This window comes from Mesorhizobium sp. WSM4822, assembly GCF_055811155.1.
The window spans coordinates 55,549-166,167 of the sequence record NZ_JBVVQM010000003.1; the positions used below are offsets into that span (position 1 = coordinate 55,549).

At 63.4% G+C, this 110,619-nt stretch carries 115 protein-coding genes, 1 tRNA gene, 1 pseudogene and 1 riboswitch (2 of these 118 cut by a window edge); of the genes and pseudogenes, 62 read left to right on the top strand and 55 right to left on the bottom strand.

The window, feature by feature from the left end; translation table 11 throughout:
- From AC0L3E_RS08255 to AC0L3E_RS08275, 5 genes are all read right to left on the bottom strand, one after another.
- Positions 1-415 carry the 5' portion of a VOC family protein gene (locus tag AC0L3E_RS08255; protein WP_473604590.1) on the bottom strand. 167 nt of this gene lie to the left of the window's left edge, so only the first 415 of its 582 coding nucleotides appear in the window; its start codon is at positions 413-415; the stop codon falls past the left edge of the window.
- A gap of 282 nt (positions 416-697) precedes the next feature.
- Entirely contained in the window at positions 698-874 is a 177-nt protein-coding gene (locus AC0L3E_RS08260) for a Flp family type IVb pilin (RefSeq protein WP_127320620.1), read from the bottom strand.
- A gap of 179 nt (positions 875-1,053) precedes the next feature.
- A tRNA-Glu gene (locus AC0L3E_RS08265) sits at positions 1,054-1,128 on the bottom strand.
- A 90-nt stretch (positions 1,129-1,218) separates the two neighbouring features.
- Complete coding sequence (locus tag AC0L3E_RS08270) at positions 1,219-1,626, bottom strand: VOC family protein (RefSeq protein ID WP_473604591.1); 408 nt, start codon at positions 1,624-1,626, stop codon at positions 1,219-1,221.
- A gap of 54 nt (positions 1,627-1,680) precedes the next feature.
- Positions 1,681-2,064 (bottom strand): fimbrial protein, encoded by a 384-nt coding sequence (locus AC0L3E_RS08275; protein ID WP_127268031.1) that lies wholly within the window; start codon positions 2,062-2,064, stop codon positions 1,681-1,683.
- Between the two features lie 28 nt (positions 2,065-2,092).
- Between AC0L3E_RS08275 and AC0L3E_RS08280 the strand changes: the two genes are divergently transcribed.
- Both AC0L3E_RS08280 and rpoH read left to right on the top strand, forming a co-directional pair.
- Positions 2,093-3,133 carry an RluA family pseudouridine synthase gene (locus tag AC0L3E_RS08280; protein ID WP_128308832.1) on the top strand — a complete coding sequence of 347 codons (1,041 nt, stop codon included), beginning with the start codon at positions 2,093-2,095 and terminating at the stop codon, positions 3,131-3,133.
- Between the two features lie 190 nt (positions 3,134-3,323).
- On the top strand, positions 3,324-4,235 hold the full coding sequence (gene rpoH / locus AC0L3E_RS08285) for an RNA polymerase sigma factor RpoH (RefSeq protein ID WP_127268033.1): 912 nt from the start codon (positions 3,324-3,326) through the stop codon (positions 4,233-4,235).
- Positions 4,236-4,380: 145 nt separating this feature from the next.
- Here rpoH and AC0L3E_RS08290 read toward each other — a convergent pair whose 3' ends face one another.
- The 4 genes from AC0L3E_RS08290 to AC0L3E_RS08305 form a co-directional block, all read right to left on the bottom strand.
- The gene (locus tag AC0L3E_RS08290) at positions 4,381-5,253 is read right to left on the bottom strand and encodes an MBL fold metallo-hydrolase (protein ID WP_127271973.1); all 873 of its coding nucleotides are present in this window, start codon (positions 5,251-5,253) and stop codon (positions 4,381-4,383) included.
- Between the two features lie 139 nt (positions 5,254-5,392).
- Positions 5,393-6,052: a peroxiredoxin gene (locus AC0L3E_RS08295; protein WP_127260439.1), complete on the bottom strand. Its 660-nt coding sequence runs from the start codon at positions 6,050-6,052 to the stop codon at positions 5,393-5,395.
- A 220-nt stretch (positions 6,053-6,272) separates the two neighbouring features.
- Positions 6,273-6,638, bottom strand: a complete 366-nt coding sequence (locus tag AC0L3E_RS08300; RefSeq protein WP_023810969.1) for a cell division protein ZapA — start codon at positions 6,636-6,638, stop codon at positions 6,273-6,275.
- Positions 6,639-6,649: 11 nt separating this feature from the next.
- Entirely contained in the window at positions 6,650-6,922 is a 273-nt protein-coding gene (locus tag AC0L3E_RS08305) for a DUF4164 domain-containing protein (protein WP_013529251.1), read from the bottom strand.
- Between the two features lie 263 nt (positions 6,923-7,185).
- On the opposite strand from AC0L3E_RS08305, the gene tkt reads away from it, so the two are divergent.
- The 7 genes from tkt to AC0L3E_RS08340 all read left to right on the top strand — a co-directional run bounded on the left by tkt (position 7,186) and on the right by AC0L3E_RS08340 (position 16,637).
- Positions 7,186-9,177 carry a transketolase gene (tkt, locus tag AC0L3E_RS08310; protein ID WP_473604592.1) on the top strand — a complete coding sequence of 664 codons (1,992 nt, stop codon included), beginning with the start codon at positions 7,186-7,188 and terminating at the stop codon, positions 9,175-9,177.
- Positions 9,178-9,331: 154 nt separating this feature from the next.
- Positions 9,332-10,342 (top strand): type I glyceraldehyde-3-phosphate dehydrogenase, encoded by a 1,011-nt coding sequence (gene gap, locus AC0L3E_RS08315; RefSeq protein ID WP_258606980.1) that lies wholly within the window; start codon positions 9,332-9,334, stop codon positions 10,340-10,342.
- 218 nt (positions 10,343-10,560) lie between these two features.
- A complete protein-coding gene (locus AC0L3E_RS08320) occupies positions 10,561-12,450 on the top strand; it encodes a potassium/proton antiporter (RefSeq protein ID WP_127271761.1) in 1,890 nt (629 codons plus the stop codon).
- Between the two features lie 147 nt (positions 12,451-12,597).
- Positions 12,598-13,794: a phosphoglycerate kinase gene (locus tag AC0L3E_RS08325; protein WP_127322155.1), complete on the top strand. Its 1,197-nt coding sequence runs from the start codon at positions 12,598-12,600 to the stop codon at positions 13,792-13,794.
- Between the two features lie 134 nt (positions 13,795-13,928).
- Positions 13,929-14,954: a class I fructose-bisphosphate aldolase gene (locus AC0L3E_RS08330; protein ID WP_128308631.1), complete on the top strand. Its 1,026-nt coding sequence runs from the start codon at positions 13,929-13,931 to the stop codon at positions 14,952-14,954.
- A 166-nt stretch (positions 14,955-15,120) separates the two neighbouring features.
- Complete coding sequence (locus tag AC0L3E_RS08335) at positions 15,121-15,861, top strand: DUF899 domain-containing protein (RefSeq protein WP_127271085.1); 741 nt, start codon at positions 15,121-15,123, stop codon at positions 15,859-15,861.
- 62 nt (positions 15,862-15,923) lie between these two features.
- A complete protein-coding gene (locus AC0L3E_RS08340) occupies positions 15,924-16,637 on the top strand; it encodes an SGNH/GDSL hydrolase family protein (RefSeq protein WP_127271755.1) in 714 nt (237 codons plus the stop codon).
- Positions 16,638-16,658: 21 nt separating this feature from the next.
- On the opposite strand, the gene AC0L3E_RS08345 is transcribed toward AC0L3E_RS08340, so the two are convergent.
- Positions 16,659-16,820 (bottom strand): hypothetical protein, encoded by a 162-nt coding sequence (locus tag AC0L3E_RS08345; protein ID WP_023810961.1) that lies wholly within the window; start codon positions 16,818-16,820, stop codon positions 16,659-16,661.
- Between the two features lie 117 nt (positions 16,821-16,937).
- Positions 16,938-17,885 carry a ring-cleaving dioxygenase gene (locus AC0L3E_RS08350; RefSeq protein ID WP_128308630.1) on the bottom strand — a complete coding sequence of 316 codons (948 nt, stop codon included), beginning with the start codon at positions 17,883-17,885 and terminating at the stop codon, positions 16,938-16,940.
- Positions 17,886-18,196: 311 nt separating this feature from the next.
- Here AC0L3E_RS08350 and AC0L3E_RS08355 point away from each other — a divergent pair, with 311 nt between their 5' ends.
- The 4 genes from AC0L3E_RS08355 (at position 18,197) to AC0L3E_RS08370 (ending at position 20,365) form a co-directional block, all read left to right on the top strand.
- Positions 18,197-18,364, top strand: a complete 168-nt coding sequence (locus AC0L3E_RS08355) for a hypothetical protein (RefSeq protein WP_013529241.1) — start codon at positions 18,197-18,199, stop codon at positions 18,362-18,364.
- Positions 18,365-18,446: 82 nt separating this feature from the next.
- On the top strand, positions 18,447-19,037 hold the full coding sequence (locus AC0L3E_RS08360) for a DJ-1/PfpI family protein (RefSeq protein ID WP_473604593.1): 591 nt from the start codon (positions 18,447-18,449) through the stop codon (positions 19,035-19,037).
- 72 nt (positions 19,038-19,109) lie between these two features.
- Positions 19,110-19,517, top strand: coding sequence for a hypothetical protein (locus AC0L3E_RS08365; protein WP_292565437.1), 408 nt, complete (start codon positions 19,110-19,112; stop codon positions 19,515-19,517).
- A gap of 128 nt (positions 19,518-19,645) precedes the next feature.
- Entirely contained in the window at positions 19,646-20,365 is a 720-nt protein-coding gene (locus AC0L3E_RS08370) for a helix-turn-helix transcriptional regulator (protein WP_013529238.1), read from the top strand.
- A gap of 61 nt (positions 20,366-20,426) precedes the next feature.
- Here AC0L3E_RS08370 and AC0L3E_RS08375 read toward each other — a convergent pair whose 3' ends face one another.
- The 7 genes and pseudogenes from AC0L3E_RS08375 to AC0L3E_RS08405 all read right to left on the bottom strand — a co-directional run.
- Positions 20,427-21,122, bottom strand: a complete 696-nt coding sequence (locus AC0L3E_RS08375; protein WP_023810957.1) for a DUF1013 domain-containing protein — start codon at positions 21,120-21,122, stop codon at positions 20,427-20,429.
- Positions 21,123-21,427: 305 nt separating this feature from the next.
- Positions 21,428-22,474 (bottom strand): hypothetical protein, encoded by a 1,047-nt coding sequence (locus AC0L3E_RS08380; RefSeq protein WP_127330968.1) that lies wholly within the window; start codon positions 22,472-22,474, stop codon positions 21,428-21,430.
- A gap of 70 nt (positions 22,475-22,544) precedes the next feature.
- On the bottom strand, positions 22,545-25,871 hold the full coding sequence (locus AC0L3E_RS08385; protein ID WP_473604594.1) for an autotransporter outer membrane beta-barrel domain-containing protein: 3,327 nt from the start codon (positions 25,869-25,871) through the stop codon (positions 22,545-22,547).
- Between the two features lie 423 nt (positions 25,872-26,294).
- Complete coding sequence (locus AC0L3E_RS08390) at positions 26,295-26,510, bottom strand: hypothetical protein (RefSeq protein WP_127271747.1); 216 nt, start codon at positions 26,508-26,510, stop codon at positions 26,295-26,297.
- 68 nt (positions 26,511-26,578) lie between these two features.
- A complete protein-coding gene (locus AC0L3E_RS08395) occupies positions 26,579-27,088 on the bottom strand; it encodes a hypothetical protein (protein ID WP_348628946.1) in 510 nt (169 codons plus the stop codon).
- Positions 27,089-27,260: 172 nt separating this feature from the next.
- Positions 27,261-27,524: a YadA-like family protein gene (locus AC0L3E_RS08400; RefSeq protein WP_473604755.1), complete on the bottom strand. Its 264-nt coding sequence runs from the start codon at positions 27,522-27,524 to the stop codon at positions 27,261-27,263.
- 275 nt (positions 27,525-27,799) lie between these two features.
- Positions 27,800-28,633, bottom strand: a pseudogene (locus AC0L3E_RS08405) (hypothetical protein); the annotation flags it as partial.
- Between the two features lie 360 nt (positions 28,634-28,993).
- Between AC0L3E_RS08405 and AC0L3E_RS08410 the strand changes: the two are divergent.
- From AC0L3E_RS08410 to AC0L3E_RS08420, 3 genes are all read left to right on the top strand, one after another.
- A complete protein-coding gene (locus AC0L3E_RS08410; RefSeq protein WP_473604595.1) occupies positions 28,994-29,641 on the top strand; it encodes a hypothetical protein in 648 nt (215 codons plus the stop codon).
- The gene (locus AC0L3E_RS08415; RefSeq protein ID WP_473604596.1) at positions 29,608-30,129 is read left to right on the top strand and encodes a helix-turn-helix transcriptional regulator; all 522 of its coding nucleotides are present in this window, start codon (positions 29,608-29,610) and stop codon (positions 30,127-30,129) included. The genes AC0L3E_RS08410 and AC0L3E_RS08415 overlap by 34 nt, the downstream gene beginning before the upstream one ends.
- 131 nt (positions 30,130-30,260) lie before the next feature.
- Entirely contained in the window at positions 30,261-30,878 is a 618-nt protein-coding gene (locus AC0L3E_RS08420; RefSeq protein WP_127271743.1) for a LysE family transporter, read from the top strand.
- 24 nt (positions 30,879-30,902) lie between these two features.
- On the opposite strand, the gene AC0L3E_RS08425 is transcribed toward AC0L3E_RS08420, so the two are convergent.
- The 5 genes from AC0L3E_RS08425 to AC0L3E_RS08445 form a co-directional block, all read right to left on the bottom strand.
- Positions 30,903-31,997 (bottom strand): helix-turn-helix transcriptional regulator, encoded by a 1,095-nt coding sequence (locus AC0L3E_RS08425; protein WP_473604597.1) that lies wholly within the window; start codon positions 31,995-31,997, stop codon positions 30,903-30,905.
- Positions 31,994-32,272: a hypothetical protein gene (locus AC0L3E_RS08430; RefSeq protein WP_127270922.1), complete on the bottom strand. Its 279-nt coding sequence runs from the start codon at positions 32,270-32,272 to the stop codon at positions 31,994-31,996. The genes AC0L3E_RS08425 and AC0L3E_RS08430 overlap by 4 nt, the downstream gene beginning before the upstream one ends.
- Complete coding sequence (locus AC0L3E_RS08435) at positions 32,269-33,375, bottom strand: helix-turn-helix transcriptional regulator (protein WP_473604598.1); 1,107 nt, start codon at positions 33,373-33,375, stop codon at positions 32,269-32,271. The genes AC0L3E_RS08430 and AC0L3E_RS08435 overlap by 4 nt, the downstream gene beginning before the upstream one ends.
- A 267-nt stretch (positions 33,376-33,642) precedes the next feature.
- Positions 33,643-33,783 (bottom strand): DUF1127 domain-containing protein, encoded by a 141-nt coding sequence (locus AC0L3E_RS08440; protein WP_013529236.1) that lies wholly within the window; start codon positions 33,781-33,783, stop codon positions 33,643-33,645.
- Between the two features lie 160 nt (positions 33,784-33,943).
- Entirely contained in the window at positions 33,944-34,954 is a 1,011-nt protein-coding gene (locus AC0L3E_RS08445; RefSeq protein WP_128309433.1) for an NAD(P)H-quinone oxidoreductase, read from the bottom strand.
- Between the two features lie 123 nt (positions 34,955-35,077).
- Between AC0L3E_RS08445 and AC0L3E_RS08450 the strand changes: the two genes are divergently transcribed.
- Genes AC0L3E_RS08450 through AC0L3E_RS08460 form a run of 3 tightly spaced genes read left to right on the top strand, consistent with a single transcriptional unit; the run spans position 35,078 to position 36,905 of the window.
- Positions 35,078-35,272: a DUF1192 domain-containing protein gene (locus AC0L3E_RS08450; protein ID WP_023810953.1), complete on the top strand. Its 195-nt coding sequence runs from the start codon at positions 35,078-35,080 to the stop codon at positions 35,270-35,272.
- 5 nt (positions 35,273-35,277) lie between these two features.
- The gene (locus tag AC0L3E_RS08455) at positions 35,278-36,609 is read left to right on the top strand and encodes an MFS transporter (protein WP_329608556.1); all 1,332 of its coding nucleotides are present in this window, start codon (positions 35,278-35,280) and stop codon (positions 36,607-36,609) included.
- A 32-nt stretch (positions 36,610-36,641) separates the two neighbouring features.
- The gene (locus AC0L3E_RS08460; RefSeq protein WP_013529232.1) at positions 36,642-36,905 is read left to right on the top strand and encodes an ArsR/SmtB family transcription factor; all 264 of its coding nucleotides are present in this window, start codon (positions 36,642-36,644) and stop codon (positions 36,903-36,905) included.
- Positions 36,906-36,911: 6 nt separating this feature from the next.
- Here the strand turns inward: AC0L3E_RS08460 and AC0L3E_RS08465 are convergent, their stop codons facing one another.
- Together AC0L3E_RS08465 and AC0L3E_RS08470 are read right to left on the bottom strand one after the other, a co-directional pair.
- Positions 36,912-37,568 (bottom strand): glutathione S-transferase family protein, encoded by a 657-nt coding sequence (locus tag AC0L3E_RS08465; RefSeq protein ID WP_473604599.1) that lies wholly within the window; start codon positions 37,566-37,568, stop codon positions 36,912-36,914.
- A 96-nt stretch (positions 37,569-37,664) separates the two neighbouring features.
- Positions 37,665-38,501, bottom strand: coding sequence for an alpha/beta fold hydrolase (locus tag AC0L3E_RS08470; protein WP_473604600.1), 837 nt, complete (start codon positions 38,499-38,501; stop codon positions 37,665-37,667).
- A 100-nt stretch (positions 38,502-38,601) separates the two neighbouring features.
- On the opposite strand from AC0L3E_RS08470, the gene AC0L3E_RS08475 reads away from it, so the two are divergent.
- The 3 genes from AC0L3E_RS08475 to AC0L3E_RS08485 all read left to right on the top strand — a co-directional run bounded on the left by AC0L3E_RS08475 (position 38,602) and on the right by AC0L3E_RS08485 (position 40,022).
- On the top strand, positions 38,602-39,123 hold the full coding sequence (locus AC0L3E_RS08475) for a winged helix-turn-helix transcriptional regulator (protein WP_473604601.1): 522 nt from the start codon (positions 38,602-38,604) through the stop codon (positions 39,121-39,123).
- A gap of 77 nt (positions 39,124-39,200) precedes the next feature.
- Positions 39,201-39,434, top strand: coding sequence for a hypothetical protein (locus AC0L3E_RS08480; RefSeq protein WP_027037125.1), 234 nt, complete (start codon positions 39,201-39,203; stop codon positions 39,432-39,434).
- Positions 39,435-39,590: 156 nt separating this feature from the next.
- The gene (locus tag AC0L3E_RS08485; RefSeq protein ID WP_473604602.1) at positions 39,591-40,022 is read left to right on the top strand and encodes a GlcG/HbpS family heme-binding protein; all 432 of its coding nucleotides are present in this window, start codon (positions 39,591-39,593) and stop codon (positions 40,020-40,022) included.
- A gap of 19 nt (positions 40,023-40,041) precedes the next feature.
- On the opposite strand, the gene AC0L3E_RS08490 is transcribed toward AC0L3E_RS08485, so the two are convergent.
- The 3 genes from AC0L3E_RS08490 to AC0L3E_RS08500 all read right to left on the bottom strand — a co-directional run bounded on the left by AC0L3E_RS08490 (position 40,042) and on the right by AC0L3E_RS08500 (position 41,761).
- Complete coding sequence (locus AC0L3E_RS08490) at positions 40,042-40,443, bottom strand: hypothetical protein (protein WP_127296853.1); 402 nt, start codon at positions 40,441-40,443, stop codon at positions 40,042-40,044.
- Between the two features lie 233 nt (positions 40,444-40,676).
- Entirely contained in the window at positions 40,677-40,859 is a 183-nt protein-coding gene (rpmF, locus tag AC0L3E_RS08495; protein ID WP_008834724.1) for a 50S ribosomal protein L32, read from the bottom strand.
- Between the two features lie 140 nt (positions 40,860-40,999).
- Positions 41,000-41,761 (bottom strand): transglycosylase domain-containing protein, encoded by a 762-nt coding sequence (locus tag AC0L3E_RS08500; RefSeq protein WP_127271462.1) that lies wholly within the window; start codon positions 41,759-41,761, stop codon positions 41,000-41,002.
- Between the two features lie 222 nt (positions 41,762-41,983).
- On the opposite strand from AC0L3E_RS08500, the gene AC0L3E_RS08505 reads away from it, so the two are divergent.
- The 3 genes from AC0L3E_RS08505 (at position 41,984) to AC0L3E_RS08515 (ending at position 46,322) form a co-directional block, all read left to right on the top strand.
- A complete protein-coding gene (locus tag AC0L3E_RS08505; RefSeq protein WP_473604603.1) occupies positions 41,984-42,901 on the top strand; it encodes a polyprenyl synthetase family protein in 918 nt (305 codons plus the stop codon).
- A gap of 160 nt (positions 42,902-43,061) precedes the next feature.
- Positions 43,062-43,868 (top strand): class I SAM-dependent methyltransferase, encoded by an 807-nt coding sequence (locus AC0L3E_RS08510; protein WP_473604604.1) that lies wholly within the window; start codon positions 43,062-43,064, stop codon positions 43,866-43,868.
- 114 nt (positions 43,869-43,982) lie between these two features.
- Positions 43,983-46,322 (top strand): response regulator, encoded by a 2,340-nt coding sequence (locus tag AC0L3E_RS08515; RefSeq protein WP_473604605.1) that lies wholly within the window; start codon positions 43,983-43,985, stop codon positions 46,320-46,322.
- A gap of 19 nt (positions 46,323-46,341) precedes the next feature.
- On the opposite strand, the gene AC0L3E_RS08520 is transcribed toward AC0L3E_RS08515, so the two are convergent.
- The 4 genes from AC0L3E_RS08520 to AC0L3E_RS08535 form a co-directional block, all read right to left on the bottom strand.
- Entirely contained in the window at positions 46,342-47,097 is a 756-nt protein-coding gene (locus AC0L3E_RS08520) for a Stf0 family sulfotransferase (protein ID WP_164898471.1), read from the bottom strand.
- A 147-nt stretch (positions 47,098-47,244) separates the two neighbouring features.
- On the bottom strand, positions 47,245-48,099 hold the full coding sequence (locus tag AC0L3E_RS08525; protein WP_127267513.1) for a lytic transglycosylase domain-containing protein: 855 nt from the start codon (positions 48,097-48,099) through the stop codon (positions 47,245-47,247).
- Positions 48,100-48,104: 5 nt separating this feature from the next.
- Positions 48,105-49,355 (bottom strand): flavodoxin-dependent (E)-4-hydroxy-3-methylbut-2-enyl-diphosphate synthase, encoded by a 1,251-nt coding sequence (gene ispG, locus AC0L3E_RS08530; RefSeq protein ID WP_164748833.1) that lies wholly within the window; start codon positions 49,353-49,355, stop codon positions 48,105-48,107.
- Positions 49,356-49,689: 334 nt separating this feature from the next.
- The gene (locus tag AC0L3E_RS08535) at positions 49,690-49,869 is read right to left on the bottom strand and encodes a YdcH family protein (RefSeq protein WP_013529217.1); all 180 of its coding nucleotides are present in this window, start codon (positions 49,867-49,869) and stop codon (positions 49,690-49,692) included.
- Positions 49,870-50,108: 239 nt separating this feature from the next.
- Between AC0L3E_RS08535 and AC0L3E_RS08540 the strand changes: the two genes are divergently transcribed.
- A complete protein-coding gene (locus AC0L3E_RS08540; RefSeq protein ID WP_013529216.1) occupies positions 50,109-50,312 on the top strand; it encodes a YdcH family protein in 204 nt (67 codons plus the stop codon).
- 24 nt (positions 50,313-50,336) lie between these two features.
- Here the strand turns inward: AC0L3E_RS08540 and AC0L3E_RS08545 are convergent, their stop codons facing one another.
- The gene (locus AC0L3E_RS08545; protein ID WP_473604606.1) at positions 50,337-51,125 is read right to left on the bottom strand and encodes an IclR family transcriptional regulator; all 789 of its coding nucleotides are present in this window, start codon (positions 51,123-51,125) and stop codon (positions 50,337-50,339) included.
- Positions 51,126-51,252: 127 nt separating this feature from the next.
- On the opposite strand from AC0L3E_RS08545, the gene AC0L3E_RS08550 reads away from it, so the two are divergent.
- The 14 genes from AC0L3E_RS08550 (at position 51,253) to AC0L3E_RS08615 (ending at position 64,454) form a co-directional block, all read left to right on the top strand.
- The gene (locus AC0L3E_RS08550) at positions 51,253-52,134 is read left to right on the top strand and encodes a transporter substrate-binding domain-containing protein (protein WP_127319388.1); all 882 of its coding nucleotides are present in this window, start codon (positions 51,253-51,255) and stop codon (positions 52,132-52,134) included.
- A 171-nt stretch (positions 52,135-52,305) separates the two neighbouring features.
- On the top strand, positions 52,306-52,971 hold the full coding sequence (locus AC0L3E_RS08555; RefSeq protein ID WP_473604607.1) for an amino acid ABC transporter permease: 666 nt from the start codon (positions 52,306-52,308) through the stop codon (positions 52,969-52,971).
- A 1-nt stretch (position 52,972) separates the two neighbouring features.
- Positions 52,973-53,623 (top strand): amino acid ABC transporter permease, encoded by a 651-nt coding sequence (locus AC0L3E_RS08560; protein WP_473604608.1) that lies wholly within the window; start codon positions 52,973-52,975, stop codon positions 53,621-53,623.
- Between the two features lie 2 nt (positions 53,624-53,625).
- The gene (locus AC0L3E_RS08565) at positions 53,626-54,420 is read left to right on the top strand and encodes an amino acid ABC transporter ATP-binding protein (protein ID WP_127272345.1); all 795 of its coding nucleotides are present in this window, start codon (positions 53,626-53,628) and stop codon (positions 54,418-54,420) included.
- Positions 54,421-54,458: 38 nt separating this feature from the next.
- Positions 54,459-54,920 (top strand): RidA family protein, encoded by a 462-nt coding sequence (locus AC0L3E_RS08570; protein WP_127382404.1) that lies wholly within the window; start codon positions 54,459-54,461, stop codon positions 54,918-54,920.
- A 25-nt stretch (positions 54,921-54,945) separates the two neighbouring features.
- The gene (locus AC0L3E_RS08575) at positions 54,946-56,151 is read left to right on the top strand and encodes an aminotransferase class V-fold PLP-dependent enzyme (protein WP_473604609.1); all 1,206 of its coding nucleotides are present in this window, start codon (positions 54,946-54,948) and stop codon (positions 56,149-56,151) included.
- A gap of 220 nt (positions 56,152-56,371) precedes the next feature.
- A complete protein-coding gene (locus AC0L3E_RS08580) occupies positions 56,372-57,361 on the top strand; it encodes a TIM barrel protein (protein WP_473604610.1) in 990 nt (329 codons plus the stop codon).
- Between the two features lie 41 nt (positions 57,362-57,402).
- Positions 57,403-58,455, top strand: a complete 1,053-nt coding sequence (locus AC0L3E_RS08585) for a sugar ABC transporter substrate-binding protein (protein WP_128307241.1) — start codon at positions 57,403-57,405, stop codon at positions 58,453-58,455.
- A 68-nt stretch (positions 58,456-58,523) separates the two neighbouring features.
- Positions 58,524-60,038, top strand: a complete 1,515-nt coding sequence (locus tag AC0L3E_RS08590; protein ID WP_473604611.1) for a sugar ABC transporter ATP-binding protein — start codon at positions 58,524-58,526, stop codon at positions 60,036-60,038.
- 9 nt (positions 60,039-60,047) lie between these two features.
- A complete protein-coding gene (locus AC0L3E_RS08595) occupies positions 60,048-61,016 on the top strand; it encodes an ABC transporter permease (RefSeq protein ID WP_127269390.1) in 969 nt (322 codons plus the stop codon).
- Positions 61,013-61,888: a MurR/RpiR family transcriptional regulator gene (locus AC0L3E_RS08600; RefSeq protein WP_013529211.1), complete on the top strand. Its 876-nt coding sequence runs from the start codon at positions 61,013-61,015 to the stop codon at positions 61,886-61,888. The genes AC0L3E_RS08595 and AC0L3E_RS08600 overlap by 4 nt, the downstream gene beginning before the upstream one ends.
- Positions 61,885-62,778 (top strand): ribokinase, encoded by an 894-nt coding sequence (locus tag AC0L3E_RS08605; protein ID WP_127272233.1) that lies wholly within the window; start codon positions 61,885-61,887, stop codon positions 62,776-62,778. The genes AC0L3E_RS08600 and AC0L3E_RS08605 overlap by 4 nt, the downstream gene beginning before the upstream one ends.
- A gap of 102 nt (positions 62,779-62,880) precedes the next feature.
- Entirely contained in the window at positions 62,881-63,378 is a 498-nt protein-coding gene (gene purE / locus AC0L3E_RS08610; RefSeq protein ID WP_127296872.1) for a 5-(carboxyamino)imidazole ribonucleotide mutase, read from the top strand.
- Complete coding sequence (locus AC0L3E_RS08615) at positions 63,375-64,454, top strand: 5-(carboxyamino)imidazole ribonucleotide synthase (protein ID WP_473604612.1); 1,080 nt, start codon at positions 63,375-63,377, stop codon at positions 64,452-64,454. Before purE ends, AC0L3E_RS08615 begins: the two co-directional genes overlap by 4 nt.
- On the opposite strand, the gene AC0L3E_RS08620 is transcribed toward AC0L3E_RS08615, so the two are convergent.
- Positions 64,435-64,884 carry a lysozyme inhibitor LprI family protein gene (locus tag AC0L3E_RS08620; protein ID WP_473604613.1) on the bottom strand — a complete coding sequence of 150 codons (450 nt, stop codon included), beginning with the start codon at positions 64,882-64,884 and terminating at the stop codon, positions 64,435-64,437. The two genes, AC0L3E_RS08615 and AC0L3E_RS08620, sit on opposite strands and share 20 nt — an antisense overlap.
- A gap of 241 nt (positions 64,885-65,125) precedes the next feature.
- Between AC0L3E_RS08620 and ykgO the strand changes: the two genes are divergently transcribed.
- The 3 genes from ykgO to AC0L3E_RS08635 all read left to right on the top strand — a co-directional run bounded on the left by ykgO (position 65,126) and on the right by AC0L3E_RS08635 (position 67,153).
- The gene (gene ykgO, locus AC0L3E_RS08625) at positions 65,126-65,251 is read left to right on the top strand and encodes a type B 50S ribosomal protein L36 (protein ID WP_006327841.1); all 126 of its coding nucleotides are present in this window, start codon (positions 65,126-65,128) and stop codon (positions 65,249-65,251) included.
- A 112-nt stretch (positions 65,252-65,363) separates the two neighbouring features.
- Positions 65,364-65,969 (top strand): tetratricopeptide repeat protein, encoded by a 606-nt coding sequence (locus AC0L3E_RS08630; RefSeq protein WP_473604614.1) that lies wholly within the window; start codon positions 65,364-65,366, stop codon positions 65,967-65,969.
- Between the two features lie 119 nt (positions 65,970-66,088).
- Positions 66,089-67,153, top strand: a complete 1,065-nt coding sequence (locus AC0L3E_RS08635; RefSeq protein WP_473604615.1) for an alpha/beta fold hydrolase — start codon at positions 66,089-66,091, stop codon at positions 67,151-67,153.
- 44 nt (positions 67,154-67,197) lie between these two features.
- Here AC0L3E_RS08635 and pyk read toward each other — a convergent pair whose 3' ends face one another.
- On the bottom strand, positions 67,198-68,634 hold the full coding sequence (gene pyk, locus AC0L3E_RS08640; RefSeq protein WP_013529204.1) for a pyruvate kinase: 1,437 nt from the start codon (positions 68,632-68,634) through the stop codon (positions 67,198-67,200).
- Complete coding sequence (locus AC0L3E_RS08645; protein WP_127327661.1) at positions 68,631-69,119, bottom strand: DUF1036 domain-containing protein; 489 nt, start codon at positions 69,117-69,119, stop codon at positions 68,631-68,633. The genes pyk and AC0L3E_RS08645 overlap by 4 nt, the downstream gene beginning before the upstream one ends.
- A 245-nt stretch (positions 69,120-69,364) precedes the next feature.
- Between AC0L3E_RS08645 and AC0L3E_RS08650 the strand changes: the two genes are divergently transcribed.
- The 3 genes from AC0L3E_RS08650 to AC0L3E_RS08660 all read left to right on the top strand — a co-directional run bounded on the left by AC0L3E_RS08650 (position 69,365) and on the right by AC0L3E_RS08660 (position 71,780).
- A complete protein-coding gene (locus AC0L3E_RS08650; protein ID WP_473604616.1) occupies positions 69,365-70,177 on the top strand; it encodes an N-formylglutamate amidohydrolase in 813 nt (270 codons plus the stop codon).
- Positions 70,174-70,482 (top strand): DUF1244 domain-containing protein, encoded by a 309-nt coding sequence (locus tag AC0L3E_RS08655; RefSeq protein WP_473604617.1) that lies wholly within the window; start codon positions 70,174-70,176, stop codon positions 70,480-70,482. The genes AC0L3E_RS08650 and AC0L3E_RS08655 overlap by 4 nt, the downstream gene beginning before the upstream one ends.
- A gap of 122 nt (positions 70,483-70,604) precedes the next feature.
- Entirely contained in the window at positions 70,605-71,780 is a 1,176-nt protein-coding gene (locus tag AC0L3E_RS08660; RefSeq protein WP_127380694.1) for an MFS transporter, read from the top strand.
- Here AC0L3E_RS08660 and AC0L3E_RS08665 read toward each other — a convergent pair.
- On the bottom strand, positions 71,744-72,652 hold the full coding sequence (locus AC0L3E_RS08665) for a LysR family transcriptional regulator (protein WP_127380693.1): 909 nt from the start codon (positions 72,650-72,652) through the stop codon (positions 71,744-71,746). The genes AC0L3E_RS08660 and AC0L3E_RS08665 overlap by 37 nt on opposite strands.
- A gap of 133 nt (positions 72,653-72,785) precedes the next feature.
- On the opposite strand from AC0L3E_RS08665, the gene AC0L3E_RS08670 reads away from it, so the two are divergent.
- Together AC0L3E_RS08670 and AC0L3E_RS08675 are read left to right on the top strand one after the other, a co-directional pair.
- Positions 72,786-72,995 (top strand): DUF680 domain-containing protein, encoded by a 210-nt coding sequence (locus tag AC0L3E_RS08670; RefSeq protein WP_127327657.1) that lies wholly within the window; start codon positions 72,786-72,788, stop codon positions 72,993-72,995.
- A 76-nt stretch (positions 72,996-73,071) separates the two neighbouring features.
- On the top strand, positions 73,072-74,031 hold the full coding sequence (locus AC0L3E_RS08675) for an SDR family oxidoreductase (protein ID WP_473604618.1): 960 nt from the start codon (positions 73,072-73,074) through the stop codon (positions 74,029-74,031).
- Positions 74,032-74,094: 63 nt separating this feature from the next.
- Here the strand turns inward: AC0L3E_RS08675 and AC0L3E_RS08680 are convergent, their stop codons facing one another.
- The 6 genes from AC0L3E_RS08680 to AC0L3E_RS08705 form a co-directional block, all read right to left on the bottom strand.
- Complete coding sequence (locus AC0L3E_RS08680) at positions 74,095-74,253, bottom strand: DUF3309 family protein (protein WP_023810914.1); 159 nt, start codon at positions 74,251-74,253, stop codon at positions 74,095-74,097.
- 92 nt (positions 74,254-74,345) lie between these two features.
- Positions 74,346-77,525: an efflux RND transporter permease subunit gene (locus tag AC0L3E_RS08685; RefSeq protein WP_473604619.1), complete on the bottom strand. Its 3,180-nt coding sequence runs from the start codon at positions 77,523-77,525 to the stop codon at positions 74,346-74,348.
- Positions 77,526-77,609: 84 nt separating this feature from the next.
- Complete coding sequence (locus AC0L3E_RS08690) at positions 77,610-78,782, bottom strand: efflux RND transporter periplasmic adaptor subunit (protein ID WP_473604620.1); 1,173 nt, start codon at positions 78,780-78,782, stop codon at positions 77,610-77,612.
- Positions 78,783-78,936: 154 nt separating this feature from the next.
- Positions 78,937-79,545 (bottom strand): hypothetical protein, encoded by a 609-nt coding sequence (locus tag AC0L3E_RS08695; protein WP_127323174.1) that lies wholly within the window; start codon positions 79,543-79,545, stop codon positions 78,937-78,939.
- Positions 79,542-81,815, bottom strand: coding sequence for a xanthine dehydrogenase family protein molybdopterin-binding subunit (locus AC0L3E_RS08700; protein ID WP_473604621.1), 2,274 nt, complete (start codon positions 81,813-81,815; stop codon positions 79,542-79,544). Before AC0L3E_RS08700 ends, AC0L3E_RS08695 begins: the two co-directional genes overlap by 4 nt.
- A 2-nt stretch (positions 81,816-81,817) precedes the next feature.
- Positions 81,818-82,279: a (2Fe-2S)-binding protein gene (locus tag AC0L3E_RS08705; RefSeq protein ID WP_013529191.1), complete on the bottom strand. Its 462-nt coding sequence runs from the start codon at positions 82,277-82,279 to the stop codon at positions 81,818-81,820.
- A 122-nt stretch (positions 82,280-82,401) separates the two neighbouring features.
- Here AC0L3E_RS08705 and AC0L3E_RS08710 point away from each other — a divergent pair, with 122 nt between their 5' ends.
- Positions 82,402-83,001, top strand: coding sequence for a TetR/AcrR family transcriptional regulator (locus AC0L3E_RS08710; RefSeq protein WP_128309416.1), 600 nt, complete (start codon positions 82,402-82,404; stop codon positions 82,999-83,001).
- A gap of 21 nt (positions 83,002-83,022) precedes the next feature.
- Here AC0L3E_RS08710 and AC0L3E_RS08715 read toward each other — a convergent pair whose 3' ends face one another.
- The 3 genes from AC0L3E_RS08715 to AC0L3E_RS08725 form a co-directional block, all read right to left on the bottom strand.
- Complete coding sequence (locus AC0L3E_RS08715) at positions 83,023-84,156, bottom strand: patatin-like phospholipase family protein (RefSeq protein WP_473604622.1); 1,134 nt, start codon at positions 84,154-84,156, stop codon at positions 83,023-83,025.
- Between the two features lie 46 nt (positions 84,157-84,202).
- The gene (locus AC0L3E_RS08720) at positions 84,203-84,985 is read right to left on the bottom strand and encodes a 3-hydroxybutyrate dehydrogenase (protein WP_473604623.1); all 783 of its coding nucleotides are present in this window, start codon (positions 84,983-84,985) and stop codon (positions 84,203-84,205) included.
- Positions 84,986-85,171: 186 nt separating this feature from the next.
- The gene (locus AC0L3E_RS08725; RefSeq protein WP_128363397.1) at positions 85,172-86,260 is read right to left on the bottom strand and encodes a citrate synthase/methylcitrate synthase; all 1,089 of its coding nucleotides are present in this window, start codon (positions 86,258-86,260) and stop codon (positions 85,172-85,174) included.
- 92 nt (positions 86,261-86,352) lie between these two features.
- On the opposite strand from AC0L3E_RS08725, the gene AC0L3E_RS08730 reads away from it, so the two are divergent.
- On the top strand, positions 86,353-87,492 hold the full coding sequence (locus AC0L3E_RS08730; RefSeq protein ID WP_127270162.1) for a citrate synthase: 1,140 nt from the start codon (positions 86,353-86,355) through the stop codon (positions 87,490-87,492).
- A gap of 21 nt (positions 87,493-87,513) precedes the next feature.
- Here AC0L3E_RS08730 and phaR read toward each other — a convergent pair whose 3' ends face one another.
- Complete coding sequence (phaR, locus tag AC0L3E_RS08735) at positions 87,514-88,125, bottom strand: polyhydroxyalkanoate synthesis repressor PhaR (protein WP_027037157.1); 612 nt, start codon at positions 88,123-88,125, stop codon at positions 87,514-87,516.
- Positions 88,126-88,426: 301 nt separating this feature from the next.
- Here phaR and AC0L3E_RS08740 point away from each other — a divergent pair, with 301 nt between their 5' ends.
- Both AC0L3E_RS08740 and phbB read left to right on the top strand, forming a co-directional pair.
- The gene (locus AC0L3E_RS08740; protein WP_127809042.1) at positions 88,427-89,605 is read left to right on the top strand and encodes an acetyl-CoA C-acetyltransferase; all 1,179 of its coding nucleotides are present in this window, start codon (positions 88,427-88,429) and stop codon (positions 89,603-89,605) included.
- Positions 89,606-89,732: 127 nt separating this feature from the next.
- A complete protein-coding gene (gene phbB, locus AC0L3E_RS08745) occupies positions 89,733-90,458 on the top strand; it encodes an acetoacetyl-CoA reductase (protein WP_023814310.1) in 726 nt (241 codons plus the stop codon).
- Between the two features lie 108 nt (positions 90,459-90,566).
- Here the strand turns inward: phbB and AC0L3E_RS08750 are convergent, their stop codons facing one another.
- Positions 90,567-91,805 carry an FAD-dependent oxidoreductase gene (locus AC0L3E_RS08750; protein ID WP_473604624.1) on the bottom strand — a complete coding sequence of 413 codons (1,239 nt, stop codon included), beginning with the start codon at positions 91,803-91,805 and terminating at the stop codon, positions 90,567-90,569.
- An 81-nt stretch (positions 91,806-91,886) separates the two neighbouring features.
- Between AC0L3E_RS08750 and AC0L3E_RS08755 the strand changes: the two genes are divergently transcribed.
- From AC0L3E_RS08755 to AC0L3E_RS08775, 5 genes are all read left to right on the top strand, one after another.
- Positions 91,887-92,471, top strand: coding sequence for a TetR/AcrR family transcriptional regulator (locus AC0L3E_RS08755; RefSeq protein WP_127327643.1), 585 nt, complete (start codon positions 91,887-91,889; stop codon positions 92,469-92,471).
- 700 nt (positions 92,472-93,171) lie between these two features.
- Positions 93,172-96,588 (top strand): helicase-related protein, encoded by a 3,417-nt coding sequence (locus AC0L3E_RS08760; protein WP_128369632.1) that lies wholly within the window; start codon positions 93,172-93,174, stop codon positions 96,586-96,588.
- A gap of 16 nt (positions 96,589-96,604) precedes the next feature.
- Entirely contained in the window at positions 96,605-96,991 is a 387-nt protein-coding gene (locus AC0L3E_RS08765; RefSeq protein WP_127297242.1) for an RNA-binding S4 domain-containing protein, read from the top strand.
- Positions 96,992-97,225: 234 nt separating this feature from the next.
- Positions 97,226-97,564 carry a ferredoxin FdxA gene (gene fdxA, locus AC0L3E_RS08770; protein ID WP_013529180.1) on the top strand — a complete coding sequence of 113 codons (339 nt, stop codon included), beginning with the start codon at positions 97,226-97,228 and terminating at the stop codon, positions 97,562-97,564.
- A 367-nt stretch (positions 97,565-97,931) separates the two neighbouring features.
- Complete coding sequence (locus AC0L3E_RS08775) at positions 97,932-98,513, top strand: CarD family transcriptional regulator (RefSeq protein ID WP_013529179.1); 582 nt, start codon at positions 97,932-97,934, stop codon at positions 98,511-98,513.
- Between the two features lie 74 nt (positions 98,514-98,587).
- Here AC0L3E_RS08775 and AC0L3E_RS08780 read toward each other — a convergent pair whose 3' ends face one another.
- The 3 genes from AC0L3E_RS08780 to AC0L3E_RS08790 all read right to left on the bottom strand — a co-directional run bounded on the left by AC0L3E_RS08780 (position 98,588) and on the right by AC0L3E_RS08790 (position 100,950).
- Positions 98,588-99,361 (bottom strand): amino acid ABC transporter ATP-binding protein, encoded by a 774-nt coding sequence (locus AC0L3E_RS08780; RefSeq protein WP_127327641.1) that lies wholly within the window; start codon positions 99,359-99,361, stop codon positions 98,588-98,590.
- Positions 99,358-100,038 (bottom strand): amino acid ABC transporter permease, encoded by a 681-nt coding sequence (locus AC0L3E_RS08785; protein WP_127267252.1) that lies wholly within the window; start codon positions 100,036-100,038, stop codon positions 99,358-99,360. Before AC0L3E_RS08785 ends, AC0L3E_RS08780 begins: the two co-directional genes overlap by 4 nt.
- 138 nt (positions 100,039-100,176) lie before the next feature.
- Entirely contained in the window at positions 100,177-100,950 is a 774-nt protein-coding gene (locus AC0L3E_RS08790) for an amino acid ABC transporter substrate-binding protein (protein WP_127267251.1), read from the bottom strand.
- A 270-nt stretch (positions 100,951-101,220) separates the two neighbouring features.
- Between AC0L3E_RS08790 and AC0L3E_RS08795 the strand changes: the two genes are divergently transcribed.
- Positions 101,221-102,084, top strand: a complete 864-nt coding sequence (locus AC0L3E_RS08795; RefSeq protein WP_023814301.1) for an RNA polymerase factor sigma-32 — start codon at positions 101,221-101,223, stop codon at positions 102,082-102,084.
- A 24-nt stretch (positions 102,085-102,108) separates the two neighbouring features.
- On the opposite strand, the gene AC0L3E_RS08800 is transcribed toward AC0L3E_RS08795, so the two are convergent.
- The 4 genes from AC0L3E_RS08800 to thiB form a co-directional block, all read right to left on the bottom strand.
- A complete protein-coding gene (locus AC0L3E_RS08800; RefSeq protein WP_127267258.1) occupies positions 102,109-103,578 on the bottom strand; it encodes a M48 family metalloprotease in 1,470 nt (489 codons plus the stop codon).
- Between the two features lie 257 nt (positions 103,579-103,835).
- Positions 103,836-104,618 (bottom strand): thiamine ABC transporter ATP-binding protein, encoded by a 783-nt coding sequence (thiQ, locus tag AC0L3E_RS08805; RefSeq protein WP_127267250.1) that lies wholly within the window; start codon positions 104,616-104,618, stop codon positions 103,836-103,838.
- Positions 104,611-106,236 carry a thiamine/thiamine pyrophosphate ABC transporter permease gene (gene thiP / locus AC0L3E_RS08810; RefSeq protein ID WP_127270156.1) on the bottom strand — a complete coding sequence of 542 codons (1,626 nt, stop codon included), beginning with the start codon at positions 106,234-106,236 and terminating at the stop codon, positions 104,611-104,613. Before thiP ends, thiQ begins: the two co-directional genes overlap by 8 nt.
- Positions 106,237-106,487: 251 nt before the next feature.
- Positions 106,488-107,486, bottom strand: coding sequence for a thiamine ABC transporter substrate binding subunit (thiB, locus tag AC0L3E_RS08815; RefSeq protein WP_127318666.1), 999 nt, complete (start codon positions 107,484-107,486; stop codon positions 106,488-106,490).
- A 43-nt stretch (positions 107,487-107,529) separates the two neighbouring features.
- Positions 107,530-107,644, bottom strand: a riboswitch (TPP riboswitch).
- Positions 107,645-107,731: 87 nt separating this feature from the next.
- On the opposite strand from thiB, the gene AC0L3E_RS08820 reads away from it, so the two are divergent.
- The 4 genes in view from AC0L3E_RS08820 to AC0L3E_RS08835 are tightly spaced (at most 58 nt apart) and all read left to right on the top strand, a layout consistent with a single transcriptional unit that may run on beyond the window.
- Positions 107,732-108,376: a thiamine diphosphokinase gene (locus AC0L3E_RS08820; protein WP_128309504.1), complete on the top strand. Its 645-nt coding sequence runs from the start codon at positions 107,732-107,734 to the stop codon at positions 108,374-108,376.
- A 1-nt stretch (position 108,377) separates the two neighbouring features.
- A complete protein-coding gene (locus AC0L3E_RS08825; RefSeq protein WP_473604625.1) occupies positions 108,378-110,198 on the top strand; it encodes an ABC-F family ATP-binding cassette domain-containing protein in 1,821 nt (606 codons plus the stop codon).
- A 58-nt stretch (positions 110,199-110,256) separates the two neighbouring features.
- Positions 110,257-110,499 carry a type II toxin-antitoxin system CcdA family antitoxin gene (locus AC0L3E_RS08830; RefSeq protein WP_127270148.1) on the top strand — a complete coding sequence of 81 codons (243 nt, stop codon included), beginning with the start codon at positions 110,257-110,259 and terminating at the stop codon, positions 110,497-110,499.
- Positions 110,499-110,619, top strand: the 5' portion of a protein-coding gene (locus tag AC0L3E_RS08835) for a CcdB family protein (RefSeq protein ID WP_127270146.1). It continues 179 nt past the right edge of the window; the window shows 121 of its 300 coding nt (coding positions 1-121); it begins with the start codon at positions 110,499-110,501; its stop codon lies beyond the right edge, outside the window. The genes AC0L3E_RS08830 and AC0L3E_RS08835 overlap by 1 nt, the downstream gene beginning before the upstream one ends.

Here is a 110,619-nt window from a genome sequence, read left to right on the forward strand (position 1 = left end):
GCGGTTCGAAGCGGTAGGACGCCAGTTCGATCAGCAGGCCGAGCGGATCCTCGAAATAGATCGAATCCATGAAACCGCGATCCTTGACGCCGCTGTGCTTGATGCCGCGCTCGTCAAGCCGGGAGACCGCCTGCAGGAAGGTGACGCGCGACACCGAAAAGGCGATGTGGTGGACACAGCCCGGATCGGTCGGCGTGCGCCGTTTCTCCGGTGTGCGGCTCTCGTCGGTGAAGATGGTGATCAGCCGGCCGTCGCCGGGATCGAAATAGAGATGGCTTTCCCTCGGCTTGTCGAGGTTGGGCTGTTCGAAGATGAACGGCATGCCGAGCACGCCTTCCCAGAAATCGATAGAGGTCTGGCGCCCGGCGCCGACCAGCGTGATGTGATGAACGCCCTGCGGCTGCAGCTTCTGCATTGGCATTCCTCCCCCACGGCATCAACTGGTCGGCGAATCTGCCCGGCATCCGGCGTTCTGTGCGCCGCTGGAACCGTGCTTCAGGATCCGTGACGTGATGCTAATGCAAACAGCCCCGCGGCGCCAGAAGCGACGAACGCAGCGACGCAACGGATAAGCCGAATGATCGAGAGTGCGCCGTCCGCATTTCCGATGCCGGACATCGGAAGGGCGTACACGCTACGCTTTTGGAGGCTGAGGGTCGACGATCCGGCCGACGGCCGACCGAATTGAGGTACCGACTTACGAGCCGCTGCTGTTGACCGTAGTGCCGACGTTCGTGAAGATCCCGTTGAGCGAATTGCCCAGCGCCCCGGCGCCGGTGATGATCGCCAGCGCGATAAGAGCCGCGATCAAGCCATACTCGATCGCGGTCGCGCCCGACTCGTCCCAAGCGAAACGACAGGCTATTTTCTTCATGTCGACCTCCTACAGCTACTAAAGCGACAACTAATATATCGCCGTGAGTTGCGGGGGCGTTAAGGTTCTCGGTTTCGGGTCCGTTAACATTTGCCAGACGAATGAAATGAAGGCCAGTATCGAGGGTCGTCGACTTCAGAAACGAAATCGGCGGCATCCTGCAAATTTGTCGAAAAACTTGGTACGCCCAAGGGGAATCGAACCCCTGTTCCCGCCGTGAGAGGGCGGTGTCCTGACCGCTAGACGATGGGCGCGTTCAAGAACCGGCGATATAGGCTGAGCGCTGGGAAAAAGCAACTGGGCTTAGGCCGCTTTCCCTTGCCGAGGAAAAGCCGGCCGTCAGCCTATCGTTTTGGTTCGATCAGATCCCAGAGATTCCCATGCAGATCGGCGAAAACCGCCACCGTGCCATAGGGCTCGAAGCGCGGTGCTTCGCGGAATTCGACGCCGTTCTCCAGCATCGCCGCATGGTCGCGGGCAAAGTCGTCGGTTTCCAGGAACAGGAAGACACGCCCGCCGGTCTGGTTGCCGATGCTCTGCCTTTGCGCCTCGTCGGACGCTTCGGCCAGAAGCAGCCTGGCGCCCTGCCCGTTGGCCGGCGCGACCGTGATCCAGCGCTTGCCGCCGCCGAGATCGACATCTTCGACGAGCAGGAAGCCCAGCCGCTCGACATACCAGGCAATCGCCTCGTCATAATTGGCAACGACCAGGGCGACCGTGGCGATGCGGCGATGCTCGGCGAACCCGCTCATGCCTGAGGCTTGCTCATTGGCCTGCTGCCGTTCATCGTTGCGGCTCGGTCACGGTCACTTGTTGCGGATCGCAAAGCGGCCGATCAGGCGTCGCTCGGTGATGTCGTAGACGAAGATCGTGCGGCTGCCATCGGCAAGCTCGGCGTCGATCGAGACACGATTGCCGGACAGCGACTGGCTGACCACCGTGGCGCCGACCGGCAGCACGATGTCGCCGTTGACCGGTTCGCCGGCGGGTGTCTGGATATCGCCGGCCAGCGGCGGGTTCGCCGGCGGTGCATTGCGCGCTTTGTAGACAAGGGCGCCGATCACCACCATAAGGGCGAGGAACAGCAGGCCGAGATTGATCCCGACGAAGCGGACGAGTTTCCTGCGCACCTTTTCGACCTCGGGGTCGAGCGGCTTATCCTGGTCTTCTTCGGCGATCGGGCTGGCCATGGCAAAACAGTTCCGGAACGGTTTTTCAATGAGCGCTCATAGCGAAGAGGCCCCTGAATTGATAGAGGCGGAACCGACAGTGCTGGTGGCGGGCGCGGATGCGGCCGGCCTGCGCCTCGACCAGTGGCTGGCCGCAAGCCTTGGCCCGGACATGTCACGCAGCCGCGTGCAGATGCTGATCAGGCAGGGCGCGGTCTCGGTCGACGGCAAGCCCGTCGACGAGACCAAGCGCAAGATGGCGCCGGGCGAGAGCGTGTCGGTTACCATGCCGGAGCCGGAGCCGGCGGAGCCGCAGGGCGAGAACATCGCACTCGATGTACTCTATGAGGACGACGAACTGATCGCCATCAACAAGCCGGCCGGGCTTGTCGTGCACCCCGGAGCGGGCAACTGGACCGGCACACTGGTCAATGCGCTGATCCATCATTGCGGCGACAGCCTTTCAGGAATCGGGGGTGTGCGCCGGCCGGGCATCGTCCACCGCCTCGACAAGGAGACCAGCGGCGTCATGGTCGTCGCCAAGACCGACCGCGCCCACAAGTCACTGTCCGAGGCTTTCGCCGATCACGGCCTGACCGGCGACTTGGAGCGCGCCTATCTGGCGCTGGTCTGGGGCATACCGCAGAGGCCGACCGGAAGGGTCGACGCGCCGCTCGGCCGCGCCGCCGACCGCGTGCGCCGTGCCGTGGTGCCGGAAGGACGCGACGACGCCCGCCATGCGGTCACCCACTTTGCCGTGCAGGAGCGCTTCGGCGTCGATCAGCAGGAATTCGCCACCGCCAGCCTGGTCGAATGCCGGCTGGAGACCGGCCGCACCCACCAGATCCGTGTCCACATGGCGCATATCGGCCATCCGGTGGTCGGCGACCCCGATTATGGGCAGGCCTTCCGCACCAAGGCCAACCGGCTGCCCGAACCGCTGAAAAGCCAGGTCAAGGCATTTCCCCGGCAGGCTTTGCATGCCTGGCTCCTTGCATTTCGGCACCCCACTACCCATCTAACGATGAGGTTCGAAGCGCCTATACCGGGGGACATGGAGGAACTCGTAGGCGGTTTCCGCAAGCTCTGAACCTGCCATAGAAAAACCTGAGCGGCATTGTTCACTTCACCGTGACACACTGTTTCGTGTTGAACAAATGCCTGTCTTTTCTGGTTTTGTTCCTGTATAAGATCTGATGTCGCGGGCGAGCCTTTTGGTGCTCGCGTCACATGCCCGCCGCGTTTCGGGGGCATCACTCCAATAGAGAGGGGGCGCTATCATGGCCCAGTCACTACCCAGTATCGTTTCCGGCGAAGGCGGCCTCAGCCGCTACCTGGAAGAAATCCGCCGCTTTCCCATGCTGCAGCCGCAGGAAGAGTACATGCTCGCCAAGCGTTACGCCGAGCATGAAGACACCTCCGCTGCGCACAAGCTCGTCACCAGCCACCTCAGGCTCGTCGCCAAGATCGCCATGGGCTATCGCGGCTATGGCCTGCCGATCGGCGAAGTGATCTCGGAAGGCAATGTCGGCCTGATGCAGGCCGTCAAGAAATTCGAACCCGAGCGCGGCTTCCGCCTCGCGACCTATGCCATGTGGTGGATCAAGGCCTCGATCCAGGAGTACATCCTGCGCTCGTGGAGCCTGGTCAAGATGGGCACGACCGCCAACCAGAAGCGCCTGTTCTTCAACCTGCGCAAGGTGAAGGGCAAGATCCAGGCGCTCGACGACGGCGACTTGAAGCCCGACCAGATCACCGAGATCGCCACAAGGCTGAACGTTTCCGAAGCCGAAGTGGTGTCGATGAACCGCCGCCTGTCCGGCGACGCCTCGCTCAACGCCCCGATCCGGGCCAGCGAAGGCGAATCTGGCGAATGGCAGGACTGGCTGGTCGACGACCACGAAAGCCAGGAAGAGATGCTGATCGAGCAGGACGAGCTGGAAAACCGGCGCGGCATGCTGTCGGGCGCTCTTGCCGTGCTCAACGAGCGCGAGCGGCGCATCTTCGAGGCCCGTCGCCTCGCCGAAGAGCCGCTGACGCTGGAAGAGCTGTCGTCCGAGTTCGACATCAGCCGCGAGCGCGTGCGCCAGATCGAGGTGCGCGCCTTCGAGAAGGTGCAGGACGCGGTCAAGGCCGCCGCCAAGCGCCAGACCCAGGCGCTGCGCACGATTGAGGCGCAGCCGGCGGCGTAAGGTTAGCTAAGGCAACAAAAAAAAATCAAGGCGGCGCCAGGAATCCTGGCGCCGCCGTTTTTGTGGGTGATTGGGAGTTGGCGAACGGGGGCGACAGCCAATCTCCCCCGCAAGGGTCGAGATTGGCAGCTTCACCAACGGCCCCTCAAAGCCCGTCCAGCGGAAACTTCAGGTACCGCCGGCCATTGGCTTCGGGTTCGGGCAGCCTCCCGCCATTCATGTTGACCTGCAGCGCATGCAGGATCAGCCGCGGCATCGGCAGCGTCCTGTCGCGCGCCTCGCGCAGGGCGACGAACTCGGCCTCGCTGCAGGCGGCGGCAAGATGGATGTTGGTAGCCTTCTGTATGGCGACCGTGCTTTCCCACAAAGGTTCGCGGCCGCCGGCCTGATAGTCATGGCCGACGAACACCCGCGTCTCGTCCGGCAACGCCAATATGTCCTGGATCGAGCGCCAGAGCCGCGCGGCACTGCCGCCGGGAAAGTCCGTCCTCGCCGTGCCGCTGTCGGGCATGAACAGCGTGTCGTGGATGAAGGCGGCATCGCCGATCACATAGGTGATGGAGGCCAGCGTGTGTCCGGGCGAGAACAGCACCTTGACCGGAAGGGTACCCACTTGGAAGGTTTCGCCTTCTCTAAACAGCCTGTCCCACTGCGAACCGTCAGCGGGAAAATCCGGCCAGTTGTAGATCGCTTTCCACAGTTTCTGGACCTCGATGACCCTGTCGCCGATCGCCGTCGGCGCGCCGGTCTTCTCTCTCAAGTAATGCGCCGCCGAGAAATGGTCGGCATGCGGATGGGTGTCGAGGATCCATTCGACGCTCAGTCCCTGCTCGCTGACGAAGTCGAGCATGACATCGGCATTCGTCGTTGCCGTAGCACCGGATTTCTCGTCGAAATCGAGGATCGGATCGATGATGGCGCATCGCTTCGTCGCCTGGTCGGCGACGACATACTGGATGGCGCCGGTCGGCTTGTCATAGAAGCCGCTGACCTGCGGCCTGGCCAAAGCTACGTCCAATTCCGGCTTCCCCAACTCTCGTCGCCAGGAATGATTTTCTCTGACGGCATCCGAAAGGAGCATGGTTGTCCGCTCGGGTGAGCCAGTCAAGTATCCTTTCGCTCGCGGCGACAGGAAAGCCAAAAACTGTTCCGAGCGGTCAGGCCGACGGCTGCTTGGTCTTCCGCAGATACGGCAGGATGGTCTCATAAGCGCCGAAGCGCTTGATTGCATCCTCGTTGGAAACGGCCGCGGTGATGATCACGTCCTCGCCCTGCTTCCAGTTCGCCGGCGTCGCCACTTGATGCTTGGCGGTGAGCTGCATGGAATCGACCGCGCGCAGGATCTCATCGAAATTGCGCCCCGTGGTCATCGGGTAGGTCAGCACCAGTTTGATCTTCTTGTCCGGTCCGATGACGTAGACCGAGCGCACTGTGGCGTTGTCGGCGGGCGTGCGGCCCTCCGACGTCTCGCCGGCACCGCCCGGCAGCATGTCGTAGAGCTTGGCGACCTTGAGGTCCTTGTCGCCGATCAGCGGATAGTTCACCGAATGACCGGTCGCCGTCTTGATGTCGTCCTGCCACTTGCCGTGACTTTCGACCGGATCGACCGAAATGCCGATGATCTTGACGTTGCGCTTCTTGAACTCGCCTTCGAGCCCCGCCATCGTGCCAAGCTCGGTCGTGCAGACCGGCGTGAAATTCTTCGGGTGACTGAACAGGATCGCCCAACCGTCGCCGATCCAGTCATGGAATTTGATCGTCCCTTGCGTGGTCTCGGCGGTAAAATCCGGCGCAATGTCGTTGATACGAAGGCTCATGGTACATCTCCCCTGTAAACGGAACCGTCGGCAGCGAGGAACGGCACGCGGCAACCCACGCCACCATCAAGCTGTCCCGCCCGGCATCGTTGCATCTTAGCGCAAAAATCGTGGCTGCAAGATAATATGAAACTCTTGTCGGCGGCAGGCGAGCATTTTTATGCTGCTGAATGCGCGGCGCGCGGATGAGAGCCTGGGGCTGGACAGGAAAGGTTCTGTCTCAGCTCTTGTTGACCGCCAGCGTCACAGTCAGGTCTTCCATGCGCTGTGCCAGCGCGCCGAGCGCATTGGTGAGCACGCTATCGCTCTTGTCGGCCTTGGTCAGAGCCTCGTCGCGGGTCTTGCGCAAGGTCAGCACTTCGCTTTCCATGCCCTTGACGCGTTTCTGCAACTCCGAGAGTTCATCCATCACCATGATGCCGGCCATAACGGTCAGCCGCTGATCGCCGATCTCGCCGAACGAGTCCTTCAGGTGTGAAACATAGCGGTCGAAGCGTTCGGCAAGGTCGATCAGATGCTCTTCCTGGCCCTCGTCGCAGGCCATGCGATACTGCTTGCCGTCGATTGAAACCGTGACCTGTGCCATCGGGCCAGCTCCTATCTGTCCAACACGGCGCGGATGGTTTCCATGGCAGTCACCAAACGTCGCGAGACTTCCTTGTTGGCATCTTCCAGCCGTTCGGCGCGCGCTTCGGAATTATCGAGTTCCTGCGCCAGCCGCGAGCGATCGGCATTCATCCGCTGCACCTCGGCCTCGGCTTCGGAGTAGTCGCGTTCATGCTCGAGCTTGGCCGCGACGGCGTTTTCCAGCCCCTCGATGGCCTTGCCCAGCCTCGCGATGACTTCCTTGAGTGTGGCTTCCCCGGTCATGGCCTTCGTCCTGTGCCCTGCCCATCACCGAATCGTTCACGTTCAGAACGCGTTATCCCTGAAACATTAGGCACCGGGTGAAGGCAACGTCAACAAAGCTCTCGCGACTGTCCCCCGCTAACGCTAATGTAGGTCCGCCGCCGGCATCACAAGACCGGCAAATGTGCACCCGATTTGTTGACTAAAAGCCCGCGCCTGCTATGTGTCGCGCACCCTTTTCAAGGGCTCTCCCAAGCCCCCAAACCCCCACTTCTGGAGGAACCATGACGTCGCGTGAACAACATGACCGGATGGCCAATGCGATCCGCTTTCTCTCCATGGACGCCGTCGAGAAGGCAAATTCCGGCCATCCAGGCCTGCCAATGGGCTGCGCCGATATCGCCACGGTGCTGTTCACGCGCTTCCTGAAATATGATCCCAAGGCCCCGCACTGGGCCGACCGCGACCGTTTCATCCTGTCGGCCGGCCATGGCTCGATGCTGCTCTATTCGCTGCTGCATCTGACCGGCTACGAAGACATGACCCTCGACCAGATCAAGCACTTCCGTCAGTTGGGCTCGAAGACCGCCGGCCATCCCGAATACGGCCATGCCGCTGGCATAGAGACGACGACGGGGCCGCTCGGCCAGGGTCTCGCCAATTCGGTCGGCTTCGCGCTCGGCGAGCGCATCATGAATGCCGCCTTCGGCAACGATCTCGTCGATCATTACACCTATGTGCTGGCCGGCGACGGCTGCCTGATGGAAGGTGTTTCCCAGGAAGCCATCGCGCTTGCCGGCCATCTCAAGCTCAACAAGCTGATCGTCTTCTGGGACAACAACGACATCTCGATCGACGGTCCGGTCTCGCTGTCCGACAACACCGATCAGGTGGCCCGCTTCCAGGCCTCCGGCTGGAATGCCAGCCACATCGACGGCACCGATCCGGAAGCCATCGCCTATGCCATCGAAGCCGCCCGCCATTCCGACAAGCCGACCATGATCGCCTGCAAGACGACCATCGGCTTCGGCGCGCCGACCAAGGCCGGCACCAACAAGGCGCACGGCTCCCCCCTTGGCGCCGACGAGATCGCCGGCGCGCGCAAGTTCTTCAACTGGGATTCGCCGCCCTTCGAGATTCCGGCCGACATCCTCGACGCCTGGCGCACCGCCGGCAAGGCCGGCGTCAAGGCGCGTGCAGACTGGGAAGGCCGCCTGGCCAAGGCCGATGCCAAGCTGAAGGCTGAGTTCGAGCGCCGCATCAGCGGCAAGCTGCCGTCCAATTTCGACGCGGTCATTGCCGATTACAAGAAGAAGCTGTCGGCCGACAAGCCGAAGGTCGCCACCCGCAAATCGTCCGAGATGGCGCTGGAAGTCATCAACGGCGCCTTGCCCGAGACCATCGGCGGCTCCGCCGACCTGACCGGCTCCAACAACACCAAGACCAGCCAGACCAAGAACATCACCTCGGACGACTATGGCCAGCGCTATGTCCACTACGGCATCCGCGAACATGGCATGGCGGCCGCCATCAATGGCTTGACGCTGCATGGCGGCCTCATCGCCTATGGCGGCACCTTCCTGTGCTTCTCCGACTATGCCCGGCCGTCGATGCGTCTGGCTTCGCTGATGGGCATCCGCTCGATCTTCGTCATGACCCATGATTCCATCGGTCTGGGCGAAGACGGCCCGACCCACCAGCCGGTCGAGCATCTGGCCGCATTGCGCGCCATTCCCAACCACAATGTCTTCCGCCCGGCCGACGCGGTCGAAACCGCCGAATGCTGGCAGATCGCCCTGGAGTCGGAAAAGACGCCGTCGACCTTGGCGCTGACCCGCCAGAACCTGCCGACGGTGCGCACCGAATTCTCGGCCAAGAACCTCAGCAGCCAGGGCGCCTATGAGCTGGCTGCCGCCAGCGGCGAGGCCGCGGTGACGATCTTCGCCACCGGCTCCGAGGTCGAGATCGCGCTCGGCGCGCGCGACCTGCTGGAAAAGCACGGCCATCCGACCCGCGTCGTCTCGGTTCCCTGCTTCGAACTGTTCGACCAGCAGAGCGACGACTACCGCAAGAAGACGATCGGCAATGCGCCTATCAAGATGGCGATTGAAGCCGGCATACGCCAGGGTTGGGATCATCTGATCGGTTCCGACGGCATCTTCGTCGGCATGACCGGCTTCGGCGCCTCGGGCACGATCGAGCAACTCTATCCGCATTTCGGCATTACCGCCGAGGCCGCGGCCAAGGCGGCGGAAGCCCGCCTGCATACCAAGTAGGTTCAAGGTTCGGCGAAATCGCGTAAGGCGGTCTCGCCGGACTGGCCCAACTTAATCGATTTAAATCCACGTCACTGCGGCTGGATTCTTTCTGCTTCCGCCGCTATGAAACTGCGGACCCCTCGTCCGCCCTCCAACTCCCAGGGAGAGAATTATGACCGTCAGAGTTGCCATCAACGGATTCGGCCGCATCGGCCGCAACATCCTGCGCGCTATCCATGAATCCGGCCGCAAGGATATCGACGTCATCGCCGTCAACGACCTCGGCCCAGTCGAGACCAATGCGCACCTGTTGCGCTATGACAGCGTGCACGGCCGCTTCCCGCATGAAGTTTCGGTTTCCGGCGACCAGATCACCGTCGGCAAGGAGACGTTCAAGGTCACCGCGATCAAGGATCCGACGCAGCTGCCGTGGAAGGAACTGGGCATCGACATCGCGCTCGAATGCACCGGCATCTTCACCGCCCGCGACAAGGCAGCGGCACATCTGACCGCCGGCGCCAAGCGCGTCATCGTTTCGGCCCCGGCCGAGGGCGCCGACCTCACCGTGGTCTACGGCATCAACCACGACCAGTTGACCAAGGACCACATCGTCATCTCGAATGCCTCGTGCACCACCAACTGCCTGGCGCCGCTGGCGGCCGTGCTGCATGAGACGGTCGGCATCGAAAAAGGCATGATGACGACGATCCACTCCTACACCGGCGACCAGCCGACGCTGGACACCATGCACAAGGATCTCTACCGCGCCCGCGCCGCCGCCCTGTCGCAGATCCCGACCTCGACCGGCGCCGCCAAGGCGATCGGGCTGGTGCTGCCCGACCTCAAGGGCAAGCTCGACGGCATCTCGATCCGCGTGCCGACCCCGAACGTCTCGGTCGTCGACTTCAAGTTCATCGCCAAGCGGTCGACCACGGTGCAGGAGATCAACGACGCGGTGATCGCCGCCTCCAACGGCAAGCTCAAGGGCATTCTCGGCGTCACCCATCACCCGAACGTGTCGATCGACTTCAACCACGATCCGCGCTCCTCGATCATGGCGCTCGACCAGACCAAGGTGATGGACGGCAACTTCGTATCGGTGCTGTCCTGGTACGACAATGAATGGGGTTTCTCCAACCGCATGGGCGACACATCGGTCGCCTTCGGCAAGACCATCGCCTGATCACAAAACTCTCTTTTCGAGACTTGGAACGCCCGGCTTTGCCCGGGCGTTTTTCATGAGCGCAGTTTGCGCCTTCCCAATTTGTGTCCTGCGCGCCAAAACATCCGAAAATCAGCGGCATAGGCCAAAAAGCCACCCTGCCGCCTTGCACTGGTCACGTCTTCGCCCCACTCTCTCGCAAAGCAGGAGACAGACGAATTTGAGGGGCTGATTTCAGGATGGAGCATGCGATCTATCTCGTCACGCTGGTCGGCACAGCGCTTGTCGTCGCCGCCGCGTTTTCGAGCCTGATCGCCTTCCGCTTCGGCGCCCCTCTTCTGCTCCTGTTTCTCTGCATTGGCCTCGCCACCGGCACCGACGGACTCGGCATCCAGTTCGACAACGCCCGCATCGCTTATTTTGCCGGCTCACTGGCGCTGGCCGTCATCCTGTTCGATTCCGGTTTCGGCACGCCGCTCAATGCCTTGCGGCAGGCTGCGGGCCCGGCTTTGTCGCTGGCCACCTTCGGCGTGCTTGTCACCACCGGCCTGTTCGGCGTCGCCGCCCATTATCTGCTCGATCTCACCTGGCTGGAATCCTTCCTGCTCGGGGCTGCCGTCGCCTCCACCGATGCGGCGGCCGTGTTCTTCCTGCTGCGCGCCGGCGAGATCAATCTGCGCGAACGCGTGCGCTCGACGCTCGAGGTGGAATCCGGCACCAACGACCCGATCGCCATCTTCCTGACCATCACGCTGGTAGAGATCATCGCCGCCCACGCCAACCCCGAAACCAATGTCCTGGTCACCAGCCTGTTCCTCGGCTTCCTCCTCAACATGGGCCTTGGCGCTGTCGTCGGCGTGCTCGGCGGCCTCGCCATCGTGCGCCTCGTCGACCGGCTCAATCTCGACCACGGCCTGCTGCCGATCTTCGTGCTGACCTTGTCGCTGATGGTGTTTGCAGCCGCCGGCGCCATTGGCGGCTCGGGCTTCCTGGCGGTCTATATCGCCGGCCTCATCTCGGGCAATTCCGATATCCGCGCCGTCACCATCCTCAAGCGCTTCCAGGACGGCATGTCATGGCTGGCACAGATCATCATGTTCCTCATCCTCGGCCTGTTCGCGACGCCGTCGCAGTTCCCGGCGATCATGGTGCCGGCGGTGCTGCTCGGCCTGTTCCTGATGTTCATCGCCCGTCCGATCGCGGTCTGGCTCTGCCTGATCCCGTTCCGTCTGCCGCGCCCCGAGGTCGCCTTCGTCTCCTGGGTCGGCCTGCGCGGCGCGGTGTCGATCCTGCTCGCCATCACCCCGCTGCTGGGCGGGCTGGAAAACGGCCGTGTCATCTTCAACACCGCCTTCATCATCGTACTCGTGTCGCTGGTCATCCAGGGCTGGACAGTCGGACCGCTGGCGCGCCGCCTCGGTCTGATCGTGCCGGCACGGCTCGGACCGCTGGACAAGGTCGAGCTGGAACTGCCGGGCTCGGCCCATCACGAGCTTCTTGCCTATCGCGTTGCACACGGCAGCCCGGTGGCGCGCGGCGAGCGCATCCCACGCTGGGCGCGACCCTCGCTGGTGTTGCGCGACGGCCGCTCGATGCGCTTCCAGGACATGGGCCGGCTCGCCGCCGGCGACCAGGTCTACATTTTCGTGCCGGACCGCTATCCGCGCCTGCTCGACAAGCTGTTCGCGAGCCGTGCAGTGGTCGATCCCGAGGATGCCGATTTCTTCGGTGCCTTCGCCGTCGACCCCGCGCGCTCCGCCGCTGAACTGGAAGCGGCCTATACGCCAGGCCTGACCGAAGCGGAGCAAAAGCTCACCGTTGGCGCGCTGGTCACGGCGCGGCTCGGCGGCCATGCCGAATACGCCGACCGCGTCCTGCTCGGCCCGATAGAACTGATCGTCCGCGACGTCGACGACAAGGGCAAGATCATAGGCCTCGGCCTCTCGTTCGAGCCGACCGCGCCGGTGGCGCGGGTGCCGGTCTTCCTCAGCGCCGGCGAAATCGGCGATCGTCTTTCCGCCTTCATCCGCAACTGGCGCAAGCCGACCGAGACGCAGGAGGCCGAGGCGCGGGCGGACGAAAAGCAGGCCCCGGAGCCAGCGCCGGAAAAGGCAGCAACCGAAAGCTGACAAACCCGCTATTGAGCGCTGCCATTCATCCGCCCCGCCGGTGCAAGATCGTGCCCACTTCAAAATTTCGGTTCGAGCGCGCCCTAAGCCTTGCATCGACACCGATGCGGGGTATGGTCCCCCGGTTTTTCGCGAAAGGAACCCCGCATGGCCGCCTTCAAGACACTCGACGATATCGGCAACATCAGCGGCAAGCGTGTGCTGGTGCGCGTCGACCTCAACGTGCCTGTCACTGAGGGCAAAGTCACCGACACCACCCGCATCGAACGCATCGCGCCGACCATCGCCGAGCTGTCAGGCAAGGGTGCCAAGGTCATCCTGCTCGCCCATTTCGGCCGACCCAAGGATGGCCCCTCGCCCGAATTCTCGCTGGAACCGATCGCCAAGGCGACAGCCGACGTGCTCGGCCGCCCCGTCGGTTTCGCCTCGGATTGCGTCGGCGACACGGCCGGAAGCGCTGTCGCCGCCATGAACAAGGGCGACGTGCTGCTGCTCGAAAACACCCGCTTCTACAAGGCCGAGGAGAAGAACGATCCGGCCTTCACGGAAAAACTCGCCGCCAATGGCGATATCTTCGTCAACGACGCCTTCTCGGCCGCGCACCGCGCGCATTCTTCGACGGAGGGGCTGGCGCATCTGTTGCCGGCTTTTGCCGGCCGCACCATGCAAGCCGAGCTTGAGGCGCTGGAGAAGGGCCTGGGAAAACCGGTTCGTCCGGTCGTCGCCATTGTCGGCGGCGCCAAAGTCTCGACCAAGATCGATCTGTTGATGAACCTGGTGAAGAAGGTCGATGCCCTCGTCATCGGTGGCGGGATGGCCAACACCTTTCTTGCCGCGCGTGGCACCAATGTCGGCAAATCGCTGTGCGAGCATGATCTCGCCGCGACCGCCAAGCAGATCATGATCGAGGCGGCCGAGGCCGGCTGCGCCATCATCCTGCCGGTCGACGGCGTCGTCGCCAAGGAGTTCAAGGCGGGCGCGGAATGCGAGACCGTCGCCATATCGGACGTGCCGGCCGACGGCATGATCCTCGATGTCGGCGCCAAAACCGTGACGGCCATCGGCGAATGGATCGACCGCGCCGCGACACTGGTCTGGAACGGCCCGCTCGGCGCCTTCGAGATCGCGCCCTTCGATCATGCGACGGTAGCGGCTGCCAGGCACGCGGCGTCGCGCACCAAGGAAGGCAGGCTGGTCTCGGTCGCAGGCGGTGGCGATACGGTCGCGGCGCTCAACCATGCCGGCGTCGCCGACGACTTCACCTATGTCTCGACCGCCGGCGGCGCTTTCCTGGAATGGATGGAAGGCAAGCCGCTGCCCGGTGTCGATGTGCTGAAGCGCTGAGGCTCCGCGGCGATCAACACTCGGAGAGCAAACAAGGCTGCCCGAGGCTTTCAATCGATTCGAGCTTTCCGATGCCATTCCTTTGGCGGTAGACTTCCGTTAAGCGCGGAACAACCGTTTCAGGAGAAGCAACAATGAGCGAACGTCTCGAAGACATTGCCGCCGCGATCGTCGCCGATGGCAAGGGCCTGCTGGCCGCCGACGAAAGTTCGGGCACCATCAAGAAGCGCTTCGACGTCATCGGCGTCGAATCGACAGCCGACAGCCGCCGCGACTACCGCGAGATGATGTTCCGCACCAGGGAGGCGATGACCCGCTACATCTCCGGCGTCATCCTCTATGACGAGACGATCCGCCAGAAGGCCGCCGACGGCACGCCGCTGGTCGACATCATCAAGTCGGCCGGCGCCATCCCCGGCATCAAGGTCGACGCCGGCGCCAAGCCGCTGGCCAGATTTCCCGGCGATACCATCACCGAAGGCCTCGATGGCCTGCGCGAGCGCCTTGCCGACTACTACAAGCTCGGCGCCCGCTTCGCCAAATGGCGCGCGGTGATCGACATCGATATCGCCAAAGGCGTGCCTTCGGGGACCTCGATCGGCTCGAACGCGCACGCACTCGCCCGCTATGCAGCCCTTTGCCAGGAGGCCGGCATTGTGCCGATCGTCGAACCGGAAGTGCTGATGGATGGCGCCCACGATATCGACACCTGCTACGACATCTCGAAGGCAACGCTGATCAAGCTTTATGACGAGCTCCATGCGGCGCGCGTCGTGCTGGAAGGCACCATCCTGAAACCGAACATGGTGCTGGCCGGCAGGAAGTCGGGCAAGGTGAGCAGCCCCGAAGAAGTCGCCGAAAAGACCATAAAACTGTTCCGCGAAACCGTGCCGGCAGCGGTGCCGGGCATTGCCTTCCTCTCCGGCGGCCAGGAGGACGAGGAGGCGACCGCCAACCTCAACGCCATCAACGCCATCGGGCCGCACCCGTGGAAGCTGACCTTCTCCTATGGCCGCGCACTGCAGGCCGCGCCACAGAAAGCCTGGAGCGGCAAGGCCTCGAACGTTGCCGCCGGCCAGGCCGCCTTCACCCATCGCGCCCACATGAACCATCTGGCAGCGCTCGGAAAATGGAAGGCGAGCCTGGAACAGGCCGCCTGATCACAGTCCTTTCTTCCTCCTTCGAACCCGGGCCGATGCGCCCGGGTTTTTTTGTTTGTGACTTGCCGGGCTTGGGGCGGAGCCTCTCCGTCCTTATTTCCTCTCGGGCGATGTCGGGTTGTGCTCATCCCGAACGTCCTTGGAATGACACTTCAGGGAGAGGTTCATGCATCGCAACAAGATCGTTTCGCGCGAAGACTGGTTCCAGGCGCACAAGGCGCATCTGGCGCGCGAGAAGGAACTGACGCGGCTCCGCGAGCGGATAGCGGCTGAGCGACGTGAATTGCCCTGGCTGAAGATCCGGAAGGACTATGTCTTCGAAACCGGGCAAGGGCCGAAGAGACTGGCCGACCTGTTTGCCGGCAACAGCCAGCTGATCGTCTATCACTTCATGTTCGGGCCGGGCTGCGTCAGTCATTGCGAGGGCTGCTCATTCCTTGCAGATCATATCGACGGCGCCAATCAGCATCTGCGGCATCACGACGTGTCGCTGGTCGTGGTTTCGCGCGCTCCACTGGCGGAACTTCTGCCTTACAAGCAGCGCATGGGCTGGAAGTTCGACTGGGTGTCGTCCTATGCCTCGGATTTCAACTTCGACATGCAGGTCTCCTTCACCGACAAGCAGATCGCCGCGGGCGACACCACCTACAATTTCGAGACCCGTCCACGAACATCGAAGGAGCTTCCCGGCACCAGCGTTTTCTACCGGGACGAGGCCGGCGACATCTTCCTCACCTTCATGTCGCGCGCCCGCGGCGGCGAGGCGCAGATCGGCGCCTACAACTATCTCGACATGACGCCGAAGGGCCGCAACGAGAACGGCCCCTATCACGGACTGATGGATTGGGTGCGGCTGCACGATGAATATCAGGGCAAGCAAGCGGGGCAGGCGAGTTGCTGCGATTGAAGAGCGTTCCCGTCGACCAAAACATGCGCTAAGGCTGCCGCTGATCGTTTAACGGTACTGCTATGCGCTTCCCGTCCCTACTCACCTGGCTCGCCTTCCCGGTCTATATCTGGCAAGGCCTCGGCGTGCGACGCCGCACCACGCGCATGCTGCCGGCGCAAGGGCCGGTCATGCACGAAATATCAGGCAAGGCGCCTGATATCTCGCTTCTGGTGCTGGGCGATTCGTCCGCCGCGTCGGTCGGCATAGGCAATTCGGAACATGGGCTTGCCGCGCAACTCGCCGTGCTGATTTCACAAAGCACAGGCCGCACCGTGCGCTGGCGGGCGGCCGGCTTCAATTCGGCAACGTCGGGCCAGATACGCGACCATGTCCTGCCCAATCTGTCGGCCGAACCGTGGACGCATATCGTGTTGGCCATCGGCACCAACGACACCAAGAATTTTCACTCCGTGCCGCGCTTCAAGAAGGAGTTCGGCGGCCTGCTCTACGGCCTGCGCGCCAAATGGCCGGAAGCACGCGTGGTGTGGTCGCCGGTGCTGGAGTTCACCCGGGCGCCGGCCATGCCGCCGCTGCTCGGAAAAATCCTTGAGATTCGCGCCACCGACATGAACCGGATGGGCGAACGCCTTTGCCTGGAGCGCGGCGCGGTGCCGGCGCCGCGCCTGCCGATCACCAATCCGGAAGCCGGCTTTGCGTCGGACGGCTTTCACGCCTCGGAAGCAGGCTACCGGGCCTGGGCCGAGCATCTGGTTGGCCCGGTGCTTGGCAATTGAGCACCGACGACAAGTGCCGTCCTACGTCAAATGCCCGAGCACGGCTGCCAGGGAAATCGCGGCCATGGCGAGCAGTGCCAGTTTCCAGAAATCACCACGTCGCTTGAGGCCCGGCCAGCCAAGCGGCTTGATCAGTTGAATGACCATGAAACCGACGATGACAAGGGCGAGGAATTTCGTCATGCCGCCTTTGACCAGCAACGCGCCCGGCTGTCAAAGCACGTCGTTCGCTGCCTGAGAAAGAACGGACGCCGCGATCCTAGGTCGGAACGCGGCGCCCGCCTGCGACTGGGCAACGATCTACTTCAGCGGCTTGAGGCCGGCCTCGATCGAAGCGCGCTTCGGTTCGAGGAATGGCGGCAGGGCAAGACTTTCCCCCAGTGTTTCCAGCGGCTCGTCGGCAGTGAAGCCCGGCCCGTCGGTGGCGATCTCGAACAGGATGCCGTTCGGCTCGCGGAAATAGAGCGAGCGGAAGTAATAGCGCTCGACCTCGCCGCTCGACGGCAGGCGGAATTCGGCCAGCCGCGCCGTCCATTGATGCAGCGTTTCCTGGTCCGGCGCCCTGAAGGCAACATGGTGAACCGCACCGGCACCTTGCCGTGCCGGCGCCAGTCCCGGCTGCACCAGGACATGCAGCTCCGCCGCCGGCCCGCCCTCGCCCATCTCGAAGACGTGAACCTGGCCCTCCGGCGAGGCATAGTCGCGCGCCTTGCGCATGTTCATCACCGTGGTCACCACCGCCTCGGTGTTGGTGATGTCGGGAACGCTGATGACGATCGGCCCGAGCCCGCGTATCTGGTGCTCGGCCGGTACCGGGCTTTGCGCCCAGGGATGGCTGCCGCCCTTGCCGCCATCGCTGACCAGGCGCAGACGCTGGCCCTCGGAATCTTCGAAGTCCAGTGACGCATAACCGCCGATGTCGGCGATCTCTCCTGTTGCCAGGCCTTCGTCGGTCAAGTGTTGCTTCCACCAGGCAAGGCTCTCCCGGCTGCCGACCCTGAGGCTGGTCCGCACGATGCTGTGCGTGCCGCGCCGCTCGCGGCCGACCGGCCAGTCGAAGAAGGTAAGGTCGGTGCCCGGTGTCGCTTCGCCGTCGGCATAGAAAAGGTGGTAGGCCGAGGTGTCGTCCTGGTTTACGGTCTTCTTGACCAGCCGCAGACCCAGCACCTTGGTGTAGAAATGAAGATTGCCGGGCGCGTTGGCGGTGATGGCGGTCAGATGGTGGATACCTGTCAGTTGCAAGCTCATCGTCGTCTCCCTGCTGTTGGGGAAGAATTTTCTCCCTCCATATCAGACCTGCGGTCACCCCGCTGAAGGCCTCGTATTCCGACAGTCCGTCGCCGGAAGCTGAACAGCGGCGCCGAAAACAACGCCGTCGCTATGATCAATCGGAAGTCGCAAACCTGCCTTGAGGCACCGGTCGATGCGGCGAAAAGCGATGCCTTGCCTGCGGCGCGCGCACTGTCCGGAACTATTGTTCGCGCCCTGCCATCCTCCTGACAGACTGCTGTCAGGAGGGGTATGCGATAGTGCCTCTACACAGAGAGAGGAGACTAGCTATGAACGGTTATACCATTCTGCGCGGCATGCAGCACTATGTCGGCAAGATCCGGACGATGCGCAACGAGATCCGCACCCAGCGGTTCATGAACTCGCTGCCGGCGGACATTCGCAAGGATATCGGCTGGCCGGATATGTATGCGGACCGTGGCCCTCGCGGCAATTGAAGTCAATTTTCGACCGGCGATTGGATGTGGGCGCGTCAACGCCCAGATAACAGGTCCGGTGCGTGAGGATGGGAGCGAGCTTATGCCCGAACAGAAGACGATCGGCTTCCTTTTCATCGAAGGTTTTGCCGACTGGGAGTATGGGATGCTGGCGGCCTCGGCGGTCGGATGGTTCGGCGCCCGTGCCATGTCGCTGACGCCTGATGGCAAGCAGGTGACTGGCATTAGCGGCTTTCGGCTGATCCCCGATCGCTCAACAGGCGCCAGCGAGAATGCCGATCTCGATGCCATTGCCATCATTGGTTCCGACCAGTGGACGAGCAAGGCACAGCCTGATGTAGGCAACCTGCTTGCCGCCATTGCATCGCGCGGCGGTGTGGTCGGCGGCATCTGCGCCGGCACGCTGGCGCTGGCCCGCGCCGGCCTGTTCGAGAAGGCCAAGCATACCAGCAATGGCCGCGAGTGGATCAAGGGTCATGAAACCGGTTATGCCGGTGCCGAGAACTACCAGGATGTGCCGCATGCCGTAGCCGACGGCAAAATTGTTTCCGCGCCGGGCTCGGCGCCGGGCACCTTCGCGCTCGCCTTTCTGAAGACGCTCTACCCCGAAAGAGGCAGCGATCTCGCGCGGATGCGGACACTGTTTGCCAAGGAATATGCTGAAGGCTCCTGACAGTATGCTGTCAGGAGGGCCGTGCAATGGTGTCAGCTTCGGACACCGCGCATTGGCGTCAAAGGACGATCGATGAAGAGTTGGAACGACAGACTGAGCACACCAGGCATCAACGGCGTGAAGCCAACGCCGCGCACGATGGCCGATGTCGTCGAAGGCCAGCTTATGCTGGTGCCGACGGCGCGCCAGGTTGATGATTTCATCCGCTCGATTCCCGAAGGCATCGAGATGGATGTGCGTGCGCTACGGACAGCACTTGCCATCCAGCATGGCGCCGAAGTGACATGCCCGGTCACCATAGGCTATCATCTGCGCACTGTTGCCGAAGCCGCCAACGAGGACCTCCAGCGCGGCATGGCGCTGAGTGACGTGGCACCGTTCTGGCGCGTGCTCGATGCGAAAACACCGACGACGAAGAAACTGTCCTTTGGCGCGGAGTTCGTCGCCGCGCAGCGCAAGCGCGAAGGGCTGAAACCATGAGGCACGCCGCCCAAAAGTGTTCTGCGGTTTTGGGATAACGGCATGCGCGAAAACACGATGCCGTGCCATCCAAAAGTGGACATCAGTTTTGGGCGACATGCATAGAGACAACGCCGAGGGACCATACGATGCGCCGCGCCGACAGGCTCTTCCAGATCGTGCAGCATCTGCGCGGTGGCCGACTGGTCACCGCCCAGAAGCTCGGCACGTGGCTCGAGGTTTCCGAGCGAACCATCTATCGCGACATTGCCGACTTGCAATCGACCGGGGTGCCGATCGACGGCGAGGCCGGCGTTGGCTACATGATGAGGGAGGGTTTCGACCTTCCGCCGCTGATGTTCACACGTGACGAGATCGTCGCCCTGGTCGCCGGCGCCCGCATGGTGCGTGCCTTTGGCGGTGCCGCCATGGCGCGCGCCGCCGACGAAGCGCTGGTCAAGATCGGCGCCGTCCTGCCCGACGCCGAAAAGGACCGCATTGCCCGCACCGAGATCCACACGCCGATGTGGGTGGTCAGCGACGCTGCCCGCGAGGCCATCGACCTGATCGAGCGCGCGGTCGAAAAGCGCCAGGTGCTGACCATCGACTATTCCGACGAGGCCGGCCGCGGCACCGCCCGCGATATCCGCCCGCTCGGCCTGTGGTTCTGGGGCAAGGTGTGGACGCTGGTCGCCTGGTGCGAGATGCGCGACGATTTCCGCGCCTTCCGCATCGATCGCATCGCCTCGGTGGTCATCGCCGGCCGCATCTTCAAGCCGGAGCGCGGCAAGCAGCTTGCCGACTTCTACCGCGCGGTGGAGCGCAGCGAGGATTATGGCATGGCGCCGGATCGCGCCGCGCGCAGCTGAGTTGTTGACCCCATAAAAAAGCCCGCTCGAAGCGGGCTTTTTTTTGGAATATTAGACAACCTCACTCGTCGTCGTCATTGTCCGTGTTCTTCGACTTCAAGGCCGAGAGCTTGGCGAACACGGCGTTGGCGTCGAGTTCGGCATCCTCGTCCTTCGGCTTTTCGGGAGCCGGCACCAGCCGCTCGGTCAGAGCCGCCGGCAGCAGCGTGTCGCCGACCGGCTGCGCCTGTTCGCGGCCGCGCGAGGCGCGATTGACTTCCATGTCGAGGTCGATCTGCGAGGCGAGGCCCAACGTGACCGGGTCCATCGGCTGTAGATTGGCCGAATTCCAATGCTTGCGCTCACGGATCTGCTCGATCGTGGACTTGGTGGTGCCGACGAGGCGCGAGATCTGCGCGTCCTTGAGCTCGGGATGGTTGCGCACCAGCCACAGAATCGCGTTCGGCCGGTCCTGGCGCTTCGACAGCGGCGTGTAGCGCGGACCCTTGCGCTTGGATTCAGGCACCCGCACCTTGGGATCCGAAAGCTTCAAGCGCTGGTTCGGATCCTTCTCGGCACGGGCGATCTCGTCGCGGGTCAGCTGTCCGGTCATGATCGGGTCCATGCCCTTGATGCCTTGCGCCGATTCACCGTCGGCGATTGCCTTGACCTCGAGCGGGTGCAGCCCGCAGAACTGCGCGATCTGCTCGAAGGAAAGTGCGGTATTGTCGACCAGCCAGACAGCGGTCGCCTTGGGCATCAGCAGCGTATTGGCCATTTTACAAATCCTTCTCGTTCGCCCGCGTTCCCGCGCGGGCGGTGGTTTAGAGCCACCAAAATGGGAAATTCGCGGTCTGTATAACCGCTCTCGGGTCGTTTCGCAACGTTTTTGGAGCCAAAGACCGCACCGCGTGCGCTGCGCGCTCAAGACCGCCGGATCGCCCGGACCGCGACCGCCCCTTGTTCGACGGACGGCGCAAAAAATCGCGCGTCGGCTTTCCGGCCTGCCGGTTATCGGCCCGACAGCTCCACCTACCCCAGGTCGAATGCCTCGAAACGGTAGCGGCCAGTTGTCATCCAGGTTCAGTAGAACGGCGAATATGGCTCCAGTCCCGCTCGCGTGAAGATGGAAATGGGGTGATCAATTCGCGCGACAACGCCCGCCCCCAAATTGATGCCCGTTCCGTCGCAGACACTAAAGACTTTCGACCGCGTTCCGATCAGCACATGGACCGGTTTCCCCGCCTGGACGGGGTATGTACTGTTGTGGATGAAAAGGACCCCGCTCGCTTGTAGCGTGTCGTGCGCATTGCCGTTGCTGCTCGAAATTTCCACGTAGTCGCGACCCGCGAATGAATTGTTCGTCCAGATGCCGACAACTCCTTCCACCGAGAGCCAACCATTCGCCCAGCCGTCCGCATCGCGCGGATAGTATTGTCTGAACAGGCGATAGGTCACGCGGTCCGATAGCCAGAAAACCGTTACGTAGCCGTCCATGTCCGGCACATAGGTGAACCAGATGCCGGTCTCGCTCGTGGCGCGCAGGCCATCCGAATCGTATGGGTCCAGATTGTTGGCACTGACGAAATCCATCGAGAGCGGTACCGGATCGGTCACGGCATGATCGTAGAGTTGGGTGAGCGTCCACCGTCCATTATAGTTGAACCACTTGTCGAAGTAGGTTCCTCGATCGACCGTGTTCAGGTCGATCCTCTGCAATTCCCCCCGTTCGACCGGACCAAAAGGAACTGGCCCCAGGTCCGGTATATCGAGGCGTGGTATCATAACCGTGCTGGTCGCTGGTCGTTGCGACAATCTGCCTAGATCGAGCAAGGATCCTGTTTTGCCAACCGCCGATCGCACGTTCCGCGCAATCAGGTCCGCCCGATAGTCTCGCCAATAGTGCCCAGACCGGATCTTTTCGAACGCGACCATCTCTTCGATCAGATGGTCGACGTCTTTGGCGGAACGTCTTGTCTTGGAAAGGAAAGCGTTCTGCTTGCCAAGCAATTTCTCTCGCGCCTTGGCCTCGCCTTCCAGAAGGTCCGTGTCGAATGGCAGTTTACATCCCTGTGTTGGGGCAAAACCGCTTTCATGCTTCGTGTGGAAATCGACCTTTGACTTGACCATGCAACCTCCAGCAGTTTCTTGCCATTACCGTGGTGACGGTGCGCTTCTTGCTGCTCGCCACCTGTTGCCGTCAGAACTTCACGGCGAGATCGACCTTGGCGCCCTGGTCGACCGTGCCGCCGCCGAATTGGCCGGTATAGGCCAGGCCCAGCGTCGCGTTGGCCGACATGTTGAAATCGAGCCCAGCCTCGACGACCGCGCTGTCCCTGGCGATCGGCACGCCGGCGATGGTGAAGGCGTCGCCGCCGGCGAAGGCGAAGCTGGAGGTCGGCGTGACATCGCCGAAGGCATGACGCCAGCCGAGCATGCCGCGCACCGTGGCGTTCATGCCGCCAAACGCGAAGTCCGAGGAACCGCGCAGGCCCAGCGTGGTGAAGCTCGCATCATTGTTCGAGCCGGCGCTGGTCAGTGCCGCATCGCCACCGTCTTCGGTGAAGTCGTCGGTATGGACGCTGACATGGGCCAGGTTGGCGAAGGGTTCCAACTTGAATTGTCCGGCATCGGCCCTGTAGGCGAGTTCGCCGAATATTTGCGCGGTGCCGGCATCGTAGTCGGCCGACAATCCATCCGTGAACCCGTTGAAAGCAACCGAGCGTTTGGTCGAAAGGCTGCTCCAGCTGTAGGCAGCACCGGTACGGAAAGCGATAGCGCTCCAATTGGTGCCGCCATAGAGGCCGAGGTGATAGCTGTCGCTCTTGCCGGAGGAGTTTCGGTCGTCGGCATCGAAGCTCGAATGGCTGTAGCCGCCGAGCAAACCGACACGCCAGCCGCCCACCAGCGTGTCGGCGCCCGCGAGGAGGCCACCGGTGGAACGATCGAAGGCGGCCGCATTGCCGTCGGAGTCCGTGCTGCCCCAGGAACCAAAAGCCTGGCCCCAGACGGCGAAACGGTCGGTATCGGCCGCGACCATTTCGGGGCCGCCCTCGCCATAGGCCATGACCGGCAATGCGGCCGCGCCAACATCGCCGAAAGCGGCGCGGATGCGGCTGGTCGCTGCGTCGCGGACAAAGCGGCTGTCCTCGACCAGCATGCCCTTGGCCGAGGCGTGGATTTCCCCCGAAAGCTGGTCGAAGGCTGCCTGGGCTTCGGCGTCGGTGGCGAGACCGGCAACGGCATTGAACACAGCCCCACCGGTCAGGCTGTCCAGCCCTTCACCGGTGGCAATCTGGTTCGGCGTCAGCCCGGCATCGGCGAAGTCGCGCACCTTGGTCACATCGAGATAGGCGTTGTTGGCGTCATAGGTGTCGGTCACAGACAGGAATGGGGTGCTGGTGACGCCGGTCACATTATTGAACGTACCGGTTAGCCCGCCATTCGCCGTCAGCACTGTGTAGGTGCCGATGGCAAGGCCGCCGACACGCACCCCTAGAATCGCATCCGTGATATCGGCAGTTCCCGTGGTTGTGAATTTATCCGCGCTCGCACCACTGACGTCGACGGCCAGCACCGAGCCGGCGGCGAAGGTCGCGTTGCCACCGGTCTGCTGGGCGACATCGCCGGCCACGTTATTCATCATGCTCAACTGGCCCTTGTTGGTGAAACTGGCCAGGCCGTTGAACGTCGTCGTCACGGCGACGGTTGCGCCGAGGTTGGCGGCATAAATGTTGTTGCCGATATTGTTGACCAGCGTGCCGCCGCTGAACGCGTTGCTGCCGCCGGCGGTGGCCCAATTGCCACCGTTGGTGACGACATTGCCCACTGCTGCGCCCAGCTTGACCGTGCCGATCAGGGTCCCATTGTTGTTGAAGGTCACCGGGCCGCCCGATGCATCGATTGCCAATGCCGCGGAGGTTTGCGCGTTGTTGCGCACCAGACCGCTGGTGGTGATGGAAATCGCCTGGGCCGCGGACGATATTGCTTTGATCGCGGCGTTGCCGCCTTCGACCGTGCCTGTCGCCGTGATGGTGGTGGCGCCGGTTCCCCTGTTATCGGCATTGATACCGTTTTCGTGGCCGTTGACTGCCGTGACGTCGATCGTCAGGCCGCCCGTCGCGGTGGCGGCGTTGAAGGCGTATATGCCGTCGGTGCCTATTCCGGTCACCATGCCGGTCGCCGTCACGCCGGTGGCTCCGTTGCCGCTGTTGTAGGCGCGGATACCATTGGTCCCGCCGGTGACTGCCACGGCGTTCACTGTCAGGCCCGTACCCGTGGTATAGGCATCGATGCCGTTGTCGGCGGTTCCGGTCACCGTACCCGTCGCGGTCACGCTGGTGGCACCGGTCCCGTTGTTCTGGGCATAGATGCCGGCGAAGCCACCATTGACTGCCGCCGCACTCACCGTCAGTCCGGCCCCGTCTGTGTAGGCATCGATGCCGTTGTTGCTTGCCCCAGTCACCAAGCCCGTCGCCGTAACGCTGGTGAAGCCTGTGCCGTTGTTGGTGACGGCGATGCCGCCCTTGCCGCTAACCGCCGCGGCACTCACCGTCAGGTCGGTCGCCGTGGTGCCGTTGGTGGCATAAATACCGTCTTCGCTTGACCCGGCTACGGCAGCCGTCGTGGCTATGATGCTGGTGGCGCCGCTGCCATCGTTCGAGGCAAAGATGCCGTACCGGCCGCCGGTCACCTTGCCGTAGGCGGTGACATTCAGATCGCTGCCAGCAGGGACGGTCGGGCCTGAAAAGGTCACGGTACCATTCAGAATCGTATTGACGACATCGAGTTGTTGTCCGCCATTGACGGCATGGATGCCGTCGCCGGTGCCGCCAGTCACGTCGCCATTGGCGGTGATGCTCAGGGCTGCGGTCGCCCCCAGGTTGATCGCGGAAATGCCGACATTGGTGCCGCTCACTTTTCCGGTGGTGACGTCGGCATCCGAGCCTAGCGAATAGACGAGGACGCCATAGCCATTGGCGCCGGTCGCCGTGATATCGCCGGTGGCGTTGACGGCGGTGGCGCCGTCGCCGGTATTGATGGCGGCGAGGCCGATCAGGGCGCCGGTCAAGGCACCATTGGTATCGATGGTCACTGCGCCACCCGGGTTCGGTCCGTAATAGGGAGGCGCCACCTGCGGAACCAGCGACACGACGCCAAGGCCTATGCCCGTCGTCGAGCTTAGCGCCGAAGAATTGGCATCGGTATAACTGACCGCACCTTTGCCTAGTATGCCGAGCGCGAAGGGATCACTGGTGGAGACACTGAACCCAGGGTCAGTGGTAACAGCCGGATTGGCGGGCGCCAGCAGAAGGGTCAGCAGATCGCCTGCGTCGAGCGGCAGGCCGATTCCGGACGGCACGATTTGGCCGGTCGTGTTGACGCCGGAGCAGACATAGTTGGGTGGCGCCGCCGGCGTGCAGGCGGCGTCGGCATTTTGGCCCAAGCCGAGCAGCGTCGCCCCGGCCATCGCCGTGCTGACCAGCAAGCGGTTGCGATAGCGACGATTGCGATTGTTGAGATTCATGTAGTGCCCCAGCCCGATCCCGACAGATTGCCCTCGGCGGGAGCCGAAGCGATCATCAGTGTTTCCTGCCAATGGCTGATCGAATGCCGCCGGCTTTCCTAGTCGTCAAATGACGAGGGTCCGCCGCTTTGTGCCGCCAATGAGCTCTTGCGGGGGCCGGACTGTTACATCGAGGATACACATTCCATTCGACTAATTTACCGGCGAGTGGGGCGACAAGCCGCACGAAAACCGTCGGCCCGAGCTACCTTGCATAGCCAGCCATGTTGCCCCTTGCACAACATGGCCGGCAGCAGCAAAGAGCCGGCTTTCGAGCTTAATCCGAAGGATCAGCTTGTCGGCGCCGACGGTCCGCCTCTAGCCCGCGCCAACTGGCCGAGCCGACCATGACAGCGGTCTCGCCACGAAGCGCAGAAGGCACGATTAATCGAGGAGCCGATTTGGTTTGCCACCATCCATCTTGCTTTTGTGGATACGCTCCAGAATTGCGCGGGCAGCCTCGGCTCGCTCCTTCGGCCGCCCGGTCAGAAGCTGGCCTCCCAGTGAAGCCGGCATCTCCATCTCGCAATCCCAGACCGTCCATGCGTTGGTCGGGTCGAGTATGCAAATGTACCTCTGGAGCCTTTTTTCATCGGTCAACTCAGGTGCTCCCGACATCGAGGCTACCCACAGGACTTGGCAGGACCAGCGCATGAACACTCCACACGCTACGGCTTGACCGGTTTGGTCTCTTTCTTCGGCTGTACGGCCATCGACGGCCCCTCCGGCGGCGGGCCGGCGGCGTCCGGCTTCGACTGCTCTGCCACCGGCGTGTCGGGCGCTTGCGGGCCACCTGATGTCAGGTTGACGGACACGCCGTAGATCTTCCACTGCCGGTCAGTTGGCTCGAACATAAGCTCGAAATTGACCTGCAAGGGTACCGACGGGAAGAAGCCCGCCATGTGCAGCATGCCGTTCGGCTCGATCTGCGGCAGCAAGGTCAGCTGCGGCTCGAGCACCGCGACGGCGCCGAAGTCGAGTGCCTGCTTGCGCTGGTTGGCGAAGATGTCGCCGAGCCCTGCCGCACTGTTGGCCTGGAAATTCGGCGAGCCGAGATCGCGCAAAACGGTGTAGTTACCGGTCTTGTTGGCTTGGTCGAGCGCCAAAAGCGCACCGCGGATCAGGATCAGCACCCCATTGCGGTCGATACCGGCAGGCCGCGCCGTCTTTTGCCCCACCCGCTTTTCCTTGGTTTGCGCATGCGCGGGCTGCGCAGGCACCGCGGCGGCCATCAGCGCGATGGCCAATGCGGCGAAAAAACCGCGGGCGCCCGAAGTCCGCCAACCGGGCGCCCGCCACTGCAACGGCACGGAATGCTGAAGCCCCAAACCCCGCATCATCCCGGCCGCGTCAGTTCAGTGTCCATGAGGCTCCGACGCTGACGCCGACATCGCCACGGCCGGTGGTTGCCGATACGGCGGCGTTCATGCGGAACTCCTCGCTGGTGTTGTAGCCAAGGCCGAGCGCCAGCCCCGATTGCCCTTTGAAATGACCGAAGCCGCCAGCCAGCGACAGTTTGCCGGGCCTGTCGTCGTAGCGCAGCCCCGCGGTAGCCAGCGCCAGCGCGGTGCCGGCACGCGCTTCCGTGCGGGTTTCGCTGATCTCGCCGCCCAGGTTCTAGAACCGGACTCCAACGCACCGACGCGGCCGTCGAGAGCCGCGATGTTGTTTGGCAGGTCGTTCAACGCTGCGATATCAAAGGTGGATGTCGCCAGATTGCCGGCACCGTCCGTAGTCACCAGATGCGTGACGCCAACCTGCTCAGCTCTGCTGGCATCCGAGGCAACACCCGAAAGCGTATAGGTGTTCGTGGCACTGCCGAGCTTAACCTGGTTCGTGCGGTCGGTCACAATACCCTGGCCGATGGCGACGGAATTGTCGAGATTGGCCTTCGCACCGCTGCCCAACGCCAAGGCGTTCGAGGCATTGGCCGCGGCGCCAGCTCCGACCGCCGTCGAATTCACCTGCCCATCGGCGGAGATGCCCGCCGAGGCGCCGCTGCCCAGGGCGGTGTTTGCCCTGTTCTGGAAGCCGTTTATTGAAGTTCCGCCGGTAATGGCCTGCGCTCCAACAGCGGTGTTGTTGTCTCCGTAAGCCGATGCGGAATAGCCATTCGAAACCGAGTAATCGCCCAGTGCCTTGCTGCTCATTCCGGTAGCCGTTGCCCCTCCCTCGCCGGTGGATCCCTTCGCCTGGCTGTCGTAGCCTGTAGCCGTTGAACCGTAGCCCAGGGCCTTGCTCGCCGAACCGGTCGCAGTCGCATAGAGCGACGTGGCCTGGGCGCCCTGTCCCGTCGCGGTGGCATCAGGGCCCGACGCTATTGCGTGGTAGCCCGTGGCGGTGGACTGCGAACTCGTTGCTTCCGCATAAGCGCCTGTCGCCGTTGAAAGTCGGCCTGTCGCCTTGGAACTTGCACCGAACGCGCTGGAACCCAGCCCATTGGCCGTTGCGAAAGTCCCCACTGCGGTCGATATGTCCCCCTCAGCCTTGGCCAAGGTTCCGACAGCCGTAGCAAAGCCAAAGGTGGGGCTCGCCGGATCAGGCGGATTGGCGCTGGCCTGGGAGCCACACGCTAAGCTGTTCGGTCCGGAAGAGGTCGCACCACCATCGGTGCCGTCGTCTATCAGACAGCGATACTGCGCAAAGCCGCTGCCGGTCGTCAGCAGCAGCATTGTCCCGGCAAGCACAAACGACAGGCGAATTTTCAAAGAGAAAACCAACATCCACCCCCGAGAATGACGCCGCAGGGTTGCCTTGCACCAGACTTGATGCCTCTCCAGCCACCCCACAACGATTGTTTCGGCTCAGCGTTGGAAGAGATCCAACAAGCGATAAGCCGAACCTGACAATGGCGAGGCATCCCGAACAGTCGTCATATGACGACTGTTCGTCGCTTTGTCGGGTGGTTACGACCTTGTTGAACGAGGCTGTGACTCCAAAACCACAGATTAGTTTCTTCTAATGCTTCGCGGACTTGACCTGGAACCACCACAACTTGGCTGCACAGCGTCACAACTTGCACGAGACGATCCGCATGTTTAGGCTTTCTCCCCAACGACAATCCTTGAACGCCGGAAGGGTCAATGGCTGACGTGAGCATCGAAGCGGTCTCCGCAGTGGTCGGCAAGGTCTATGAGGCCGCTTACGATCAGGAGCGCTGGTTCGATGCGGTAACTGGCCTGCGCGACCTGTTCGGCGGCTCGCGCTCCTGCATCGTGCGCATCAGCCCACACACATTCGATGCGGTTGCAACCGATTTCGATCCGGAGTTCACCTCGCCAAAGGGCATCGAAGCCCTGTTGCGCGATCCGCTGGCGGCGGCATCGGCCGCCTTGCCTCTCGGCGTGGTCAGTCGCTGGCCCCTTACGGAGGAGGTGGCGGCGTTCCGCCGCCGCGAACTCTGGCAGGACTGGCTGCGGCCGCGCGACATGTATCAAGGCCTCGTCTCCAACCTGCTCTCGTCGAACGACTCGCACTGGATGCTCAGCATCGATCGCGGCCCAGGGCAGGAAGCCTTCGGCGCCGAAGACATCGACCTGTTGCGCAAGATCGTGCCGCATATGCGGCGCGCCGGACAGATCGGCCAGCAGTTGGAGAAAACGTCGGCTCTGGCGTCGGCGTTTTCGCATCTGCCATTCGGCGTGTTTCTGATCAACGGCCATCAGCACATCGCACAGATGAACGAAGCCCCGAAGCGATGCTGTCGCGGCCCGACAGTCCGTTGCGATTGAGGGATGGGACAATCGCGGCCGCCAGTGCCGAGGATACGCAGGAGCTGGAGCGGCTCGTTGCCGACGCCTGCTCGCTGCATGACGGGGTCATGCCCGGCGTCGGCGGTACACTGCTGGTGCCGTCCGATCGCCGGCAATCCGACCTGGCGCGATTGGTGCTGTCGGTGGCCCCGTTCGTCGATGCCCGCGCCTATGGCTTGGCGTCCGAACGTTGCGCGGTGGTCATGGTGACGGAGGTCGCCCGCCGTATTCCCGACGGCTTCGAGTTGCATGTCCGCGAGCTGTTCGACCTGACGCCGGCCGAAGCCCGCCTGGCGACGGAACTGGCATCGGGACGCTCGCTGAAGGAGGTCGCGGCAGCGTCCAACATCACGGTAAAGACCGGCCGCACCTATCTCGAACGTATCTTCGCCAAGACCGAAACCCGCCAGCAGAGTGAACTGGTGGCGCTGCTCAAGAGCACCGAACCGCTTACCGGGCGCAGGTAGCAACCTGGTTTTTGGAACCCGACAGTCGGCATATGCCGACTGTCGGAGGCAAAGCATTCCGTGCAAGTTCCGCCCTCGATTGCAGCGGCCCGCCTTGAGGAGGCGGGCCGCTGCCGATGCGGGGAAAGTCGATGTTCGAAACCGGACACGCCGTGGTGGCGGGGTTGCTTCCGTTCGCCATTTCCTATGCGCTGGTGGCAATGCTGCCCGGCGCCAACTTCGCCGTCGTCACGCAGGCCGCGTTAACCGCTTCGCGCGCCACGGCTCTGTCTGCCGCCGCCGGTGTTGCCTTGGGCGCGAGTTCGCTGGCGACCATCGTCGCGACTGGGGCCGGAGCGTTGCCGTCAGGGGGCTTCGCACACCAGATGGCCGCCAGCCTCTACGGTGCAATGCTGGTCTTCATCGGTTGGAATTCGATGCGGCGGGCGCTGTCGATCAAGGTTGGCTTCGACGTGCCGAAGCCCGTTCCAATCACGCGATACTTTCGGCTGGGCTTTGTCACGGCAGTGGCAAACCCTGCAACCGCATTGTTCTTCGCGTCCTCCACACTGAACTTGGATGCGCGCGGGGCAATGCACCTATCCTTGGCTGTGCTGGTTTTTGCCATTGCCATCGCCTGGTTTGGCCTTCTCGGCCTTTGTATTTCCCAACCGGTCGCCCAGCGATTTTACGCACGTTTTCGAAAGCATGCAGACATCGTATTGGGAGGAACTCTGGTGGCGCTCGGCTTCTCCGCATTTGGACATTGAGCGACAGGTGTATGCGCCCACTTGTCAGCCGCGGTTGGGCAGCTCCACGTTCTTCAGCAACGCCACGAGCTGGCTTTGCTGGCGGGTTCCGGTCTTGGCGAAAATCCGTTCGAGATAGGTGCGGCCGGTTTTCACGGTGATGTTGGAACGCGCCGCCGCCTCCTTCAACGGCCGCCCTTGCGAAAGGGCGGCCGCCAGCCGCGCTTCGGCGGGCGTCAGGTCGAACAGGCCGGCAAGCAGGGTTGGCGAAGGCACCATGGAACTGGCGCTCACCGCCGTCGCGGCGATCAGGATGTCGCCCCCCGAAAAGATATCATGCGCCGAACGGAGCAGCGGCAGGACATGGACGATGATCGACTGCCTGTCTTGTCGCGCGGGTACCGGGATTGATCGAACCGAGGGTTCGATCTCGCTGCGCACGGCGGCGATGGCTTGCTGAAACAAAAGGTCTGCTTGCACATCGCCAATCGCCATGCTGCCGAAGGCGACCGGCAGGAACATCGCGGGCATGGCCTCAAGCAGCGGGTTGGCGGCCAGCACGCGTCCATTGGATGAAAGGACAGCAGCCGGCAGTCCCATTCTTTCCATTGCCGCAACTGTTCCTTGCGCGCGCTCAAGCCCGAGCCTCGCCGCAATCAGGCTGGCACGCGCCAGATGCGGCCGCAGCGCGTTCATTCGCGCGAGATCGTCTGCCGAAGGACGATCGTTGTCGCGCCAGCGCTCGGTCGAAAACAGTGCCATTTCCCCCGTCGGCATGACGATGAACGAACCAATCTGTCCGCCAATCCCGAGCGGCCGGGTGCGATCGAGGCGCAGGTGATTGCTTTCCAGAGCCTCGGCGGGGAAATAATCGGCGTCGTAGACAAAAGCCGAAGGCGGGGTCATCGAGAAGAGGAGTTGCACCTCCTCGCTCTTCTGCCATCCATTGGCAGCGTCGAAAGCCTCCAGCACTGGCGAGATCAAATCGGTCGCGATGAATTTTGGCGGGGCTCGGTCATCGAACAGGACAAGCGAGGCGGCAGCCGAGTTGGACTCGCTGCTCAACTGCTCCAGGACGTCGCGCCACATCTCCGGCACGAATGCAGCCTCGTAGATGCGGTCGGCCAGATCGGAAGTCACTTGTGCCTCGTTGGCTGCGCTACCAACTCCGCGTTCTTCACCAAGGCGGCAAGCTGGCTTTGCTGGCGGGTTCCTGTCTTGGCGAATATCCGCTCAAGATAGGTGCAGCCGGTTTTCACGGTGATGGTCAGATCGGACGCCGCATCCTTCAACGGCCGCGGTTCTGCATCAGCGACAATCAGTTGGAACTCTCCGCAGGCGGAACCGGTCGTGCCGGGCCAGAGCTCGGGAACGAAAGCCGCCTCGTAAATCGCTTCGATCAGGCCGCCGCTCATCGGAACGGCTCCGCGCTCTTCAACAAAGCGACAAGCTGGCTTTGTTGCCGCGTCCCGGTCTTGGCAAATATCCGTTCGAGATAGGTGCGGCCGGTTTTGACGGTGACGTTGGAGCTTGCCGCTGCCTCCTTCAACGGCCGCCCTTGCGCGAGGGCGGCCGCCAGCCGCGCTTCGGCGGGCGTCAGGTCGAACAGGCCGGCAAGCAGGCTTGGCGACGGCACGGTGGCGCTGGCGCTCATCGCCGTCGCCGCAACCAGAATGTCGGCACCGGAAAAGATCTCGTGCGCGGCACGGCGCAGCGGCAGGAGATGAATGACCAGCGCCGGTTGGCCCTCCCTGGCTGGAATGGGGATGGAACGCACGACCCGATCTTGCAAATTGTGCGTAATGGCTTGCCGGAAAAGCTCATTGGCGGATACGTCGGCAAGTGCCATGCCGCCATGTGCGGCGGCGATGAAAACGGATGGCATGTTTTCCAGCAGCACATTGGCCGTCAGCACGCGTCCCGATGCGGTCATTACCGCCGCCGGCAGACCAAGGGCCTCGAGCGCCGAGACGCTCGCTTTGGCCTGCTCCATGCCCAGCCGCGCCGATACCAGGCCGGCACGCGAAAAGTGCGGGCGAAGCTGGTCGAGCCTGTCGATCGACGTCTGATCGTAGGTGCCGTCCCGCGTCCAGCGTTGAAAGACAAATGTAACCAGTTCGCCGCTCGGCATGGCAACAGCCGAACAGATGTGAGCGCCGATACCTGCCGCCCTCAATTGTATCCGTACCGGATCATGCTCGAGCTCGTCGGCAGTCAGAAAATCTTCGACCTGCACGAAACTCGCCGGTTGCAGGCTGCACATGCGCTGAATCGCATCGGAGAATTTCCAGCTGTCGCCGGCAATGAATTCATCGAACAGCGAGCGGACGGTTTCAAGGGAATTGCCATGCCCTGGAAGCTCGTCACTCAACCGGCCGCGAACAGGGGAGCCGTCGCTGAACAGGAAGATCGCGCCGTCAGCCGAACTCGAAAGCTCGCTGGCCGCTTCGAGAGCACCCGCCCACAAATCCGGCACGAACGCGGCCTCGTAGATCCTGTCCGTAAGATCATCGAACATGAGAGCGCACAGCCTCTTTCAGAGTCAGCGTCTTGCCGGCTCGGATCGTCAACGCGCTCCCACACGCCAACCGATACCCGCAAGATCAAAATGCCATGCTGAAAGCTGAGGTCAACCTCAGATTGCTGTCGAGCCGCATGCAGTTGCCGGCCCCAAAACGACAAAACCCGCCGGACTGGGTCCAGCGGGCTCGGAACCGCGACAAAAGTCGTCTGGTGCGGCTCTGGCTTCCACGGCTTGGTCCGCCGGAGCGGACCAGACGTGGCTTTAGATAGCCCTGCGGGCGATCTTTTCGATGTCGGCGCGGTTGATGCCGAGATCGCTGAGCTGACGTGCGTTGAGACGGTTCAGTTCGCGGACGGTCTCGGTGTACATACGCCAGTTACGGAAAGCGCGGATCGGGTTCATGGTAGTCCTCCAGAATGATGTTCGTTTCGATGGTGCTCAAATAGGCGTCATCGATGAGGACTTGAATGGCTGATTTTGCATAGCAATGATGCAAATGCTGCATTGCAGCATTAAGCTTCTGTTCATCTTGTAGGCAGTGAGTCGCTGACCTCGCTCGCTGTCAGCCTACGTCGAGCACGATCTTGCCGATATGCTCGCCGTCTTCCATGCGCTCGTGCGCCCGCCAGGCTTCGCTGAGCGGGAAAATCATGTCCATCACCGGTGCCACTTTGCGCGTGCCGAGCAACGGCCACACCTGCGCTTCCAACGCTGCCGCGATCGCCGCCTTGAACTCGACGGTTCGCGGCCTCAGCGTCGACCCGGTGTGGACGAGCCGCTTGACCATGACCTTCGAAAAATCCGCGCTTGCGACAGCGCCGGCCTGCACGGCGATCTGGACGATCCGACCCTCGACCGCAGCGGCCTCATAGTTGCGCGCCACATAGTCGCCGCCGACCATGTCGAGGATGACGTTGGCGCCCTTGCCGTCCGTTGCCTCCTTGACCGCGGCGACGAAATCCGCCTCGCGATAGTTGATCGCCCGGTCTGCGCCGAGCTTCAGGCAGGCGTCGCATTTCTCCTTGCTGCCGGCGGTGGTGATGACATAGGCGCCGAAGGCCGAGGCAAGCTGGATCGCCGTCGTGCCGATGCCGGACGAGCCGCCATGGACGAGCAGCGTCTCGCCTTTCTTGAGGCCGCCACGCTCGAACACATTGTGCCAGACGGTGAAGTAGTTTTCCGGCACCGCCGCGGCTTCGGTATGGGTGAAGCCGGCGGGCAACGGCAGCACGCTCCCGGCATGCACCTTGACATATTCGGCATAGCCGCCGCCGGGCGTCAGCGCGCAGACGCGGTCGCCGATGCGCCAGCGCGATATGTCGTCGCCAAGGGCCGCCACTTCGCCCGACGCCTCGAGGCCCGGCAGGTCCGACGCGCCGGGCGGCGGCGGATAGGCGCCCTTGCGCTGCTGGATATCGGGCCGGTTGACGCCGGCGGCATGCACCTTGATCAGGATCTCGCCGGGGCCGGGCTGCGGCACGTCGCGTGTTTCCGGCTTCAGGACCCGAGGGCCACCCGGCTCCGAGATCGCGATGGCCGTCATCCTTGCCGGAATTTTCTGTCCGCTCGCCATGAGATTTCCCGTCTTTCCTCGCCGTTGTCCGATCGGCTGTTTGCATCGACGCCCCTGCCCTATGTATGCTGATTGCCAAATCAGGCAAATGGCCAATCTGGTCTTGGCGGAGGAGGAGCGACGATGGCGATCTTCGACGACGAACCCAAGAAGAAGGCACGCCCGCACGAGATCGGGCAGGACCTGTCACTGCTTTCCGTCAGCGACTTGACCGAGCGGATCGGTATCCTGCGCGACGAAATTGCCCGCCTGGAAGCCGAACTCAAGGCCAAGGACACCACCAAATCCGCGGCCGAAGCACTGTTCCGCCGCGGATAGGCGCGCTGGCGCAAAGCCCGCCGCCGAAAAGCCCGAATGCGGCTGTCTTCAGACCCAGCGTCCCCGCCAAACCTGAGCCGGATCAAACAATGTTCGCAACCTACCGACCGATCCTCTCGCTGCTTCGCGGCACCGCTTTCCTGCTCGCGGCATCTGGATTGCATGGACTGCTCTTGCCCCTGCGCGGTCAACTGGAAGGTTTCTCGACCGCATCGCTCGGCCTGATGGGCACGGCATGGGCCGGCGGCTTCGTCACCGGCTGCTTCTTCGCACCGCGCATCGTGCGCCGCGCAGGCCACGTTCGCGCCTTTGGCGCCTTTGCCGCATCCGGCGCCATCGTGGCGCTACTGACCGGGCTGATCATCGACGAATATGTCTGGATCCTGCTGCGCGCCTTCACCGGCTTCACCATGGCCGGTGCCTTCATGGTCATCGAAAGCTGGCTGAACGAGAAGGCCACCAACGAGAACCGCGGCACCGTCTTCGGCCTCTACATGATGGTCACTTATGCCTCGATCATGGGCGGGCAGATGATCGTCGCCGGCGGCGACGTGAAGTCCGCATCGCTGTTCATGATCACCGGCATCCTGTTTTGCCTATCGCTCATTCCGACGGCGGTCTCGACCGCCTCTCACCCCAAGCCGCTGCAGGATGTCTCACTTGATGTCAGAGGCCTTTATGCCAATTCGCCGGTGTCGGCGGTCGCTTGCGTGTTGATCGGCATCGCCAACGGCGCCTGGGGCACGCTTGGCGCCGTCTATGGCGCCCGCATCGGCATTTCCACGGCCGAGATCGCCCTGATGATGAGCCTTGTGGTCGTTGCCGGTGCCGCCATGCAGCTTCCGGCCGGGCGTCTCTCCGACAAGACCGACCGGCGTTTCGTGCTGGCGGGAGCGGCTTTCGGCGGGGCTCTGTTCGCGCTCTTGATCTTTCTGTTCGAGCCGCGCTCCGGCGTCTTCGTCATCGTCTTCACTGCCGCCTATGGCGCCTTCGCCTACACGCTCTATTCGATTGCCGTGGCGCATGCCAACGACCACGCGCGCTCGGAGGATTTCGTCAAGGTATCTGGCGGGCTGTTGCTGCTCTACGGCTTCGGCACGATGATTGGACCCTTGCTCGCCGCCGCTTTGATGGGCTGGATGCGCCCGGAAGGTCTGTTCCTGGCGACCGCCTTGGCGCATCTCTGCCTGGCGGGCTACACGCTGCTGCGCATCAGCCGCCGCGCGCCGGTGCCGATCGGCGATCGTGATGCCTTCAAGACGCAGCCGGCCGACCGTTCGGTCACCCCGGAAGCATTGCGGCTCGATCCCAGAAGAAAAGCAGAAGCAGACGGTTGAGATTCGAAAGGCTTTGCCTCACTAATACAGGCATGATGTTTTCCGACGCCTTCATGGCGATTGCCGATCCCAATCGGCGCCATCTTCTGGAAGAACTTCGCCGCGGCCCGAAAACCGTCACCGAACTGGCCGCCGGCTTGCCGGTCTCGCGCCCGGCTGTGTCGCAACATCTGAAAGTGCTGCTCGATGCCGGCCTGGTCCACGCCAAGCCGGAAGGAACAAGGCGCGTCTATACGGTAAGCGGCACCGGCTTCCTCAAACTCAACATCTGGCTCGATCAGTTCTGGGAAGCCTAACCCCGATCAACCGTTGTTGTAGGGGAAGAACTTGAAGTAGGGCTGCGCCTCCTCGATCACCCGGGCGAAGGCGGAGCGCTGCAGCAGCCGGTCATGGTAGCGTTTCACGGTCGGATACTTGTCGCCGAACGGCTCGACCTTGTTGGCATAGAACAGCGCCGGGGACGCTGCGCAATCGGCCATGGTGAAGGTGTCGCCCATCGCCCAGATCTTCGACTGCATGTCTTGTTCGATGATGGCATAGGAATTTCGAAGCTGGGCGCGGGCCTGCTCGACGCCGAACGGGTCGGTCTTGTCCTGTGGCCGCAACCGGTCGCCAACGATCTTCTGCATCGGCTCCTGCACATAGAAATCATAGAAGCGGTCGGCCTGGCGGACGGCCAGCGCCAGGTCGATGTCGGCGGGAACGAGGTCAACCGGCCCCGGATAATGCGCGGCCAGATATTCGACAACGATGGTCGATTCCAGCACCGTGCAGTCGCGCGAATCGTCGTGCAGCGCCGGCATCTTGCCGGCCGGCGAAACCTTCAGGAAGGCCGCGCGCGACTGGATGTCGCCAAGGTCGACGATGACAGGCGTGAACGGCGTCGCGTTCTCGTACAGCGCGATCAACGGCTTCCAGCAGAAGGAGGCCAACGGATGAAAATGAAGCGTCAGGGACATTTTTCGCTCGCCTGTTTCGTGGATTGTCGGTGGCCGCTGCCGTGCAGCATGCCGGATTTGAACACGAAGGCATTGGCTCAGCCAGCCTAGGCTGCCTCAACCGGCTTGGACATGCGTGATGATTGCTGCGGATATCTCGGCCCAGTCGTCCGGGTGCAGCTCATGGCCGCCGCCTCCGATCCGGAGAATTTTCGCCCCGGTGACGGCCTCGGCCAGCGCCTCGCCATGCTCGACCGGAAAGATCGGATCAGCCGTGCCGTGGATGACCAGCAGCGGCGACGCGATCTCGTGCAGGCGGCCCTTCCAGGCGTCGCCGCCCTTGAGCATGAAATGGTTGGTCGCGCTCAGCAAGCCGCCGGACCGGTCGTAATCCTGCTCGACAAAGGCCCGCATCCGGGCCTCGTCGAAGGGATGCGTGGCGCTGGCAATCGCCCGCGCATCCCTGACGATGAAATCGACGACCTGGCCACGGTCCGACCAATCGACTTTGGCGCCCTCGGCCGAGTGTTCCATGTAGGCTTCGGTGGTCCCGGGAAGGCCGGATGTGTCGATTCCCACCGGCGAACTGCTGATCACAGTCAGAGAAACGACACGGGACGGGTGTTTCAACGCCACAAGCTGCGCGATCATGCCGCCCATCGACATGCCGACGACATTCGCCTTGCCGATACCGTGGTCGTCGAGAACGCGCATTGCATCGTCGGCCATATCATCGAACGTGTAGGGCGGCTCTCCCGGCTTGTATTTGGTCGAACGCCCGGTATCGCGATTGTCGTAGCGGATCACGAACAGGCCGGCACCGGCCAGTTTCCGGCAAAACGCCTCCGGCCACCACAGCATCGAGGCCATCGCTCCCATGATCAGCAACAGCGGCGGGTTCGCCGGATCGCCAAAGGTTTCGGATATGATTTCGGGGCGTTCGGTCGTCGTCACGGTACGGCCTCCTCTCTTGCAATACTGATTGCATTTTGCAATCGGTTGCACGATAATAAAACCGATAAGATAATGCAACCGGTTTTGGAGAAAAAATCTCATGAGCATGGATCGCCGGTCCGGGTGTCCGATCAACCTGTCGCTGGAAGTGTTCGGCGATCGCTGGAGCCTGATCATCCTTCGCGACATGATCTTCGGCGGCAGGCGCCATTTTCGCGAGCTGCTCAACCGATCGATGGAAGGCATCGCCTCCAACATCCTTGCCGACCGGCTGAAGCGGCTGATGGAACTGGGCATGCTGACCAAGGCCGACGACCCCTCGCACAAGCAGAAGGCGATCTACAGCCTGACCGAAATGGCGATCACGCTGGTGCCGATCCTGGCCCATCTCGGCGCCTGGGGCCGCGTCTGGCTGCCGGTCAGCGACGAACTGTCGATCCGCGCCGAACTTCTGGAAAAGGGCGGACAGCCGATGTGGGACAAATTCATGGACGAGTTGCGCCATGAACATCTCGGCATGCCGCTCGATACCGCAACGGGTCCTTCTGTCCGCGCGACCTTGCAGGCCGCCTATGAAGCCCTGGTTGCCAGCAAGGCTCTCGCCGCCGACTCTGCCGCTTGACCAACTTATTTTCCCGTTTTGGGGCCGGCTCTGCTAGAAGAAGCGGAAAATCACAATTCACGGGATTGGATAAGGTCTTGGTTGAGAACTCTCGGGATGCTGCCCGCGCACGCGCCGACCTGCGCTTCAAGAAGCAGGAAGAGGCGGCAACCGTCCGCCAGAAGGCGATGGCCGAATACGTCGCCGAGAGCGACGCCCGCCAGGCCAAGACCAACAAGCTGCGGGCGCTGCGTCTCGCCAAGGAAGCCGAAGACCTCGCCAACGCGCCGGCGGAACCTGCCAAGAAGCCGGCCCGCGCCAAGAAAAAATAACAGCCACGCCTGAAGCCGCACAAGCACTATCCGGATGGTGTCGGCGAAGGCCGCTTTCCATCCCACCTCTTCACGCGAAGCAATTTCAACCGAAACCGGGATTTTATCTCGCCCGTCGACGGTCGATGATCGACGCGTTTCAGACAGGAGACTGCCATGACCGCACTGCCGCTCGAAAAAGCCAGGCAAATCATCGATGCCGCCTTTGCCAAGGGCTCCGATCTCAAGCTCAGGCCGCTTGGCGTCTCGGTGCTCGACGCCGGTGGCCATCTGGTCGCCTTCCAGCGCCAGGACGGCGCCTCGTTCCTGCGCCCGCAAATGTCGGCCGGCAAGGCCTATGGTGCGCTCGCCATCGGCATGGGCTCGCGCAAAGTCGAGGCTTTCGCCAAGGAGCGCCCGCACCTCGTCGCCGGCATCTCGGACGTCTCGGGCGGACGCGTGCTGCCGGTGGTCGGCGGCGTGCTGATCCGCGACAAGGCCGGCGCCGTCATCGGTGCCGTCGGCATTTCAGGCGACACGTCGGACAATGACGAAGCCGCGGCAATCGCCGGCATCGAGGCCGCCGGTTTCACCGCCGATCCGGGCTGAGCGTCAGCGCCGGCTCTAACTAATTCAAATTGATGTCCCGGCTGGCCGACCGCATCGACACCGCGAATCCGGCCAGCACATCGAACAGCGCGATGACCATCAGCGTGAAGAAGACGGAATGGGCGGCGCCCTTCACCAGCAGGAATTCGACCAGGAAAGCCACGAACACCAGCGTCGACAGAAGGTGGTCCATGATCGACGCATTGGTCGTGCGCACCGACTTCGCCATTTCTAGGAACAGGAAGATCAGCCCGATCAGTATCATCAGGTCGCCCAGCGTCATCGAGAACACGCCGCCCGACATCATGCTGAATGAGAAGACCTCGCTTGCCCACGGATCGTCACCGCTGCCGAATATTCCCAGCAGTCCGAGATTGTAGAGCACGAAAGGCACGATCAGCAGCGGAATGGCACCGAACATCTGGCGTCTCCATGTGGGGGCAATCCTTTGTAGAATGCGCCACAGCCACGTCGTCAAGATGTTTCGCTATCAGCGTTGAACACGGTCGAAGACCGCACGCAACAACCGTGTCAGCCGGTTGCCTGCAACGGTTGTCGCCCATGCTTCGAGATGCGCGCTACCCGGCCCCCAAACGCAAAAGGACCGGCCACCGGCCGGTCCTTTTGGAATTCAAACCTTTGGAAAGGCTGCTCTCAGCTTTCCTTGGGCGTCAACACCTGGCGACCGCGATACATGCCGGTCTTCAGGTCGATATGGTGCGGACGGCGCATTTCGCCGGAATTCTTGTCCTCGACATAGGTCGGGGCCTTGAGGGCGTCGGCCGAGCGGCGCATGCCGCGCTTGGACGGAGAGGTTTTACGTTTCGGAACGGCCATGGATATGCTCCACTACATGGTCAAAAGCCCCGCCCGCCCTCGTGAAAGGGCCATGTCGGGGCCTAAATCTGAGAAAGTCGGGTGCCTATACACGCCCTGTGCCGTTTTGGCCAGCACTGGCGCGAATTTTTTTGGATCGGCTAGCGGAGACAACCGACATAGGCGCCTGAGCGGCCGGCGCGCCGCTCGATCAGATTGGCAAGCCGCCTCAGGCCAGGCCCGGGCTTGGCCGGATTACGGGCGATCGGATTTGGCAAGGAGACCGCAAGCAAGGCGGCCTGCCGTCGCGACAGCTGTTTTGCCGAAACGCCAAAATGGTGCTGTGCCGCGGCCTCGATGCCGTAGATGCCCGGCCCCCACTCGGCGATGTTGAGATAGATTTCCATGATGCGCCGTTTCGACATCACCGCATCGAAATAGACGGCCAGCGGCAGTTCGACCACCTTGCGCACCGAGCCCAGCGGCCGCGACCACAGAAACAGGTTCTTGACCGTCTGCATGGTGATGGTCGAGGCACCGCGCGTCGCTTCGCCGGCCAACGCGTCGTCGACGACGCCTCTCAGCTCGCCGAGATCGACGCCACGATGAAAGCAGAACTGCCCGTCCTCCGACATGATGACGGAATTGGCCAGCACAGGCGACACATCGTCGATCGACACCCAGCGGCGGTCGTAACCGGAGAAGGTCGCCAGGTCCTTCAACATCAGCGTCGAGACAGGATGCACGAAGAACGGCAGGTACAGAAACGTCAGCACGACCGGAATCAAAGCCAGCACCGCGGCCACGACGATGCCGCGCCGGACCCAGCGTTTGAGACCGCGGCGATTTACGCCCCGCGATCTCGTCGCCATGTCCAGCTTTTCGGTTTCATGATCGACGATCGGTTCCGCCAAGCCGCCCAACCCGTGCCAGAGAGCTCGTTTTGAAACGCGCTCCTGTGAGTCATGTGACGGTGTTTTCGAGAACCGGAGCGGAGCGTACATTGGAGTACACAAGCACCGGCAGCGCAGAAAACGCCCTCAGATGACCGCAGGAGTAGAGTTTCCAAACGGGCTCTTACTGCTCCGGCATAATGGCGCTTGCCTTCTTGCGCAACGTCTGAGTGTCGGCTACCGGTCCCGACCATGACGAATGACGACCAGATGGCGTTCGAAATGGCGCTGATCAGACGGGCGGCCGCCGTCGAGGTGCTGCTGCGGCGGCTGCTCGACGACCGTGCGCTTTCGGGCGAGATCGCGCGGCCTGAGCGTTTGATGGCGGCGATGCGGCACGGCGTGCTGAACGGCGGCAAGCGTCTGCGGCCCTTCCTGGTCATGGAAAGTGCGGCCCTTTTTTCCGCCGATGGCGAGGCGGCACTGCGTGTCGCCGCCGCACTTGAATGCGTACATTGCTATTCGCTGATACACGACGATCTGCCCGCCATGGACGACGATGATCTGCGCCGTGGCCAGCCGACCGTGCACAAGGCCTTCGACGAGGCGACCGCTATCCTGGCTGGCGATGCCTTGCTGACGCTTGCTTTCGACATCATTGCCGGCGAGGCGACCGCCCTGCCGGCGGAGCGGCGGGCGGCCCTGGTGCTGGCGCTGGCCCGCGCCGCCGGACCCGGCGGCATGGTCGGCGGCCAGAAGCTCGACCTCGAAGCCGAACAGACGCCGCCGGACGAGGCCGGCATCATCCGGCTGCAGGCGATGAAGACCGGCGCATTGATCCGATTTGCCTGCGAGGCAGGTGCCCTCATCGCCGGCGCTCCGGCCGACGACCGCGAGCGGCTGGCCGAATTCGGCTCGGCGATCGGTCTTGCCTTCCAGCTTGCCGACGACCTGCTCGATTTAACCGCCGATGCCAGCCAGATGGGCAAGGCGACCGGCAAGGACGCCGCCGCCGGCAAGGCGACGCTGGTGGCCTTGCATGGTGCGAATTGGGCGCGCGGCCAGTTGCACGGCCTCGTCCAACAGGCGCATGCGCTGCTTGAGCCCTTTGGCGACGATGCCCAATTGTTGAAAGAAGCGGCGACGTTCGTGGCGACCCGCACCAGTTGAGGTTGCGCCAACCGAGATATCGAGCTGACCCAAGCTCGCTCGTCCTCCGCCGGCCAATTCAGAAATAGAACTTGAGCGGAAGCCTGCCGAGGCAGAGGATCGACATCGCTTTGCCATCCGCACGGCACGCACGCGGTGCGGGTAGAGTTGGAGGGGTGCCATGTCGACCACCGACAAGCTGTTCAGCGGTTCCATTGCCGAGGTCTACGATCGAGCGATGGTGCCGCTGATCTTCGAGCCATATGCACGGGATCTGGCGGAGCGGGTGTCGAAGCTCGGGCCGCAATCGGTGCTCGAAGTGGCGGCGGGCACCGGTGTGGTGACACGTGCGATGGCAGCAAAGTTGCCGGCGCAAGCCCGCATCGTGGTCACCGACCTCAACCAGCCCATGCTCGACCACGCACGCACGCGGATGGCGGACGATCCTCGGATCACCTGGCGGCAGGCCGACGCCCAGGCGCTGCCCTTCGAGGACGCAGAGTTCGACGCCGTGGTTTGCCAGTTTGGCGCGATGTTCTTCCCCGATCGGGTGGGCGCCTACAGCCAAGCGCGGCGGGTGATGCGGCCGGGCGGGCACTTCCTGTTCAACGTCTGGAGTGCCATCGAAGACAACGAGTTCGCCGAGGAAGTGACGCGGGCGCTCGGCCATTTTTTCCCGGCCGATCCGCCGCGCTTCATGGCGAGGACGCCGCACGGCTATCACGATGCGGACGTCATCCGCGCCGACCTTCATGCCGCCGGCTTCGGTAACATCACCATAGAGCCGCTGGATGCCGTCAGCGCCGCTTCGTCGCCATATGAGGCGGCCACGGCCTATTGCCAGGGCACACCCCTGCGGGCTGAGATCGAGGCGCGCGGCGGCTCGCTGGAGGAGGCGACGCGATACGTGGCGAATGCCCTTGGGAAACGGTTCGGGGAAGGTCCGGTGCGTGGCCGCATCCGCGCCCTCGTCGTGGAAGCGGCCTAGGCGTGCTGTCCATCCGGCGGTTCGCATGGCCTGCCTGCCCGCACGAACGAAATTTTAATGTAAATGAAGCGTAATCCCGGCCATTAAAATGGTGCGTATGTGTTGGGGTTGCGCATGCCTGAATATTCGTCCTTCATCCGGTCGATCCGGATCCGCTATATTTCAGGGTTGCTGATCTTCGCGCTGGCTTCCGCCGGCATCGTGATTGCGCTTGACCGCGTCAATTCCTTTCGCCGCGACATCGATGCGCTGAGCAGCAACCTCGTCATCTTCACCCGCGACCTGCGCAACGCGACCAGCTTCGCCGAGACCACCGGCACCGCCTGGCGGGCGGAGACACGCGATGCCCTGACCACATCGGCGCGCGGCCATTCGGAGCGCCTGACCGGCGAGATCGAGACGCTGACCGCCCAGCTTGCGGCGATCAAGCCACGGCTGTCGATCAAGACCGTCAACGAACTCCAGTCCGCTTCCGTCAACGGCGATCTGTTCTGGTCGCCGCGCGACATGGTGCGCAATTTCAACCTGATGTCGATGGCGCAAAAGGTCGACGAGTGGAGCTATCGCGAAATCCGCAACCAGAACGACCTGTTCGCCCAGCCGATGCTGGTCCGCGTCCGCACCGCCATGGATGATGAGCGCCACCTGGCCGATGCCTCAAGCGACAGGCTGCTGCTGTGGGCGAGCGGCATCCTGTTCGCGGCACTTGCCATCGTCGCCTTCTGGATCTTCCGCCCGATGGAAGTGGCAATCCGCCGCGCCTTTGCCGAATCCGCCGAATCCCTGTTCAAGGCCGAGGCCGCCGACCGCGCCAAATCGGAATTCCTGGCCAATATGAGCCACGAAATCCGCACGCCGATGAACGGTGTGCTCGGCATGGCCGAACTGCTGGCCAAGACCGATCTGACCCCGCGCCAGAAGACCTTCACCGACGTCATCGTCAAATCCGGCAACGCGCTGCTCACCATCATCAACGACATCCTCGATTTCTCCAAGATCAATGCCGGGCAACTCACTCTCGACCCTGCTCCCTTCCGCCTTTCCGAGGCGGTCGAGGATGTGGCGACGCTGGTCTCGGCGCGCGTCGCCGAAAAGAACCTCGAACTGATCGTGCGTGTCGACCCGCGCCTGCCGGCCCATGTCGTCGGCGACGCCGGCCGCTTCCGGCAGATCATCACCAACCTGCTCGGCAATGCCGTGAAGTTCACCGAGAAGGGTCATGTGCTGATCGATGTCGGCGGCGAAATCGTCAACGACGTGGTCCAGCTCAAGGTCCGCGTCGAGGACACCGGCATCGGCATACCGGCCGAGAAACTGCAGAACGTGTTCGAAAAATTCGCGCAGGTGGACGGCTCGTCCACCCGCCGTCATGAAGGCACGGGGCTTGGCTTGGCCATCGCCGCCCGCCTCGTCGACCTGATGGCAGGCAAGATCGGCGTCGAAAGCGAGATCGGCCGTGGCTCCGTGTTCTGGTTCGCTGTGCCGCTGCCCGCGCATCAGGCCGCGGCGCGCGACGAGATCGTGCCGGTCGACGTCACCGGCGCGCGCGTGCTGGTCATCGACGACAATCCGGTCAACCGCGAAATCCTGCTCGAGCAGCTCAGAAGCTGGAGCTTCGACTGTGCCGCCGCCGAAAGCGGCGCCGTCGGCCTGGCCTTCCTCGACCGCGCCTTTCAACTCGGCGCCGCCGTCGACTGCATCATCCTCGACTACCAGATGCCGGGCATGAACGGCGCCGACGTCGCCAGAGCCATTGCTTCCGACAGCCGCCTGTCGGCCATCCCGATCGTTATCCTGACCTCGGTCGACCAGGTCGATTTCGGCAAGATGATCATCGACTTCGGCATTGCCGCGCATCTGACCAAACCGGCGCGCTCCGCGGTGCTGCTCGGCACCGTCATCTCGGTGATTCAGAAGGCCCGTTCGCAGGTCGGCAAGGCGCGGTTCGTCCGCGAACCGATCGTGCAGGCTCCCCTGGCAGCGCCGCCCGCCTTCACCGTCATCCGCGGCCCGGCAATGCCGGTCGCGGCAGCGCCGGAATCGACAACCGCGCCGAACGGACCGATCGACATCCTCATTGCCGAGGACAATGACGTGAACCAGTTGGTCTTCGGCCAGATCCTCAATGGGTTGGGCTTGAGCTACCGTATCGCCGGCAATGGCCGCACGGCGGTCGAAATGTACCGGGCGCTGCGCCCCAAGCTGATCCTGATGGACGTTTCGATGCCCGAAATGAACGGCTACGAGGCGACCCGCGCCATCCGGGCGATGGAGGTCTCGACGGGCGCCCACATCCCGATCATCGGCGTCACCGCACACGCGCTGAAGGGCGATCGCGACAAGTGCATCGATTCAGGCATGGACGACTATCTGCCGAAGCCCGTTTCGCCCGACCGCCTAGGCACCAAGATCGGCACCTGGCTCAGCGAGACCGTCGTGGCCAAGACCGCCTGACTGCATCCATGAGGATGCGTCAGACGGCGGCAGCCTCCAGACGATAGCGGCGCATCCAGTCGAGGCTTGTCGCGTCAGCAAGCTTTGCAACGCCGGGGCTTACATCCTCCTCGTCAGGTGCTGGGACTCCCAGGGCTTCGCAGATGCCTAGCAACGTCGCAGCCGGATTGCCTGAAAGGCGCTCATAGCCGACGCGCAGCGGGGATATGCCTTGCTCTGCGAACCAAATGTTCCAGGCCGCGTCATAGGTCTCGAGTTCCGTGACCTCTCGTTTGATACGCTCGAAATCATATTGGGGCTCTTTCGGCGGTGCGACCCTTTCGATCTCGGTGCCATCGGGAGCGATATGCCAAAGACCGGTCTGCTCCGCCTTGATCAGGGAGACAGCCTGCGCGAGCTTGTTCTCCCGCGAGAGGTGTATGTAGAGGACGCGGCCAAAGGCCTTTTCAAGACGCGCTCTGTCCGACGGCAGTTTCGGGAAAATCCGGTCGAGGGTTGCCGAGAGTTCATCCAGATTTTCGCGCATCAAGCGAAGGCCGAAGAGGCCGGTCCCACCCTTGCCGGCAGCGATCGCCGCGTTGAGATAGGCGACATTGAAGTCGAGCTCACTCATCGTGTCGCGATCGGGCAGCTTCCACTCTTCAGCCCACTCCAGCACATCCTGCCGCCGATAGAATGAGTGCGGATCGCCAGTCGTCTTCGTGGATGCCAGAAGCTTGCACAGCAGCGTGCTACCGGTCCTCGGCGTGCCGCAGATGATGTATCCATCGAACATGTTGAGACCCATGCTGCTCGTCAAAGACAGGGCCGCCGCCCAGTAAGGATGGCGGCCGCTATAGCTGAAATCTTTGCTGGATGCGACGTCACGGCTATCGCTTTTAAATGCCTCTCCCGGACAAACACCATGCCGGCAGCGGCCAAATTACCGGTTGCGCACCACCACGCACGCCCCACCGACACTTTGCAATTTCTGGCAAATAACGTTGGCATCGGCGCGGCGGTCGACACCGATCCTGACCGCGTAGATGCCGCGCCGGCCGATCGGCGTGCGCACCCGGCTGACCACCGGATCATGCCCGTTGAGCAGGGCCGGGAACCGGCTCCTTACCCTGACCCACTGGTTGATCGCGGCGCTGCGGCGAAAATTGCCGGCCACTTGGATGCCCCATGGCTTTATGTTGATCGAAGCCATGGCCACCGTCCGCGACATGATCACCGGCAGTTTTCGGCAAGCGACGGCAAAATCCGTCTTTGCGTCGAGCGGCTCGACCCTTCCGGCATAGGCCCGGTCGGTGAACTTGTCGGCTGGTTCGCCCATGATGTCTAAGACATAGCTTTCGGTTTCCATCGGCAGGAAACCGCCGGAGCTGAGCCAGCGCGACACCCGGCTCTCGCCGGCATTGTAGGCGGCGGCGGCCAGGCCGAGATTGCCGTAGCCGGTTTTCATTTCGGCGAGATATCTGGCCGAAGCCGGAATCGCCTGGTTGATGTCGAAGGAATTGGCGAGCCCGCGCATCTTGGCGGTGCCCGGCATGAACTGGGCAATGCCTTCGGCACCGACCGGACTGACGGCGTTGGGATCGAAACGGCTTTCCTTCCAGATCAGCCGGGCGAAGAAATCCCTGGACAGGCCGTTCTGGTCGGCATGCGCCTGGATCAGATTGCAGACCTTGTCGATCAGCCGCTGCTTGGCGGATTGCGGCGGATCGGCCTGCACAAGGGTCGACCAGGTCAGCCCGTACAGCAGGATCAGCGCTGCCCAAAGGAAACGCTGCATCGGTTCTACTCGGCCGCGGCCTTGCCGCGACCGAACCGTTGCTCGATATAGTCGGCGACCATTTTCTCGAAATCCGCGGCGATCGACGGCCCGCGCAGCGTCGCCGCCTTTTTGCCGTCGACGAAGACAGGCGCCGTCGGCATTTCGCCCGTGCCGGGCAGCGAAATGCCGATGTCGGCATGCTTGGACTCGCCAGGGCCGTTGACGATGCAACCCATCACCGCGACCTTGAGGTTCTCGACGCCGGGGTATTTGTCGCGCCACACGGGCATGTTCTTCCTGAGATCGGCCTGGATGTTCTGGGCGAGTTCCTGGAACACGGTGGAGGTGGTGCGGCCGCAGCCGGGGCAAGCGGCAACAATCGGCACGAACTGCCTGAACCCCATGGTTTGCAGCAATTCCTGCGACACCTGCACCTCGCGCGTGCGGTCGCCGTTCGGCTCCGGTGTCAGCGAGATGCGGATGGTGTCGCCGATGCCTTGCTGGAGCAGGATGCCCATGGCGGCCGACGAAGCGACGATGCCCTTCGAGCCCATGCCGGCTTCGGTCAGGCCGAGATGCAGCGCATGATTGGAGCGGGTGGCGAGCTCGGTATAGACGGCGATCAGGTCCTGCACGCCGCTGACCTTGGCCGACAGGATGATTTTCTCGCGGCCAAGGCCGATCTCTTCCGCCATCTCGGCCGACAGGATCGCCGACTGCACGATCGCCTCGCGCATCACCTCCTGCGCGGTCAGCGGAAAACCCTTGTCCTGGTTGTCGTCCATCAGCCGGGTCAAAAGCTCCTGGTCGAGCGAGCCCCAGTTGACACCGATGCGCACCGGCTTGTCATGCCTGATCGCCATCTCGACGATATCGGCGAACTGGCGGTCCTTCTTGTCCTTGAAGCCGACATTGCCCGGATTGATGCGGTATTTGGCCAGCGCCTCGGCGCAGGCCGGATGATCGGCCAAAAGCTTGTGGCCGATATAGTGGAAATCGCCGACCAGCGGCACGTTGATACCAAGCCGCTGAAGCCGCTCATGAATGCGCGGCACGGCGGCGGCGCTCTCGTCGCGATCGACGGTGATGCGCACGATCTCCGAGCCGGCCCGGTGCAGCGCTGCGACCTGCGCAACCGTCTGGTCGATATCGGCCGTATCGGTGTTGGTCATCGATTGGACGATAACGGGCGCGCCGCCGCCGACGACCACGCCGCCGACATCGACGCCGACCGACGTGCGGCGGGGGAAAGGAGAGGAAAAATATCCGGTCATGCCGGCAGCCTTTTGTCTCTGGAGCATCTTGTGTCCTGCATGGACGCACAACGACGCCCCGGGCCGATGCGCTGAGGTCCGGGCATGAGGTGGAGGAGCAAAGATGGCTTGTCAATGGCGACAGGTCGCCACTGGCCGGAATCGCCCGCCGCCGGCGACCAGAAACAATCGATGATCTGGCGAAACGGGCGACGGCCGAAGCGGAGATTGAGCCGGGTGCAAGTCCAGCTTCGGCTGACAGACCGGTGCTGGAAAATCAAAACCCTCCACGCCGGCGGCGGGGTGCCGCCGGGAAAAGAGGCCGCGGATATTGGGCGGCTATGTCAGGAGGGCGTCAATGCGTGGTCGGTTTGCCTCTTAGTTTTTCAATCTCGTCCTTGAGTGCCAGCTTGCGTCGCTTGAGATTCACGATTTCGAGGTCGTCGACCGATGGATGATTCATCGCGTCATCGATTTCACGTTCGATGTCGCCGTGTTTCCGCTGCAACTCATCAAGATGGGATGCAAGAGACATGATTGGTTCTCCCTTTCATGGTTTTCCTCGATTGCAACCGTCACGGCGCGTCCACCGCAGGTTCGCTTCTGTGACGGCACGGTGACAGTGTGTCACCTTCCGCGGGCGATGTCGAATGATCCGTGGTAGCATTCCACGACACCTTGAAATGTGATATGGGCTGCACGCCGGTGACAAAACACCCGGTCCCGCCCAATCAGGCCCAGTTTTGGGCGCCGCAGACGTGCAGACGGTAGAGAATGTCCGATCAGGAACAGGCCGATATTCGCCTCGAATTTTCCCGCCTGAAGCAGGAACACGCCGATTTCGATGCCGCCATCAACGCGATGATCGCCATGGCCTGCGATCCGCTGCAGATCCAGCGCATGAAGAAGAAGAAGCTGTTCCTCAAGGATCGGCTGATGGCGCTGGAAGACAAGATCATTCCCGACATTATTGCATGAACTGGCATTCGCTCGTTCGCATGCCTAGGCTGCGATCGAAAGCCTCGCGGCACGACCACGCAGCAGGCCGATAAGTTCGCCGGTCCGCTCCTCGGACGTATCGATGGGGACCACCAGGCACATCGTCGCCTCGACCTTGCCCGGCGCTGAAAACACCGGCGCGGCAAGGCACTTCGTATAGGCATCGACAAGGCCCGAAGTGACGCAATAGCCGGTGACCTGCGCTTTTGCGATGTCGGCGACGAAATCGTCGAGCCGCAGTTTGCGCCCGTCGGGCAGCACGAGATCGTCGTCCGACACCATGCCTTCGATCTCAGCCTTCTCCAGCCCCGCCAGAAGCAGCCGCCCCGAGGCCGTCCAGGGCAGCGGTATCTGCAAGCCGGTGGCGGAACTGATGCGGAACGGCCTGGTGCCGGGACTCGCATGGACGATCGTATAGCGGCCGCTCTGCAGCATGCACAGTTCGGAAGTCTCGCCGGTCTCGCGCGACAGATTGTCGACCTCCTGGCGCCCCCGCCTCAACAGGTCGTTGCCCCGCACATAGTCCATTCCGTAGAGATAGAGCTTCTTGCCGAAATAGACGCGATTGCCGTCGCCTTCCATTTCCAGCAGTCCCGCATCGACCAGCGACCGCACCAGCGTATAGGTCGTCGAACGGGGCGCGTTCACGCCCTTGGCAAGGTCGCCAATGCCGATCGCGCGCTGGGTCGTGTGAAGAAACTCCAGAATCTCCAGCACCCGGTTGAGCCCCTTTTCACGGGAGCCCGAAATCTTCTCGCCGGCTGAAAGTGCCGAGGCATTGCCATCTTGCATTGTTGATTCCCGGTGTTAGTATCTGTCCTGTACAGGATACACACGTCTCTTGTAAGAGACAATCGCTTCGACGTCACTGACGCGTGTATTGCCTGTGCAAGGGGAACACAAACGAAAGGAGGTCGCCGTGAACGACACATCCGGAAGACGTGATTTTCTGAAATTGGGAATGGCGGGACTGGCCACGGCCGGCGTCGTGGGTGCGGCGGTAACCGTCGATGCCCAGAAGGCCGCTGCTCAGGCAGCACCCGACAGCCTGCTGCGCACCGTGCTCGATCGCGGCAAGCTGATCGTCGGCACCGGCAGCACCAACGCGCCGTGGCACTTCGAGAACGATGCCGGCGAACTCGTCGGCATGGACATCACCATGGGGCGCATTCTTGCCAAGGGCCTTTTCGACGATCCGACCAAGGTCGAGTTCGTGATGCAGGATCCGGCACAGCGCATCCCCAACGTCACCACCAACAAGGTCGACATCACCATTCAGTTCATGACGATGAGCGCCCAGCGCTCGCAGCTGGTCAATTTTTCCCGGCCTTACTATGTCGAGGGCGTCGCCCTGCTGAGCCTTCCGACCGCCGAGAACAAGACCTTCGACAAGCTGCTTGCCGGCGGCTCGGCGACACGTGTCTCCATCCTGCAGAATGTCGATGCCGAGGCGCAGGTGCATTCGGTGCTGCCCGAGTGCCAGGTTATGCAGATCGATACCCAGGCCAACGTGCTGCAGGCACTGGAATCGAAACGCGTCGACGCCGCTGCCGTCGATCTGTCCACGGTGCGCTGGCTCGCCTCGCGCAATCCAGACAGATATTTCGACGCCGGCAAGAGCTGGCTGAGCATGCTTTATGGCGCGGCACTCCGGCAAGGCGACCTTGACTGGCTGACCTTCGTCAACGCGACCTTCACCATCGCCATGTTCGGCCACGAAAACGCACTCTACGATGCCGCCTTCAAGGACTATTTCGGACAGGAGCCGCCGGCGCGCCATCCCGGCTTCCCAGCCATCTGACCTGCATCGGGCGGAAGGGCGTATCCAGCGCCCTTCCGCCTCCCTAGAGCAATTCCAGGAAAAGTGTGAAACAGTTTTCGTCCGGAATTGCGTCAAAACAAAGAGTTAGAGCGGGTCGCCGTTTCCGTGAAACGGTGAACCGCTCTAAGCCTGCGGCACTGAGGCGGACGCATGGGCTATGCCCTTAATTTCAACCTGATCTGGCGGCACTTCGACAAGCTGTGGGGCGGACTGCTGCTCAGTCTCGAACTCGCCGTCATATCGATCGCCATCGGCATCGTCATCGGCTTGGTTCTGGCGGTCTGGTATGTGTCTGCCGGACGCATCGTGCGCACCATCATCGCCGCCTACGTCGAATTCATCCGCAACGTGCCGCTGATCCTGCTCGTCTACCTCGTCTTCTACGGCTTGCCGACAGTGGTCGATATCGCCTACACCGCGCCGACCTCGTTCGTCGTCACGCTGTCGCTCTATAGCGGCGCCTATCTGGTCGAGGTGTTTCGCTCCGGGCTCGAAGCCGTTCCGCGCGGACAGCTGGACGCCGGCAAGGCAATCGGCCTGACGCCCTGGCAAAGGCTGCTCAACGTGCGCCTGCCGACCATGCTGCGCATCACCTTGCCGGCATTGTCCAACACCTTCATATCGCTGTTCAAGGACACCTCCGTCGCGTCGGTCATTTCGGTGCCCGAGCTGACCTATGGCGCCCAGTGGATCAACTTCAACACCTTCCGCATCGTCGAGGTCTATCTCGTGGTCACCGCGATGTATCTGGTGACCGGCTACATCTTGCTTTTTGCGCTTCGGCTTGTCGAGCGCCGGTTCAGGGCGGCGCGCTGATATGCTGACCCAAATCGCCTATGCCTTGCCTTTCCTCGCCCAGGGCTTTGCGCTGACACTGTGGGTATCCCTGCTGGTCGTGGTATTTTCGCTGATTGCCGGCGTGATCATGGGCGTCGGTCTCGTCTATGGCCCGGTGCCGTTGCAATGGGCCGTGCGCATCTTCAGCGACACCATTCGCGGCATACCGATCCTGGTGCTCATCTTCTTTGTCTATTACGGACTGCCGGCCGTCGGGCTTCATCTGCTGTCGTTCTGGGCCGCCGTGCTGGCGCTGACCCTGTTCAAGACAGCCCAGGTCGTAGAATATTTCAGAGGCGCTGTCGGCTCCATTCCGAAAGGGCAGTCCGAGGCGGCGATGGCGATCGGGCTGACCTTTCGACAGCGACTCGCCTACGTCATCTTCCCACAGGCGTTCAGGCGCTTCCTGCCGCCCTGGATCAACGGCGTCACCGATGCGGTCAAGGGCAGCGCGCTGGTATCGCTGCTCGGCATCACCGACCTGATGCAGGCCATCAACCAGGTCATCGGCCGCACCTATGAGGCCATGCCGCTCTATATTCTCGGCGCACTCATCTACTTCGCGGTCAACTATGCCCTTTCGCTCGCCAGCCGGCGGCTCGAGCGGCGTTTCTCCTTCATCCGGGAATAGCAATGTCCACAAGTCCGAAAAACACCCCGGCCCTTCTCGACGTCCAGGACGTTTCCAAAGCCTTTGGGACCGTCCAGGTCCTGCGTTCGGTCAGCCTGCAGGTGGCGAAGGGGGAGGTGGTGACGGTCATCGGCCCCTCCGGCAGCGGCAAAACCACGCTGCTGCGTTGCGTCAACTTTCTCGAAAGCTATGACAGTGGTTCGATCCGCATCGACGGCAAGGAGGTCGGCTTTCGCGAAGCCGGAACCCGCCAGCGTCGCAGCGAACGCGATCTCGCCGCGATGCGCGCCGAGACCGGCATGGTGTTCCAGAGCTTCAACCTCTTTCCGCACTTGACAGCCGCCGGCAACATCATGCTTGGCCTCACCAAGGTGCGCGGCAAGAGCAACGCCGAAGCGCGCACCATCGCCGAACACTGGCTCGGCCGGGTCGGCCTCGCCCACAAGGCCGACAGCCTGCCCGCCGAACTGTCCGGCGGCCAGCAGCAGCGCGTCGGCATTGCCCGCGCCGTGGCCATGGGGCCGAAGATCCTGCTTCTCGACGAGATAACCTCCGCGCTCGACCCGGAACTGGTCGGCGAGGTGCTCGAGGTCGTGCGCAGCCTGGCCGAGGACGGCATGACGATGGTCATGGTCACGCACGAAATGGCCTTTGCCCGAGATGCCTCGAGCCGCATCATCTTCATGGCCGATGGCGGCGTCAGCGCGGCGGGCCCACCCGCCGAAATCCTGGCGGCGGACACCGACAATGAGCGCCTGCGCACCTTCCTGGCACGCTTCCGCGCCTCGCATTTCTAGAACGGGACAGCGAACGCTGTCGCAAGGAGCCTTCTTTCATGACGCCTTATATCCGGCTCGCCGCGTTGGGCCTGACGCTGCCCGAGCCGCCGACACCGATCGCCAACTTCGTCACCCATGCCGAAAGCGGCCGGCTGATCTTCCTGTCCGGCCAAGGTCCGCTGCGCACCGACGGCACGCTGTTTACCGGCAAGGTGGGGGAGGATGTCACCGTCGAGCAGGCTTATGGCCATGCCCGCCTCACCGGCCTCAATCTGCTTGCCGTCATGCACGCAGCCACTGGCGACCTTGGCCGGATCGTGCGCGTCGTCAAGCTGCTCGGCTTCGTCAACGCCATACCGACCTTCAGCGACCACCCGAAAGTGGTCAATGGCTGTTCCGACCTGTTTGCCGATGTGTTCGACAATATCGGCGGCCATGCCCGCTCGGCGATCGGCGTCGGCTCCTTGCCTGGAAACATCACCGTTGAAATCGAGGCGGTTGTCGAGATCGCCGCCTGACCTTTAGAAGAATGGAATCCGAGAGATGAAAACCACTTCCACCGACGGCTCCAACACCACCATCCGCGAACGGCTCGGCCTTCGCCCGATCATCAATGTCTCCGGCACGATGACCGCGCTCGGCGCGTCGATCATCGTCCCCGAAGCGATCAGCGCCATGGCGGAAATGGCCTCGCAATGGGTGGAAATGGATGACCTGCAACGTGCCGCAAGCACGATCGTCGCGCGCCTGACCGGCGGCGAGGCCGGTTTCATCACTGCCTGCTGCGCCAGCGGCATCACCATGGCGATCGCCGGTGCGATGACGGGGACCAATCTGCTCGCCATCGAGCGGCTGCCTGATAACACGGAAGGCCTCAAGTCGGAGGTCATCGTCCAGCTCGGGCACATCGTCAACTATGGTGCGCCGATCGACCAGTCGGTCCGGCTGGCGGGCGCCAGGGTCGTGCCGGCCGGCACGGTCAGCGTGACGCAGGACTATCATGTGCGCGACGCGATCAACGACCGCACGGCGGCGGGCCTCTACGTCGTTGCGCACCACACCGTGCAGTATGGCATGCTGTCCCTGGAGGAATTCTGCGAGATCTGCCACGCCAGGGGCGTCCCTGTGATCGTGGATGCGGCTTCAGAGTATGATCTGCGCGGCTTCCTCGCGCGCGGCGCCGACATTGTCATCTACAGCGGACACAAATTCCTGAGTGGGCCGACCAGCGGCATCGTCACCGGGCGCAAGGATCTGGTTCGCACCGCCTATCTCCAGAACCGCGGCGTCGCCCGCGCCATGAAGGTCGGCAAGGAGAGCATCGCCGGCACCATGGCCGCACTGGAAGCCTGGGAAAAGCGCGACCATGCCGGCATCCGCCGCCGCGAAGACGCCGCGCTCAACCTGTGGAAGGAGACGTTGCAGGGCCTGCCGGGCATTGTCGCGCAGATCATTCCCGATCCGACCGCCAACCCTCTCGATCGGCTTCAGATATTTGTACTGCCCGAAAGCCGGTTCACGGCGGCCGGCCTCACCTCGGCATTGGCGACGGGCTCGCCGCCGATCATCGTGCGCAACCATGAGGTGGAGCGCGGCCATTTCTTCCTCGATCCCTGCAACCTCCATCCCGGCGAGGCTGAGATCGTCGCCGAACGGTTGCACGCCGTATTGACCGCCAAGGACCGCCCGGCCGATGCGATGAAACTCGCCCGCAAGGATTCGTCCGGCGTCTTACGCTGGCCAGATTGAACACCCGGCGAATCGCTACCTGAAATGCGCCGGCCGTAACCAGCACGCGCCATCATGCGCCTATTGGCCTGACGGGCTCTCCAAGGCACCGGCCGGGAAACTGCCGGCTCCCTTTTGCGCGCCTTGGCGGGTCCAGCTTGGTGGCCGCTTCGTAGCCTCCCAAAACAAACTTTACAAATATCTTTATTTATGTGAAGTCATGACGATTGAAGGATCGATCATGACAGCCACTCGTTTCGCCACGCGCCTGAATTCCTTTGCCTCGCGACCGCAGGCCGAGTGGCCCGATCTTACCGGCAAGCCGTCGCTGCTGCAGATGGCGGCGCGCGCCGCCAAGGTCGAGGAGCTTACCGATCTTGATCTCAACTTTCCTGACCACGTCGGTGAAAAGCCCACGGAAATCGCCCTGAAACTGGGCGATCTTGGGCTCTCCATCAATGGCTTTGCCATGCGCTACTACTCCAACCCCGCCTTCAAGCTCGGCGCTTTCACCAATCCGGATCCGGCGGTGCGCCGCGAGGCCATCGACCTGACCAAGGCCGGCATCGATGCCGTGCGTGAGGCAGGCGCCAGCCTGATGACGCTGTGGCTCGGCCAGGATGGCTTCGACTACGCCTTCCAAGCCGACTATTCGACGCTTTGGCAACACGAAATTGATGGGATTCGTGAAGTTGCGGCACATGATCCCGACTGTCAGATCAGCCTTGAATACAAACCGAACGAACCCCGCTCCTACAGCCTTATGCCGGATGCGGCGACGACCTTGCTGGCGATCCGCGATGTCGGCCTGCCCAATATCGGCGTCACGCTCGATTTCGCTCATGTGCTCTACGCCGACGAACAGCCGGCCTTTGCCGCGGCCCTGGTGGCGCGTCACAGCAAGCTGCTCGGCGTGCATCTGAACGACGGCTACGCCAAGCGCGACGACGGCCTGATGGTCGGCGCGGTGCACACGCTGCAGACCATCGAGCTGCTCAGGCAGATTCGCCGCGACGGCTACGCCGGCGCCATCTATTTCGACACGTTCCCCGATATGACCGGGCTCGATCCGGTGCGCGAGTGCGAAGTCAACATCGCCACCGTCAAGCGCATGCTGCGCGTCGTCGACCGGCTGGAGCAGGACAATCGCCTGTCCGCCGCCATGGACAGCCAGGACGCGGTGACGTCGCAGGCCATCATCCAGGAAATCATGCTCGGGCCGGATAGCTGAGGCATCCGCGCCATCGCCGTTTTCAACCAGGGAGGAATACAATGAAACTTCTGCTTGCCACCGCTACCGCCGCACTGATGGCGCTCTCGATCGGCTCTGCCTTTGCCGCCGACCTCGCGCCGCTCAATTCCGACACGGAAAAGGACCGCATCGACTGGTCGCAGGTCGAGGCCAAGTTCGGCGCGTTCCCCAAGCTGCCCGAAGGCACCAAGGCAGGCGCGGTCTCCAAGACGCTGACCAATGAATACTGGCGCTCGCTGGGCGAGGGCTACACGGCATTCGGCGCCAAGGTCGGCGTTCCCGTCGTCTATCAGGCAGCGCAGAGCGAGGGCGACCAGCTCGGCCAGCTCACCATCGCCGAAGGCCTGGTGACGCAGGGCTACAACGTGCTGCTCGTCTCGCCGCAGACGGATGCCAATCTGCAGCCGATCATGGAGCAGGCCAAGGCCGCCAACGTGCCGGTGGTCAATGTCAATGACGCCGTCATCCCGCAGGCCGAGCATTATGTCGGCAATGTCCAACGCGACAATGGCGTGCGCGTCGCCAAATGGTTCGTCAAGAATCGTCCGAATGGCGGCAAGGTCGCCATCGTCGAAGGCCAGGCTGGCGTCTATGCCGCCGTGCAGCGCACCGATGGCTTCAAGTCGACCATCACCGAGGGAGGCAAGTTCGAGGTTGTCGCCAGCGTTCCCGGCAACTGGGACCGCCAGACCTCCTATGACGCGGCCACCAACATCCTGCAGCAGCATCCCGACCTGATCGGCTTCTATGCCAACAATGACGGCATGGCGCTCGGCATCGTCGAGGCTGTCAAGGCCGCCGGCCTGCAGGACAAGGTTGCGGTCTTCGGCACCGACGGCATTTCCGATGCCTATGCCTCCATACGGGCCGGCGAACTGACCGGCACGGTCGACAGTTTCCCCGTTCTGACCGGCGAAGTGGCGTTGGAAACAGCTCTGCGTCTCGTCGCGGGACAGAAGCTGCCGCGCGTCGTCGCCACGCCACAGGCGCTGATCACCAAGGACAATGCCGACCGCTATTCCGGCGCCGGCGCGCGCAAGGCGCTGCTCGAGGACGCGGCTGCGGGCCAGTAAGGCCAACCAACAGTGCCGGTCAGGGCAATTCGCTTCTGACCGGCACCATGGCCCGGAGATAGAACTCGATGTCACCCCGGCTGCAATTCCAGGGCATTTCCAAGCTGTTTCCGGCCGTACGGGCGCTTGACGGCGTTTCGTTCTCGGTCGCGGCCGGTGAAATCCACGGCCTGCTCGGCGAAAACGGCGCCGGCAAGTCGACGCTGCTGCGCATCCTGTCTGGCGTCTACAGGCCGACAGCGGGAAGCGTCCTCATTGACGGCAAGCCGGTAACGCTCGCCAACCCGGTTGCCGCGCGCGCTGCGGGCGTCGCCATGATCCATCAGGAATTGCAGCAGGTGCCGCGCCTCAGCGTTGCCCAGAACATGTTCCTCGGCCATCCGCTGACGCGCGGCGGCATCTTCGTCGCCAGCAGAGAGCAGGAGCGCCGCGCCGCCGAGGCTCTTGCAGCCATCGACCCCTCCATCGATCCAGCCGCCCCGCTCGGCACTCTGAAGGTGGCGCAGCGGCAGATTGTCGAGATTGCCAGGGCATTGCTCGATCGCGCCCGCATCGTCGCCATGGACGAGCCGACATCGAGCCTGACGCCGAGCGAATTCGAACGGCTCGCGCAAGTCATTACAGGTTTGGCGCGCGATGGCGTCGCCGTCGTCTATGTCTCGCACAAGCTGGACGAGGTGTTCGGCATCTGCCGGCGCGCCACCATCATGCGCGACGGCGTCGTCGTCGATTCCGTCGATCTGAAATACCTGTCGGAGAAAGCGGTCGTGGCGATGATGGTCGGCCGCGAACTGGCGCAGGAACACCATAATTCCCATGCCACGAACAAGGTCATGCTGAGCGCGCGTGGCCTCTCCTCGGCGACGAAGGTGCGCAACGTGTCGTTCGATCTGCATCGCGGCGAGGTGCTGGGGATTGCCGGCCTGGTCGGTTCCGGCCGAACTGAACTTTTGCGACTCCTGGCCGGCGCCGATCGCGCCACGACCGGGACGATTGCGATCGACGGCAAGGCGGCGCGCTTCGCCAGCCCGCGCGATGCGATTGCCGCCGGCATCGGCCTAGTGCCGGAGGAGCGCAAGCGCGAAGGCATCGTGCCGCTGCGCTCGATCACCAGCAACATGGCGCTGGCCTCGATGAACGTATTCGCGCCGCGCGGCGTCATCGATCACACCAGGCTGAAACAGGTGGCGGTCGACAGGATGAGCCGCGTCAATCTGCGCCCGTTCCTGCTCGACCGGCCGATCCGCCTGTTCAGCGGCGGCAACCAGCAGAAGGCGATCATCGGCCGCTGGCTGGCCGCGGGAACGCGCATCCTCTTGTTCGACGAACCGACACGCGGCATCGATGTCGGCGCCAAGGCGGAGATCTATCATCTGATCGAGGAACTCGCCGCCGAGGGCCATGCCGTGATCGTCGTCTCCTCCGAACTCCCCGAAGTGATCCGGCTTGCCGACCGCGTGCTGGTCATGCGCGACGGCACGATCGCGGCCGAACTCCACAGAGACGATATCAGCGAACAGGCGATCGCGGCGCACGCCATCCCACAAACGCAAACGCCGGCCGCGCAACAGGCAAGGCAGTAGGTGACGGATATGTCGGATACCACTCTGGTGCGACCACGCGCCGAATTCCTGCGCGGCGTTTCCATGCGCGACGCCGGCACGCTGATCGGCCTTGTCGTGATCCTGGCAGTATTCGGCACGCTGGTGCCCGGCTTCTTCGCCGAGCGCAACCTGATCAACATCCTGCAGCAGTCGAGCATCAATGCCTGTTTGGCGCTGGGCATGACGCTGGTCATCATCTCCGGTGGCATCGACCTGTCGGTCGGGCCGACGGCGGCACTCTCGGCCGTCATCTCGGCCTCTATGATGGTCGCCGGCGTGCCGTTTCCGTTGGCCATCGCCGCCGGCTTCGCCATTGGCCTTGCCTGCGGCCTCGTCAACGGCGTGCTCGTCGCCTATGTCGGGCTGCAGCCCTTCATCGTCACGTTGGGAACGCTCAGCACCTATCGGGCGCTGGCGCTGATCTACACCGGCGGCAATCCGGTGCTCGGCCTTCCGCCAAGCTTTCGCGCCATCTTCAACGGATCGCTGTTTGGACTGCCTCTGGCGGTCATCATCGTCGCCTGCGTGGCTGTCGTCGCCTGGGTCGTTTTGAAGAAGACGCCCTTCGGCGAATATCTGCTTGCCGTCGGCGGCAACGAGGAGGCGGCCTACATCGCCGGCGTGCCGATTGCCCGCACCAAGATCGCCGCCTACATGATCTCGGGCCTGCTGGCGGCGCTTGCCGCGCAGATCCTGGTCGGCCGGCTCGGCGCCGCCGAGCCCATCCTCGGCAATCTCTGGGAACTCGACGCTATCGCGGCTGCCGCCATCGGCGGCGCCTCGCTGATGGGCGGCAAGGGCAGCATCGTCGGCACCATCCTGGGCGCCGTCATCCTCGGCGCTATGCGCAACGGTTTGACGCTGATGAACGTCCAGTCCTTCTATCAGCTTCTGGCAACTGGTCTTATAATCCTCGCCGCGATGCTTATCGATCGCGTGACGAGGGGGCGTGGATGACCTTGAGCGGGCTGGACCTGAAAGCGGTAGGACCGCGCATCCGCATGATGATGCCGCATCTCACCCCGTTGGAGGCGAAGGTGGTGGAAACCGTCTTCGGCCGGCGCGGTTTCGACGAGAGCATTCCGCTGAAACAGATCGCCGAAGAGTCCGGCGTGTCCGAGGCGATGGTGGTCAAAATCGCCAAGAAGCTCGGCTTTTCCGGCTATCGCGACTTCCGCACCGCCGTCTATGAATACAGTCGCCTGCCGACCGCCGAGATGCACCAGGAACTGTCATCCGACGACAGTTCGGCCGAGATCGTGCAAAAAGTGTTTCGCACCTCCATCCAGGCGCTGGAGGAGACGCTGGCGATCCTCGACATCGAGGATTTCGACCGCGCCGCCGAGCTGCTCTTCCGTGCCAAGAACCGGGATTTTTATGGCGTCGGCGGCTCGGCGCAGATCGCCCGCGATGTCTCGCACAAGTTTCTGCGCATCGGCATCCGCGCATCCGTCTATGACGATTCGCATATGATGCTGATGTCGGCCTCGTTGCTCGGCGGCGACGACATCGCCGTCGGCTTCTCGCATTCGGGCAACACGTCGGCCGTCATCGACGCCATCCAGCTGGCCCGCAAGAACGGTGCCCGCACGCTGGCCATCACCAACTACGACAACTCGCCGCTGGCTGCGGTCGCCGACATCGTGCTGTGCTCGACCGCGCAAGGCTCGCCGCTGATGGGCGAGAACGCAGCGGCGCGCATTGCCCAGCTCAACATCCTCGACGCGCTGTTCGTGGCGGTGGCACAGCGCGATTATCAGGCGGCGGAGCGCAATCTCGGCCGCACCATGTCCGCGGTGACATCGAAACGAAAAGACCGGGGCTCATGACGACATCGCCGCTGGTCACCGTGTTCGGCAGCTTGCACTACGACATCATGGTCGACGCGCCCGACCGCCCGCGCAAGGGCGAGACGGTGACCGGCCATGCCTGGCACCCGAAATGCGGCGGCAAGGGCGGCAATCAGGCTGTCTCGGCGGCGCGGGCCGGCGTGCGCGCGGCGATGATCGGCGCCGTCGGCGACGATGATTTCGGGCGGGCGTTGCTGGCCAATCTCAATCGCGCAGTGGTCGACCACCGCTTCGTGCGGGTGGCCGCTGGCGCCGGCTCCGGCATGAGCGTGGCGATCTTCGACGCGGGCGGCGACTATGGCGCGGTGATCGTCTCGGGCAGCAATCTGACACTGGGCCATGCCGACATTGCCTCTGCTTCCGATGTGATGGTCCAAACGGCAGTGCTTTTGTTGCAGAACGAAGTGCCGGAAGCCGGCAACATTGCCGCCGCACGCGCCGTCAAAGCACGGGGCGGCCGCGTCGTGCTCAACGCGGCCCCCGCGCGCGAACTCTCCGACGAGTTGATCGCGCTGGTCGACATATTGGTGGTCAACGCCATCGAGGCTGAATTCCTGGCTGGCACAGCAGTGTTCGAGACGCTGGACGGGGCCGCCCAAGCCGCACGGCTGCTGGCCGATCTTTATCCGGTGGCGATTGTCACGGCGGGCGGCGAGGGCGTCGCCTGTTGCGATCGGAGCGGTGAGGCGTTTGCTCTGTCCGCCATCCCCGTCAAGGTCGCCAGCACGCATGGCGCCGGCGATGAATTCGTTGGCGCGCTGGCGGCGGGACTTGCCCGTGGGCAGACCATGCGGGCGGCCATCACCGCCGCCAACGCGGCTTCGGCCTTGCTGGTCTCGACGCCAGAGGCCGAGCGCGACGGCATCTGACCGGCTGGTTTCCGTCTTGCCAGACCGCCGCGGCCGCCGCCTATCCTTGCGGCCTCGCGCGAATTCCGCTAAGGCGCGCCTTTGTCGCCGGGGAACACGGACTTGGACGATCAACGCGCCGACGTCGCCATCATCATGGGCAGCCAGTCCGACTGGGCGACGATGCGCCATGCGGCCGAAACGCTGGAAGCACTCGGCATCCCGCACAAGCGGCTGATCATCTCCGCGCATCGCACCCCAGACCGGCTCTATGATTTCGCCAAGGGCGCCAAGGCGGCCGGTTACCAGGTGATCATCGCCGGCGCCGGCGGTGCGGCGCACCTGCCCGGCATGACGGCGGCGATGACGCCGCTGCCGGTGTTCGGTGTGCCGGTGGAATCGAAAGCGCTTTCCGGGCAGGATTCGCTGCTGTCCATTGTCCAGATGCCGGCCGGCATTCCCGTGGGCACGCTGGCCATCGGCAAGGCCGGCGCCGCCAACGCAGCCCTTCTGGCCGCTGCCGTGCTGGCGCTGAACGATGACAGCCTTGCCGTCCGTCTGGATGCCTGGCGCGCCGCGCAGACCGCCAAGGTCGCGACCGAACCGACGGATACGCCGTGAGCCTGCCCACCGGATCGACCATCGGCATCATTGGCGGCGGCCAACTCGGCCGCATGCTGGCTGTTGCCGCCGCCCGCCTCGGCTACCGCACCGTGGTGCTGGAGCCGCAAGCGGATTGCCCCGCGGCACAGGTCGCCAACCGGCAGATAACAGCCGCCTATGACGACCCGGCCGCCCTTGCCGAACTGGCAGGCTCGAGTTCCGTCGTCACCTACGAGTTCGAGAACGTGCCGGTTGCAGCCGCCAGTGCGCTGGCCGCCAAGGTTCCGGTCTATCCGCCGGCGCGTGCGCTGGAAGTGGCGCAGGACCGGGTGGGCGAAAAAACATTCCTCAATGGCATCGGCATTGCCACCGCGGATTTCCACGCCGTCGACACCGATGACGAGCTGACGGCGGCGCTGAAAGCGTTTGACGGCAGCGGCATATTGAAGACGCGCCGGATGGGCTATGACGGCAAGGGCCAGCGCGTCTTCCGCAACATGGAAACCGGCGGTTTTGCCGGCACCTGCGAGGCGATGGGCAATGTGCCGCTGATCCTGGAGTCCTTCGTGCCGTTCGAGCGCGAGATATCGGTGATCGCGGCGCGTGGGCTGGACGGCGCGGTCGTCGCCTACGATCCGGCCGAGAATGTTCACCGCAACGGCATTCTCCACACATCGACCTTGCCGGCCGCCATTATGCCCGAGACAGCGCAAGCCGCACGAATGGCGGCATCGAGGATTCTTGCGGCGCTGAACTATGTCGGCGTCATCGGCGTCGAGTTCTTCGTGCTGGCCGATGGCTCGCTGCTGGCCAACGAGATCGCGCCGCGTGTCCACAATTCCGGCCACTGGACGGAAGCCGCCTGCATCGTTTCGCAGTTCGAGCAGCACATCCGCGCCGTCGCCGGCCTGCCGCTCGGAAGCCCGGACCGCCATTCCGACTGCGTGATGGAGAACCTGATCGGCGACGATGTGCTGCGTGTCCCGGCGCTGCTCGCCGAGCCCGACCTGATGCTGCATCTCTACGGCAAGGCCGAGGCGCGTCCCGGCCGCAAGATGGGTCATTTCACAAGGGTCAGCCGTCGCGCCTCATAGGGTTGCCTACTGCAAATCGTCGCTCTCGTCCTCGCCTGGATTTGGCGCAACCCACATCGCCTTCCTCGCAATTGGCCGCGGCAGCGAGCTGCTTGACGCGATCATTGGTCAATCTGGTCAGGCATTGCGAGACTTCCATCGAATGGATCGAGCCGCCTTGACTGGCGGCGGTGGAATGCGCGCATTCGGCATCGCGAAAACTGATCCAGGCGCGCTGCGCCACCTGCAGCAATCTCTTGCCGCCGGCGTCATCCGAGCTGGTGAGGTCCTGATAGGCCTTGTTGAGCTTGGTGTCGGCCGCCTGATAGTCTTCGCCGGCACAGATGTTCATCATCTGCTGGCTATCGTCGCTGCGGTCGCATTCCTGCGCGCGAGCAACCGAAGCTGCCGCCAGCAGGACAAGGCAGGCGGACAGGAACATTCGGCGCATGGTTCTCTCCAAATCACTTCACGGCGACCGCATCATCCCAGCCGGCCCCAGGGCCGCGCAATGCCGAAGGCCGACATGGCGGATAATTGATGACAGGGACGATTCACAGCCGCTATGGAGCACGCTTGCGGTTGACAGGGACAAGGCTCCTCGTTTATGAGCCTCCCACAGTTCAAAGGCGCGTCTTCTGGCGCGCCTTAAAATTTCGACCCGGACCGGGTCCACACCGACAGGCAAGACCATGAAGATCAAGAATTCGCTCAAGGCGCTGAAGGCGCGTCACCGCGACAACCAGCTGGTTCGCCGCAAGGGCCGCGTCTACATCATCAACAAGACCGCCCCGCGCTACAAGGCACGCCAGGGCTGAGTTTTCGGGCAGGAGGCTGTTGCCTCCGCCCATTTGATGCTTGTTGCCGCCTGTCGGCCTTTTCACGCCAAATTCAGTTTGACGTTCCGCCGCCCGGGACTAGAGTCCGGCGATGCGGATTCTTTTTGCATTTTTGACATCCCTGCTTGTTTCCGGCGCGATTTATGCCCCGGCATGGGCGGATGACGCTGTCGCGCCGACGGCCACCCAGGACGCACCGCCGGTGGCAACGACGAAACAGGGCCGTCTCGACCAGTTGTTCAGCGATCTGAAACGCGAGCGCAACGAAAAGGCGGCCGAGCGCATCGCCGGCAACATCTGGAGCGAGTGGTCGCAATCCGGCAGCGCCTCGATCGACCTGATGATGCAATGGTCGCAAAAAGCCGTCGAGGGCCAGAAGTTCGACGCAGCGCTCGATTTCCTCGACCAGGTGGTGACTTTGCAGCCGACTTATGCCGAAGGCTGGAACCGGCGTGCCACCGTGCATTTCATGATGAAGAACTACGGCAAGTCGATGTCCGACATCGACCATACGCTGCAGCTCGAGCCGCGCCATTTCGGTGCGCTGTCCGGCCTGGCGCAGATCATGGCGCTGACCGGCCACAAGCAATCGGCGCTCGAGGCCTGGCAAAAGGTGCTGGCCATCTATCCGATGATGCGCAGCGCCCAGGACCAGGTCGGCACGATTTCGGAGGAGCTTGCCGGTGAAGGTATTTGAGGGAATAGGCAGTAGGGATTAGGCAGTAGGTCCAGACCGCTCTGCGGAACACACATGCCTACTGCCTACTGCCTACTGCCTACCCTACAACTTATCCCCCTCCACCTCGTATCTCCCTCATGAACCTGATCTACGCCGCCCTTGCCTTCCTGATGGCGCTTATCTTCGGCTTTGTCGGCGTCACCCGCGTCGGCTCATGGCTGATCGAGCGTCGCAATCCGCCGATCGGCGAGTTCGCCGACATCGACGGCGCCCGCATCCACTATGTCCATGTTCCGGCGCCCGCCAATGCCGAGCTGCCGCCGATCGTCTTCATCCACGGCGCCAGCGCCAATCTCAGGGACCAGATGCTGCCGCTGCGCCCCTTGCTCGAAGGCCGCGCCGAAATGCTGTTCCTCGACCGGCCGGGCCATGGCTGGTCGGGTCGCGGCACCGACAACGAGAACCCGTCGGCGCAGGCCAACACCATTGCCGCACTGATGGACCATCTCGGCATCAGGAATGCTGTCTTCGTCGGCCATTCCTTCGGCGGCGTGGTGACATCGGCCTTTGGCCGCGAACATCCAGACAAGACGCTCGGGCTCGTCTTTCTCGCACCGGCGACCCACCCATGGCCGGGCGGCGCAACCGCCTGGTACTACGATCTGACCACCATGCCGGTGCTCGGTTGGCTGTTTTCCGAAACGCTCACCTATCCGGCGGGAGCCCTGCAGATGGCTGACGCCACCACCTGCGTCTTTTCGCCCAACAAGGTGCCGGACAATTACCTCAGCTCGGCCTCTATCCCGCTGGTGCTGCGACCAACAGCCTTTCGTGCCAACGCCACCGATGTCGCCGGGCTCTATCGCTACGCGCTCGCCACCGCACCGCGTTACGCCGAGATCAAGGCGCCGACCGTGGTGATTTCAGGCGATCGCGACAAGGTGGTCTATGCACATATCCATTCGGTCGGCCTGGCGCGCGACATTGCCGGTGCCGAACTCGTGTGGGTGCACAATCTCGGTCACAAGCCAGACTGGATCGCGACCGACCTGACCGTCGGCGCCATCGAGAAGGTCGCTGGCAAGAATATAGACCTGCAGGCGATGGCCAGGACCGTGGAGGCGCGCATCGCCGGCGACGCCTACGGCGCCGGCAGATGCGCCGATATCAAGGTACCGCAGGCCGAACTCGCGCCGACCTAAAGCGGGCCGCCTGAATCCGTTCAGAGGCGACACGCTTCAGGAATCTAGCGGCTGACTTGTGTGTCCGAACCGATATAGGCGATGCGCAGCATGTTGGTCGAACCCGGTGTCCGCAGCGGCACGCCCGCGGTGATGATGACGCGGTCGCCAGGCTTGCCGAAGCCTTCGTCGAAGGCGATGCGGCAGGCGCGATTGACCATGTCGTCGAGATCGACGGCGTCGGGTGAGACGACGCAATGCGTGCCCCACAAAAGCGACAGCCGCCGCGCCGTGTTGAGGATCGGCGACAGCGCGATAACAGGCACTTGCGGCCGCTCGCGGGCGGCGCGCAGGCCTGTGGTGCCCGATGCGGTGTAGGTGATGATCGCCGACAGCTTCAGCGTTTCGGCGATTTCGCGCGCGGCCAGCGAAATGGCGTCGGCGCCGGTCGCCTCCGGCTCGGAGCGCTGGGCGTTGATGATGCCGGCATAGGTCGGATCGGTTTCGACCTTGGTGGCGATACGGTTCATCATTGCCACGGCCTCGACGGGATAGGCACCCGCCGCCGATTCCGCCGATAGCATAATGGCATCGGCGCCTTCGAAGACGGCGATCGAAACATCGGACACTTCGGCGCGGGTCGGCACCGGTGCCGTGATCATCGATTCCAGCATCTGCGTTGCAACCACCACCGGCTTGCCGGCGCGGCGTGCGGCGCGCGTGATCTGCTTCTGGATGCCGGGCACCGCCTCGAGCGGCATCTCGACGCCGAGATCGCCGCGGGCGACCATCAGCGCGTCGGACAATTCGATGATCTCGGCCAGCCGGGCGACGGCCTGCGGCTTTTCGATCTTGGCCATGATCAGCGCCCGGCCGCGTGCGATCTTGCGCGCTTCGGCCAGATCCTCCGGCCGCTGCACGAAGGACAGCGCAACCCAGTCGACGCCTGTGGCCAGCACGGCATCGAGATCCTTGCGGTCCTTTTCGGTCAGCGCACCGACCGGGAGGTCGGTGTCGGGCAGGCTGACGCCTTTCTTGTCGGAAATCGTGGTGCCGGCGACGACGGTGCAGACGATCGACTTGCCGTCGCTCTTCACCGCCTTCAGCTCGAGCTTGCCATCGTCGATCAGCAGGCGATGGCCGGCTTCGACCGAGCTCAGGATTTCCGGATGCGGCAGATAGACCCTGGTCGAGGTGCCAGGTTCGGGATTGTCATCGAGGGTGAAGGTCTGGCCTTGCGTCAGCACTTCCTTCCCGTTGGCGAACTTGCCGACGCGCAGCTTCGGTCCTTGTAGGTCGGCGAGGATGCCGATCGGCCGGCCAACCGCTTCCTCGACAGCGCGGATGCGTCCGACCAGCGTGCGCATCAGTTCATGGTCGGTATGGCTCATATTGATGCGGAACACATCGGCGCCCGCTTCGAACAGTTTCTTCAGCATCTCCTCCGACGAGGAGGCCGGACCGATGGTGGCTAGGATCTTGACCTTGCGGCTACGTCTCATTGACTGTTTGTTCCCGGGGCGGCTGGAGCGCCTCCCGTTGTGGACTCATCGGTCAGCTGGACCATCCAGCTTGCCTGTTCGCCCGTGTCATATTCCTGGAATCCGGCGCGCTGGAAGCCCCGGGCGACGCAGTCGGTCACGCCGGCGATCTTGAACTCTTTTTCAGCCACGCACATATTGATCGGGCCGTCCCAGCGTCCACCGCGTTCGGCGTCTTCTGCATAAAGATAGTAAAACCTTGATGACAGCGGCCCTTCGATCAGCGTCTTGCAGCTCGATCCCTCGATGTGCCACCAGCCTTCGGTGATCCAGCCGGCCTTGGCGCGATAGCCGATGCCAACACCGACCAGGTTCTGCGTGGCGTTGCAGACGCGGAAATCGGCACGCGCCGGCGAAGCCACGACCATCGCCGACAGGCCCATGGCAAAAGTGAGGAGCGGCATGGCAAAGGCAGAGCGCATGCGCTGCCCGCCGGCGGAACTCATCCGAAAACCCCTCAAAAACCACATCAGCATCTCTCTGCGCCCCTTTTCGGAAAAGTCCGGGCGCATGTCAACGCACCGTTTTGTCCAATTCCAATCGATTTAGAAAGGCTCCGGCACACAATTCGCCGACGTGTGCCAGATTTCCCGGGAAACCTTGGCCAAACAACGGCATTGCGCAAGCGTCGTCTTCGTGGAATGACGATAGCACCCTCCCCGGAAGCCCGCGAACAGACCATTTCCCGCCAATGACCCGATCCACAGTTTTCGCGCCTTTCGACATCATCGAGGGCGACCGCAAGCGAGGCATCGTGCTGTTGGGCGATCATGCCCGTCGCGACCTGCCCGACGACTACGGCAGCCTCGGCCTGCCCTCGGCCGAGTTCGACCGGCACATCGCCTATGACATCGGCGTCGAGGCGGTGACGCGCGAACTGGCTGCCCTGCTCGGCGTGCCGGCGGTGCTCGCCAATTTTTCGCGACTGCTGATCGATCCCAATCGCGGCGAAGACGATCCGACGCTCATTCGCCAGCTTTATGACGGCACTGTCGTACCTGGGAATTACCCCATCACTGCCGAGGAGCGCGAGAGGCGGCTCGACGGGTTCTATCGGCCCTATCACGACGCTGTCGGCGCCATGATCGCATCGGTCGCACAGGCTTCCGCCCAGACGCCCTTCATCTTTTCGGTGCATTCCTTCACCCCGGCCATGCAAGGAATCCAGCGTCCTTGGCACGTCGGCATCCTGTGGGACCTCGACGACCGCGTGGCGCGGCCGTTGATAGACATGCTGGCGCAAGACAAGAACCTCGTCGTCGGCGACAACGAACCCTATGACGGCGCGCTGCGCGGCGACACCATGTACAAGCATGCCATCGTCAACGGCTTCGCCCATGCGCTGATCGAGATCCGACAGGATCTGATATCGGACCAGAAGGGCGCGCTCGCCTGGGCCGAACGGTTGGCGCCGATCGTTGACGCGATCGACCGCCGTCCCGATATACATGTGGTGAAGATGTTCGGCTCGCGCACCGGGCCGCTATCACGGAGGTTTCGATGACCGAACTCAGCGACGAGCAGCAACGCGACTTCGAAGCGGCCGCCTTCCGCCGGCTGGTCGTGCATCTGCGCGAGCGCAACGATGTGCAGAACATCGACCTGATGAATCTCGCCGGCTTCTGCCGCAACTGCCTGTCGAACTGGTATCGCGAGGCAGCCAATGCCGAGGGCGTCGATCTCACCAAGGATCAGTCGCGCGAGATCGTCTACGGCATGCCTTATGGGGAATGGCAGGCGCTGAACCAGACCGAGGCCTCCGACGACAAGAAGGCCGAATTCAAGGCAAGGCGCCCCCAGGACCATTGAAGCCGTCGCCCAGCGATCGCTTAAGGCTATGTTTGGCCCAAAATGCTTCCCGAAAGAGCCTTGACTGAAAATTGAATCGATCTAATTTGCCGCGCGAAGCCATTTTCAGCGGGATTCGCCTCATGAACGCGTCAATTGCCAAACTGACTGCCATTCGTGGACGATGGGCGCTCGCGGCCATTTTTCTCGCCAACGGCTTCCTGACGGGCAGCTGGGCGCCGCAGATCCCGGTGTTCCTGACCCGGCTGGAGATTTCGAAGTTCACGCTCGGCCTGCTGATTCTCTTATTCGGCGTCGGTGCCGTCGTCGCGATGACCTGGTGCGGCCATTTGATCTCCAGACATGGCTCGCGCACCGTACTGCGCTGGTTCGCCCTGTGCGGCAGCCTCGGTCTGATGGTCGTGGCGCTGGCGCCCAACGTACCGCTGGCGGCCGCGGCCATGATCATCTTCGGCGGCTCGATCGGTGGCATGGACGTTGCCATGAATGCCAATGCCGTGGTGGTCGAACGGCGGCTCTCCCGCGCCGTCATGTCGTCCTCGCACGGCTTCTGGAGTCTCGGCGGCTTCGCCGGCGGCGGCCTCGGCGGCTTTGCCATCCAGCACTACGGCCACCTCGCTCACGCGGCGGCGGTAACGGTGTTTGCCTTCGCGGTGATCGCGGTGGCCGTTCGCCATCTCCTCACCGAAGACAGCCCGCAGGCAGCCGAGCACCACAAATTCGCACTGCCGGCAAACCCGCTGGTTTATCTGATCGGACTGATGGCGCTGCTGGCGATGATCTCCGAAGGCGCGGTGCTCGACTGGGCAGCCCTGTATCTGCGCCAGGAGCTCGGCGCCGATCTTGCCGTTGCCGGCCTCGCCTACGCCGGATTTTCGGGCGTCATGGCGGTTACGCGGTTCTTCGGCGACGGTATACGCAATCGCTTCGGCGCGGTGACGACGCTTCGCGTGTCGGCCCTCGTAGCCGCGGTCGGCATGCTGGTGGCTGGCCTGGCGCCCTCGCCCTGGCTCGCTATTGCAGCCTTTGCCTTTTGCGGCTTCGGCATCGCCAATATGGTGCCGATCATCTTTTCGGCCGGCGGCAACCAGGAAGGCATGTCTTCTGGCACCGGCATGAGCGTGGTCACCACTATCGGATACTGCGGCATACTGGTGGCGCCGTCGGCGATCGGCTTCGTTGCCGAGCACTCCAGCTTTGGCCCGATCTTCATCACCATGTCGGGACTGCTGATCATCGTGTTGCTGATGGCCGGGCTCGCTCACCGCGCCGAATTCGCGCCAGCACCCGCCGAATAGCGTTTCAGCTCCTCATGGAGAAAATCCACCACGCGGCGGATGCGCACGCTGGTACGCACGTCGCGATGCATCGCCAGCCACACCGGCAGAACTGGCAGCGGCAGATCTGGCAGAACCTTCTCTATCAAAGGATCCCTGTCGGCCAGCGGCTCCTGACCGAGGCCGATGCCGTTTCCCGCCCGCACCGCTTCCCACAAAACGATCTGGTTGTCGGCCCTGAAGCGGAAGCTGCTCCGGGTGACGGGGACGCCATGCTGGGTAAAGCCCCTGATGATCTCGTCGCCGCGGTCGAAGCCGACCAGATCGTGGTCGACAAGATCGGCAGGCTTCAGCGGACGGCCGCGCCTGTCGAGATAGGATTTGGCCGCGCAGGCGCAGAGCTCGATATCGCAGACCCTGCGTGCCATCAGCTCGTTCTGCGCCGGCTTGACCATGCGGATGGCGATGTCGGCATCTCGACGCAGCAGGTTCTCGACCTGGTTGGAAGCAACGATCTCGACCTCGATGCCGGGCTCCTCGATCCCCAGCCGCATCGTCATCTCAGGCAGGACATAGGCCGCCACCACCTCGCTGGCGGCGATGCGCACCGTGCCTTCGATGGCCTCGACCGAACCCAGCGCCAGCAGTGAGAAGGCGCTTGCCTGCTCGCTGACCGCCTTGCCGCGTTCGAACAGCGTGCTGCCGGCCTCCGTCAGTTCGTAGCCGTGCCGTCCTCGACGGAACAGTGTGACGCCGAGTGCCCGTTCCAACTCGCCGATGTGACGGCCAAGCGTCGGCTGGCTTGCCGAAAGCTTTCGCGCGGCGGCCGACAGGCTGCCGGATTCCGCCACGGCGACAAAGCTCTTGATCAGGTTCCAGTCAATTTCGGTCATTCATTTATGAATATCAGAACGCCATCTGTAGTCAATTTCCATTCGCATTCGGAGCGACCATATTCCGGCTGCAGACACCAACACGGACTGCAAACACCAACATGGACTGCAAACACCAACCAGGAGAACTCAGATGACCAAGATCGCTTTCACCACCGCCGCCATCCTCATTTCCGTCAGCGCCGCCTTTGCCGGCAGCGACAAGTTTGGGTCGAACGACGCCAGCCAGCCGGCTGTCACCAGCATCGACAACACGACCACCGCTTCGATCCACAACCCGGATGCGGCCGTCCGGCAGCCGGTCACGCAAGGCAGCAACCGCGACCTCTTCGGCAGCCGCTGATCTCGATCGCGCTTGCCGCTGATCCCGATCGCGCCTTGCGACCGACCACGCAAATCCCAACCCAGGAGTGCTTCCAATGACCAGTATCGCAATTCTCGGTGCCAATGGCCGGCTCGGCCGCGTGGTCGCCAAGGCCTTCATCGACGCGGGCTACGAGGTCCGCGCCGTCACCCGCAACGGCAAACTGCCAACTGAACTCGAAGGCGCTACGGCCGTTGCCGGTGACGCGCTCGACCGGGAAGCGCTGATCCGCGCCACGGAAGGTGTCGACATCATCTTCAACGGCTTCAACCCGATCTACACCGAATGGGCCAAGTGCCTGCCGATCGCCGAGAATGTCATGGCCGCTTGCCGTGCCAACAACGCACTGCATCTCTTTCCCGGGACCGTATACAATTACGGGTCGCCGATGCCGGAGGTGATCACGGAAGACACGCCGTTCCGCCCGACGACCGAGAAGGGGCGCATCCGCGTCGCCATGGAGGACCTGTTTCACCGCGAGGCCGAAGCGCGCCGCGTCCGCACCATTATTTTGCGGGCCGGCGATTTCTTCGGCGGCACCGGCAGCGGCTCGTGGTTCGACCTGGTCGTCGCCGCCAAGATCAACAAGGGTATCTATACGGCGCCCGGCCCGGTCGACCTCGTGCATGAATGGGCCTACCTGCCGGATCTGGCCAGGGCTTTCGTCGGACTGGCGCAGAACCTGGACAAGCTCGGCGCCTATGAAGCCTTCAACTTCCCGGGCCATCCCGTCACCGACCTGGAGATCAAGGCGGCCGCGGAGAAGGCGCTTGGGCGACCGCTCAAGATGACCTCGATGGCGTGGTGGGTGCTGCGCGCCGGCAGCCCGTTCGTGGCGATGTGGCGTGAGATCGTGTCGATGTCCTATCTGCGCTTCGAACCGCACCAACTGGCGTCGGCAAGGCTGGAAGGCATCATCGGCGCGATCCCCCACACGCCGCTGGATCAGGCCGTCACTGAAGCTCTCGGGGATATCGGCATTGCCACCGTGACCGGCGTTGCGAAAGCTGCCTGACCTCCGCGATGGCGGGCGATACTCCTCCGCACATTGACAATCTCCGCGGACTGAGAGGGCGCCTCAGAGCCGTCCCATCAACAGCAGCACCATAAGCACCACCAGCACCACGCCGACAATACCCGAGGGCCCATAGCCCCAGGAGCGCGAATGCGGCCAGGCCGGCACCGCGCCGATGAGGATAAGGACCAGGACGATGATGACTATGGTGGTGATCGGCATGAGAACCCCGCAATTCGACTTTTCGCCCAAGAACAATGCAAAAGGCCGCCCGGTTGTTCCGGGCGGCCTTTGCCGGTCAAATCGGCAATGATCTATTCGGCGGCTTTCGGAAAGGCGATATCCGGCCCGGCTCCGGCATCCCGCCCTGGCGCATCGGTCGATGAAATCTCGACCTTGCCGCGCCGGAACAGACGGCTGATCAAGCCGCGCCGTGCGCCCGGTTTGATCTTGGCGCGGGTGAACACCATCAGCATCGACGGCGTCACCACCAGCGTCAGCACCGTGGCGAAGGACAGGCCGAAGACGATCGCCGAGGACAGCGAAATCCACCATTGCGTCGACGGCGCGTTGATCGTCGTCTCGTGATGGAAGATTTCCAGCCCGAGGCCGAAGGCGATCGGCAGCACGCCGAGAATGGCCGACACAGCCGTCAGCACGACCGGGCGGGCGCGCTCGCGGCAAGTCTGCAGCACCGCCTCGACCTTGTCCCAGCCTTCTTCACGCAGCCGGTCATAGGTGTCGATCAGCACGATGTTGTTGTTCACCACCACGCCGGCCAGAGCGATGACGCCGATGCCCGACATGACGATGCCGAACGTCTCGCCGGTTATCAGCAGCCCGAGGAACACGCCGATCGTCGCCATGACCACGCAGGACAGCACCAGCCAGACGCTGGTGAACTTGTTGAACTGCGCCAGAAGCACCAGGAAGATCAGGAAGATCGCCGCCCCGAAGGCCTTGCTGAGGAAGGCGCTGGCTTCGGCGCTGTCCTCGTTCGAGCCGGCCAGCTTCCAGCGGATGCCGCTGCCTAGATCCATGTCGGAGACGGCCTTGGTGACCTGTTCCTGCACAGCCGCGACCTGGACGCCGGCGGCGACGTTGGCCTGGACGACCACCGTACGCGCGCCGTCGATGCGGTTGAGGATGCCGACCGTCGGCTCCGGCTTGCGCACGACGAAGTTCGAGATCGGCACCGAGCCTTGTGAGGTCTGCACCCTGAGTTCGTCGAGCGTCGACAGCGTGCGCCGGTCTTCGGGCAGGCGCAGCCTTATGTCGACCGCGTCGTCGGCGCCGGCGGGCCGGTATTCCGAGAGCTTCAACCCGTTGGTCACCAGTTGCACCACCGTGCCGACCGAGGTTGGGCTGATGCCGTACTGCGCCGCCTTGGCACGGTCGACCTCGAGCGCCCAGTCGACACCGGGCGGCGGCAGGCCGTCGGAAATATCGATAACGCCGGGCACCTTGCCGATGCGCGCCGCAACCTCACGGGCCTTGTCGTCGAGCCCCTTGGGGTCGACGGCCGAAAGCCTGATCTGGATCGGCTTGCCGGTCGGCGGACCGGCTTCCGGCACGCGCACCTCGACATCGACGCCGGGGATGCCGGCCATGACGCCGCGCAGATCGTCCAGGATGTGGTTCGCCGACTTGCGCTCGCGCCAGTCGATAAATTCGTACTGGATGACGCCGACGACGTCTTCGGGGATATCCTGGCCGCCGCCTTGCGTCTTGCCGACGCGGGTGTAGACCGACTTCACACCCGGCCAGCCGAGCAGCCTGTCTTCCGCGATCTTGGTCGCGGTATCCATTTCGGCCAGCGAAAGATTGCCGCGCGCATGCACGTAGAGCAGGCCATAATCCGGCTCGACATTCGGGAAGAACTCGACGCCGGCGCCGTATTTCGAATAGGCAAAGCCGACGCCGAACAAGAGCGCGACGGTCAGCACCAGCACGGTGATGGGGAAGCGCACCGCCTGCTTGACGATCGCCATGTACCAGCCGTCGCGATTGTCATCCTCATGATGCGGTGGAGCCTTGGCGAAGATCGCACCCAGCGTCGGCGCGAAGACAAGCGCGTAGAGCATCGAGGCCGATAGCGTGACGATCAGCGTGATCGGCATGTACTTCATGAAGTCGCCGATGATGCCCGGCCAGAACAGCAGCGGTGAGAAGGCGGCGATGCGCGTCATCGTCGCGGCGATGACCGGACCGGCCATGCGCTTGGCGGCGAGCGCGAAGGCTTCCTCCTTCGGCATGCCCTCGCTCATCCGCCGTTCGGCGAACTCGGTGACGATGATGGCATCGTCGACCAGCATGCCGACGGCCAGGATCAGGCTGAACAGCACGATCATGTTGATCGTGTAGCCCATCATCGCCAGCAGCAGGATGCCGATCAGGAAGGACGACGGAATCGCTAGCCCGATGAGCAGCGAGGCGCGGCCGGACAGCGCGTAGAGGATGACGATGAACACCAGGATGACGGCGATCATCACATGGTTCTGCAGGTCGCCGAGCAGCTGGTTGACGAAGACCGACTTGTCCTGCGTGTAGGTGACGTTCATGCCCTCGGGCATCGACTTGACGAACTCGTCGGACACCGTTCGCACCTTGGCGATGGTGTCGATCAGGTTGGAGCCGATGCGCTTCTTGACTTCGATGGCGATGGCCGGCTTGCCGTTGAGACGGGTCACCGTCTCGGCATCCTTGAAGGTCGAACGGATCGTCGCGATGTCCTTGGCCTGCACCACGGCATTGGGGCCGGCGACCACCGGCAGAGCGGCGACATCCTCCGGCGTTTCGATCAGCGACGGCACCTTGACGGCGTATTTGCCCTCCGGGCCTTCGATATTGCCGGCGGCGACCAGGCTGTTGGAGTTGCCGACCGCACCGATCAGCTGATCGAGCTGCAATCCATACGAAGACAGCTTCATCGGATCGATGACGACCTCGACGAGATCGTCGCGCGCACCCTGCAGCGAGCCCTCGAGAACACCGGGAACCTCCTCGATGCGGTCGCGCAGTTCACGCGCGGCGGCGGTCAGCACGCGTTCGGGCAGATTTCCCGAGAGCGTGACGACGAGCACGGGGAATTCGGAAATGTTGACTTCGGTGACGACAGGTTCTTCCGCCGCCTGCGGCAGGTCGGCCTTGGCGTCCTGCACCTTGCTGCGCGTGTCCTGCAGCGCGGTGGCCAGATTGGTCTGCGGCTGGAATTCGACCAGCACGTAGCCGCCGCCCTGGAAAGCGGCCGAACGCATCTCCTTGAGGCCCTTCAGGCTTTTCAGCTTGCTTTCCATCGGCCGCAGCAGAAGCCGCTCCGAATCCTCGGGCGAAATGCCCTGGTAGATCAGGCTGACATACATCATCGGAATCGGAACGTCGGGCTCCGCTTCCTTTGGCGTCGCCTGATATGCGACCCAGCCCGCCAGCAGAAGGAAGACGAGGACCGAAATGGTCAGGCGGGCATTGTTGATTGCGAGTCTGACGATATCCATGGCTAACGCCTGTTCTTGATTTTTTTCACGAGCTGCGTCGCAGCCGATTGTCCCCGCCCAGGGCTAGTCCGTCGCGATCTCTTGCTACTGCGTGCCGGCCGTCGCTTCGCCGAGCAGCTTCTTGATGATCGCCTGGTCGGCCTCGACCGGATTGACCAGATCGCCTTCCTTCACCAGTTCCTGGCCGGCGACGATGATGCGGGCGTCGGCCGGTATGCCGCCGAGGACGAGGCCGGTCGGCGTGTCGTCGACGAGGTCGATGGGGAAGAACGCCACCTTGTTGTCCTTGCCCACGGCACGGATGCCGAGGTCGCCCTTGTCGCCGAGCGTCACAACCGAGCGCGGCAGCAGCACCGCGTCGGTCGGCTGTGCGTTGAGCGCGATTTCCGCCGTCATGCCGGCCGGCACTGAGCCGTCGGCATTGGGGACGGCAACCTCGACGCGGAAGGTGCGGGTCGCCGACGAGGCGTCGCGGCTGATGTAGCGCACGGTGCCTTGGACGGTCTGGCCGCTGACCAGCCGTATGGTGGCCTTGTCGCCGAGCTTGAGGTAGCCGAGATCGCGCTCGCTGACTTCGCCGCGGGCAATCACCGGATCGAGCTTGAGGATGGTCGCCACCTCGCCGCCTTGCATGATGGAGCTGCCAAGTTCCACCGGCACCCGGTCGATAACGCCGTCGAAAGGCGCCTTCACCTCGTTGCGGTCGAGTTCGGCCTGTGCCGTTTCCAGTTGCGACTGCGCCGAGGTCAGGTTCGAGCGCGCGGTGTCGAGCTGCAGCTTCGGCAGATTGCCTGATTTCATCAGCCGCAAGGCTGCGTCCAGCTCGGCCTGACGCTGCACCACCAATTGCTTGGCGTTGTCGACCATCGAGATCTTTTCTTCCGCCGCAAGCATCAGCACCAGATCCCCCGTCTTGACGTGATCGCCTTGCTTGACAGGCAGCTTGTCGATGACACCGGCGACGCGCGTCGCCAGCACCGCCCGCTTGTCGGCTTCGGTCAGCCCGGAAATGCGGATGGCGCGTGCATAGGTCTTGCGTGGCGGCGTCACCACAGCGACCGTGCGCAGCGGTGCCTTCGGCTCGGCTTCCGCCGGCTTCGGCTTCGCCGCATCGGGCGCCTTGGCCTGTTCGGCTTCGGCTGCCTTGGCTTTGTTGGCGGCTACGCTGCCGACTGACGAAAACTCGCCTGTCGCCATCCATGCCGCGAAACCAATGAGCACAACAACGGCTGCAAGCTTGTGAAACCTGATTCTCATCGTCGTTTTTTCCACTGCGGGTTCGGCCAGCGTCCTCATAACGCGGGCGCGTCGCCGATATGGGTGCGCGCCGGGCCGTGTTCAATTTGCCGTGATCGGCGAAGCGCGCTTCTACATCAAAGTTGCACCGCAATATAGTCTGAAAGTTGCAAGATCATTGCGCCACCGGGCAAGATGCGCCCGCCGCCGCCCAGTTTTCGATCGCTTGATAGGTCGCTTCGGCGGAGCCCGGAGCCGGTTCACGACCCGATCCCGGCGCCCAGCCCCAGGCGACCAGTCTGTCGTCGCGAACATGCACCGCGATGTCCTTCAAGCTGCGGTTGCCATTGCGCAAGGGATCCTTGATCTGGGCGCAGATTTCGGCCGAGGACTTGCCGAACCAGGCCATCTCGGCTGGCGCCAGATGCCAGTTCTCGGCCCCGGGCGGCCCGTGCAATGCCCTGGAATTGCTGGAGAAATGGCAAGTCATGCAACGCAGGCCCGGACTGCCGAAGCCCGACCCGTCAGCACCGCGCTGGACATTGAAGGCGTGCACGCGCGTGCCGCCGTAATGCGCACCCGACCAGCGCGGTCGCTCGTCCGCGACATGACAGTCAGCGCAGCGCGGATGCGAGAACACCGCATAGACCTTGTCCCATTCGGACAGGGCTTTTGCTGTGTCGACTGCCACCGGCGCCGGCGTCTGGCTCTCTTGCGCGATCGCAAACGATGCTGCGAGCACAAGCATGGCAGCAGGCGTCAGCATGATGACGAGCTTCTTCATGCGAAGGCCACCGTTTTCGACAGCGGCAGCGTGCGGATGCGCTTTCCGGTGAGCGCGAAGATGGCGTTGGCGAGCGCCGGAGCCGCCGGCGGTGTGCCGACCTCGCCGACGCCGCCCATCCTGTGGAAGTTTTCCAGGATGGCAACTTCGAATACCGGGCACTGGAAGATCCGCATGGCGTCGAAATCGTGGAAGTTCGACTGTTCGACCATGCCGTCGGCGAAGGTGATTTCCTGCCCCATCGCCGCCGAAAGACCGTAGATGGCCGCCGAGATCAACTGCGCCTCGATGATGCCGGGGTCGAGCGCGGTGCCGACATCGGCGGCGATCCACACCTTCTCGATGCGGATGCCGGCCGGCGTGTCCGCCACCTGGACGATCTCGCCGACCCAGCTGCCGAAGGACAGCGTGAAGGCCATGCCCCTGGCCTTGCCGGCGGGCAGCGCCTCGCCCCATTTCGCCATCGCGGCGACTTTCTCCACCACCTTCACCGCCGAGGGATAAGCGGCCATCAGTCTCTTGCGCATCTCTACCTGATCGATTTTTCCGGCAATGGCGATCTCGTCCATAAAACCCTCGTGGAAGAAGCCGTTGACCGAGCTGCCGACCGAGCGCCAGGAGCCGACAGGGATGGAGACCGGCGCCGCGACACCAGTGACCCGGTAATTCGGGATGGAGTAGGGTTGGTCGTAGGCGCCATCGACGATGGTCTTGTCGGGACCGAGCGGCGATATCGAGGGGAACAGCCGGCGCAGCATGCCGGCAATCACCGATGGCGAGGCCATCTTCATGTCGACGGCCACTGGCATGCCATCGTCGCCGAGCCGCGCCTGGAACTTGCCTATTGCGGCTGGCCGGTAGGCGTCGTGGCGCATGTCTTCTTCACGCGTCCAGGTCACCTTGACCGGACGCCCGCCCGTCTCCTTCGCCATCAGCGCGGCGCACAGTGCGTAATCCACCTCGACGCGCCGGCCGAAACCGCCGCCCATGAAGGTGGTGTGCACATTGATCTTGTCCTGCCCGATGCCGACCGCGTTGGCGCAAAGCTGCCGCACCAGGGTCGGCGCCTGGTTCCCGCACCAGATGTCTAGCGCGCCGTCCCTGAGCTGCGCCGTGGCGTTCATCGGCTCCATCGTCGCATGCGCCAGATAGGGCACGGCATAGTCTGCCTCGACGATCCTTTCGCGGGGCGCGTCGGCAAAAGCGGTATCGACGTCGCCATTGTCGCGCATCACCGACCCCTTGGTGGCAAGCGCCTGCTTCAGCACATCTGAAATGGCGGCGCTGCCGAGCGGGTATTCGGGATCGGACCACTGGGCGTCGATCGCCTCGGCCGCCTTGAACGCCGCCCATGTATTGTCGGCGATGATGCCGAAGCCATGGCCGTAATTCGTCTCGAGCGGCACGATCTTGATCACGCCGGGCATTTTTTCGGCTTTGGAAAGGTCCGCCTTGACCAGCTTGGCCCAGAAGCGCGGGCTCATCTTGACCGTGCCGTAGAGCATGTCCGGCAGCCTGACATCGATGCCGAAGATCGGCGCCCCGGTCACCTTGGCCAGCATGTCGATGCGCTTTTGCGGCTTTCCCAGCAGCTTCCAGTCGGCCCGGTCCTTGAGCCTGACTTCGGCCGGCGACGCCATCGCGGCGGCGGCCGCGGCGACCGCGCCATAGGTCAGCGACTTGCCCGACGCCTTGTGCAGGATCGAACCGTCGGCCGTTTTCAGATCGGCGGCGGCGACACCCAGTTCTTGCGCCGCAGCCGCGATCAGCATCTGTCGGGCGACTGCACCCGCTTGCCGCATCTTGTCAAAACCATCGCGTGTCGAAGCCGAACCACCGGTGCCCTGCAGGGCAAGGAACTTGCCAACCACGCCGAGACCCGAGCGCACCGCTTGCGCCGTCATGCTCTCGTCGAAGAAGGCGAACGGACCGCCCTCTTGAAGGATCGCGGCGTTGTAGTAGGCATGGGATGCTGGTCCATGCTCGACCTTGACCCGGTCAAGGCCGACATCGAGCTCTTCGGCGACCATGGCCGCCAGCGTCGTCGAGATGCCTTGCCCCATCTCGGCGCGCGGCGCGACGATGGTGATGGTGTTGTCGGCGCCGATCTTCACATAGGGGTTGAACGTCGCCTCGCCCTTGCCGAGTTCGGCCTCGAGCGGGTTCGGAAAAGGCTTGCGATAGTAGTAATAGCCGACGGCAACGCCGCCCGCGACAGCGGCAGCGCCGATCAGAAACGTGCGGCGGGCGATCTTTCCGACACTGGCCATGGTCAGAGACCCGCCGTCTTGAGCGCCGCGGCCTTCTTGATGGCCGAGCGGATTTTGGGATAGGTGCCGCAGCGGCAGAGATTGCCGCCCATGGCATTGTCGATGTCGGCATCGCTTGGGTCGGCGACTTCATCGAGCAGCGCCACCGCGCTCATGATCTGGCCGGCCTGGCAGTAGCCGCATTGCGCGACTTGTTCCTCCAGCCATGCCTGCTGCACCGGATGCAGTCCGCCTGCTGTCCCGATGCCTTCAATAGTGGTGACGGCGCCGCTGACCTGCCCAACCGGGAGTGAGCAGGAACGCACCGGCTGACCGTCCACATGCACCGTGCAGGCGCCGCAGGCGGCGATGCCGCAGCCGAATTTCGGCCCGGTCTTGCCAATGAGATCGCGCAGCGCCCACAGCAGCGGCATGTCCGGATCGGCATCGATATCGAATGACTGCCCGTCGACGGTAAGGCGCATGGGGATACCCTTTGTTGTCGTCCGCTGCCAAGGGCGAAGCGTCCTCTCGGCCATTTCACCTAATACAGATTGACAAATTTCGTCATTTTGTCAAATAGGATTTTGCAGGATAGAATTGCTCCATGAACCAGATCGAAGACATCACCGCCACAGACCCCAAACGCGTCCGTATCCTGGATGGCGCGATGAAGGTGTTTTTGGCCTATGGTTTCTCGCGCACCACCATGGACGATATCGCCCGCGCCGCAGACATGTCGCGCCCGGCGCTCTATCTCCTGTTCAAGAACAAGACCGACATTTTCCGCGCCATCGCCATGATGATCCTGTCACGCTCGGTCGAGGCGGCAAAGATTGCCCTATCCGGCGATGGCCCTTTCACCGAGCGCATGATGCGGGCCATCGACGAGGCATTCATCTCGATGATGGGCGCGGTCGTTGCTTCGCCGCACGGCGCCGAATTGCTGGACATGAAATCGAGCCTTGGCGATCTGGTGGGCTGCTGGCGCGGCGGGCTTGGCCAACACATCAGCGCCGCGATAGAGCGCGAGGCAGCCAGGAACGGCGTCGACCTGGCGGCCAGAGGCCTGTCGGCGCAACTGCTTGCCGACATGCTGCTCGACGGGCTGGAAGGCATGAAGGCGCGGATCAGAGATCCGGAGGGGCAGCGGCAGGCAGCCGCTGCCCTGATCAGGGTGATCGACCTGACCTTGAAAGCTCGATGAAACCAGTATCGGGTTTTCAGTTCAGGCCCGACGGCGAACCACCTCCGGATTTTTGCGCACAGCGAGGAATTCCTTGACCCGCCGGCCAGGTGCCGGACCGCGCACCGGCTTGAAGCCGTCATCGAGTTCGCCGGAGAGATCGAGCGTCGGTCGCTTGCCGACGGCCTCGTAATTCTCTTCCAGCCAGTCGCTGGCGGCGGTGCGGCCGAGATCACGCAGGTAGGTCAGGAACGCCCATTCGGCGTTGACCTTCGAGGACGCCGACAGGTCCTTGAATGCCTCATCGGCATCGATGCGGTGCATGCGGATGTCGTGATACTCGCCATGCGGCAGACGGCCGGCGGCGATCAGTTCCTTGACGAAGGCGATCGAGCGGAATTCGCGCAGCAACCCGGCGTTGAAGGCGATCTCGTCGATGCGGTTCTGGATCTCGTTGGCGCTTCTTGGTGTTCCCTCCCGCACCACCGGATTGATCTGCACCAGAAGCACGTCCTCGGTCGCAGCCGTCTTGAAGAACGGATAAAGCGCCGGGTTGCCGCCATAGCCGCCATCCCAATAGGGCACCCCCTTGATCTCGACAGCACGGAACAGTTGCGGCAGGCAGGCCGAGGCCATCACCGTGTCGAGGTCGATCTCGCCATCGGAAAAGACGCGCAACTGTCCGGTCTCGACATTGGTCGCCGAGATGAACAGTTCCATCGACTTGCAGGCGCGGACATTGTCGAAATCGATCTCCTGCTGCACCACGTCGCGCAGCGGGTTGAGGCCGAGCGGATTGGCGACATAGGGCGAGAACACCCGCGACATGGTGTCGAAGAAGAGATAGCCAGGCGTATTCTCGATCGACCAGTTGCCCCAGGCGACATCCCACGGCATGCGCTGTACCGGGCTGAACCGACCCTTGGCCGCCACCGCGCGCCAGAAATCGTCAAGTTTCTGCCGCGCTCCCTCGACACCTCCGCGCACATATCCGTCGGCCAGCGCCACCGCGTTCATGGCGCCGGCGCTGGTGCCGGACACTGCTGATATTTCCAGCCGTCCATCCTCCAGCAGGCGGTCGAGCACACCCCAGGAAAAGGCCCCGTGCGAGCCGCCGCCCTGAAGCGCGATGTTGATCTTCTTCTTTGTCTCCTCCGCCTTGCCGTTTTTGGTCATGGCGTCGTCCTTGGTTCGTTTTGGATGGATGAGAAGATTTTGCGCCTCACGCGGCGGTCCAGCCGCCATCGACCGAGAGATGCGTGCCGTTGATCTGCACTGCCGCGTCCGAGCACAGGAACACCGCCGCTGCCGCGATCTGCTCCACCGTGACGAATTCCTTGGTCGGCTGCTTGTCCAGCATGACCTCGCGGATGACGGTCTCGCGATCCATCTGATGGGCTTTCATCTGGTCGGGGATCTGCGCCTCGACCAGCGGCGTCAGCACATATCCGGGGCAGATGGCGTTGCAGGTGATTTTTTCACGCGCCAGTTCGAGCGCAACGGTCTTGGTCAAACCCATGATGCCGTGCTTCGCCGAGACATAGGCCGATTTGAACGGCGACGCGACCAGGCCGTGCGCCGAGGCGATGTTGACGATCCGGCCACCGCCGGCCTCCTTCATCAGCGGGATCGCGGCTGCAACGGTGTGGAACGCCGACGACAGGTTGATGGCGATGATGGCGTCCCATTTCTCGATCGGAAAGTCCTCAACCGGCGCGACATGCTGGATGCCGGCATTGTTGACGAGGATATCGACCGATCCGAATGTCTCAGCCGCCTTGGCGATCAGCGCCCGGCATTCGGCCGGTTTCGACATGTCGGCCTTGATGTAGGCGGTTTTCACCCCGTGGTGTTTGGCGATCGCATCAGTGATGGCGTGGTCGGCGGCCGTGTCGGAGAAAGAGTTGACGACGACATTATGGCCTTCGGCCGCCAACGCGTGGGCGATGGCCAGGCCAATGCCCGATGTGGAGCCGGTGATGACTGCGGTTTTTCTGGCGGCCAAGGGCGGAGTCCTCTGGTTGCGGCAAGAGCGAGTTTATGTTGCACTGCAGCATATATGCTCAATGCGACGCAATAATAGCGGCCAGAATTTTTGAGGAGATGAAATTTTCGTCATGAGCGGCCACACGGCCGCTCACCAGGAGGATATCGTTTGGATCGCCGGTCGCTCGCCAGGCGCCGATAAGCCTCAGGCAGCCAGCTCCGGCACCGGCCCGACATAGCGCGACTGCGGGCGGATCAGCCGCCCGGTCGTCTGCTGTTCGCGCGCATGCGCGATCCAGCCGGCGACGCGCCCAGCGGCAAAGACATTGCTGAAGGTTTGTGGCGGAAAGCCCGCCGCCTCCAACAGCAGCGCGGTGTAGAACTCGACATTGGTCTGCAGCGAGCGCGACGGCTTGGCGATCCGCAGCACGTCGAGCGCTACCTGTTCCACTGTCTCCGCGAATGCCAGCCGGCGGCCGGTTTCGCCCTCGCCGCCGAGTTGCCGCACGACGGCCTTCAGCACATCGGCGCGCGGATCGCGCACACGGTAGATGCGGTGCCCGAAACCCATGATGCGCCTGCCGTGCGAGATCTCGTCGCGAAGCCAGCCGGCGGCATCGCCATGCGCCTGGATCGCATCCAGCATCTCGATCACCGGACCGGGCGCCCCGCCATGCAGCGGCCCCTTTAGCGCGCCGAGCCCGGCCAGCACGGAGGATGTCAGGCCGGCCTGCGTCGAGGCCACCACGCGCGTCGCAAAGGTCGACGCATTGAGCCCATGATCGCAGACGGTCACGAGATAGGTATCGAGCGCCTTCGCCAGCGCCGTCGAGGCGACGCTGCCGCTCAGCATCTTCAACATGTCGGCGGCATGATCGGCGCGGCTGTCCGGCGCGATCGGCTGCTCGCCGCGCCGCAGGCGCAGCAGCGCCGGTGTCAGCACGGCAGGTGCCGCTATCAGCCGCAATGCGTCCGTCAGCGTGTTGCCGTCCGGCAGCAGCGCCATGCCGGCGCGCATGGCGCTGTAAACATCGAGCGACGCCAGCAGGGGCAGCGAGGGCAAGAGCCGTTCGAACACCTCGGCGCGTGCCTGGCCCAGTGCCCGCGTCAGTTGCGCCTCATCGGGAAGGTCGTCGAAGAAGCCGTCGAGCAGCAGCCGCATCACCTGGGCATAGTTCAAGCGGCCGGCCAGCTCCGGCAGCGAATGACCTCGGATCGTCAGACGGCCACCAAGACCATCCACATCGGAAAGCACGGTTTCCGCCGCCACCACGTCATCGAGCCCATTCGCCATAGCCTGTCTCCTTGAAGCATTTCCGGATCGGAGATAGAGATGGGCAACGTTTCCATCAATCTTGATCAATAGAATCAATATCAGGGCTCGATATGTCCGAGTGGTTGTCCCGGGAAGAGGCGCTTGAGCGCCTCAAGGTGCGGGCGCAGACGCTGTACGCCTATGTCAGCCGTGGGCGCATCGGCATGCGGCCCGACCGCGCCGATCCGCGCCGCAGCCAGTACCGCGCCGACGATATCGCCGCACTGGCGACCCGCCGGGCGCGCGGACGGAGCCCATCAGTCATCGCTGAAAGCGCCATTGCCTGGGGCGAACCCTCAATCGCAACGGCGATTTCGACCGTCTCGCACGGTCGGCTCATCTATCGCGGGCAGGACGCCGCAGTGCTCTCCGGGCACGCCACACTGGAAGAAGCCGCCGCCATTCTCTGGGCTCTGCCGGAACCGGTGGCTTTCGAAGCACCGTCGCCGGATGTGCCCCATCAAGCCGGCCGGGCCTCGGCTTTTGCGCAACTTGCCGTGCTTGCCGGCCAAGGGCGCCCGTCGCTTGGGCGCAACCGGGCCTCGCTGCATGCCGATGCCGCGCACGCTGTCGGCGTGCTGGTCGCCGCGCTGGGCGCACCGGCAGGACCAGATCCCGTCCATCAGCGGCTGGCGCAGGCCTGGTCGGTGGACGCCGGCGGCGCCAATGCGATCCGCCGCGCGCTTGTCCTGCTTGCCGATCATGAACTGAATGCGTCGACCTTCGCCGCGCGCGTCGCAGCCTCGACCGGCGCGCCGCTGGCCGCTTGCCTGCTGGCCGGGCTCGCGACGCTGTCAGGCCCTCGCCATGGCGGTGCCGGCGAGGCGGTGATGCAACTGGCCGAGGATGCGGCCCGACATGGCGCCGATGCGACGATCCGGCGCTGGCTCAGCCACGACCGGCCATTGCCGGGGTTCGGTCATCAGCTCTATCCCGACGGCGATCCCCGGGGCGCCGCGCTGCTGTCGGTGATCGAGGTTGACGGCACACTATCGTCGCTGCGCGACGCTGCCCTTGCCGCGACCGGCGCGCTTCCCAACATCGACTTTGGGCTGGCAGCGCTGACGCGCAGCCTTGGCTTGCCGCGCGATGCGCCGTTTCGCCTGTTTGCGCTCGCACGCAGCGTCGGCTGGGCCGAGCACACGGTCGAACAGATAACAAGCGGAAGTGTCATCAGGCCGCGCGGCCGCTATGAGGGCGTGCTGGTGTAGGGTTGCAAGAGCGCCAAGCGCTCAGGACATCGTGTCGAGCTTGCGCTGCATGGCCGCGATCTGGTCCTTCAGTTCCTGAAGATCGTCGGGTTTTTCTGACGTTTCCTTCCTGGCCGGCTCGGGCGACGGCGCGGCGGCTGGCGCGGTGCCGGCGGGCGGGAACGGCGTGAACAGCCGCATCGCATTCTGGAACATTTCCATGTTGCGGCGTGTCTGTTCCTCCAGCGCCTTGATCGGCGTGGTGATCTTCATCATGTCGAGCGGCGACTTGCCGATCGCCCCCTTCATCTGCTCGCGAAAGCGCTCCTGCTCCTTGGAAAAGGCAAGCATCGACTGTTCGAGGAAGCTCGGCACGATCATCTGCATCTGGTCGCCGTAATAAGCGATGAGCTGGCGCAGGAACGGGATCGGCAGCATGTTCTGCCCGTCCTTGTTCTCCAGTTCGAAGATGATCTGTGTCAGCACCGGATGCGTGATGTCGTCGCCGGTCTTGGCGTCCTGGACGGTGAACTCCTCGCCCTTCTTGACCATCTCGGCGAGGTCCTCGAGCGTCACATAGGTGCTGGTGCCGGTGTTGTAGAGGCGGCGATTGGCGTATTTCTTGATGATGATCGGATCGTCTTTAGCGGCCATCTACATCCTCCCGGGGACACCGGCGCGCCTCTGAGCAAGCCGCCGATAACGATTGTGCCTTTTTTTTGAGGATATGCGCAAAAGCTTCACAATTCCAAGCAGTTTGTGCAGTGCGGGATCACTAAATGCTGCATAGCAGGCAAAATATGCTGCGCAGCAATGGACGAATGGTCGCCCTGGCAAGGCACGGCCTGCTTGCGGCGCATGGGCGCCATGCCCATTTCCGGTTTGACTTGGGGTTGGGAAAGGGCAAGAAAAGTCCCCAACGACAGAGCAACACCCTTGAAGTCTGGAGAAGAAAATGTCCGCTTCCATCGTCATTGCCAGTGCGGCGCGCACGCCGGTCGGCTCCTTCAACGGCGCCTTCGCCGCCACCCCTGCGCATGAACTCGGCGCCGTCGTCATCAGGGAATTGCTGTCGCGTGCCGGTGTCGAACCAGGCGAGGTCGACGAGGTCATCCTCGGCCAGGTGCTGACCGCCGCGCAAGGCCAGAACCCGGCCCGCCAGGCATCGATCAATGCCGGCCTGCCCAAGGAAACCACAGCCTGGGGCCTCAATCAGGTTTGCGGCTCGGGCCTGCGTGCCATTGCGCTCGGCATGCAGCAGATCGCCATCGGCGACGCCAAGGTGATCATCGCCGGCGGCCAGGAATCGATGTCGCTTTCGACGCATGCCCAGCACCTGCGCGCCGGCGTCAAGATGGGCGACTTCAAGCTGATCGACACCATGATCAAGGACGGGCTGTGGGACGCCTTCAACGGCTATCACATGGGCAACACCGCCGAAAACGTCGCGCGTCAGTTCCAGATCACCCGCGAAGACCAGGACCAGTTCGCGCTCGCCTCGCAAAACAAGGCCGAGGCCGCGCAGAAGGCCGGCAAGTTCAAGGACGAGATCGTCGCCGTCACACTCAAGGGCAAGAAGGGCGACACCATTGTCGACCAGGACGAATACATCCGCCACGGCGCCACGCTTGACGCCATGACCAAGCTGAAGCCGGCCTTCGACAAGGACGGCACGGTGACCGCCGCCAACGCCTCCGGCATCAATGACGGTGCCGCCGGCGCGCTGCTGATGAGCGAGGCGGAAGCGGTGAGGCGCGGCATCACCCCGCTGGCACGCATCGTGTCCTGGGCAACCGCCGGCGTCGATCCGCAGATTATGGGCACCGGCCCGATCCCAGCATCGCGCAAGGCCTTGGAAAAGGCCGGCTGGTCGGTCGGCGATCTCGACCTTGTCGAGGCCAACGAGGCCTTTGCTGCACAGGCCTGCGCCGTCAACAAGGACATGGGCTGGGATCCTTCGATCGTCAACGTCAATGGCGGCGCCATCGCCATCGGCCACCCGATCGGTGCTTCCGGCGCCCGTGTCTTCAACACACTGGTCTTCGAGATGCGCCGGCGCGGCGCCAAGAAGGGGCTGGCCACCTTGTGCATCGGCGGCGGCATGGGCGTCGCCATGTGCATCGAAGCACTCTGAAAAAGAAGTGAGTAGCGAATAGGGAGTAGTCAATAGGGAAGAATTGCGTCAGCGCGACGGGACGTAGATCCCTACTCGCTATTCGCTACTCCCTATTCGCTCTCCCGACCAAAGGGAGGGAACACGCATGACCAAGGTAGCAATCGTCACAGGCGGATCGCGCGGCATCGGCGCGGCGATCTCGATCGCATTGAAGACCGTCGGCTATTCGGTTGCCGCGAACTATGCCGGCAATGACGCCGCAGCGGCGAAATTCAAGGCCGAGACCGGCATTCCGGTCTACAAATGGTCGGTCGCCGACTATGATTCCTGCGCCGCCGGCATCAAGCAGGTCGAGGCCGATCTCGGCCCGGTCTCGGTGCTGGTCAACAATGCCGGCATCACCCGCGACGCCATGTTCCACAAGATCACGCGCGAGCAGTGGAAAGAGGTCATCGACACCAACCTGTCCGGCGTCTTCAACATGACGCATCCGCTGTGGAGCGGCATGCGCGACCGCAAGTTCGGCCGCGTCATCACCATCTCGTCGATCAACGGCCAGAAAGGCCAGGCCGGCCAGGTCAACTATTCCGCCGCGAAGGCTGGCGACATCGGTTTCAGCAAAGCCCTCGCTCAAGAGGGAGCTCGCGCGGGCATCACCGTCAACGTCATCTGCCCTGGCTACATCGCCACCGAGATGGTCAAGGCGATCGACGAGAGGGTGCTCAACGACCGCATCATCCCGCAAATCCCCGTCGGCCGCCTCGGCGAACCGGAAGAAATCGCGCGCTGCGTCGTCTTCCTCGCATCCGAAGATGCAGGCTTCATCACCGGCTCGACCATCACGGCCAACGGTGGCCAATACTTCGCCTGACGACAACCACGTGGCTTGAATGTGCACGTGCCGGCGGTGTCGCCGGCACGTTCGTCTTTAGACGCAACTGCTCCGATACAGCGCCGGAAGTTGTCCGGCGCCTCGAGCTCAGGCGACCAGCTTGAACTCGCGTCTCACCGCCTGCTTGCGCACGCCCGGCCGCGACGACGCCGGCAGCTTCGCCATCTCGGCCCGGCTGAGACCTGACAATTTCATCGAGATCCTGCGCTTGACGAACGGCATCATGTTGACGACGCCGAGCACGAAATTGCGCAAGACGCGCCGCAGCGGTGTGCGGACAAGCGCCATGCCTGTCAGCCTGCCCGCCAGTTCGATCACCTCTTGTGCCGCGGGACGCCGAAGCGTCTCGTAGAGGTCGAGTTCGCTTTCCGGGCGGACACCGTTGATCACGTCGCCGAGCAGTTCTCCCAGCACCACGGCATCGATCAGGCCGGTGTTCATGCCTTGGCCGCCGGCTGGGCTGTGCACATGGGCGGCGTCGCCCATGACAAACAGGTGCCCCTGGCGGTAGGACTTGGCAAGGCGGTGATGCACGCGGAACCGTGTACTCCAGGTCAGGTCGAGCACCTGCGCCGGGCTGGCCGACGGGCCGCGACTGTCGAGCAGCGCCTGTATGTCGGCAATGCCAGGCCGCTCAGGCGCCTCATCCATGGTCGCTACGATGCGATATGATCCGTCCGGCAGTGGCGCGACGACGACCAGTCCGGCCGGGGAGAACAGCAGCGACACCTCCGTTGGCCCGAGCGGCCAGTCAAGGCGCACGTCGGCGAGTACAAAAGACCCTGCATAGGCCTCGCCATCGAAGCCTATGCCGGCGGCCTCGCGTACCACGCTGTGCATGCCGTCCGCACCGACGACGTAACGCGCCGAGATCGTCTTTTCGCGACCATTCTGGACGACCGTGACGTGTGCGCCATCGACCCCCTGCAATACCTCCTTCGCCTCGACGCCGCGATGGACGACACCGCCCAACCCGGCGATGCGCTCAGTGAGGATCTTCTCGGTTAGGTTCTGCGGAATCATCAGCACGTAGGGATACGCCGAGGGCAGGCTCGAGAAATCGAGGTTGATTAGGACCCGGTCGCGATCACGTATGGCGAAGTTGTCAAGCTTCAGGCCGAGTTCGACCAGCCGCCCCGTGACGCCAAGCGGCTCGAGTGTCTCCAGCGTCTGCGCGTGGATCACTCCGGCACGTGAGGTGTTGAGGCCTTCGGCGAGGCGGTCGACCACGACGTGATCGACGCCTGCCTGATGCAGGGCAATGGACAGCGCCAGGCCGGTCGGGCCGGCGCCTATGACCAGGACTTCGGTGGTATCAGGCAGCATTTTCTCTCTCCGTTTGTCAACGATTGGTGACTTTTATCTTGGGCGCTTGAGTTTGTCAACGCTCGTTGATATTTGATTTTCATGAGCACGAATCATTCGAAAAAACCGAGCAAGTCGGATCGCACCCGAGGGCAAATCCTGGATGCCGCCAGAGATCTGTTTGCCGAGCACGGCTATGACGGCGCGTCGATCCGCGATGTCGGGACCCGCGCCTCGATCGATCCGGCCATGGTGATCCGCTATTTCCGCAGCAAGGACGAATTGTTCGCCCGGGCGGCACTCGTCGACCTGCAACTGCCGGCACTTCGGGTGATCGACCCGGCCACCGTCGGCGAAACTTTGATCAGGCGGTTTCTCGAAGTCTGGGAAGGCCCGGCCAGCGGACCCGGCATGGCAATTCTGCTGCGTTCCGCGGCGTCGAACGAATTCGCCGCTGAAAAAATGCGCGAGATATTCGCCAACCAGGTGAGGCCGGTGGTTGCGGCGGTCGGCGATCTCGCCGACGCCGGTCGAAGGGCCGGGCTCATTTCGAGCCAGTTGCTGGGTTTGGCGATGTGCCGATATGTGCTGCGGCTACCGCCCGTCGTCGCTCTGTCACACGACGAGATCATCCGGAACGTCGGCCCTGCGCTGCAACGCTATGCCACTGGAGAGGACACGGCCTGAACCAGCGGTCCGGCCGGACCGGTCAACATGCGGCGGCTGCACCTAGCCAAAGCATGCAACCAATCTGTGCCGAAGCAGCACGCGGAGGTTAACAGCCACCCGCCGCCCTGTGCGAAAGCTGCTTCGTAACCTGTGGATTTTCGTGGATAAGCTGTTCACAACACAAGATATTGGGGTGAACAAATCGGGAAAATCACGCCATCGCTGATTCGTCGCCGATTCGTTCCGGCTATGAGCCGAACGTTAACGACGACAGCCGGAATCGCCTGCCCAACTGCTTAACGCAGGTTAAGAAAGATCAACAATTTCATCATGTTGGTCGAGGCGCGCCTAGCCACCGTGATTGTTACCAGACAAAGGTTAACGGCAACACCCTCTTAGCATGAAACGGGCCAGTTCAGCGATTCAGCATGTGGTGCGACTCGCGGCCGCGAAATCCACATGTAGCCGTGAACAAAAGCTGAATCTGCAGGAGTCACTGATTCGTCGCCGATTCGTTCCAGACTCGTTCTATCCGTTAATCCGCAGCCGATTGGAAGCTTGACAAAACCACCTTCTGGCCGCCGGCGGAACATTCCGCTTTCGCTTCGCGCCCGAAATCCCTATGTGTCGCCTGTCATACGCGCCATTTGAGGCACGCTCCCGACAACCAGAGGCCAGAAGCCTTATTTCCAGGTCCCAGAAGCCTTATTCTAGGTTGATGAACATCCAGCCCAAACACACAGAGCCGCTGATCCTGTCGGGCCGCGACGTGACCGCCGTGCTCGGGCCGACCAACACCGGCAAGACCCATCTCGCCATCGAGCGCATGGTGGCGCATGAGAGTGGGATCATCGGCCTGCCGCTCAGACTTCTGGCGCGCGAGGTCTACGCCCGCGTCTGCGAAAAGGTCGGCGCCCACAAGGTTGCGCTGATCACCGGCGAGGAAAAGATCCAGCCGCCGGGCGCCAGATATTCGGTCTGCACCGTCGAGGCCATGCCGCGCGAGACCGACGCCGCCTTTGTCGCCATCGACGAGGTGCAGCTCGCCGGTGACCTCGAGCGCGGCCACATCTTCACCGATCGCATCCTGCACCTGCGCGGCCGCCAGGAGACGCTGCTGCTGGGTGCCGCCACCATGCACGGTATCCTGCAGCGCCTGCTGAGGGGTGTCTCGGTGGTGACGCGGCCGAGGCTGTCGCATCTTGCCTATGCCGGCTCCAAGAAGCTGACCCGCCTGCCGCGGCGCACGGCAATCGTCGCCTTCTCCGCCGACGAGGTCTACGCCATCGCCGAGTTGATCCGCCGCCAGCAAGGCGGTGCCGCCGTCGTGCTCGGCGCGCTCTCGCCGCGCACCCGCAACGCCCAGGTGGCGCTGTTCCAGTCCGGCGATGTCGACTACCTCATCGCCACCGACGCCATCGGCATGGGTCTCAATCTCGATCTCGACCACGTCGCCTTCGCCCAGAACCGCAAGTTCGATGGCTTCCAGTACCGCAACCTGACCGCGGCCGAGCTCGGCCAGATCGCCGGCCGCGCCGGCCGGCATCTGCGCGACGGCACGTTCGGTGTCACCGGCCAGGTCGACCCGCTCGACGAAGAGCTGATCAAGAAGATCGAAGGCCACGATTTCGATCCGGTGAAGGTGCTGCAGTGGCGCACCGCGCATTTCGACTTTGCCAGCCTCGACGCGCTGAAGCGCTCGATCGAGACCAACGCTCCGGTCGAGGGACTGACGCGGGCATTGCCTGCCGTCGACGCGCAGGCGCTCGAGCATCTGTCGCGCGACGAGGACATTCGCGCGCTCACCACCAATGCCAAGCGCGTGGCGCTGCTGTGGGAAGCCTGCGCGCTGCCCGACTACCGCAGGATCGCGCCGGCGCAGCATGCCGACCTCATTGCCTCGATCTACACGGACCTCGCACGCCACGGCCATGTCAACGAGAATTACATGGCCGAGCAGGTGCGCCGCGCCGACACCACCGAGGGCGACATTGACACGCTGTCGCATCGCATAGCCCAGATCCGCACCTGGACATTCGTGTCGAACCGGCCCGGCTGGCTGGCCGATCAGGCACACTGGCAGGAAAAGACGCGCGAAATCGAAGACAGATTGTCGGATGCGCTGCATGAGCGGTTGACGAAACGCTTCGTAGACCGCAGGACTTCCGTCCTCATGCGGCGCCTTAGAGAAAATACCATGCCTGAAGCCGAAATTAGCCCTACCGGAACCGTCCTTGTCGAAGGCCACCATGTCGGCGAGTTGCAAGGGTTCCGCTTCACCGCCGACCAGACCGCCGGCGGCGAAGACGCCAAGGCGGTGCGCACCGCTGCCCAGAAGGCGCTGGCCGCCGAGTTCGAATCGCGCGCCGAACGCTTCGGCGCCTCGGCCAATGGCGACATCGCGCTCGGCTCGGACGGCACGCTGCGCTGGATCGGCGCGCCGATCGGCACGCTTGTATCAGGCGAAGACGCGCTGAAGCCGCGGCTGGTGCTGCTGGCCGACGAACAACTGACCGGCCCGGCGCGCGACAAGGTTGCCGCGCGTGCCGAGCGTTTCGTCAATTTCCAGATCGAGTCGCTGCTGAAGCCGCTGGTCGACTTGAAAAACGCCGACCAGATTTCCGGCATCGGCCGCGGCATCGCCTTCCAGCTGGTCGAGAATTTCGGCCTCATCAACCGCCGCGACATCGCCGAGGAGATGAAGTCGCTCGACCAGGAAGGCCGCGCCGCCCTTCGCCGGCTTGGCGTGCGCTTCGGCGCCTACCATGTCTTCGTACCGGCGCTGATCAAGCCGGCGCCTGCCGGACTGGTGACGCTGCTGTGGGCGCTGAAGAACGACGGCAAGGACAAGCCGGGTTTTGGCGACGTGGTCCATGCGCTCGCCTCGGGTCGCACCTCGGTGGTGATCGACCCTGCTTTCGACAAGACGTTCTATAAGCTTGCCGGCTACCGCAATCTCGGCCGTCGCGCCGTGCGCATCGACATACTGGAACGGCTGGCGGATCTGATCCGTCCGGCGACCAACTGGAAGCCCGGCCTCGGCCAGCGCCCGGACGGCGCCTATGACGGCCAGTCCTTCATGGTGACGCCGCCGATGATGTCGATCCTCGGCGCCACCGCCGACGACATGGAAGAAATTCTCAAGGGCCTCGGCTACCGTGCCGAGCCTAAGCCGGCCGTCGAGGTCAAGGCGCGGCTCGAAGCGCAGGACAACGCCGCCCGCGAAGCGGCGGTGGCGAAACTGGCGACGGAAGAAGCTGCACGAGCCGAGCAGGCCAAAGCGGCGGAAGCCGCGGCAACGGATGCCGCAGCAGAGGCAGCCGTCGAAGGGTCGGAGCCGGCATCGGACGCAGTGGCCGTTTCGGAAACCACGGTCGAAATTCCCGCCGAAATCACCTCCGACGCCGCGGCGGAACCTGCTGCGCCTGCCGTGGAAGAACAGGCGGACGCTCCGGTCGAAACCGTGCAAGACGAAGCGCCTGTTGCCGAGGCTGCTGCTGAACCGGCGCCGGCTGAACCGCAGGCAGAGGCTGAAGCTGCCGAGACTGAAGCCGCAGCGGCAGAAGAAGCCGCAACGGCCGACCTGGCGGCAAATGCCGCGCCCGCAACGGACGCCGCGCCGGACGAACCTGTGGCGGTGACTGTCGGCGAACCCGCGCCGGAAGCCGAAGCACCAAAACCCATCCTGTTGTGGCGTCAGGGCCGCTTCGAACAGCGCCCGCGCAACCGCGATGACAACCGCAGGAACAATCGCCCGCGCAACGGACAAGCGCGCGGCCGAAGCGATGCGCCTGCGGATGCCGCCGGCGCACCGGCCGCTGCTGCACCCGGAGAACGCCCGGCCTATGAAGGACGGCGCGATGGAGCCGGCAAGCCGCGCTTCGACCGCTCGAAATTCAAGCCCAAGCCGCAGGCCGAAGGCGAACAGCGACGTGATGGCAGGCCGCAGGGCGAACGTCCCGACCGCCGCGAAGGCCGTCCCGACTGGAAGGGTGGCAGGCCGGATGGCAAAGGTGGCCCGCAAGGCGGCAAGCCGGCCTTCCAGCCGAAGCCGCGCGAGGAGCGCCCGGTGCGTTTCGATCCGGATTCGCCCTTCGCCAAGCTCGCCGCTCTCCGCGACCAGCTGAAGAAGTAGAACCCGGCTCGCTTCGATGGTTGCCGAAGGCCGCCAGCGCATCGACAAATGGCTGTTCTTCTCCCGCGCCGTGAAATCGCGCTCGCTGGCGGCGAAGTTGGTCGTCGCCGGCCGCGTCCGCATCAATCGCGACAAAGCAGCGCAGGCCTCCGACCAAGTCAAGCCAGGCGACGTCCTGACCATCACGCTCGAGCGTCGCATCTTCATCTGGAAGGTGCTCGGCGCCGGTACGCGACGCGGCCCGGCCGAGGAGGCCCGTACGCTCTACGAGGATATGTCGCCACCGCCCGCACCGAAGGGCGAAGCCCCTCCCGATGCAATTCCGGGGCTGCGCGAGGCCGGCAGCGGCCGCCCGACCAAGAAGGAACGTCGCCAGACCGACCGATTGCTCGGCGAAGATTGATGCCTGGCGTCCAAAAACACGCAGTGGTTCTGGGACAACGGCACGCCTGAGGCGAGAACTGAGCCCGGCAAACAGACGCTCTGCGGGACATGACTGACTTCCGCCGGGCCTGCAGTCTGGAATTCCATTCCGGAAACACCGGCACCGTCCGCAATGGCTACCCTTGCAAGCGGTCGACAAAGGCGTTACCTGACGGAAAAAGCCCAACAAAATGGGACGTCCCGGAGCCGACCGATGACCTATGTCGTGACCGACAATTGCATCAAATGCAAATACATGGACTGCATCGAAGTCTGTCCGGTCGACTGTTTCTACGAAGGCGAGAACATGCTCGTCATCCACCCCGACGAGTGCATCGACTGCGGCGTTTGCGAGCCGGAATGCCCGGCCGACGCAATCAAGCCGGACACCGAACCCGGCCTCGACAAATGGCTGCAGGTCAACACCGAATACGCCGAGAAATGGCCCAACATCACCGCCAAGAAGGAACCGCCGGCAGACGCCAAATCCTTCGACGGCGAGGCCGGCAAGTTTGAGAAATACTTCTCGGCCGAGCCCGGCGAAGGCGATTGACAACACGGCCGCAAAGGCCGGTATTACGCTGGGTAAGAGGCACGTCACATTAACCGGCTTGACAGCCGGCGCTGACCTGTGGCCTTCGCGTATGCAGCAAAACCTTGATTCTTCCGACTTTTTGTGTTACATCAGAGAAACATGCCGGTGACACAACGTCGATTTATGGCGCAGACGCCCCAAATCACTGAAAGGTGAAAATCCCATTCGGACCAGAGCGATCTGGGCCAGGCGGTCGCGATGTTGCGGTTTGCCGGTCCGGCTTTTCCGATGGGTTCATCTGTTGTGCGGCTAACGATCGGCTTCCCCGATCGCGCGAGTTCGGACCGGCAGGACGCCGGTGCCACAACAAGGAGTTCAGGGCGTAATGGCAACGATCACCCCGCAGAAGAAGTCCACCGCTGCGCGTCACGGTTTCAAGACCGGCGAGTACATCGTCTACCCGGCGCACGGCGTCGGCCAGATCGTCTCGATCGACGAGCAGGAAGTTGCTGGACACAAGCTGGAACTGTTCGTCATCGACTTTTCGAAGGACAAGATGCGCCTGAAGGTGCCGGTCGCCAAGGCGACCTCCATCGGCATGCGCAAGCTGTCGGAAGAGGATTATGTCGAGCGCGCGCTGAAGGTCGTGCAGGGCCGCGCCCGCGTCAAGCGCACCATGTGGTCGCGCCGCGCCCAGGAATATGATGCGAAGATCAATTCGGGCGACCTGATCTCGATCTCGGAAGTCGTGCGCGATCTCTACCGCGCCGACAACCAGCCGGAGCAATCCTATTCCGAGCGCCAGCTCTACGAGGCGGCGCTCGACCGCATGGCCCGAGAGATCGCGGCCGTCAACCGCATGTCGGAAACCGAAGCCGTGCGCTTGATCGAGGTCAACCTCAACAAGGGCCCGAAGCGTGGCGCGAAGGCCGACAATGAAGAGGCCGAGCAGGAAGAAGCTGCCTGATCTTTTTCGCCTTTGAATTCATGAAAAACCCGGCCTCGCGCCGGGTTTTTTCGCTTTCTAGGACGTGACGGCAGTTACACCTCGCCGCCGCCTTCCTTCTCAGCCTCCTGCTTCAGCGTTGCAATGAACCGCTTCGTCCGTTGCTGCTGCGGATTGTTGAACAGCACCGCGGCCGGCCCCTTCTCGACGACGACGCCGGCATCGAGGAACACCACTTCCTGGGCGATCTTGGAGGCGAGGCGCAGATCATGCGTTGCCATCACCATGGTCGTGCCTTCGCTGGCGAGCTTGCCAAGCACCTCGACCACCTCTTGCGCCAGTTCGGGGTCGAGCGCCGAGGTCGGCTCGTCGCAGAGCAGCACTTTCGGCGACGGCGCCAAAGCGCGGGCGATCGCCACGCGCTGCTGCTGGCCGCCCGACAGCGTCGCTGGCCAAGCGTCGGCCTTGTGCACCATCCCGACCTTCTCCAGCAGAGCCAGTGCCCGCTCGCGTGCCCTGTCAGACGGCCACTTCAGCACCGTCACCAGGCCTTCCATGACATTCTCGATCGCAGTGCGATGCGGAAACAGCTGGAAGTTCTGGAACACCATGCCGGTCTGCAGCCGCAGGCGCTGGATATCCCTGGCCGGAACCCTGCCGCCGGGGTGGAATTCGAGCGTCTCGTCGCCAATGCGCACCGTGCCCGAGGTCGGGATCTCCAGGAGGTTAATACAGCGCAGCAGGGTGCTCTTTCCCCCGCCCGACGGACCGACCAGCGCCGTGACGCTGCCTTCGGCAATGGTGACCGTCACGCCCTTCAACACGAGATTGTCGCCGAAGCGCTTTTCGATGTTGCTGAGGCCGATCATGAGCGCGCCTCCAGGAAGCCGCCATAGCGGTTGAGCCGGGTCTCCAGCCGCGTCTGCAAGGCCGACAGCACCGAACTCAGCGCCAGATAGAGGATCGCCGCCTCGACATAGAGGATCAGCGGCTCATAGGTGGTGGCGACGATGCGCTGCGCCGCCTGGAACATCTCCGGCACGGTGATGGCGGCGGCCAGCGACGTGTCCTTGACCAGCGAGATGAAGGTGTTGGAGAGCGGCGGCACCGCGACCCGGCCGGCTTGCGGCAGAATGGTGCGCCGCATCGCCTGGCCCCAGGTCATGCCGATCGAATAGGCGGCTTCCCACTGGCCTTTCGGCACCGAGCCTATTGCCGCGCGGATGATTTCCGACGTGTAGGCGCCGATGTTGAGCGTGAATCCGATCAACGCTGCCGTGAAGGCGTCGAGCAGGATGCCGACCGACGGCAGGCCGTAGAAGATGAGGAACAGCTGCACCAAAAGTGGCGTACCCCGGAAGATCCAGACATAGAAGCGCACAAGCGCGACCAGCGGCTTGGGGCCGAACAGCCGGGCAAGTGCCGCACCCAACCCAACGGCCAGCCCCAAGGCGAAGGACAACAGCGTCAGCGGCACGGTGAAGATCAGCGCCGCCCACAGCAGCGAAGGCAGCGACTCCAGCATCAGTTGCAGCCAGTGCGGCACGTATGACCCTCCAGATTGGTCGAAGCAGCTTGGTCAAGGCGAGAATGCGTCTGCCATATCACGACAAAAGCGGCGGGCCGTCAAAGACGGCTCGCCGCTCTATGTGTCTCATGGCCGCGGAGCGGCTCGCCTCGTAGATTACTTCGAAACATCCTGGCCGAAATAGGTGTCGGCGATCTTCTTATAGGTGCCGTCGGCCTTGATGTCGGCCAGCGCCTTGTTGATCGCGGCGACCAGCTCCGGATCGCCCTTGCGCACGATGACGCCGGAGTAGTCGGCGTTTTCCTCTTGCGCGGCAATCTTCACATTGGCGTCGGGCTTGTGCTTCTTGAAGTCGAGGAACGACAGGCTGTCATTGATCGTGGCGTCGGCGCGGCCGGTCAGAAGCAGCTGGATCGACTGGTCGAAGCCATCGGTGCCGACCAGCTCGGCGCCGTTCGTTTCGGCCAGCTTGCCGAAATTCGAGGTCAACGACTGCGCCGACTTCTTGCCCTTGAGATCGGCGAAGCTCTTGATGTCGGTGTTGTCGCCGCGCACGATCAGCACCGCCTTGGAGGCGATGTAGGGATCGGAGAAGTCGTACTTGGCTTTGCGGGCATCGGTGATGCCCACCTGATTGATGACGGCGTCGTAGCGATTGGCGTCGAGGCCGGCGATCAGTCCATCCCACTTGCCTTCGAGGAACTCGGCCTGGACACCAAGCTTCTCGGCAATCGCCTTGGCAATTTCGACGTCGAAGCCGACCAGTGCACCGGACGTGTCATGGTAGGTGAACGGCGCATAGGTGCCTTCCGTGCCGATCTTGATGACACCGGCGTGCTTGATCTGGTCGAGATTGGGGCCGGCATGACCTGAAGCGACAGCCAGGGCCTGCAGCGTTCCGGCGATAATGAGCGACTTGAGCCATTTCATTTTTCTGTGATCCCGTCCTTGGCCGGCTGGCCGGCATATTTGTGAGCGCTGGAAACTGACAGATGCATGCCGAAAACGGCGCTTTTTCACTCGTGATCGCAGCCATCTCGGACCTCCTGAGAATCCTTCAGGCAACACAATCGCGCCGCTGCGGTCGCGGAACCTTTCCCGCGCATGGCAGTTCTGGCTGTTCTAGGGCACGACGCCGGCATTTCAACCCGGGCGGCAGCCAACTTTGCAAAGTCATTCGCACCACCCAGGGAGCGCCTCATGATGGAAGACACGGCAGGACGGATCATGGTCCGCGCGGCAATGAAGGCTCCCTACCTCGAGCGTGACGAAGAGCATCGGCTTGCATTGCTCTGGAAAGAGGACAACGACCAGAACGCGCTGCACTCAATCACCGTCGCCCATATGCGGCTGGTCATTTCCATGGCCTCCAAGTTCCGCCATTACGGCCTGCCGCTCGGCGATCTGGTCCAGGAGGGTCATGTCGGATTGCTCGAGGCCGCCGCCCGCTTCGAGCCGGAGCGCGAGGTGCGGTTCTCGACCTATGCGACATGGTGGATCCGCGCCTCGATGCAGGACTATATCCTGCGCAACTGGTCTATCGTGCGTGGCGGCACCAGCTCGGCCCAGAAGGCGCTGTTCTTCAACCTGCGACGCCTGCGCGCGCGGTTGGCGAATGGCACGGAGCCGCTCTCCAACGCCACGCTCTATCGCGAAGTGTCGGAGGCGCTTGGCGTCTCCGAAGCCGATGTGGCGATGATGGATTCGCGGCTCTCGGCGCCCGACTCCTCGCTCAACATGCCTATTGCCGACGATGCGGGTTCGACCGAGCGCATGGATTTCCTGATTTCGGACGATCCGCTGCCCGACGAGATCGTCGGCGACAAGATCGATGTCGCGCGCCGCTCGCTCTGGCTGAGGGAGGCGCTTCGCGCGCTCAACGCACGGGAGCTTAGGATCATCGAGGAACGGCGGCTGAACGACGAGGGCGCGACACTCGAAGCGCTCGGCGAAACCCTCGGCATCTCCAAGGAACGCGTCCGCCAGATCGAGGCCCGCGCCATGGAAAAGCTCAAGGTCGCATTGGTTAAGCAGAATCCGGAGTTCATGGCGACTGCCGCCTGAAGGGCGGCAGGCGTCCAGCGGCGCCTACTTGTCGGTGACGATCTTGACCTTGTCGCCGGCCGAAACGGCGGCACCGGGCGACAGCGCGTTGAGGACGCGGAACAGGTCGAGCTTGCGGTCGACGCCGACCATCTGCGCCGAAAGTGAACCCATCGTCTGCCCAGGCTGGACGGTGACGACGCGGATGTGCAGCGGCTTCAGCGCCGCCTTTTCGGCAGCACTCAGTATCCGGAACGAGCCGCTTACCGAACGGGCGATCGTGTCCAGAGACGTGCTGGCGGAAGGGGCCGCGGTCAGCAGCCGGTAGACTTGGCCGCCAGCGCGGATCACCGCTATGTCGAATTGCCAGCCTTCGGCGCCGGCATGCGCGGTCGCCGCCTCATTGCCGTTGATGGTTTCCTGCTTGACGCTGCTGTCGACGAGACCAGCCACCCAGCCGCTGCGGATATAGTCCGTCAGCGCCCGGTTCTTGTCGATGGAAACGCCATCGAAACGGATCGCTATGTCGCCGGGGCCGGTGGCCGTCACCGCTGCCGCCGAATTGTCGATGATGAAGCCGTCCGGCACCGTGAACGACACGCCAAGGCCCGGGTGCAGGAAGGTTTCGCCGCGCACATAGCCTTCCTCGGGCGTGTCGCCATACAGCAGGCCGTCTATGCCGGCGAGGAAGGAATCGCGGTCGCGCGTGCCGACGCCCGGCGCGCCGAACTGGCGGGCATGGCGCTGCGCCAGATCGATGCGCTGCGGCGTGTTGGGGTGCGTGGCCAGGAAGTCCAGGCTGGCGTCGGTGGCGCCGCTGATCGAGCGGAAATCGGTATAGGCCGACATCGATTGAAGGAAGCGGCCTGCGGCGAAAGGATCGTAGCCGGCCTCGCCGATCGACTTGATGCCGATGGCGTCGGCTTCCAGCTCCTGGTTGCGCGAAAATTGCGCCAGCCTCAGCTTGCCGCGGATCAACGCCGCCTTGGCGGTCGGGCTGTCGCCGAGCACATCGGAAACCACCTTGGTCGCCAGGCCTTCCTCTGCCTCGAGCTGTTGGCGCTGCAGGCCGTGATTGGCGGTGACGTGGCCCATCTCATGCGCGATTACAGCGGCAAGCTCGGCCGAATCATTGGCCAGCGCCAGGAGGCCGCGGGTGATGTAGAGATAACCGCCCGGCAGCGCGAATGCGTTGACGTTGGGCGAATTTAGAATGGTGATGCGATAGGTCTGTGTCGGGTTGGCGGACACCACCGTCAAACTACCGACCACCTTGGCGACCATTCGCTCGAGCTTGGGGTCGGAATATTCACCGCCGTAAGTCGCCAGGATGCGCGGGTGCTGCGCCTTGGCCAATTCGGCGAGCTTGTTGTTGGCGCCGACATTGTCCACTGTGATCGGCTTGTCGGAAGGCTGGAAGCCGGATTCCTGAACTTCCGGCGGCGTGAACATCTGGCAGCTTGCCAACGCCACGGCAAAACCGGCCAGCGCGAGAAAACGCGCCAGCGGTTTCATTCCCAATGTGTTAGCGCCGATCGCCAGAACGGCTTCCTTTCGGGTCCCGGCGCATGACCACGAAAATCGGGGGCGATCTTCGGAACGTGTCATGCGCTATCTAAAACTGCTGCAGCATCCGTTGCCCGTCCCTTAGGGCGGGCGGCGGATACTGCAGGCAAATCACGGCCTGTGCCGGACCGGTAGGGCGACCTAGCCACACTCCCCCGGTCATGGCAAGCAAACGCCACATCGCCTGGAGCCGGTTTGACCGTAAATTATGTCCGCTTCCGGGCAACATCGCGTGATGTGGAATATCCAGCACCCGCGCCGATATAGCGCCGGAACGCCTCCGGACCAGCCCCGGTAAAGAAATCATCAGCCTTGCCGGTTGCGGCCACCAACCCATTGTCGACAAACACCATGTGCTCGCCGATGCGGCGTGCATCCTCGGGCTGGTGGGTGACAAATAGCACCGTCATGGCGCGTTCGGCATGAACGGCAGCAACCAGATTCAGCATCTCGTCGCGCAAAGCGGGTCCGAGCGAAGCGAAGGGCTCGTCGAGCAGCAACACCGGTCGGTCTCGCACCAGCACGCGGGCGAGTGCGACGCGCTGGCGTTCGCCCCCAGAGAGCTCGCGCGGCAGGCGTTTCTCCTTGCCCGCGAGACCGGTGCGCGCAAGCGCCTCGGCGACCGCGGCGCGGTCCGCCTCGGTCAGCCCCAGGGAGGGCGAGCGGCCGAGCCCGACATTCTGCTCGACGGAAAGATGCGCGAAGAGATTGTTCTCCTGGAACACCATCGACACCGGCCGCGCCGAGGCCGGCTCGGCGCTGACATCGGCCCCGCCGATCAGCACGCGGCCCGACTGTGGGGTCTCGAAGCCGGCGACCAGATTGAGCAGCGTCGACTTGCCCGAACCGCTCGGACCCATGATGGCGGTGATCTTCGCCGTGGCGAACTCGACGTCGAAGACAAGTGGCACCTCACCATAACTGAACGACACCTTGTCCAGCCGCACCGGCGCGCCCTTCTCGAGCCTGCTGGCCGCCCTCTCACGCATCGCGGACCTTCTCCCTTCCCAGCCAGTGCGCCGCCACGATCAACGCGAGACAGACGAGGCCGAGCAGCAGTGCCAGGCCGGCGGCATCCTCGGTGCGGTAGCTGCCCATCCGTGCCAGAAGAAGGTAGGGCAATGTCTGCACGGAATCACTGCCGAACAGGGCAATGACACCGAGATCGCCCAGCGACAGCGCCATGGCGAAAGCGAAGGCCGTGGCGAGCGGGCGCCGCAGCGACGGCCAGTCGACCAGCATCAGCCGGTTCCAGCCCGCAATGCCGAGCTGTGCGCAGAGCCGTTCGTGACGCTCGCTCGCCGCATCATAGGCGGGACGCACGGCGCGCAGGGCGAATGGCATCGCCATCACCGCGTTGACGGTGACGACCATGACCGGGGCGATGGCAAAGACATCGCCGGCATGGCGCAGCAACAGGAACCAGCCGGCGCCGACGACGATCGGCGGCACGACAAGGACAAAGCCGGCGCCTGTATCGGCAGCGTGTTCGAGCAGTGTCTTTGCGCCGGCACGGCGGTTCAGCGCCAGTGCCCGCCGCGCCATGGTCAGCGCCAGCGACAGCATCACCGAGAGCAGTGCCGACAGGAAGGCCAGCACCACGCTGGTCAGCGTTGCCTGCCGGACAGTGGCCTCACCGGCCAACCGGCCGAGATCCGCACCCAACCCGGCCATCACGGTTGCCGCCATCGGCCCAACGACGAACAGCAGCGCCAGGATGATGAGTAGCGCGTTCAACCAGGTCTCGCTCCGATGGACTGAGAGATACCGACGTTGCGCGACCGGCAAATTGGTGTCGCCGACCACATTGGCGCCCAGGCGCGTCAGGGCCAGCACAACGATAAAGGTCAGGGCAATCTGCAACAGCGTCAGTGTAACGGCCCGCGCGGGATCGAAATCAAAGCGCAGCGCCTGGTAGATGCCGACCTCCAGCGTCGTCGCGGCCGGCCCGCCGCCGAGCGTCAGCACGATCGTGAAGGATGTGATGCAGAGCATGAACACAAGCCCGGCGACGCCGGGCAGTGCGGCGCGCAGCGTTGGCCATTCGATCAGCCGGAACGCCGGCCGCGCCGCCATGCCGAGTTGGCTCGCCAACCGCCATTGGTCGGCCGGTATGGTCTGCAGCGCCTCGAGGAACAGCCGCGTCGCCAGCGGCAGGTTGAAGAAGACATGGGCGACGAGGATGCCGGACAGGCCATAGATACCCGGCCAGCTTCCGCCGCCGATCAGGGCAAGCACGCCGGCGAAATAGCCGGCACGGCCATAAAGCGCCAGAATGCCGAGCGCTGCGACAATAGCCGGCAGCGCCAACGGCACGGCGAAGATCTGCAGGATGAAGGCGCGGCCGAAGAAACGTGGATGTCGCGACAGAGCCCGCGCCACGAACAGCGCCGGGATGGCCGAAAGCAGCGTCGAGAGCGCCGCTTGCCAGAGCGTGAAGCGAATGACGCGAAGCAGATAGGGATCGAAGGCTGCCCAGGCGCCCGAGAAATCATGGGCGCCCTCGAAAAGCAGGCCGGCAAACGCGCCGCCGATCAGCAGCGCGATCGCGGCAAGCGCGACAATGCCGGCGCTGACGCGGGGATCGGCTGGATGGCGCGTACGCATCTCGCGCTATCCAACCCTGCGACGGGTATTGATCGAGGGGAATATCTGGCGAAGGCCGAGCCCACCCCCCTCTGTCCTACCGGACATCTCCCCCTCAAGGGGGGAGATTGCGCACTCAGCCGCCTTCGCTATTCTCAAGAGTGGCAGGACTAAGAGAGGCGATAAAGCTGCCGATATCCCCCCCTGAGGGGGAGATGGCCGGCAGGCCAGAGGGGGGCGGCTTGGCGCAAACATGCGACGCGGCTCGCGCCCTACTTGCTCATCACCGCAAGCCATTCATCGACCCAGGCCTTGCGATTGGCAGCGACCTCTTGCGGGCTGAACAGCAAGGTCTTGGTCGGCTTGACCAGTTTATCAAAGGCCGGATTGAGCGGCTTGTCGGTCTTGCCGGCCGGGAACATCCAGTTGGTCTCGGGAATGGCATCCTGGAATTTAGGCCCGGTCATGAAGGCCATAAACTTGGCCGCCAGCGGATTCTTGGCTCCCGTCGTGGTGATACCCGCCACCTCGATCTGCAGATACTCGCCCTCCTCGAAGGAGGCGGCCTGGTAGCGCCCGGTGTTCTCGGCGATCATGTGATAGGCCGGCGACGTCGTGTAGGACAGCACCATCGGCGCCTCGCCCTTGGTGAACAGCCCATAGGCCTCGCTCCAGCCCGGCGTCACGGTCAGCACCTTCGGCTTGAGCTTGGCCCAGGCCTCCGGCGCCTTGTCGCCATAAACCGACTTGACCCACAGAAGCAGGCCGAGGCCCGGCGTCGAGGTGCGTGGATCCTGGATGACGATCTTGTCGTCGGCACTGCCTTCGACCAGCTCTTTCAGGCTTTTCGGCGGGTTCTTCAGCTTCTCGGTGTCGTAGACGACAGCGAAATAGCCGTAATCAAAGGGGACAAAAGTGTCGTCGCTCCAGCCGCCCGGTACATTGACGTCGGCCACCGTGCCATGCGGCGCGAACAGGCCTGACGCCTTGGCATCGGCGGTGAGATTGGTGTCGAGGCCAAGCACGATATCGGCCTTGGTCGATGCGCCTTCCAATCTGACGCGGTTGAGCAGCGCGACGCCGTCGGCGACCGAGACGAACTCGACATCGCAGCCGCATTCGGCCTCGAACGCCTTCTTCACCACGGGACCCGGGCCCCAGTCGGCGGTAAAACTCTCATAGGTGTAGACGGTGAGCTTGTCCTTGGCCAAGGCCGGTCCGGACAAGGCCACGACCGTTGCTGAAACAAGAGCGTATAAAAGCGTGCGCATCGGCGCCTCCTTCGTTCGAATTGAAAGGAATTGAGGCGTCGGACTGTCCGAAACGTCTAATCCCTCCGCCGGTACAAACCGGATCAGGTTCAGCGGGTTGGCGAGACTGCCTCTCAGCCGGTCCGCGAAGATCGCGTCCGGCACCCCGTTAGAGCGTTTCGACACATAGGCCGGGCCGATCCGCCACGCAAGTGGGAGTTTGCCGCCTTCCGTTTCCCGTGCCGGGCTGGTAAGGGCCACACGATATGAGCACATTCACCATCCTGCTTGGCGGCGATCTCATCCGCACGCCACGGCTCGACCGTCAGGTCGAAGGCTCCCGCGTCATCGCCGCCGACGCCGGCATAGGCCATGCGCAGTTGCTGGGCCTCGTGCCGGAGCTGTGGGTGGGTGATTTCGATTCCGTGCCGGCGAACCTGCCGGACGATCTCGCTTCCGTGCCGCGCCGGACCTTCCCGGCGGAAAAGGACCAGACCGATGGCGAACTTGCCATCGCCGCCGCACTCGAGCGCGGCGCGACCCGCCTGGTGCTAGCAGGTGCTTTCGGCGGCAAGCGAGCCGACCACGCTTTCCTGCATCTGGCGCTTGCCTTGCGCCTGGCCGAAGCAGGGACCGATGTGCTCCTGACCAGCGGCGCCCAGGAAGGCATTCCCCTGCTGCGCGGAACGGCCGGCTTCGACTATGCCGATGGCACGCTGTTTTCGGTGCTCGGCTTTTCCGAGCTTGCCGGGTTGACCGTCACCGGCGCCAAATGGCCGCTGAACCACGTCAAGGTGGCCTTCGGTTCGTCGCTGACCATTTCCAACGAGATCAAGGGCCGCCTCGAAATCGCGCTCGGCCATGGCCGCGCGATGCTGCTCGCTCATCCCTATCCCTTACCTGAAAGCTGACATGGCCCCGCCTCTTCTCAACCTCGACGGGATAAAACTGACCTTCGGCGGCACGCCGCTGCTCGACGGCGCCGCCTTGACGGCTTCGGCCGGCGACAAGATCGCACTGGTCGGCCGCAACGGGTCGGGCAAGTCGACCCTGCTGAAGATCGCCGCTGGCCTGATCGAGCCGCAGGACGGCGAGGTGTTCCGCCAGCCTTCGGCAACTGTCCGCTATTTGCCGCAGATGCCCGACATGGAGGGCTTTGCCACTGTCCGCGCCTATGTCGAGGCCGGGCTTGGCCCTGCCGACGATCCCTACCGCGCCAGCTATCTGATGGAGCATCTCGGACTGTCGGGTGAGGAACGTCCGAACGATCTGTCGGGCGGCGAGGCGAGGCGTGCTGCCCTTGCCCGCGTCATGGCGCCGGAGCCAGACATCCTGCTGCTCGATGAGCCGACCAATCATCTCGACCTCTCGGTCATCGAATGGCTGGAAGAAGAACTCATCCGCACCTCCTCGGCACTGATCGTCATCTCGCACGACCGCCGCTTTCTCGAACGTGTGTCGCGCGCCACCATCTGGCTCGATCGCGGCCAGACCCGCAGGCTGGACAAGGGCTTTGGCCATTTCGAGGAATGGCGCGACCTAGTCCTGGAGGAAGAAGAGCGCGAGCAGCATAAACTCGGCCGCCAGATCGTTCGCGAAGAGCATTGGCTGCGCTACGGCGTGACGGCGCGGCGCAAGCGAAACATGCGCCGGCTCGGCGAGTTGCAGACCATGCGCCAGCGTTTTCGCGGCCATCGCGGTGCCGAAGGGTCGGCGGCCATGGTGGCGAGCGACGCCGCCGAGTCCGGCAAGCTGGTGATCGAGGCGAAGAACATCGAGAAGAGCTTTGGCGATCTAACCGTGGTCAAGGGGTTTTCGACCCGCATCCAGCGCGGCGATCGCGTCGGCCTGGTCGGGCCGAACGGCGCCGGCAAGACGACGCTCTTGAAGATGCTGACCGGCGAGATGAAGCCGGACGCCGGTTCGGTGCGGCTCGGCACCAATCTGGAGATCGCCACGCTCGACCAGAAGCGCGAGGCGGTCGACCCGCAGGAGACGCTGGCGCAATATCTCACCGACGGGCGCGGCGAGAACCTCGTCATCAATGGCGAGCAGCGCCACGTCGTCTCCTACATGAAGGATTTCCTGTTCAAGCCGGAGCAGGCGCGCACGCCGGTGCGCGAGTTATCCGGCGGCGAGCGGGCGCGGCTCTTGCTGGCGCGCGTGCTGGCGCGACCGGCAAACCTTCTGGTGCTCGACGAGCCGACCAACGATCTCGATATGGAGACGCTGGAACTGCTGCAGGAACTGGTCGCCGGTTTCGCCGGCACCGTCATCCTGGTCAGCCACGACCGCGATTTCCTCGACCGCACCGTGACCAGCCTGATCGCACCGGATGGTGACGGCCGCTGGATCGAATATGCCGGCGGCTACTCCGACATGCTGGCGCAGCGCGGCGGCACCCGGCTGGACGACCGCAAGGCGCGCGCGAAGGCCGAGAACGGCGAAGCGCCAGTGACGACCAGAAGTGAAGCGGCTGCGCCAAAGGGACCAGCGAAGAAACTGTCGTTCAAGCAGAAATTCGCGCTGGAATCGCTGCCCAAGAAAATCGAAGCTGTGGCGGCGTCGATCTCAAGGCTTGAGAACAATATCGCCGATCCGGCCTATTACGAACGCGACCCCGCCTCGTTCCAAAAGACGATCGCCGCCCTCGACAAGGAGCGCGCTACGCTGGCGGCGCTCGAGGAAGAATGGCTGGAGCTGGAGATGTTGCGCGAGGAAATGGAAGGGTGAAGGATTGCGTGGGGGCTTTTATGCGCCTAGATTATGCGCATGAAAGGAGGCGATCTTTATGCTTCAATCGACGTCAAAACCTCAGCGACAATCTGTGAATACGTCCATCGACTCTCGGTTGATCAGCGATGCGAAAGCTTTGGGCATCAATATCTCACGCGCCGCCGAAGAGGGCATTGCAAAAGCAATCTCGGCAGAAAAAACGCGCCGATGGCAGGAAGAAAATAAGGAAGCCATCGACAGCTCCAATGAGTATGTCAGACGCAACGGACTGCCACTGGCCAAACACCGGCCGTTCTGATGGCGCGTTATGATTTCTATAGGAATGCCGCGGGCGGCGGTTATCTTCTCGACGTGCAATCAGACCTTCTTGAAGGACTAAGCACCAGGATCATCATTCCGCTGATGCCGCCCAAGATAG

Bases quoted from the DNA above. Each gene is read 5' to 3' on its own strand.
- phbB (WP_023814310.1), top strand. From the start codon at position 89,733: ATGACCAAGGTAGCAATCGTCACAGGCGGATCGCGCGGCATCGGCGCG.
- AC0L3E_RS08620 (WP_473604613.1), bottom strand. From the start codon at position 64,884: ATGCGCCGAATGTTCCTGTCCGCCTGCCTTGTCCTGCTGGCGGCAGCT.
- AC0L3E_RS08680 (WP_023810914.1), bottom strand. From the start codon at position 74,253: ATGCCGATCACCACCATAGTCATCATCGTCCTGGTCCTTATCCTCATC.
- AC0L3E_RS08260 (WP_127320620.1), bottom strand. From the start codon at position 874: ATGAAGAAAATAGCCTGTCGTTTCGCTTGGGACGAGTCGGGCGCGACC.
- AC0L3E_RS08800 (WP_127267258.1), bottom strand. From the start codon at position 103,578: ATGAAACCGCTGGCGCGTTTTCTCGCGCTGGCCGGTTTTGCCGTGGCG.
- AC0L3E_RS08750 (WP_473604624.1), bottom strand. From the start codon at position 91,805: ATGCTGCCTGATACCACCGAAGTCCTGGTCATAGGCGCCGGCCCGACC.
- AC0L3E_RS08355 (WP_013529241.1), top strand. From the start codon at position 18,197: ATGAACGGTTATACCATTCTGCGCGGCATGCAGCACTATGTCGGCAAG.
- pyk (WP_013529204.1), bottom strand. From the start codon at position 68,634: ATGAGACGTAGCCGCAAGGTCAAGATCCTAGCCACCATCGGTCCGGCC.
- AC0L3E_RS08700 (WP_473604621.1), bottom strand. From the start codon at position 81,815: ATGGCCAGTGTCGGAAAGATCGCCCGCCGCACGTTTCTGATCGGCGCT.
- AC0L3E_RS08540 (WP_013529216.1), top strand. From the start codon at position 50,109: ATGTCCGATCAGGAACAGGCCGATATTCGCCTCGAATTTTCCCGCCTG.
- AC0L3E_RS08825 (WP_473604625.1), top strand. From the start codon at position 108,378: ATGGCCCCGCCTCTTCTCAACCTCGACGGGATAAAACTGACCTTCGGC.
- AC0L3E_RS08365 (WP_292565437.1), top strand. From the start codon at position 19,110: ATGAAGAGTTGGAACGACAGACTGAGCACACCAGGCATCAACGGCGTG.
- AC0L3E_RS08630 (WP_473604614.1), top strand. From the start codon at position 65,364: ATGCGGATTCTTTTTGCATTTTTGACATCCCTGCTTGTTTCCGGCGCG.
- AC0L3E_RS08510 (WP_473604604.1), top strand. From the start codon at position 43,062: ATGTCGACCACCGACAAGCTGTTCAGCGGTTCCATTGCCGAGGTCTAC.
- AC0L3E_RS08665 (WP_127380693.1), bottom strand. From the start codon at position 72,652: ATGACCGAAATTGACTGGAACCTGATCAAGAGCTTTGTCGCCGTGGCG.
- AC0L3E_RS08675 (WP_473604618.1), top strand. From the start codon at position 73,072: ATGACCAGTATCGCAATTCTCGGTGCCAATGGCCGGCTCGGCCGCGTG.
- AC0L3E_RS08775 (WP_013529179.1), top strand. From the start codon at position 97,932: ATGGCAACGATCACCCCGCAGAAGAAGTCCACCGCTGCGCGTCACGGT.
- AC0L3E_RS08430 (WP_127270922.1), bottom strand. From the start codon at position 32,272: ATGAGCGGCGGCCTGATCGAAGCGATTTACGAGGCGGCTTTCGTTCCC.
- AC0L3E_RS08565 (WP_127272345.1), top strand. From the start codon at position 53,626: ATGTCCACAAGTCCGAAAAACACCCCGGCCCTTCTCGACGTCCAGGAC.
- AC0L3E_RS08740 (WP_127809042.1), top strand. From the start codon at position 88,427: ATGTCCGCTTCCATCGTCATTGCCAGTGCGGCGCGCACGCCGGTCGGC.
- AC0L3E_RS08790 (WP_127267251.1), bottom strand. From the start codon at position 100,950: ATGAAATGGCTCAAGTCGCTCATTATCGCCGGAACGCTGCAGGCCCTG.
- AC0L3E_RS08360 (WP_473604593.1), top strand. From the start codon at position 18,447: ATGCCCGAACAGAAGACGATCGGCTTCCTTTTCATCGAAGGTTTTGCC.
- AC0L3E_RS08415 (WP_473604596.1), top strand. From the start codon at position 29,608: ATGCTGTCGCGGCCCGACAGTCCGTTGCGATTGAGGGATGGGACAATC.
- AC0L3E_RS08795 (WP_023814301.1), top strand. From the start codon at position 101,221: ATGATGGAAGACACGGCAGGACGGATCATGGTCCGCGCGGCAATGAAG.
- AC0L3E_RS08520 (WP_164898471.1), bottom strand. From the start codon at position 47,097: ATGTTCGATGGATACATCATCTGCGGCACGCCGAGGACCGGTAGCACG.
- AC0L3E_RS08420 (WP_127271743.1), top strand. From the start codon at position 30,261: ATGTTCGAAACCGGACACGCCGTGGTGGCGGGGTTGCTTCCGTTCGCC.
- AC0L3E_RS08435 (WP_473604598.1), bottom strand. From the start codon at position 33,375: ATGTTCGATGATCTTACGGACAGGATCTACGAGGCCGCGTTCGTGCCG.
- AC0L3E_RS08330 (WP_128308631.1), top strand. From the start codon at position 13,929: ATGAGCGAACGTCTCGAAGACATTGCCGCCGCGATCGTCGCCGATGGC.
- AC0L3E_RS08655 (WP_473604617.1), top strand. From the start codon at position 70,174: ATGACCGAACTCAGCGACGAGCAGCAACGCGACTTCGAAGCGGCCGCC.
- AC0L3E_RS08765 (WP_127297242.1), top strand. From the start codon at position 96,605: ATGGTTGCCGAAGGCCGCCAGCGCATCGACAAATGGCTGTTCTTCTCC.
- AC0L3E_RS08275 (WP_127268031.1), bottom strand. From the start codon at position 2,064: ATGGCCAGCCCGATCGCCGAAGAAGACCAGGATAAGCCGCTCGACCCC.
- AC0L3E_RS08670 (WP_127327657.1), top strand. From the start codon at position 72,786: ATGACCAAGATCGCTTTCACCACCGCCGCCATCCTCATTTCCGTCAGC.
- AC0L3E_RS08705 (WP_013529191.1), bottom strand. From the start codon at position 82,279: ATGCGCCTTACCGTCGACGGGCAGTCATTCGATATCGATGCCGATCCG.
- AC0L3E_RS08755 (WP_127327643.1), top strand. From the start codon at position 91,887: ATGAGCACGAATCATTCGAAAAAACCGAGCAAGTCGGATCGCACCCGA.
- AC0L3E_RS08660 (WP_127380694.1), top strand. From the start codon at position 70,605: ATGAACGCGTCAATTGCCAAACTGACTGCCATTCGTGGACGATGGGCG.
- AC0L3E_RS08295 (WP_127260439.1), bottom strand. From the start codon at position 6,052: ATGAGCCTTCGTATCAACGACATTGCGCCGGATTTTACCGCCGAGACC.
- AC0L3E_RS08575 (WP_473604609.1), top strand. From the start codon at position 54,946: ATGAAAACCACTTCCACCGACGGCTCCAACACCACCATCCGCGAACGG.
- thiP (WP_127270156.1), bottom strand. From the start codon at position 106,236: ATGCGTACGCGCCATCCAGCCGATCCCCGCGTCAGCGCCGGCATTGTC.
- AC0L3E_RS08515 (WP_473604605.1), top strand. From the start codon at position 43,983: ATGCCTGAATATTCGTCCTTCATCCGGTCGATCCGGATCCGCTATATT.
- AC0L3E_RS08820 (WP_128309504.1), top strand. From the start codon at position 107,732: ATGAGCACATTCACCATCCTGCTTGGCGGCGATCTCATCCGCACGCCA.
- AC0L3E_RS08465 (WP_473604599.1), bottom strand. From the start codon at position 37,568: ATGTCCCTGACGCTTCATTTTCATCCGTTGGCCTCCTTCTGCTGGAAG.
- AC0L3E_RS08340 (WP_127271755.1), top strand. From the start codon at position 15,924: ATGCGCTTCCCGTCCCTACTCACCTGGCTCGCCTTCCCGGTCTATATC.
- AC0L3E_RS08280 (WP_128308832.1), top strand. From the start codon at position 2,093: ATGAGCGCTCATAGCGAAGAGGCCCCTGAATTGATAGAGGCGGAACCG.
- AC0L3E_RS08650 (WP_473604616.1), top strand. From the start codon at position 69,365: ATGACCCGATCCACAGTTTTCGCGCCTTTCGACATCATCGAGGGCGAC.
- AC0L3E_RS08715 (WP_473604622.1), bottom strand. From the start codon at position 84,156: ATGACCAAAAACGGCAAGGCGGAGGAGACAAAGAAGAAGATCAACATC.
- AC0L3E_RS08760 (WP_128369632.1), top strand. From the start codon at position 93,172: ATGAACATCCAGCCCAAACACACAGAGCCGCTGATCCTGTCGGGCCGC.
- phaR (WP_027037157.1), bottom strand. From the start codon at position 88,125: ATGGCCGCTAAAGACGATCCGATCATCATCAAGAAATACGCCAATCGC.
- AC0L3E_RS08535 (WP_013529217.1), bottom strand. From the start codon at position 49,869: ATGTCTCTTGCATCCCATCTTGATGAGTTGCAGCGGAAACACGGCGAC.
- AC0L3E_RS08475 (WP_473604601.1), top strand. From the start codon at position 38,602: ATGAGCATGGATCGCCGGTCCGGGTGTCCGATCAACCTGTCGCTGGAA.
- AC0L3E_RS08270 (WP_473604591.1), bottom strand. From the start codon at position 1,626: ATGAGCGGGTTCGCCGAGCATCGCCGCATCGCCACGGTCGCCCTGGTC.
- AC0L3E_RS08375 (WP_023810957.1), bottom strand. From the start codon at position 21,122: ATGGCCAATACGCTGCTGATGCCCAAGGCGACCGCTGTCTGGCTGGTC.
- rpmF (WP_008834724.1), bottom strand. From the start codon at position 40,859: ATGGCCGTTCCGAAACGTAAAACCTCTCCGTCCAAGCGCGGCATGCGC.
- AC0L3E_RS08570 (WP_127382404.1), top strand. From the start codon at position 54,459: ATGACGCCTTATATCCGGCTCGCCGCGTTGGGCCTGACGCTGCCCGAG.
- AC0L3E_RS08345 (WP_023810961.1), bottom strand. From the start codon at position 16,820: ATGACGAAATTCCTCGCCCTTGTCATCGTCGGTTTCATGGTCATTCAA.
- AC0L3E_RS08580 (WP_473604610.1), top strand. From the start codon at position 56,372: ATGACAGCCACTCGTTTCGCCACGCGCCTGAATTCCTTTGCCTCGCGA.
- AC0L3E_RS08450 (WP_023810953.1), top strand. From the start codon at position 35,078: ATGGCGATCTTCGACGACGAACCCAAGAAGAAGGCACGCCCGCACGAG.
- tkt (WP_473604592.1), top strand. From the start codon at position 7,186: ATGACGTCGCGTGAACAACATGACCGGATGGCCAATGCGATCCGCTTT.
- rpoH (WP_127268033.1), top strand. From the start codon at position 3,324: ATGGCCCAGTCACTACCCAGTATCGTTTCCGGCGAAGGCGGCCTCAGC.
- AC0L3E_RS08695 (WP_127323174.1), bottom strand. From the start codon at position 79,545: ATGAAGAAGCTCGTCATCATGCTGACGCCTGCTGCCATGCTTGTGCTC.
- AC0L3E_RS08505 (WP_473604603.1), top strand. From the start codon at position 41,984: ATGACGAATGACGACCAGATGGCGTTCGAAATGGCGCTGATCAGACGG.
- AC0L3E_RS08600 (WP_013529211.1), top strand. From the start codon at position 61,013: ATGACCTTGAGCGGGCTGGACCTGAAAGCGGTAGGACCGCGCATCCGC.
- AC0L3E_RS08385 (WP_473604594.1), bottom strand. From the start codon at position 25,871: ATGAATCTCAACAATCGCAATCGTCGCTATCGCAACCGCTTGCTGGTC.
- AC0L3E_RS08635 (WP_473604615.1), top strand. From the start codon at position 66,089: ATGAACCTGATCTACGCCGCCCTTGCCTTCCTGATGGCGCTTATCTTC.
- AC0L3E_RS08300 (WP_023810969.1), bottom strand. From the start codon at position 6,638: ATGGCACAGGTCACGGTTTCAATCGACGGCAAGCAGTATCGCATGGCC.
- AC0L3E_RS08380 (WP_127330968.1), bottom strand. From the start codon at position 22,474: ATGGTCAAGTCAAAGGTCGATTTCCACACGAAGCATGAAAGCGGTTTT.
- AC0L3E_RS08350 (WP_128308630.1), bottom strand. From the start codon at position 17,885: ATGAGCTTGCAACTGACAGGTATCCACCATCTGACCGCCATCACCGCC.
- AC0L3E_RS08560 (WP_473604608.1), top strand. From the start codon at position 52,973: ATGCTGACCCAAATCGCCTATGCCTTGCCTTTCCTCGCCCAGGGCTTT.
- AC0L3E_RS08555 (WP_473604607.1), top strand. From the start codon at position 52,306: ATGGGCTATGCCCTTAATTTCAACCTGATCTGGCGGCACTTCGACAAG.
- thiQ (WP_127267250.1), bottom strand. From the start codon at position 104,618: ATGCGTGAGAGGGCGGCCAGCAGGCTCGAGAAGGGCGCGCCGGTGCGG.
- ispG (WP_164748833.1), bottom strand. From the start codon at position 49,355: ATGACCGGATATTTTTCCTCTCCTTTCCCCCGCCGCACGTCGGTCGGC.
- fdxA (WP_013529180.1), top strand. From the start codon at position 97,226: ATGACCTATGTCGTGACCGACAATTGCATCAAATGCAAATACATGGAC.
- AC0L3E_RS08410 (WP_473604595.1), top strand. From the start codon at position 28,994: ATGGCTGACGTGAGCATCGAAGCGGTCTCCGCAGTGGTCGGCAAGGTC.
- AC0L3E_RS08545 (WP_473604606.1), bottom strand. From the start codon at position 51,125: ATGCAAGATGGCAATGCCTCGGCACTTTCAGCCGGCGAGAAGATTTCG.
- AC0L3E_RS08445 (WP_128309433.1), bottom strand. From the start codon at position 34,954: ATGGCGAGCGGACAGAAAATTCCGGCAAGGATGACGGCCATCGCGATC.
- AC0L3E_RS08730 (WP_127270162.1), top strand. From the start codon at position 86,353: ATGTCCGAGTGGTTGTCCCGGGAAGAGGCGCTTGAGCGCCTCAAGGTG.
- AC0L3E_RS08830 (WP_127270148.1), top strand. From the start codon at position 110,257: ATGCTTCAATCGACGTCAAAACCTCAGCGACAATCTGTGAATACGTCC.
- AC0L3E_RS08325 (WP_127322155.1), top strand. From the start codon at position 12,598: ATGGCCGCCTTCAAGACACTCGACGATATCGGCAACATCAGCGGCAAG.
- AC0L3E_RS08370 (WP_013529238.1), top strand. From the start codon at position 19,646: ATGCGCCGCGCCGACAGGCTCTTCCAGATCGTGCAGCATCTGCGCGGT.
- AC0L3E_RS08605 (WP_127272233.1), top strand. From the start codon at position 61,885: ATGACGACATCGCCGCTGGTCACCGTGTTCGGCAGCTTGCACTACGAC.
- AC0L3E_RS08685 (WP_473604619.1), bottom strand. From the start codon at position 77,525: ATGGATATCGTCAGACTCGCAATCAACAATGCCCGCCTGACCATTTCG.
- AC0L3E_RS08710 (WP_128309416.1), top strand. From the start codon at position 82,402: ATGAACCAGATCGAAGACATCACCGCCACAGACCCCAAACGCGTCCGT.
- AC0L3E_RS08485 (WP_473604602.1), top strand. From the start codon at position 39,591: ATGACCGCACTGCCGCTCGAAAAAGCCAGGCAAATCATCGATGCCGCC.
- AC0L3E_RS08585 (WP_128307241.1), top strand. From the start codon at position 57,403: ATGAAACTTCTGCTTGCCACCGCTACCGCCGCACTGATGGCGCTCTCG.
- ykgO (WP_006327841.1), top strand. From the start codon at position 65,126: ATGAAGATCAAGAATTCGCTCAAGGCGCTGAAGGCGCGTCACCGCGAC.
- AC0L3E_RS08690 (WP_473604620.1), bottom strand. From the start codon at position 78,782: ATGAGAATCAGGTTTCACAAGCTTGCAGCCGTTGTTGTGCTCATTGGT.
- gap (WP_258606980.1), top strand. From the start codon at position 9,332: ATGACCGTCAGAGTTGCCATCAACGGATTCGGCCGCATCGGCCGCAAC.
- thiB (WP_127318666.1), bottom strand. From the start codon at position 107,486: ATGCGCACGCTTTTATACGCTCTTGTTTCAGCAACGGTCGTGGCCTTG.
- AC0L3E_RS08645 (WP_127327661.1), bottom strand. From the start codon at position 69,119: ATGAGTTCCGCCGGCGGGCAGCGCATGCGCTCTGCCTTTGCCATGCCG.
- AC0L3E_RS08525 (WP_127267513.1), bottom strand. From the start codon at position 48,099: ATGCAGCGTTTCCTTTGGGCAGCGCTGATCCTGCTGTACGGGCTGACC.
- AC0L3E_RS08440 (WP_013529236.1), bottom strand. From the start codon at position 33,783: ATGAACCCGATCCGCGCTTTCCGTAACTGGCGTATGTACACCGAGACC.
- AC0L3E_RS08320 (WP_127271761.1), top strand. From the start codon at position 10,561: ATGGAGCATGCGATCTATCTCGTCACGCTGGTCGGCACAGCGCTTGTC.
- AC0L3E_RS08335 (WP_127271085.1), top strand. From the start codon at position 15,121: ATGCATCGCAACAAGATCGTTTCGCGCGAAGACTGGTTCCAGGCGCAC.
- AC0L3E_RS08305 (WP_013529251.1), bottom strand. From the start codon at position 6,922: ATGACCGGGGAAGCCACACTCAAGGAAGTCATCGCGAGGCTGGGCAAG.
- AC0L3E_RS08725 (WP_128363397.1), bottom strand. From the start codon at position 86,260: ATGGCGAATGGGCTCGATGACGTGGTGGCGGCGGAAACCGTGCTTTCC.
- AC0L3E_RS08595 (WP_127269390.1), top strand. From the start codon at position 60,048: ATGTCGGATACCACTCTGGTGCGACCACGCGCCGAATTCCTGCGCGGC.
- AC0L3E_RS08780 (WP_127327641.1), bottom strand. From the start codon at position 99,361: ATGATCGGCCTCAGCAACATCGAAAAGCGCTTCGGCGACAATCTCGTG.
- AC0L3E_RS08460 (WP_013529232.1), top strand. From the start codon at position 36,642: ATGATGTTTTCCGACGCCTTCATGGCGATTGCCGATCCCAATCGGCGC.
- AC0L3E_RS08590 (WP_473604611.1), top strand. From the start codon at position 58,524: ATGTCACCCCGGCTGCAATTCCAGGGCATTTCCAAGCTGTTTCCGGCC.
- AC0L3E_RS08490 (WP_127296853.1), bottom strand. From the start codon at position 40,443: ATGTTCGGTGCCATTCCGCTGCTGATCGTGCCTTTCGTGCTCTACAAT.